This window comes from Paenibacillus shenyangensis (assembly GCF_000346635.1).
Classification (GTDB): domain Bacteria; phylum Bacillota; class Bacilli; order Paenibacillales; family Paenibacillaceae; genus Saccharibacillus; species Saccharibacillus dauci.
Genome location: NZ_AOIG01000009.1, coordinates 173,015 through 261,464, shown reverse-complemented (window position 1 = coordinate 261,464; position 88,450 = coordinate 173,015). Strand labels below are relative to the sequence as shown.

The following is an 88,450-nucleotide window of genomic DNA, read 5'->3' as shown; positions in this document are numbered from 1 at the left end:
TTCTTGGCCGGAATTAGAGTATATCATGCCAGCAATTTAGATGCAACTACTTTTTTAAAATAATTTTGGACTATTTGAATCAATTGTTATTCCAATGAATCCTTGTTATAGGCTATATAATGAAAGAGTAAATGCATTCTACTTTCTATACTACAATGACTCCAGCTAAATATGCTACTTATTTGGAACTTTGATTGCATACCCGCTCTCACTTTTATTCTTTTTGGACTGTAATTCTCTATCTTCTAGATCCACATCTAAGGCGGATCTGTCATTCTATTTTATTACATCTCTATACTAACGTTTGGACATTCTTTTATCTCTTTCTTCTATAGATATAGATTTTAGTCTCATATATAGATTATATAGATCGTAAATGATGCTGACTTGGATGAGTCTGTTCGATTTTCTTTACCCTACTCGTGTACAATGATTTGATTATGGATCATATCCATATATGATGAAGAAACGATCTGGTGTTGGTGAGGATTTTTATTCAGAGATAGCCATGTTATTCTCTCTGCTATATGAATTTTGAAACGTGTTATAACGAGACTGGTTTAAGCGTGGCATTTTTCGTCCTTTGTGTATTGCGTTATATTAAAAGTTCTACAAGTCCAACACATTCTATTATTTTGCAATTGAGGAGGATCATTTATGCATTCTTTGACACGTCCTATTTGGCAGGCGATGAGTGAACAGGAGCAGGAAGAGGCTTTGTACCATCTGTTGTCTACCTTGCCGGAAGGATTTACTTTGGAGCATCTACAGCGCTTTGAACGATATGGACAGCAATTTGTAACTGGCATTTTCGATTCCAAAGGGAAAGAGTTTGTATTTGTCCCGGGGGACACGGTTACTCTGGGCTGGAATAATGGTATAGGACAAATGGATGCACGAACTCGCGAAGATCTGGATGAAGCAATGGTGGAAATAGAGCGTACTTTATCAGAGGCAGATGAATTGTTAAATACACTGATGTCTCCGGTACGTGAAGTGACAATCGCACCTATGCTGGTAGAGCGATACCCCCAATCGATCGGATGGATCGAAGTCACTCTGGCTGACCTGGACCCTGAAGAGGATGCAGAGATTATTGCAGAACTCCATTCTTTTGAAGAATCCGGGCTGAATAGTTACGAAGTTTATGAAGATTATCGGCTTGAGCGTGAAGGCGAACAGATTCGTATTTATCTGTTTGATGAAACAGAGCAATTCGAAGACTGGTCTGCAGATCATTTGCAGCCTTCTTTTTCTATACTTAATGAAGACGAGTGGGAATATCTGTATGGCGGCGGGAGTCGAACGCTATTTCCCTGGGGAGACAGCTTTGACTATACGATGAATGTGAAGCACTTTGGCAATCTGGATGATAGCAGCTCTAACCATGGATCAGAAAATAGCAGTAAGAAGCAGTTGTATCATCTGGAATTGCCGAATGTCTTTGGAATTTGCTTTCTCGGTGATCCTTATCAGGTTGAGCTGACGGTCGATGGCGATCATATTCGCGCAAAAGGTGGAGATGGCGGAGCAGGCATATGCGGCGGGCTCGGTATTGTTCTGGGTTATCTGCCGGTTGCAACGTATTACCGAAATTTATATGAGGATGCACTGGAGTGGACGGAACTGATCGGATATATGCATTATCGGCGCATTATTCGATTGGGCTAATGATGGGCTGTTTGTATTGTATATATTCATAAGTAGTTGAGTGATACTTATCGCGCTAAGTAAATACGGATTAAGCCTAGGGTTCGGTCATTTAAAGTTAGTTCATTTGTGGTTCGGTCATTCGGAGTCGTTCATTTCGTATTGATTTATTTAGTGTTTGTTCATTTAGAAATTGTCTATTTGGACTTTATTTGTTTAAGGTTTGTTCATGCAAAGATCGCTTACTCTGAGTTTCTTCGTCTAGCAATTCATTTAATAAATCGTTCGCTTTATAAATATGTTGAACGTATTGGAGTTTGTGATGCTACGATTGTGGAGGATTTTGACGATATAGCCTGTTCTCAAAACCAAAAAAGCCGCCCTTCTGTATGTTGGTAACATAAGAAGGGCGGCTTTTTTAATAATATAAAAACTGCTCAGCAAGAAACTAATCGATCCGTGAAAGGTTGTTGCTCGTAACGATCTATTATAATGCGCAGCTTCCGATTATTCGGAACCAAGGAATATATAACGGCAAATTACGATAACAGCCAGAATCCACATCAGCCAATGTACTTTTACTTTGTGACCTGTAAAGACATTGCAGAAGAATCCCAAAATTACATAAGCAACGATACCCGCAGAGATACCATTTGCAATACCATTGGTAAATGGCATAAAAATAATGGTCAAAAATGCCGGGAAAGCCTGCATAAAGTCATCCCATACAATATGACGGACCTGGCTCATCATCAGTACACCTACGATAACGAGCGCCGGAGCTGTAGCTGCCGAAGGAACCATAAGCGCCAGCGGAGCAATAAACAGCGCCAGGATAAACAGAACACCTGTCGTTACTGCTGTCAGACCTGTACGTCCACCTGCTGCAACACCGGAAGTACTTTCTACATAAGAAGTGATTGTACTCGTACCCAGCACGGCACCTGCACTGACACCAACTGCATCAACGAGCATGGCTTTGCTGACTTTTTTCTCGCCTTCTTTGCGATTCTTGAAAAGACCTGCGCGCTCTGCTGTACCTACAAGCGTACCGAATGTATCAAACAGCTCTACAAACGTAAAGATAAAGACAATCTCGAACAGTCCGAGACCAACCGCGCCCTTTATATCCAGCTGACCGACAGCCAGATTATCAAAAGAAGGAAGCCACTCTGCATGCGACAAGGAACTTACATCCGTCAGACCCATCGGAATTCCGATCAGTGTCAGCACAATAATACCAATCAGCAGTGCTCCGCGAATACGCATAACCATCAGAACACCAATAACGAACAGACCGATCAGCGACAGCAGCGTATCTTTGTTATGAACAAAATCACCCAGTGCCAGCTGGAAGTTACTGCCTCTAACCGTAACTGGACTTGCCAACTGGTTCACATCTGTAATTCCGGTTACGGTAGCCGATACAGAAATAACATTCCCCAGCTTCAGACCGACAATCGTAACAAACAATCCGATCCCGACTGTAATTGCCATTTTGATCGACTGTGGAACAGCGACCAGCAGTAGCTGCCTTACTCGTGTAATCGTCAGAATGATAAAGATAATACCGGACAGGAATACGGCTCCAAGAGCTGCCTGCCAGGTAATCATACCGTTGGAACCCAGTACAACAGTCATGAAGTACGCATTAAGCCCCATTCCTGGTGCCAGTGCTACCGGAATATTGGCGAACAATCCCATCAGGATCGTTACCAGACCTGCACCTACAGCTGTTGCGAAAAATACGCCCTGTGCTGGAATGCCTGCTCCATCCGGTCCAAGAAACAAGTTGTTAACGAACAAGATATACGCCATGGTAATAAAGGTAGTCAGACCCGCGATCAGCTCTGTTTTGACATTCGTGCCATGCTCCCGCAGTTTAAAGAAACGCTCCATTGTTATACTTTTCCCCCTCTTGGAAATAAATAAAGAAAACGACAAAAACCCCGATGGTATTGATGCTCATCGGGGTCTCATGGGTCAGTAACTAAACGTTCCTTTTGCTTATCCACTATTAAAGTGAAAATTCACTGTAATAAAAGACAAACAAAAAGAACACTGACAGTTACCAAATTCCGTAGAGAGATCATTCCGGTGATCACGTAGAGACTCCTGCGCCAATTCGCAGGATTATACGAATATGTTAATATGTCGAATACTTTATAATACATCCGCGTTTCATGTTGTTTTTGTAGAAGAATTGCTTTACTGGTTACATTCTAGGGGACGATAATATCGTTGTCAATCTAAAAATACGAATATTGATTTGCAAGCGTATGCATATTGTTCGGCAATATTTTTTTTCACTAAAAACAGGAAAACGTATGATTATTTTGGTAATGAATACTACGTTACTTTTTTTAGAAACCATCAGAAAAATGCAGCACAAAGCCCGCTTTGTTTTTCCATGATTAGAATACTCTCGTGTATTCCACATGAAACACAAAACGGGCGAATAGAATAATACAACAATCAAGTGTACTTGCAAACAAATGGTGTATGGATCAGAATCCCAGAGCTTACTATGCCCACTTATGGAAAAGGATCACTGCATACGGCAGCTTAGAACGTATTACTGCAATTTGCCCTGCAGTTCCCATACTTCGGAAGCTCCTGGAGTCTCGCCAGATGTCCACCATCTGGCTTTGTACGTACGTCCTTCATGACTGACCAGATCACCACCTACATAGACTGCTGTCGGACTCCAATCATTAGCGGACGGATCGCCCGGTTCCTGAGGATCCGGTTCTGTCGGTGTAGTTCCTCCCTGTCCATTTACATTCACATCAATTACCTGGTAAAAGGCATTGCCTGTATCGTAGATATCCCATACGCCGAGAATGACATGGTAACCGTTACGATCGGATGGCACATTGATAGTATGGGACACCGTCTTGGCTGGCTTGGCTCCTTTGTCATCAATATAGGCGATTCGTTCCAGCGAGCTGCGTGTCAGTGGTTGGTTGGGATTCCAGCCGGGCTTGGTCATGTAATACTGCCAGCCGGTTGTCGCATGCTGGGCAGTCAGGTTCCAGGTGATGTTCAGTGCTCCTGTTTTGATATCGGTCTTGTGCCAGCGGGTAGCGGTCTGATCATCGAGTGGAGAGAATCCGGCTAATGCGCCACTGGCAATTTTGCCATCTACAGGACCTGCGTTCGGGAAGCCTTTGGGTGCTTCAATACTTTGTGGTTCATATTGAGCGCTACCTACATTGGTATTCAGACCAACAGCATTGGAACCCTTGTAAGCGCGGCTGGCCGGCTGTGAAATATATCCATGAGCAAAGACCGACGTACTCAGAATCATCATGCAAGTACTTGCTGCAACAACGGCGGTCAGGGTTTTTCTCAATTTCATTGTATTCCCTCCAAATTATATGGTATTGGATCGTACTGTTATTTAGACGAGCTGCCAGACTTCTGCCTGTCCCGGTGTCTCTCCGGTAGTCCACCATCTTGCTTTGTACGTCTTACCGTTGTAGCTTACAGTGTCTCCACCCAGATAGATCGCGGAAGCACTCCATGCTTTAGCACCTGGTTGTTCCGGCTGCGGCTGTGGATCAGGTTGTGGATTAGGAGGATTGGTAACGCTACCATAAATCAGATTGTTATAGGATTGAGAGAACTTTTGATTGTAAGGGTTTCCTGCAGCATTACTGCCCAGATCCCAGTTAATCGACCAGGTCATCACACCTTTGAGCGGCTGACCTTTGGCTGCCAGATCAGTGAACACTTTGTATACGACCTGAGGATCTTTGACTTCTCCGTTACCTGCACCATCTGCATTAGCTGGGAGACCCAACACCAGCTTATTCGCCGGAATCTGCAGGAAACCCCGTGTACCATGGATTAATGAATCCGACATATAATAGAGGAAATTGTACTTGTCCGCATCCGAATTCTGGGATACCCACTTATTCACTTCATCGACCCAGAGTCCGTCACCTGCCTGGTTATACAGCTGGGGAGCAATGTAATCGTAATACCCTGCCAGACTGGTCAGATACGGCTCATACGCACCACCTGGTTTTAAGTAAGGAAATTCCGGTGCCATCGTAATGAGGAAAGTTTTGCCTTGTGCTTTGTAATGGTCTTTGACGATCTTGAGAGCAGCTGGAATAACCGTCGTATTGGCTCCTGCCTTAATGGCATTCTGCTCCAGATCAATATCCAGTCCATCAAATCCGTACACATCGACCAGACGAATGATTTCATTCGCAAATGCCTGTTCCTGCCCTGCACTCAATTGAACATGTGCATCTGCACCGCCCAGTGATAGAATCACCGCTGTACCTCTGGCATTCAGTGTACCCACCTGCTGGCGGAATGCTGCATCTGAAATATTCTCCGGCTTAAACGTCGGAATACCCGATCCGGTCATAAAAGCTACCGTCACCACATTATAGGCAGCTGGAGATTCACTCAGCTGAATCGTACGGGAAGAACCACCGGCATATCCATCCCCTTTGGAAGAAGACCAGTTCTGCCAGTACCCTACCATAACTTTCTTGCCAGCAATACTTGGCATGGCAGCAGCACTATCTTCTGCCGCATATCCGCTTGGAGCGGCCATTCCCAGCATGGAGCAGGTCATTACACCTGCCAGAAGCCATTTGCCTAACTTACGTGTACGTATTACGGTCATTGTATGCACTCCTTCAGTGATAGTATGTGATCGTAAAATCGCTGACATCAAGACACCTGTTCCCCCGTAGATCTGCTGTTATGTATCCCTCCTCTTTCCTCCATCATGATGTTGGTTACATCATTCATTATAATGTTTAAACGATGAAAAACTTATGTATATCCGCATATTTGGAGACGAAGTCATGAAGGACGTCAACTCGTATGCGCATATTCTTCCATTTCCTATCCTTTGTCTACTCTGGAAGGCAAAATAGCTCACTTAACATGCGGAATTTAGCGTAACAACGCTGGGCTTTGTCCGTTTGCCAAAGCTGCTCATAACTGTATCCGCACTCATAATAGAGCCCTTCCAGACGATGACAAAATCGATGATCTTCACAGTAACGTATTCCCTGGGACGCATATTCAATCGCCAGCCGGTAATCTTCGCTGGCATTATATGCTCTCGCCAGACAATAAAACACCTGGGGAAAGCGATAATCCAGTTCACTGTATTGATGAAGAGCCTGACGACATTTGTGCAGCCAACTGATACAGGATCGAAGATGACCCTGAAGTGCATATCCGGAAGCCATTGCAAGAATCACTTCAACTTCATGGAGAGCAGGCAGACGATCCGTATGATAAGTCAGCTGCAGCGCTTGCTGTATCATCTGAAATCCATGCGAAATCTGGCCCAGCTGCAGATAAGCGTATCCTTTTTGACAAAGAATAAATTGCTGATCAATTATGGATGGACGTTCCGTCTCCTCCATCTGGCAGTGCTCAATATAATCGATCAGTTCCGGATACATCTGCTGGCGATGCAGATAGGTAATATTTTTGCGGATGGTCTGCATTTCGCTGATCTGGTCCTGAGCCATATCATAGAATATACGTACATCGACACCGCACTTGCGGGCAATACGGTAAAGAATATCTGCCGAGACGGATTCCACTCCTTTCTCAATCCGGCTAATCTGGGACTGGTTGCAAATACCGAGTGCCAATTGCTGCTGGGTCATGCCACGCTGCTGTCGTACTTCGCGGATACGTTGACCGATATAGCGATAATCAAGCGCACTGTCGCCGATAAGATCCATTGTTGTTCATCTCCTTTGCCGATAAATTGTCTCCTCTCTATGTTATATGCAGCAGCAGATAGGGATAATGTGTAAAAGTACGTAGATAAGGTGGAATTCTGCGGGTTTTATCGTGACTGTATGTATAACATTAAAGATGTATATGTGGTATTTCTAGATTCGTTATCATTATATATAGACTTATAAACCAGTATATATCCGAAAAATTATATATGAATAAACACTCATATTTATCGTTATTGTTATATAAATAACAATATGGAAAGAGCATTTACATATAGGCAAAAGACTTAATTCAGTATTATTCCAAGTGTGATTTTCGTTATTCTTGTTTGTAAGAGTAGCTTTTTCTAGTCAGGGCAATGACCCGGATAGAATTGGAGGATGTATACGCTTGAGAAATAAGATCACTATACATAACAAAAACCGCCTATGTGATCTCAGACGGTTTTGTAGTCCTATCAAAATAATTTGTGATAACTGGATACTTAGAAATCTACAGATTGCTAATCTAGTGTGTTGTAGCATGCTGACTGTACACCATGATTCACTGCTTATGTTCTTCGTATCAAGGATAATCCATGGTACCTTTCACGGCGATATGCCTGCCTTTGCGATTTTCCAGTACTTTGACATTCACCATGCTGCCTTCCTGAAACCGCGGTCGGTGGATCGTATATACAGTTACAATTACTGCTGTATCGAAAGGCAGCTGGGTGGGCTTCTCGATTCGCAGATCCAGCCGCAGCTCCGGCTGACCCATCTCGTATTTACCGGTAGGTTCTACATTCAGAATGCGTCCACGCGCCGTGTAACCATCCTGGATAATACGCTCGACCGGGTTCTGACGCTTCTGCAATGCAGGCAGAACGATACCTGCCAGTATGAATACAATAAATAGCAGAATACAGCTGACGACAAGCGTCATAGGGTCCATACTTGTCACCTCTTTGCCAATCGGCGTTCGTTATTAATCCACATTCTGAATCTCGAAATGGTAAAAGACTGTATCAAATCCCTTATCCATCGGACTCGCCGAATAGATGCCTACCTGCAGCGGCTGTCCCGGCGGACAATCCAGATGGGTCATACGCAGCTGCTCCCACTCTCCGGCTGCACTGGCACTTCCCGTACGAAAGTAAACAAAAAAATCATTACCTTCCCGTCTTACCCGGAATGACAGACGCTGCTCAAAAATGCTGCTATCCATATTGCGGGTGGACCAGTCCGAATAACTCCGCTGGGTTACGACTACGCCCAGATGCGAAGGTTCATCCGGAATATACTCGATCGATGTTTTGATCCAGTTAGCCGAATCGATCCCGATAAAAATACCGGATTGGTCATATGTCCGCTGGGGATGCATCTGCAGCTCGGCGACTGCTTCGAAATTGCCCTTGATCTCATCATATAGTACATGCCCGTTATATCGTTCAAACCCATAATAGGTTCTCATCCAGAAATCTGTATCCGGCCGACTGCGCAGCAGCAGATGGTCCTGTTCTACCACCTTGTGCTCCGGTGGGAACATCTCCTGCAGACGATCTATATGATGCGGAATATACTGCATACCATCACCTCATTTAAAAGAAATTACTCTTACAGAAATACATATCTCCATACAATCACGAAAACGCTATCACTGTGTATATTACCAGATTAACCGCGTATTTGTACGTGAAAATATTCTCTCACTTTCTCTGGTTGATTCTGGCTTGTCATTTACATTCGTATAGTGCTTATATTCAGCGCCAGTCTTGGTTAATCCGTAGACTTGAATCCCTGTGTAGATTAACCGCGGAACAGACTACCCAATCAACGTATGGGAATAGTGTGTGCCTAGACAGCTTCCTTTTCTCTAAACCTATCTGAATCTATAAGAATACTGATAAGATGTCTAATAAAGAAAACGTAACGCCTTTTGAGCGGGATAACCTTTCAAAAAAGCGGTAAAAAGAGTATCTTAGATATAGACTGGAATCAGCGAATTGCTGTTTGTCCAAAAAAAGAGTTAAAGGTGTGCGATACGTGCGAATCAATAAATATATTAGCGAATCCGGCATTACTTCCCGCCGGGGAGCAGACAAATGGATCAATGAAGGCCGGGTAACGATCAATGGTGCCGTGGCAGAACTGGGCAGCCAGGTCGAAGCCGGAGACGATGTACGAGTAGATGGCAAGCCAATCAAGGTAGAACAGGAAAATGTATATATTGCGCTGAACAAGCCTGTAGGCATTACGAGCACAACAGAGCGTCATATCAAAGGGAATATCGTGGATTTTGTTAATCATCCGCTGCGTATTTTCCATATTGGACGTCTGGATAAAGACTCGGATGGGCTGATTCTGCTCACCAATGACGGGGATATCGTCAATGAGATCCTGCGCGCCGAGAACAAACATGAAAAAGAATATATCGTGACAGTGGATCGACCAATCACTCAGGCATTCCTTAATAAAATGGCATCGGGCGTCGAGATTCTGGATACGGTTACCCTGCCATGCAAAGTCACCCAACAGTCCAAATATGTATTCAAAATTATCCTGACTCAGGGGCTGAATCGCCAGATCCGCCGTATGTGTTCGGCGCTTGGTTATGAAGTTCATGGACTGCGCCGTACCCGGATCATGAATATTCACCTGGGCAATCTGTCGATCGGTCAATGGCGCGATCTGACTCCTGCCGAGCTGGATCAGCTGTTCCGCGATCTGGATTATACGCCAAAATCACACTAATTCGATGTTGGATGCTACTTTATTTCCAAAAAGTATCTGCAAAATGAACAACGCAAAAAGCTGCTTCCGGTAACAGGAGCAGCTTTTTTGATGTGTATTTATTCTTGTTCGGACATACCGTGTAGGCACTTCTTATAGATATATACCCTATGGAAATGTCGAGAGACACACCATGGCAGTTAACGTGATGCAGAACAGAACTCTTCACGAACGGAGTCTGTGACTGCGATCTTATTTATAAAAGACTTTATCTACATTGTACTTGGCTTGGAGACTGTTGATGATATACGTCTCGTAAATCTCGCGTTCAGTTGGGTCTTCCACAATACATACGTCGATACGGGTAACCTCGTCACGGTGATCTTTGATTGGAGAAACGGTATCTTCAAAGTGCTTTTTGATGCGTGGTCTGAGTTTGCGGGCTTTACCGACAAACAGCAGTTCATCTTGTTTGTTGTAGAACATGTAGATGCCGCCTACTTCGCGGGAGATCAGGTGAAAATCGGTAAATCCGTAGATATGGCTAAGTTCTGGATTAATCTGTTTAGTAATCGATACGTTAGGCGTAGGAATGGTAATCTGGATCAATTGCGGTTCACTTCCTTATTCAATATAGGTGTTCATCCTACCATAAATAGGGCGGGATTGATATCATCGATTGAAATATCCGTGTATAAAATGTTTCTCTATTCGAACAATTGGGATGGGGTGTTTATTGTCAACGAATAAGAGATGGGTTGTGCTTGCGGCAATCGCTCCGAAAAGGGATAGGACACGTCCTTCGGTTAAGGCTGGAGATCATGAATTTTGATTAGTAACAGATGATCTCCAGCCTTAAAGGTCGTCCTTTGTCCTATTCCCTTTCCTGCGCTACATGGTTGATGCAGCATGAGCTGGCTCGATCACTGGCTAATTGTACATAACCTGCTCACTGTTTACTGTAGCCATGCAGACGGAGTTCGCCGGAGATGTATTCGCCGAGGTAGATATCGGACAAACTATTGTACTTACGCTGCTTGATCTGGGCTTCGAGCCAGTGAATGTCTTTGTCGATCAAATCCAGTACATCCTGGTTAGCCTGACCGTCGACGATAATCGGGTAACGGATATTCTCGTCGCCGTACTGGATGATAGTGAGCTGTCCGTTCTGCTCCATGATCGCTCGTTTGACATGATTGATCTCGTAAATGCCGGCAGAGCGTAATTTGAACATAAGTTCATTGGCAGACATGCCGCAGCGCAGACAAGCACCGACTTCGACACTACCATTGACGACTAGGGTAACCGGTCTACCGTCGACAACACGTTTGACATAACGGTTGTGTTCTTTGAGAAATTTGATAATAAATACGAGCAGGGTCCAGATAATCAGGACGAGGAAAAATTGCAGCGGTGTGACTGCTTCGTTATAGATCACACCGCCAATAATGCCGCCGAGCACATAATTCTGTACCTGATCCATCGCCGAAGTGGGTGCCAGGTTGCCTTTGCCCATCAGATTAATCTGGAAAATCAGACATAGAATCCCGAGTGCCAGCTTGATCATGACTGGATAATAAGTGTCCATCTATCAGCTTTCTCTCCTTTCGAATTCGTCTTTTATTTGTCGATCAACTGGATATGGGGATTTACCAGATATACATCCTGAAGAGTATAAGCGTTCATATCCGAGGTGAAATGGACCGTATAGTATTTATCCTGCGCTTTGAGAATAATGCCATCGCTGAGAGTTGTGGCATTGACGCTAAGGGTTGTCTCGTCCAGCTGCTGATCCTTGGCCATCTGGTGCATAAATTGTACCATCTGCGAATACTTGGAATACGTACTCTGGTCCCGGGTGTAGTCGGAGTACTGCACACCGATCAGGAAGACAATCACCAGCAGCAAAATGATGCTAAGATCGCGGTATTTGGTCTGGATCCGGTGGCGCAGGTAGAGTGAAAATACAATGAGTAGAATGATCAGGGCAACGAAGATAAAGATATATTTTAGATAGAGATTGATGGTGGATTGCCCTTCCAGGTAGGTGATCGTGTAGAAGTTCATCCTGGGTCTCCTTTTATAGGTTAAATTTGAATACATCTTATTCATATCTATCAATATATAGTGCATACCTCTGAAATCAGAAGTATAGCGTAACATTTGCTGTTCTATATTATTGCTGCTTAGCTAGCATGGATTCTATATCTGTATCGGATATAACGATAGTGCATGTTAGCCTTCATGTTGCAAGCTAAACGGTATAATCCTTATTGCATTCAGCTATTTCCCATAATTAAAATAGCGATCACCAACCATTACGCATCTATAAAAAGCTGGATATCTTCCGTATCTATTGTCCACACTTATTCGTTTGCTTGGATAGGAGCATACTTCGAAAAAGTAGATTCACCTTCTCCTCATAAACAGACAGAATTCGTATAACCGTTATCATTCAGACGAGATATCTGTTAAACACGCAAGTAGATTACATCGTGAAGGGAGCCTATTTTATGCAAATTGCTCAAGGGGTTCACATGCTTAAATTGCAGATCTACTCTTTTGGTGGTCATCAGGAATTGAATCCTACTCTTATATGGGATTCAGATTATACGGTGCTTATTGATACGGGGACACCTGGACAGCTGGAATCCATACAAATAGCCATGAACAATGCAGGAGTCTCTTTTGATCAACTCAATGTGATTATTCTGACCCACCAGGATATTGATCATATTGGCAGTCTTCCCGAAATTCTGCATGCCTCTTCCTCGCCTATTGAAGTATATGCCCACATAATCGAAAAACCATATATCGAGGGAGAGATACCACTTTTAAAAGCCAATCTGGACAGTATGGCCTGGCAATTGGAAAGTATACCACTGAAAGATCGCCAGGAAATCGTGAATCAAGTTCAGCATGCTGCAAAAAGCAGAGTGAGCCAAACACTCGTTGGCGGAGAACTTCTTCCGTTTTGTGGAGGAATCCAGGTGATTCATACGCCAGGGCATACACCGGGACATATCAGTCTTTATTTAAAGAAAAGCAAAACACTTGTCGCCGGAGATTCCATGTATAGTGTAGAAGGTATGTTACAAGGACCTCATACTCTTTCTACTCCCGATATGGATATCGCTCTCCATTCCATCGTCAGCTATATAAATCTGGATATTGAAAATGTAATTTGTTATAACGGAGGGTTGAGCCAAGCCAATCTCCAGCAGCAGCTAAACTGTATCGTTAATAAGAAATAAGTTTCTACTATTTATCTTCAAGTTATAAAGAACCCTGTAACCTCCATAGGTATAGGGTTCTTTTCGTTTCATAATGCAATCTAGATGATCAGCTTTCCGATTCGGCAATCCTTTTTAGCTCCTCGGCACGTACAATTAGAAAGCGTGTCATATATCTTTTCAGAAATAAAAAGTCAGCAAGATTGCCCAGTATTCCCAGAGGTGATCGGTACTCAAAATGGTCTTTCATGACCGTTCCTCCACCAAGCTTGATAAATTTGTGAGTATGGGTAAAGGAATGAAACGCGCCACTAACCATCACATCCACAAAAATATGCGGCTTCTCCATATGTATAATTTTTGCTGTTAACTGCTGACGGATACCAAAATGAACAGCTTCCCATGTGACTTCATCGCCGTTCTCTAGATAACCACTGATTTTGCCCTGTACTGCTTTCTCCTGAGTAGCCGTTGTTGTCTGCATATGTATATCCACACTTCGAGCAAGATCAAAGCAGCGTTCAACCGGTGCTTCGATATAGATGGTATTCATAATGATAGGCATGATACGACTCCTTTGTTAATGGATAAAATAAAAAAAGCAGTCTGGCATGAGACCAGACTGCCCTTTGAAGTTAATATCTGTTTAAATCCTATTCCCACTCAATCGTTGCTGGTGGTTTCGAAGTAATATCATACACAATCCGGTTGACGTTATCCACTTCGTTAACGATACGTACGGAGATTTTCTCCAGTACATCCCATGGAATACGTGCCCAGTCTGCAGTCATACCGTCAATGGATGTTACGGCGCGGATACCTACCGTGTAGGAATACGTACGTGCATCACCCATAACGCCTACGCTCTTCATGTTCGGCAGCGCTGTGAAGTACTGCCAGATTTCGTTGTCCAGACCAGCCTTGGCGATTTCTTCGCGCAGAATGTAGTCGGAATCACGAACGATTTGCAGTTTGTCTTCCGTTACTTCACCAAGCACACGGATCGCCAGACCTGGACCCGGGAATGGCTGACGCCATACGATCGCGCGTGGCAGACCGCATTCTTCGCCGACTTTACGTACTTCGTCTTTGAATAGTGCTTTCAGTGGCTCGATCAGTTCAAATTCCATATCTTCCGGCAGACCGCCGACGTTATGGTGAGATTTGATCGTCTGTGCTGTAGCGGTTCCGCTCTCTACGATATCCGTATACAGTGTTCCCTGTGCCAGATACGCAAAGTCGCCCAGCTTTTTGGATTCTTCGTCAAATACATAGATAAACTCGTTACCGATGATTTTACGTTTTTGCTCCGGATCGTCTACGCCTGCCAGTTTGGACAGGAAGCGCTCCTGTGCATCGATTTTAACTACTTTCATATCGAATTTGCCGACAAACGTCTCCATTACGCTCTCAGCTTCACCTTTGCGCAGCAGACCATGGTCGATAAACATACAGGTCAGCTGATCGCCGATCGCTTTGTGCAGCAGGATCGCTACAACAGAAGAATCGACACCGCCGCTCAGTGCGCACAGTACGTTCTTGTTGCCTACCTGCTCGCGGATTTCCTTGATGGTATCCTCGATGAATGTCTGCATGCTCCACTCGCCGTGGCACTGACATACTTCGTACAGGAAGTTGCGGATCATTTCGTTACCAAATACAGAGTGGCGCACTTCCGGGTGGAATTGTACCGCATACAGATGACGCTCTGCATTGCTCATCGCAGCGATCGGTGCGGACTCAGTGCTTGCATCTACGACAAACCCTTCTGGCAGACCGACAACATGGTCACCATGGCTCATCCATACCGTGTGGCTGGATTCCATGCCTTTGTTCAGTGCGCAGTGCGGCATGAAGTCTACATCGGACTTGCCGTACTCGCGCTTGGCGGAACGTTCTACTTTACCGGACAGTTGTTGAGCCATTAGCTGCATACCATAACAGATACCGAAGATTGGCACATTCAGATCATAGATTGCCGGATCGACATGCGGTGCATCTTCCGCGTATACGCTGGATGGGCCGCCGGAGAAGATAATACCTTTTGGAGCCAGCTCACGGATTTTCTCGACAGGGGTGTTGAACGGCAGTAACTCACTGTATACCCCGAGATCACGGATACGTCTTGCAATTAGCTGATTATATTGTCCACCAAAATCAAGGACAACGATTATTTCATTTGGACTGTTCATTCATGTGCCTCCCACTTTTCAATGAGTCTAATTATACCTATGTGCAAAAGAGACCGTCAAGGCTTAAAGCCTTATGATTTCAGCATTTTTCAAAAATTTGCAATCTGATTTTCATATTGCGGAGAAATAGGCAAATAGACAGGAAGTACAGGCGGTCTGTCTATCCAATAGTCTGCACGTTGTCCGTCTCCAGTGGACGCTCTGCCGGTAGACTTTGACTTACAAGAACGATTAATATATAAAGATACCGTTATAGTAAAAATATAACAGAAAATAGACAAAACGTTGAGCGCATTATTTTGCCACCGGTCTTAACCGATATAGAGAGCATATGGCAAAATAAGACGATATTACAACTTGGCATGGGGGCAATCTATGGGATTCATGGACTATCTACAATCACTGTTTACCGAGCATGGCTACCTGGTGTTATTCCTGGGGCTGCTGCTTGAATTTGTTGCGCTACCTTTTCCCGGAGAGACGATGATGGCGTACGCGGGTTATTTATCGTATATGGGAACTCATAATTTCGCGTTGGTCTTACTATGTGCTTTTGCAGGCACCACGATCGGGATGACCATCACATATTTTATCGGTAAAAAAGCGGGTTTGCCCTTTATGCGCAGATACGGTAAATGGATGCTGCTGCCGGAACACAAACTCGATAAAGCGCAAAAATGGTTCGGCAAGTATGGCTACACGCTCGTATTTGTAGGTTATTTTATACCGGGTGTGCGGCATTTTACAGGGTATTTCTCTGGTATTATGAACTACAAGTTCTGGCGTTTCGCTGCCTATGCCTATAGCGGTGCGCTAATTTGGGTCGGCTTATTCGTAGCACTCGGGAAGATTTTTGGGCCGCAGTGGTCGATGATCTTCCACTGGATTCACGACTATTCGTTTGAAGCGATAGCGATTCTGGTGGGACTGGTGCTAGCAGTGGTCATTGTGAAGTATCGCAGATGGCTGGGGATTCAGTTGGTGAACCGATTTGGGAAAAAGAAGCCGGATGATTCGGCGGGAGAATAAATATGCATATAAAAAACAGCAAAAGTCTTGGTATAGCAGTCTATAACCGAGACCTTTGCTGTTTTTAATTATTTTATATTGAAAGTGACACTATTTCGTTTCTACAAATAATATACCATTATGGATTTTTTAAATTCTTTCACCTTAACTATTAAGTTCTAAAAACCAAATTAACTTCTCCCTTTATATGTATCTTTTTTCTAACAGTATTCTTGTATAAATTTATTGTAAAGATGTTAATATTTTATCTTTAGATAGATATATTTGTTTATTCCCACTTCGTGAAATATACTTTTTATGTAATAAAACCCTATCGAATCAGGAGGCACTTTATTTATGAAGATAAATAAATATGTTATACCACTACTCATTTGTCTATGTCTTGGCCTATGCATATCTATTCCTGTAACAACAGCTAAAGACAACACCGTACATACTCTAGGATCTATCAGCTACATACAAGCTTCATCCGACACGTCCTATGCCACTGACAAAGACGGTACAACCTGGACATGGGGTGTAGGCCAAAATGCGGGAACAGGTGATAATTATGTTCATGTTTCTCCGATTGCCTTTACTACACCAAGTGCATCATTCAAAATGATTGCTCCCGGCTCGGGCATATATACAAGTGCGGTTACTAAAGAGGGACTCGTGTACAGCTGGGGAGTTAACGATCCCAGCCAACAAAAAACATCCAGCCCAGTACAAGTACAGGGTCTGAAGGGTATCGCTACTACAGCTACTGGTACAAAGCACTTTCTCGCCTTGGATAATAATGGACAAGTATGGGGATGGGGTGACAATGCAAATGGACAATTAGATAAGTCTAAAGTCAATACTATCCCCTTTTACAATACACCTGTACGTCTATCTGGATTAGATCAGGTAAAGGCTATTGCTGCCAGTGATAATTATTCGATTGCATTAAAAAAAGATGGAACGCTCTGGGGATGGGGATCTATTAGCAGTACTTCGATAGCACCGACGTTGCTGATCGGCGGAAAACAGATTGTATCCGCTACTATGAACTATGGAGAAGTGATCGCTGTCAACCAAGCTGGAAAAGTACTGGACTGGGATCTGACTTCCGGCATGCATGCTCCTAAAACCTATACATTGAAACTACCCGTTACTTCGACAGATAATGGTTCAGCAGGTGTGATCTATGCAATTACAACTAATGGTTCAGTTTGGAAAATAGATCCTCAAAGCAATCAATCAGCTATCACCCAGGTCAGCGGTCTACAACACATCGTACAGATCGCTTCGGGTAACAGCTTTACACTTGCTCTCGATCAGAACGGTAGAGTACACAGCTGGGGCATTAATGACAAAGGACAGCTAGGTATCGGCAATCCATTTATTTCAGCGAGTGTTACACCTGTTACGGTACAAAAACCTATAATTGTACAATTGAATAAAACCGACCTTCGGATGCCGAATCCACCATTATTAATCCAGAATGCTGTCTATGTGCCTGTACGCGGACTATTCGAGAAAATGAATGCCAACGTTGTATGGGATAAAAAAAATAAAAACGATGTATCCATTACAAGTGGGACAACCAGTATTCGCCTGACCAAAGGAAAAAGTACTGCCATTGTTAATGGTACGAATGTACCTTTATCTTCTCCACCCCAATATGCCAATGAAAGTATCTTTATTCCGCTGCGCTTTATTTCAGAGACTATCGGTGCTCATGTCAATTGGGATAGCAAAAATTATACCGTCAGCATTGATACCAGTGCTGAACATCATTAATATACGGTAGATGATGAAATGATAAATAAAAAGAGCCTGCTGATGGATGACTTCCATCAGCAGGCTCTTTTTGGAAAAACATCCATTGTTGTAGGTTGTAATTTATCTTCGAGTATAGCCAATTATGCCGCATGATCGTTGCGATTATCCTTCGCCTCGTACAGCCTCCAGTACTTTCTCAATATGCCCTTTCACCTTCACATTGCGCCATTCCTGCTGCAGGTTACCCTCTTCATCAATCAGAAAAGTAGAACGTACGATACCTTCGTACTCTTTGCCGTACATTTTTTTCAATTGCCATACGCCGTATGCTTCAGCAACAGCATGGTCGGGATCGGAGAGCAGCGGAAACGGAAGCTCATGTTTGGCAGCGAATTTGTCATGGGAGGTTGCGCTGTCCGGGCTAATGCCCAGCACGACAGCACCATATTGCTCATAACCTGCCGTACTATCGCGGAAATCGCAGGCCTGCTGGGTGCAGCCGGTCGTATTGTCTTTCGGATAAAAGTACAGGACTACCTTCTTGCCGCGGTAATCGCTAAGAGAAATTTCACGTCCTTCAGACGCTTCCAGTGTAAAGTCGGGAACAGGCTGTCCCAGTTGCAGTTCGCTCATGTCTTGGACTCCTTTGAATAATTAGAATATGGGTGTAAATGAGAGTTATTTTACAATCAGCACCGGACAATGGGCTCGCTTGACTACTTTGTGGCTGACACTGCCCAGTACAAACTCCTGCAGTACGTTCAGTCCGCGTGTTCCGATGATGATTAGATCAGTGTGATGCTTCTGTGCATACTGGACAATCGACGGTCCTGGATCGCCGTTAATAATGGTAATTCGGGGATGCAGACCCGCTTCGGTCAGTAATTGCGCTACAGGCTGCAACTTTTGCCGACGATTGTATTCGATCTCCTCATGGGTATGGGAATGCAGCACTTCGTCTTTTACTTTGGACGGATCAACCGCATACAGAATCTCAATCACTGCTTTCGGTGCTACTGCTGCGATTTTGACCATTTCCGCTGCAGCACGAATCGAATTCTCCGATCCATCAGCTGCGAGTACAATATGCTGATACATAACACTCACCCCTGTTTATATGAATGATCTGATATGCCTACAATAATACTGTACCCGTTTTGCTCGTGTAAGTTATTTATTCATATACATTGCCGCAGACAACGGGATAGCACTTCTGAGTATTCATTTTAGAGGGTTATTTCCCTGCTGCAAATGCCACGTACAAGATCATTCCCAGTATTGATGAGTCGATATCATTGTATATTGATTGATCACGAAAGTGTAATCAAAATCAATTATTGTTCTTGGAAATGTAGTAAACAACTTGATTGCAATCAACATGTAATAACCGATCCGTTCACGGATGATACGGTTTCTGAACGAAAAATTAAATTTCTTAGTTACCTTCCATTAACAACGCTATCTCACTCCCATATTTATTATTTTATTTCAATAATATATTTTTTTATAAAAAATACTAAATTATTGCTTTTTTCTTCCGACATATAAGAGCGGAGAATCACATCTGTTCTCCAACAACAGCAATGCTAAAACATAATATACAATGAGGAGCACTTACTTTGAAATTAGTAAATCGTCAGAAATTAATCGCTACAGCTATCATCCTGGGTATTACCGCAACTCCCTTTACATCCTCTCCCTGGTTATCTACATCCACAGCTTTTGCTGCTCAAGCGGATACAGCTTCGATGGCTGAAGTACGTACGCTTGGATTGATGACAGGTGGAGCCAAAGGCGATTTTATGCCTGATAAAGTACTTACGCGTGCTGAAATGGCCAAAATTCTGTGCAATATATTTGAACTGAATGTTAAATCCGAATCCAAAACCTCCTATCTGGATGTATCCTCAGCCAATTGGAGTGCACCTTATATTGAAGCTGTTCAGGCTGCCGGTTACATGCAGGGCAATGGCGAACTGTTTTACCCGAATCAAGCAGTAACCCGTCAGGAACTGATCACTTCCCTGGTGAAAGCGATGGATCTGCATAGTGAGACGGCAGATGGTTCCTCTCCAAGCGCGATAGATATTGCACGTTCGTATGGACTGGCTATCGCAGATAACAATGCTGATGCCAATGCACCGCTGAGCCGCCAGACCAGTGCCGATCTGTTTATCCAGCTGCTGGATCATCCGGTAGGTCAGGTTGATGCACAGGGCAGTACAGTGCGTGTCGGTAATATTCCTTACAAAGTAGATGGTGATCTGCAAGGTCTGTTTGGTATCGAGAACGGTAGTGTTCTAAAAGGAGCCAAATTAAACATTGATCGCAGCCAGCGGACCGTAACGAATATCAACACGATTGAATTGAATAGTAACGGCGGCGTTTTTGACGGTAAAGGCATTTCCTTTAGCGGAAACCTGATCGTTAATGGCTCAGTGACTCTCAAAAATATCCAGTCTACCGGTAATCTGCAAATCAATGGAGAACAAGGCGCCAAGCTGACAGCAAAGCTGGATAACAGCAGCTGGGGCAATGTAATGATCTCCTCGATGGATTCGATCCTGCAAGCATCCGGCAGCTCCAAAGTCGGAAAACTGACGCTGAGCAATACAGCAACTGTACAGACAGAAGATACCGCGTCAATTCAGCAGCTCACGATTCAGCCGGATCTGAAAAAGCTTACCCTGAATGGTGCAGTCGATGTATTGGACGCTTCGCTGTATAACGGCAACCCTCTTGTTACGCTGCAGCCAGCTGCTGTAGTGGGTAACATTACCCTGTCCAAGGATAAATCAGCCAACGACGTTATTCTTAACTATGGTGCCCAGAAATCAGCGGTATCCATGATCAATGGTACCAAAAACACCGAGAATCCTGCTCCTGCTGCCAATACGACTAGCAGCACCAAGAAAAAGGACAAGGATAAAGAAAAAGATCAGGAAATCATCGGGCTGGATGTCTCCGGGCTGATGGCAGGCATCGAAAAAGCAAATGATCTGCTGCTCCATCCCCAAGAGATGCCGAGACTTGATGAAGAACCGGGACCTTGGGACGGTATGCTGAAACAAGCGATAGGCAATGCAACAGACGCATTAAATAAAACAGATAGTACCCAGCAGGATGTGGATACAGCTGTACTGGAATTGAACGCATCGATGGAACGATATATTTCTTCCCAAACATCACTATCCAACTTTTTCGATTTCGTAATGACTGTTCGCCATATACCTTTCAATTATACAGATGTAGGGCGTTTCACTTTCAAAGACCGTATGAACAATTTTGAAAAAGATTATTACAATCCGCTGACGACAAAAGCCCAATTTGACGAGTATATCGCAATCGTTGACGAGATGAGAACGCAATTTGAATTGATTCAAAATGTAGACTTTACGGAGTTGAACCAGAAATTGCAATATATCCAGGATCTTTCTCATTCTCCATTCAATCCCGAAGGCGCGTCAAAACTGTTAAGTCTTTATGATCGTTATACCAATAAAATGCATCAAGCCATGACGCAGGATCAGGTGAATAGTCTGCTTCAACAACTGACAGAAGAACTGAGTTCCAGTGGCGGTGGTATTAGTCATCAAGAAGAACCAGAGGAAAGCTACCGGGATAAATTGGAGTTGTTAACTGGCAAAGTAGATACGGTTCTCTATGATGCTAATGATCATTTACAGTTCTACATGCCGAAAGAATTCCCTATCATTAATGAAGCATTGCAACAAGGCAATTCAGTGCTTAGAGGTCAGAACACAAGTATTAGTGATGAAGAAGCCTTTAACCAACTGAATCAAGCATGGAGTACGTTCCGAGTGGCTTATGATCTGAAACTTAACGATCTGCGCAGCCGTCTTAACGAACAGATTATCTCTATTGATAATATTACCAAACAAAATGACAACGGCTTGAGTGAAGAAAGTATTCAGCAACTACTCTCCCTACAGTCAAGAGCACAACAAGCGCTGAATGATCGCTATTCCAGTGTCAGTTTGTTGGGTTCCTTTCAAAACATGATTGATCAGGAACTAAAAAATGCCCAGCCTAAAAACACAACACGCCTACTCGATCTTATCGAGCAATCGAAAATGGAATATAAGCATTATGAAAAATATCATGGTAACGACTATAAGCCAGATAGCTATAAAGATAATAAATATTTTTACTATATGTTCACTGATGCAGAATATCTGGTAAACGATAAAAAAGCGACGCAAGATCAGCTTGATCATTACGAAATCAGATTAAAATTAGCACTTGATGATTACAGTACAGACTGGATTCTTCCTCATATGATCCAGGATGCTTTGCAGAAAGCTTATATGGATATGGATAATGCCCGTAACACATCGGATGAATATTATGTAAACCTGCAAAATGCTGCAAATGATTTGCAAGACGCTACAAACAATCTGAAGTCTAATGATGTTCCTTTTGTTGAATTACGGAAACTGTATATTAATCTATTCGAAGCAGATCGTACATTTGTAGCGCATCAAGCAGAAATTAGCGAAATTCCGGAAAACTCGGCTCCAGAAAATTCTTCCGAAACGCCTGTTGCTGATCCGAGCCCATCTGCTCCAACTTCCGGTACAGAAGAAACCACGCCTGCTTCTGGAACAGAAACAACACCTGCTACCGAAACACCAGCTACACAGAAGCCTGCAACAGAGACAACACCAGATTCCGGCAGCGGGCAGACTTCGCAGCCTGTAGAAAACAACCAGCCGCCAACTTCGTTTGAGCCTGCTGATCAGCACTACGATTATTCTGCACCACCGCAAAACAACCAAACCGAAGCTGCCGCACCAACACCGGTCATTGCAGCAGAACCGGAAACTACAGAAGCTCCGTAAACGGTTTACAGCTACTCCTTTTTCGTTAAACCACAGCTGTACACGATCCACCACCGGATCAATGAAATAACAAAAAAGAGCGATCATGCAGGAGAAAACTCCGGACATGATCGCTCTTTTACATTATTTATAAGAGATGAACTAACTATAATCTTCTATTAATATAATCTTATCATCTGATATTTTGAACTTGGATGTTCCGTTTAATTCCAGCTGGTCTCCACTCTTGTATCCATTCGGCAGATCAACGGCAAAGGTACCTTTATACATGATGCCTACCTCAATACAATCATCATTCCAATTATAGCCGGTAATCGTCTGACAGCGGGTAGCAAACATCGCAGCAGACTGCTGTGCCAATTCTCTGAAGTGCTGTATCCCCTGGGTCTCTGCAGTAATTTCTCCACTAGCGATATTTCTGAAAGTAATATCATCGTGCAGGAAGCTCATCATGCCTTCAATATCAAAGGTATTATATGCTTGTACATATGAATCAATCATGTCCTTCATTGCTCTGCTGATCATATTATCGCTCCCTTGCATGACGAATATACAACACCATTATCCTACCATCTTTTGGATACAGTCACATCCGTCTGTAGGAACAAAAGGAAGAAATCCGTTTAGTTCGTATCTGCCGTCTTTGCAGCACTAGAATCTGCTGCTTTCTCGATCGTATGCTTGGAAGCAATCGCATTGGTCCAATCGGGATAGGCGGAATCGACCCACCAGGTGTCTTTTTGCGGCTGCTGGGTAATCTGGTAAGTCCAGTCCAGATTCTTCTCGCCGATCTTGCCGTTCGGATCTGTGGTCTGGTATACCTGTGTAGCGTCCAGCTGAATACTGTCTTTGTGGACTTCGACAGAATCCAGATCAATCACGACTTTTTGCAGCTTGTATTTTAGAGGTGTAGCGAAATAACCCTTCATCTCGTATTCAGCCCGACGATAGTAATCCGCCTCGGGATTTACACTTTTGAGTGCTTTGGCATTACTTGTATTCATGGCTTCCGCCAGACTGATCGAGGCATTATATACGCTATCCAGCGCCAGGTCGGCGATTGGCTTCTGTATGACTGCATTAAGGTCATAATTCTCTTCCTCAGCCGGATTCAGAGTTACTTCTCCGGTAATATCCTTGCCCTGCGCATTGATATGTACAGTAATCAAGGATTTTTCCGGAGCGGGCTGGATCTGGATATACTGGCTCGGATCACCGGTAACCGGCTTTTCATTCAGGGTAACCGTGGATTCCATCTCGGGAAGACGAAGATCCAGCGAAGCCATTTGCGTATAGTCGAATGCTGCTTCAGCCGGACGATTCACACTGAAGGCTTCTACCTTATCGGTGATCGGTACATCTGCATAGGCGCTGCTGATCGTTCCTTTATACGTATAAACGGCTGGCCACAGATCCTTGATCGTATCGTGATCCTTGTCTGTTTGGAGGCTTCCAATCGCCATGGATGTAGTCAGTGTCTCATTCATATAAGATAAAGCCGCTTTGACATCCACTGGTTCGATATGAACCATCCAGCGGGTACCACGCCAAGAATCGACAGGTACAAGTGTCATCCAGTACGATTGATTGATACGGTCTCTGACCTGGCTTCTCAGCGATTCCACCATAGCCGATCCTGCTTCCTGGCTGGCTTCAGCGCTATCCAGTGCATTGTCAATCTGTTCATTATAGGCAGACTTGGTGCCTTCATTTTGTAATGCCTCGGTAAATAATGCCCGTCTCTGCTCTTCCCGAAGCGGCGAATCCGAATCATCCAGATGCTTGACCAGTCCATCGGTATCACCAGCTTCGACAGCAGCGGTAAGCTGCTCGGCAAGTTCCTCTGGAGTAGAAGGCCCATTGGTTGCCCGCAGGATAAAGAAAGCGATAAGCAGCAGTATAATCGCGCTTCCACCGATCAACAATGTGCGTTTCGTTCGGGGCGAGAGCTCAATCGGCTCCCTGACCGGCTTGGGCTCTGATTGAGCCGGAGTATTCGCTGTTATCTCTGCAGCAGATTCAGGCTCCAGACGATGTCCACACTCCCGGCAAAATACCCAGTCCGGCTGTGTAGGGGTACCGCAATGTCCACAGTACATGTATATTCCTCTCCTTATATGTAAAATAATGGTTTGATAAGTCCATGTTACCCTATTGGGGCTCTTTTAGAACAAATCTCCGCCCATTCCTTTGAATGCATCCATCAGCTCGGTACCAAAAGAATTAAATACGATCAGTTCAGCGATGACCTGAATCAATACAGCTGCCGCAATAAACCAGACGGCACGTTCGCGGTTGATACGGAACAGCTCTATACCTGCATACAGCGTCAAAGCCAGTGCAGCTATAATCGTTGTAAGCAGTAGTACAAACGAAGCTTTGACCGATACAAACATTACCAGTGCAGCTACGATCAGGACTGCTCCAGCGACTAATTGCAGACCGCCCAGCTGAACCAGACTGTTCTTCCAGTCTGTACGCTGCGTACCGAGCTTGCTTCCCAGCAGGAAAACAGCCGCCAGCATAACGATCAGTGATACGAGACCAAGGATGAACATATGATTAACGATAGGCATATATTCGCTCGCATTGCTATATGCATTGCTGTACGCTTTACTATCATCCCTCATCAGACCGCCAAACTGGCTGATCATCGCTTTGATCAGCTGATGCTTGAAGGACCAGCTCCATAGAACAAAACCAATTAATGATGCAATAATACCGAGCAGTCCGTACAACCAGTCACTATCTCCTTTGAGATGGAGCGCAGACATGGGGTTTTTCAGCAAATTCAGAATCTTGTGCCGATCTACTCGTGCTAGTTGCTCTCTCGCCGTCATAACCAGTGGCGCTGATGCGGATACAGGTTCGGGTGACGACTGACTCGCCATACAGGTATGTATTTCATTCTCTTGAAGCTGGGTACCACATTTTGTGCAAAATGCCATTTTAATTCCTCCATTATGTAGTTAAAATTAACTAGGTAATATTATCTAATTTTAGTCCGTTGAATATAGTACCATGTTCCTTGGTTAGTTTCCAATGTTTTTTAAATCAGGAAATATTGTGGGAGGAAAAGAATAACGCAGGTGTGGGAGATTAGACACCGCTGCAGGAAGGGATTCTGCCGGCTCCCTCCGGTTAAGCCCGGATATTTTGAACGACCGCTTACAGCGGTAAATATCCAAGCTTAAATGTCGGTCTCTGGCAGAATTCCCTTCCTTTCGCTCTGTATATTGTGAGGACAAGCGTTATCTACTGAGGAGTGAAAAGGCAAATTAAATGTTTGCTGGTAAATGGTCTGAAATATAAAATGCCAGCACAGGCGCTGAACACGCCTTGCTGGCATTTGAACTAAAATTTAATTACAATTATAACTTTGATAAATGTCAGGATCTAAAATCCAGCCATGAATCAGCAGTAGATGAAGACAACTACTCGTAGCGGAGGAAAGGGAATGATCCGGCAAGCCGATCTTTAAGATTGGATATTTACCGCGATCAACGGTAGTTCAAAATATCCAATCTTAACCAGAGGCAGGCAGGATCATCCCTTTTCGGAGCGATGTATCATATATATTCCGTCCCATATTATTTATCACTTTGCAACTACTTTACATCTATAATCACAAAAACAATCGCGATTACCGTTTAACCAAGCTGAACATCCTCATAATAATTGACTATGAAAGGATGCTCAAGACCCCGCCCCGCGATATCTCTTCACACCGCTGTTCCACAGCAGCAGACTCGCTGTGAAAAACACAATGCCCATGACCGGCGTCAACCAGGCCATTGCCATCATCTCCTGCCGCTGCAAGAACAAAGCTGCCGGATAGATCCCGACAAAAGCAAACGGCAGCACCCAGGTCAGAATGATCTGAATCGCACGGTTGTAGATGGTGATCGGGTAACGTCCGTATGTCTGGATATTCACCATCAGCGGAATGATTCCAGTCGGCGAGTCCGAATAGAACGAGACCGAAGTCAGTATAATGTAGATTCCAGCATAGATCAGCGTCGAACCGATCGTCATGATAATCAGCACCGGAATATACCACCATTCCATTTCCAGACCCAGCTGTCCACCGCTCCAGATCATGATGATAATACCGATCACCGAGCCGATCAGTGATGGCGGATCCAGATTCTCCAGGAAAATCTGGAACAGGCTGTGCGCTGGACGCGTCAGAATGCGGTCCATCTCGCCTTTGACAATATAGCGGTCACCAAAGTTCCACAGATTAATAAAGCAGCTATACAGCCCGTACGGCACCATGAAGTATCCATAGACAAAAACCACTTCCGCTTCGGTAAATCCACCCAGTGTCTCGGTATGGGCAAATACAACGAAGATAAAGATCAGGTTAGTTGCCTGGAACAGCAGATCCGAGATCACTTCTACCCAGAAGTCGGCGCGATAGGTCAATCTTGTTTTCACATAGTTGGTAAAGTATTCCCAGATCAAACCCAGATAATACATCGACTCAGCCCCCCTGTACGAACAGCCGCACCCGGGCAGCGCGCCATGTAAAATAAATCGGTATCAGCAGAATCAGGAACCAGATCACCTGAATGCCAAGTACTTCAAGAATCCCTGTGCCCTGAACACGTCCGGTAAATACCGAACCCGGCAAATACGTGATCGCCTGAAACGGGAGGAAATTCATAATGCTGGTCAGCCAGCCCGGGAAAAAGCTGATCGGAATCAGCAGGCCGGAGAACAAATCGACGACCACCCGCTTCATGCGCATCAGTCCATCATTATTTTCAATAAAAAAGGCCATCAGGCCAATCAGGATATTAATCTGCGAATTAATCAAAAAGCTGAAAAACAGCATCACCAGAAACCCAATCCAGGATACCGGACTGGTCGGCAGCTGCACCGGGAACAACAGCACCGCAATAATCATGCCCGGAATCATAAACATCGTAAACCTGAAAATCCCCTCGCCAAACCCCTGCATCATCTTCACCAGCAGGTAGTTATACGGACGAATAAACTGGATTGCGATCGTACCGTCACGAATCTCGGTTGCAATCTCCCGGTCCAGATTATTAAAGTAAAATGCTCGTGCCATCCAGGATACAGCTACATAGGTCGTCATTTGCGCAGCCGTAAAGCCGGCAATCTGCTCCTTGCCGCCGTATATTGCCTGCCAGGTGAAATAGTACACCCCGATATTAAGTGTATAGACCAGAATGCCGGAATAATAATTGACCCGGTAGGCCAGCATCGTAAGGAATCGGATGCGAATAAAATCCAGATACAGACTAGACATGCGGCTGTTCCTCCGGCTTCTCCGCCGAGCCCGAACTGTAAATCTGGCGTACGATTTCGTCTGTACTCGTCTCCGAGATCTGTACATCCGTCACTTCTGCCTGACCCAATACACGGGAAAACACATCCGATACCGCCATATCTGCGGGTACGAGCGCGGTAGCGACCAGATCGCTCTCCTGTGTCCACGTGACCGGCAGCCCCATCGTCCATGTATTCAGCTGGGCAGCCTGTACGGCTCCGCCAAACTGGAAGCGGACTTCACGACCACGTCCCCAGCGAGTCTTGAGATCATCCAGACCGCCATCATAAATAATGCTGCCTGCATCGAGCATAATGACCCGTGAGCAGAGTGCTTCGATATCCTGCAGATCATGGGTCGTCAGCAGAATCGTCGTGCCCTGTGTACGATTCAGATCTTTGAGGAATTCACGAATTTCCGATTTGACGACGATATCCAGTCCAATCGTCGGCTCATCCAGAAAAACAATCGATGGATTATGCAGCAGCGCCGCTACCAATTCGCAGCGCATTCGCTGACCAAGACTGAGCTTGCGCACCGGGCGACTGAGCAGTTCCTGCAGCTGCAGACGCTCTACGAGCTCATCCAGTCTCTTTTTGAAATCGGCTTCGGATACCTGATATACCTTGCGCAGCAGCTGGAATGACTCAATAACACCGATATCCCACCACAACTGACTGCGCTGTCCGAATACGACGCCGATCCCCTGTACAAACTTCTCGCGCTCCTGATACGGCACATAGCCGTTGACCTTGATATGACCGGAAGTCGGCACCAGGATGCCTGTCAGCATCTTGATCGTGGTTGATTTGCCGGCTCCATTTTCTCCGATGTATCCGCAGATTTCGCCCTGCGGAATCGTAAAGCTGATATCGTTAACCGCTGCTACTTCCCGGTATTCGCGGGCAAACAGATCCTGCAGCGCACCCTTGAGTCCGCCCCGGCTCTGCTGAATCCGGAAGTTCTTGCGTAGATCCTGTACTTCTATCGCCTGCATGAATGTCTCCTTTGTGACCCATTTGTAACTTTTGGGGTCTTTTTTGTAGTGCGGAGGAACAGTATAATCACACACAGAGCCAAGGGGGAGTTGACGGTAGCTAACTTACTTGTTCCATGGTTGTGTGATAATTGATTGTTGCCTGAAAAGAAATTATAATGTACGGGTGTTGTTAAGACAATGCAAAGTAACTAACTTTTATCCACTGGGTATTTCGCAGATGCCCGTCAGCTGCCTGCTCCTTGCAGATGTACAGATGACACCGAATAGAAAGCACATCCAATACATGGCTAACCTTATTGTTGAAAGGAAGAACGTGCATGAATGTAAAAACAAAGCGAACGTTGCTTTGGAGCCTCGGCATTATCGCCGTCGCGATCATAGGCTATGCGATTTACTACTTCACAGCTGTATATAACCAGATTGGTGCCCTGCAGAAAACCGGGGATGCCTCTCCATTCAAAAATGTACCTACCAATACCGTTGCTGCAGCAGCCCCGCCGGTATGGACCGGAACCGAACCTGTTAATATCCTGCTGATGGGTGTCGATTCCCGTAACTCCGACGATGGCGAAATTCCGCGTTCGGATACGATGCTGGTCGCTTCACTCGATCCGGTCAAAAAGACGATTCATCTGTTCTCCATCCTGCGTGATACGTATGTAGATATCCCGGGTTATGGCGAGAACCGGATCAATAGCGCGATTACTCACGGTCCGAATACCGCTATGAAGACAGTCAGTGATCTGCTCGGCATTCCCGTGCAGTATTACGTATATACCGACTTCCAGGGCTTTATCAAGCTGGTGGATGCGGTAGGCGGTATTGATTTCAAAGTAGAAAAAGATATGCACTACACCAGTGCAGCGGATAAACACGTATACGATATTGATCTCAAAGCAGGTATGCAGCATCTCGACGGCAAAACGGCACTTCAGTATGTTCGTTTCCGCCATGATGCGACATCCGACTTTACCCGTACCGAGCGGCAGCGTGCCTTCCTGACTGCAGTCGGCGACAAGCTCAAGTCTACCACGTCGATCATGAAGCTGCCGGATATTCTGGAGCAGATTAATCCGTATATTGATACCAATCTGAGTACGGATGATCTGTGGAAGCTTGCCAGCGTCGCCTATGACAGCAAAATGAGCGGCAGTGAACAGTTGCCTCCAAATGATCTGCTGGACGAGAAACATGTAGGCGGAGCAGCCGTTATCGGTGTGAAGAGCGAGGATAAACTCAAGCAGTTCATTCAGGACACTCTGAACAAAAATACGACTGATCCGATCCCTGTATCTTCAGGCAGCAAAGACAGCAGTACTAATGGAACGAGCAGCTCAAACAGTACAGGAAGCTCTACGTCCAGCTCGTCTACTCGGTCCCCTGCTTCCATCTCGGGAGCAACCAGTCTGTCGGGCAGTTCCAGTCATTAATTGCTTCTATAACAACATGCAGTAACATTATTCATTTCATGCTGGACCGGTAATCGTGTTAAAATGGTTACGGTCTGGCATGGATACGAACTACATGAGATTCAACAAAGCGCCCAGATCATGGGCGCTTTTTATTATGTCTGCCCTGCACTCGTGACGGTGACAGCTTCAGTTATCGTATGTGCAGCAGAGCGGCGTAATGATACACATATGGCTGCAATCGCCCAAAGGCCCGCATTTATTATAATTGCGCTTGAAGATTCGGAAGCGCCCAAGGAGAGATAGATATGAATCGCACAAAGTCTGAACAATTGTATGAACAGGCACTGAAACATATTGTAGGTGGAGTGAACAGTCCGTCCCGCTCATTCAAAGCGGTTGGCGGCGGTGCACCGGTATTTATGGCTTCTGCCAAAGGCGCACACTTCTTCGATGTAGATGGCAACAAATATATCGATTATCTGGCGGCATTTGGTCCGATTATTACAGGACATGCCCATCCGCACATTACAGCAGCTATTACCCGTGCTGCTGAAAATGGCGTGCTGTACGGTACACCGACCGAGCTGGAGATCCAGATGGCCATGATGCTCAAGGAAAGTATTCCTTCGATGGACAAGGTACGCTTCGTCAACTCCGGTACTGAAGCGGTTATGTCCACTATCCGTGTCGCACGTGCTTACACGAATCGTACCAAAATTATCAAATTTGCCGGCTGCTACCATGGTCACTCCGATCTGGTACTCGTCGCTGCAGGCTCCGGACCGTCCACACTGGGTACACCGGACAGCGCAGGTGTTCCAGCCAGTATCGCGAATGAAGTAATTACAGTGCCTTTTAACAATCTGGAAGGTCTGCAAGCGGCTCTGGAACGTTGGGGCGATGAAGTGGCAGCGGTGATGGTCGAGCCAATTGTCGGCAACTTCGGTATGGTGATGCCGGAAAAGGGATTCCTCGAAGGACTATGCAAGCTCGCTCATGATCATGGCGCACTTGTCATCTATGATGAAGTCATTACTGCATTCCGCTTCCATTATGGCTCTGCCCAGACGTACAGCGGCCTCGATAATCACGAACAGATCATGCCCGATCTGACTGCACTGGGCAAAATTATCGGCGGTGGTCTGCCGATCGGTGCGTATGGCGGCCGCAAGCATATTATGGATCAGGTGGCTCCGCTCGGTCCTGCTTATCAGGCAGGTACAATGGCAGGCAACCCGGCATCTATCGCCTCCGGTATCGCCTGTCTGGAAGTTCTGCAGGGTGAAGGCGTGTATGACGAAATGGAACGTCTGGCGATCCGCCTGACCGACGGTATCCAGGCATCTGCCGAGCGTTATGGAGTACCATTGACCATCAACCGGATTCGCGGCGCGTTCTCGACGCATTTCTGCGATCATCCGGTAACGGATTATGATCAGGCCCAGGATACGGATGGCGAGAAGTTCGCTGCTTTCTTCCGTCATATGCTGGATCGTGGTATCTGTCTCGCCGCTTCCAAGTACGAAGCATGGTTCCTGACGACCGCTCATACAGATATGGATATCGATCTGACACTGCAGGCAGCGGATGAGTCTCTCAAGCTGGTTGCCGAAGGCAAGTAAAGCTTACACTTCCTGCTGTCATACATCTGGATGATTCCATCTCCTATGTTACAGCCTGATATTGCTTTAACTTTAATTAGATATTTTAGTACATGCTTGATCAGATGAATGGCAAAGCACCCCTTTCCGGGTGCTTTTTTTATTTCGTCAGGAATCGGTAGCTATACGAACGCGAATGCGGATCTTTTGAAATTCGGTAAAAAAACATGCTGCGAACAGTCAATCTCTAACTATGGAATGACAAAATAAAATATTCGTCATTCCATAGTTAGTATGATATGCTGTTGCCATCAGAAATAGACAACCAGATCCACATCATCTCTCATAGAAAGCAGGAAACTAACCATGTCAAAACAACTTCAACATAAAGTAGCTATCGTTACGGGCGCATCACGGGGAATCGGACGCACGATTGCTTTGCAGCTCGGTGCAATGGGAGCGCGTGTCGTCGTCAACTATGCGAACAGCCCGGACAAAGCTCAGCAAGTCGTGGAACAGATTACCCAGGCAGGCGGCGAAGCGGTGGCTATTCAGGCTGACCTCAGCCGTATCGACGGTGTACAATCCCTGTTCAGCCGTACAATGGATGTATGGGGCCAGCTGGATATCCTCATCAATAATGCAGGCGCCAATATCTACAAACCACTGGCACAAGTAACCGAAGCGGACTTCGATCTGCAGTTCAATCTGAATGTCAAAGGGACCTTTTTTGCGTGCCAGCAGGCACTGGAACATATGAATGAACAAGGTCGTATCATCAACTTCTCCACTTCGGTCGTAGGACAGATGTTCCCGGCGTATAGTGTGTATGCGGGCACCAAGGGTGCCGTGGAGCAATTTACCCGCCAACTCGCCAAAGAAGTAGCTGTGAAGCAGATCACGATCAATGCAATTGCTCCAGGACCGGTGAATACCGAATTATTCAATGAAGGCAAAACCGAACAGCAGATCGAAGGTCTCCGTAAAAGCGCTGCACTGGGCCGTATTGGTGAACCGGAAGATATCGCAAACGTGATTGAGTTCCTTGTGAGCGAGAAATCGCAGTGGATTACAGGGCAGACCATTCGCGTAAATGGCGGCTTTATCTAATCTTTCGGTTCCTTCGCTTGATGCGAGGATATCATCGGTTGCTTGGCAGGGCTGATAAGCAGGCGGCTGATCTCGTGTGCGACTTTACGCAGAGCAGGGCCGATCTGTTCGGCGGGTACGTTGGACACATTGATTCGCAGCTGGTTGGAATAATACCGGCTGTGACTCAGGAAATAGCGATCGGTGGAGTCAGCAGTAATCTGCTGTTCAGCCAACCGGCGAATCAGTATTCCTGTCGGGAAATTGGCTGGCAGCGAGAGAGTGGTATGGATCGTATCAGTCAGATATGCTTCGGCGAAAAACGGATAATCTGCGGTTAGCTCCCGAATGATACGCTGCAGCTCAACTATGCGTTCACGGTAGGCATCCAGCATCCGGCTGCGGTAACGGGTGAACATGCCGTTTCGGATGTACACATGCAGTGCTGCCTGGGATAATACCGAGCTGTCTACGTCCAGCATACTTTTGTAACGAGCAAAGGTATCGATGAGCGCATCCGGCAGAACAGCAGCACCGATACGCAGACCAGGGAACAGAATTTTGGAATAACTTTTCAGGTAAATGACATGATCGGACGTATCATAGGCATATAGCGGGTCATTGGATGGCTGCTGCTCCAGATCAGCGAGGTAATCATCTTCGACCAGATAGACATCGTATTTATGTGCCAGCGCGACAATTTTTTTCTTTTCCCGGACAGTCAGTGAAGTGCCCAGCGGATTATGAAACCGCGGCATCACATAGAAAAATTTGATGCTGCCTTCCCGGAATAATTGTTCCAGCTGCTGCAGATCGATTCCTGCCGAAGTTCGCTGAATTTCCTGTACCGGAACCTTCAGCGTCTCCAGCATCTCAATCAACAGATGATATCCCGGCTGTTCGATCAGGACCGTCTCCCGGCCGGATGGGAATGGCATCATCGTCAAAATGGACAATGCCCGATGTACACCGGAAGTGATATGTAGTTGGGACAGGCGTGCGAATACCTGCACTTCTTCCAGCTGTTGGCGGATTTCTTCCAGAAGTGGCGGCAGCCCCTGCGGCATTCCGTAGGTAAACAGTTGATCCCGATAAATATGCATAGCTCCCTGCAAGCAGCTCTGAAAATCCTCAAACGGGAAAATCTCTGCTGCCGGCGCAGCCGAAGCCAGATCGATTCGCTGTATTGCATGTTCATGCTGACGATCCAGCTGCTGCCGGGCTACATAATAACCGCTGCGATTCATGACGTAGACCCACTGGTCCCGCGCCAACTGCTCATAAGCGCGTACAACGGTAGCCGGACTGCAGCCATAGGCTGCGGACATTTTGCGGATCGAAGGCAGCTTCTGTCCGGCTACGAGTGAACCGTCGCGAATCTGCTGTTCCAGTGCAGTTACAAGCTGCTGATGCTTGGTCATATTCCCCTTCCTCCCTGTTCTCTGTTCTCTGTTCTCTGTTCAAGTATAAATGATTCTCCAACCGAGTACGTTGTACTCTCCAACAAATTGTACTGGTACAGTTGACTGGTAAATGCGTTGTCGCTTCACCCGATAGAACTCTATATTAAATAAGCAGTCATCACCTGGAATACAGCCGGTAGATTATCTGCTGGCATGCTCCTTGGTACATGAGCTGCTTCATTCCGATATGGAGGTATATTATGACAACTCAACATCCATCTGCATCTTCTTCCTCATCGACTGCTTCAGCCGATCTTTCCGAAGCTTCACATCATCGGGAATCTGTACAGGAACAGCACCGAAGCGATAGCCGGATGCCTGCCTATCTCGCTGCCCTGGGCTATGCGTTGATTATTGGATTTTCCTTTTTATTCGTGAAAATGACTGTGCATATCGCCAGTCCGCTGGATGTGCTGGGACACCGGTTCCTTATTTCCGTAATCGGTCTAGGTATTCCTATTCTGCTCGGCTGGGTACGCATCCGGATCAGCTGGAAAGATGTATGGCGAATTTTGCCACTGGCTCTGCTATCGCCGATATTATTTTTCATGCTGCAAGCCTATGGACTGCTCAGTGCTTCCTCTTCGGAAGCAGGTATTATCCAGGCGATGACGCCCGTATTTACATTGCTGCTGGCTGCTTATTTTCTCAAGGAAAAGACATCTCTCCTGCAAAAACTCTCTCTGCTGCTGTCTGTAGCGGGCGTTGTTTTCATGTTCACGATGAAAGGAGGCGCCAGCTTCTCCGCAGCCAGTCTCGCCGGTATTGCCCTGCTCGCAGGCTCGGCACTGAGCTTCGCCGGATATGGCGTATTGGCTCGTCCGCTGACCCGCAAATATAATCCGCTGGAGCTGACCTGGGTAACCATGGTTATCGCCTGCATCGTTTTCAATCTGCTGACGCTGGGCAGACATGTACTGCAAGGCGACCTGACTGCCTATATCGTTCCCCTGCAGCAGCCGAGCTATATTCTGGCTCTGCTTTATCTGGGTATCCTGTCTTCCCTTGTTACTACGATCCTGTCCAGCTATGCTCTATCCCGGCTCAAAGCGACACAAATGAGCGTATTTAGCAACTTTGCCACAGTCACTTCCATGATCGCCGGTACTGTCTTTTTGCAGGAGCAACTCTATTACTACCATATTATTGGAGCCATACTTATTATCGTCGGTGTGCTTGGCACCAATTGGACAGGCAAACGGAGCCGTGCTTCTGAATAGTCAGCTCACACTCCAGCCTGCTCCATGGCACTTTCTGATACCCGATAACAAATGATCCTATAAGGTGGATTATTCTTTCTCCGTCAAATGAAGTATAGTTAAGGTACAATTACATTGCTAACCTAACTATATCTACACTCATCGACTAGAAAGAAGGAATCCATTATGAAAAGAGCAGCTATACTGCTCCTTGTTTGGACGTTGGCATGCGCACTTCCCCTATCTGCTTATGCTGCACAAACGCCAGCCACGGATAACACCAGTCTATCTGCGGAATATAGCCGACTACCTGCGGATCTACAGTCTTTTCCGGAAGATTTCTATATTCATACGGATATAATCAGCATGCCAAGTGGACAGGCTCTATTCATCGATCCGGATCAGCAGCATATCTATATGGCGGATACGAAAACGTCCACAGCACAATGGAACCAATCCTATGACCATATCTATAGCTGCAAAATGATGCCCGGTAGTCCCAAAATTGTACTAATCGTGCGGAATCAACAGCAATTGCAAAAGATTGTCCTGTCTACAAGTGGCAAGACTTTGTCTCAATTCAGCTATACGGATGCCATGCTGAAATGGCTAAGTCGCTCACCATCTGCTCAAATCGGCTGGTCCGCTCCCGACAAATCCGGACAAAAAGAAAAAGTCGCTATTCAGTCCGGCGACCGGATCTACATTTACCAGTCTCCTTGGAAAAAGCCGATTCAGACACTCACTTCACCCACCCGTCAAAATCATCTCTACGACAAGGTAATCAGTACCCGGGTGGATTATCAGGGGAATGATCTGGTAATTGCTTACCAGGCAGACCGTCTGATGCAGACCCAATCTGTATTTGAACTGTTCCATACGTCAAAAGCAACCAGCAAACCGCATATTATCCAGACACCATGGAATCTCAAAGCGCAGCTGAAGCTGGAAAATGGCGAAGCTGTCATTTATACCAGCAATATTCTGCGAAATCCGCTCGGATTGAATGCCGAAGTCCCGCATCCTATTTATGCCAGATACAATGTGAAAACAGGCAAACTGCTGGCAGAGGTAACCCGCACACTGGGTGATCAGAACAACAAATGGGAAACGGATTACAGTCAGGGTCAGCTGTTCCTCGCCGACAAGGCTGCTGGGATAATGTATCTGTATGACAGTAGCGGCAAGAAAATATGGGAGACTGCCGAGCCTTCCCAGCGAATCACTTACCGGTTTATCAAATACGAGCAGGGCATGCTGTACCTGCTGGCGGAAAATAGTAATCGGGAATTCACTATTGCCAAAGTGCCTGTGGTGATGTAATGAACCATGAATTATAAGTACAAATCAAAATCCCCCTTCGCATGGGCGATCCGCTGTATAGCGGTACCGTTGATACGAAGGGGGATTTATTTGGGACAGAATTCGCCCAAAATTTGTTAGCGTCTGATATATGGGCTATTTGCAGCTACAATCTGTGACGCTTCGGTTACGCTCAAGCAGAATCGTTGGGCGCAGCTTAGAGCGTCTCTACACCATCTTTGACTTCCAAGGACTCTCCCGCTTGCTCAGTCGTCCGAGAAACCTCGGGAGTAGCAGATTTAGTCATCGTTTGTCCGTACAGGTCTTCTTTGGTACGCAGAATCTGTGCCAGGAAAGTCAGGGTCAATCCCTGTCCCCAGCCCTGAATGCGCTTCTCCGGTACCTGACGGTAGCCATCGATATCGTTCATGACTGCTGTACCTGCCGATACGCCGGTCACTGTGCCATCATCCTTGATCCGGGCGAGGATGCCGTCGATCGATTTCTGTGTATATTTATTGTACATGCGTCCCTGTGTCAGCAGTGCAGCCGCAATACCTGCAGAACCGGACGTCTCCAGATAGGACGATTCATCATCCAGCACCGTATGCCATAATCCCTCTGGTGATTGCAGACGTACCAGCGTGCTGAGCTGATCACGCATGGAGCCGTCGATAATCATATAGGATGGATGCTGTACCGGAATGTATTTGAGTGCTTTGGACATGGTCAGCGCAGCCCAGGAGTTGCCCCGTGCCCAGTAGATCGAGGACATATGATTCTGGTTCATATGATCCCAGCCATGATAGTACAGATTGGTGTCCGGGTCCTGCAGCAACTCTTCATGACCATGATACTGCCGCAATCCATCATCAAAATAGCGCTGGTTGCCCAGCAAATGTCCGATACGCAGCAGATAATAACCAGCCATGAACATCGTATCCACCCAAGCCTGCTGCGGGAACACATCTGTCACCGAATTGACCGTATGCTGGAAAATGCCTTCGGCAAAACGCTCGGCCTTCGTATCCAGGAACTCAGCCATCTCTTTGGCAATCTGCAGATACTGCTCTTCGCCGGTCGCTTCATATAATGTGAGCAGGCAGTGACCGATTGAGACACCGTTGACCGACAGCGGCGGAAGCCCATCGGCAATATTCTCATCCACCCAGAGACGCAGCCGGTCCAGATATTCACGCTTGCCGGTTGCTTCATAGGCTTCACATACTCCGTAAAAAGCTACGCCTCCCGGCCAATCCCAGTGAAAGTCCATATTAAATGTACGTTCTACCACACGATCGATCACTTGCTTGATATGCTGTTCATCAAATTGCAATGCTGGCATAAGAATCGTCCTCCTTGGGGGAATGAAGTAGTTGCTGCTTATTCATCTGAGATACATCGTCAGCGGCTGCAGATTCAGCTCGCGGATACCTTCGATAACCAGATCGGCTACCCGGCTTGCACCGTACTCCTGGAAATGGGTATTATCCTGCGATCCAGCCGGAAAATTCATATATTCGCCAGGATACAGCCAGACGAACAGCTCCTTGCTGGCTTCGGGTCCCAGCTTCTCCAGCAGCTGACGGGTTCGCTGGGCAAGATCAATTAGCGGAACTTGCTGTTCATCCGCCAGTTCGCGCATGGCTGTCAGATAATCACCATGCGTATCTTCCAGCCGGCCCTGTGTGTCAAAAATTCGTCGACTGACCGGGGTGAGCAGGACAGGAATTGCCTGCTGATCCCGGGCAATGGTAATGTACTCGGTCAGGTACTCCTTATAGGTGGTAAATGGATCCGTATGACGGGCAGCATCTGTTTTCTCATCGTTATGACCGAACTGGATGAACAGAAAATCACCGGGATGCAGCACTTCGCGAATACGATCCAGACGTCCTTGCTGGATAAAACTTTTGGAGCTGCGACCGGATACTGCATGATTATCGACACAGACATCATGTTTGAGCCGTGAAGGCAATAGCTGTCCCCAGCCTGCATAGGGATATCCATCTGCCGGTTGGTCTGTCACCGTGGAATCACCTGCCAATACCAGCTTCAGTGTGTCCGGTACCGCTGTAATCTGCAGATAATTCAGCCTGGGCGCCCTGCCGCCAAACGACAACCGTAGCTGTCCACTGCGTACTGCAACCGTACACAGCATCTCCACCAGCTGCCCGGCCTGTGTACAGATCGGTGGCAGCAGCATTCGTGAACCATCTGCACGAATAATGGTGTGAGTGGCAGCCAGCAGATCGCCTATCGTCAGCTTTACCTGATAACAGCCATCCGGCACATCCAGTGCAAAAGTAGCTCCCAGTGGAATGCAAAAGCTGGTCTGTACATGACTGACCAGCTCTGCCTGTTCTCTGTCCAGCATCCCTATGCGGTCGCGACCGTACACTTCGCCACCGGGCAGGAATCCATGACCGTAGTCCGGCGTATACAGACTGTCCGGCGAGATGCCGATACAGCCTGCCGCCGGTTCACCGGGTCCGATATCAAAATGCCATTCCTGCGGAACGATCGGAGTAACAATGGTATCTGCAGTAGTACCTTCTTTTGCCTGCATAAGCGGTGACCCTCCCGAGATTAGAGACTATACCTGGTACATCGTGTGATGTAAGCATCGTGCCATATCAACAGGATGTTAGCCCTTGATACCGCTGCTGCTGATGCCTTCTACGATATGTTTCTGGAACAGGAAGAATACAAGAATAACCGGCAGCAGACTCACCATCGACATCGCGAACATACCGCCCCAGTTGGAGGCTGATTCGCTGTCGAGGAACATTTTTAGACCCATGGATACGGTGTATTTATCCGGTGAGTTCAGATACAGTACCGGACCGAGCAGATCCTCCCATCTCCAGTAAAAGGAGAAGATCGCTGCCGTCGCCAGTGAAGCCTTGATCAGCGGCATAATAATCTGGATGAACAAACGGAACTTGCCGCAACCATCGATCGTCGCTGCTTCATCCAGCTCTTTGGGAATCGTACGGATAAACTGCACCATTAGGAAAATAAAGAACGGTGCGCCGAAGAACTGCGGAATTACGATCGGATTGATCGTATTCAGCCAGCCCAGCTTGGTGAAAATGATGTACTGAGGTACCAGTACGACATCATGCGGCAGCATCAACGTCACCATCATGACGCCAAACCAGAAGTTACGACCGACAAAATTCAGACGAGCAAATCCAAAAGCAATCAGTGCGGACGAGATGACCACGCCAAGTGTCGACAGTACGACGATCACCAGGGAATTCCACATATAATGACCGAACGAGTAACCGCCTATTCCTTGCCAACCGGTTACATAGTTGGACCAGATCCATTCGGCAGGCAGCAGCGTCGTAGCGGTTGTGAATATCGTGCGGCTTTCCTTGAAGGAACTGAAGAACATCCAGATGATCGGATAGAGCATGAGCAGTGCCAATGCACCGACGAGGATATGATAGATCGGCCACTTGACCTTGCGCCACACGGCTCCTTTTTGCAGCCGTGTACCAGTCATAGCGCCGTATTCGCTAACAGGAACTTTGGGTTCAGCCATAACTCAGCGCCCTCCTTCCGATTCGTAGAACACCCACATCTTGGACGTTTTGAACAAAATAAGTGTGAGTACACCGATAAAGATCAGCATGACCCATGCCATCGCCGAGGCATAACCCATATTGTTGAACATGAATGCCTGACGGAACAGATACAGCGAGTACAGCATCGTACCATCCATTGGGCCGCCTTCTCCTTTGGAGATAATGTAGGCCGGAACGAATGTCATAAAGGCACTGATCGTCTGCATAATCAGGTTAAACAGGATAATCGGGCTAAGCAGTGGCAACGTAATACTGAAAAATTTGCGTACTGGATGTGCGCCATCCACGCTTGCGGCTTCATACATTTCCGGGGAAATATTTTTGAGACCGGCTAGGAAAATCAGCATTGAAGAACCAAACTGCCATACCGACAGGGTGATCAACATGCTGAGTGCAGCGCCCGGATCACCAAACCACTGCACCGGAGCAGCCCCCAGCGCCATCAGCAGTCCGTTTACAATCCCCTGCTCACTGAAAATGTTACGCCACATGATCGATACAGCTACACTGCCGCCAATGATGGATGGCAGGTAGTAGATCGTACGATAGGTGCCGATCATTTTGGAACCTGTATTCAGGATCATCGCTACGAACAAGGCAAATGTCAGACGCAGCGGTACGCCGATAAATACGTAGTAGAGCGTGACTTTAACGGAAGACCAGTACTTGGGATCACCGGTAAACATCTTCTCAAAGTTATTGAATCCCACCCAGCGCGGTGGACTGAACAAATTGTAGCTTGTAAAGGACAGATACAGCGAGATGAACATCGGGATCAGCGTAAACGCCAGAAATCCGATAATAAACGGACTAATAAAGGCATAACCAGTCAGGTTGGCCTTGAGGGAATGGTTCCGCATGAATCTGTGCACCTCCTTCAGGGGATACTTGCGTGACAGTCTCGGATATATGGACGACTATAGACTTGATGAACATGCCGGGAAAAGGAGAACCCTGCCGCCTGGCGATCACTCCGCCCTGCTGCTGCTTCTCCTTCCTCCCTGATCATCTCTACATGTTCGGTTCCTGATTGGTCTGGCGGTGATGTACTGCTACGAACCATTGCTGGTTGTGTCTATTCGGCAATCCCTGCTGATAGCGCATGGAATTGTATTTACTCGTTAAAGGCAGGTGATGGTACGTTACGGTTGGTTGTTGGACAGGATCGCATTGGCATCTGCACGGAACTTCGGTGCAGCCTCGGCAGCTGTCGTCTGTCCAAAGTTGATCTGCTCCACATAGTCGGCCAGTGTTGCGATGACTTCTGCCGAACCTACTGGTGGCGGCGGGCTCATTGGCGACGCTTTTGGTTCCATTTCGCTTACGAAATCAAATACTTGCTTTTCCGCTTCAGTCAGATCCGGTGTAACGGATTCCTTGATTTTGGAGGAGATTGGTACACCGCGCTCGCCTTTGATCAGCTTGTTGGCTTCTTCGTTATTCACCCAGAAGTCGATAAATTTGGCGGCTTCATCTTTGGACTTGGAGCTGCTTGCAATCGACCAGTACATACTTGGCTGCATGTAGATTCCTTTTTCCACATCCGGTCCGAGCATTGGAGCGAGCGCCATCGGACGATCGGCTACTTTTTGCAGGGCAACGAACTGGTTGGACCACTGCCATGTACCAATACCGGTACCTTTGACAACTGTGGATTCCTCCAGGATTCCCTTGTTCTGGCTCAGTGTTTCCTGAGAAGGAACTGCGCCTTCTTTGATCAGTTCGGCCAGCGTACCGAAGAACTCGGTGAACAATGCATCGTCTTCATAACCGAGTGCAGTACCCTCTGCATTGTACAGGGAGTGTCCTTTGGTTCTCAGGAAGTAGTTGAAGAAAATATCGGCTGCCATGGATTCGTCAAAGTACACGCCTTTTGCTTTGGCTTGCATGGCCATTTTTTTGTAATCATCCCATGTCCAGTTGGCAGGGATTTCGTTGATGCCTGCTTTTTTGAGCAGTTCCGGGTTGTACTGGTAACCGAGTACGTTAACCCCTGTCGGGATACCGTACTGCGTACCGCCGATCAGACCGGTGCTGAGTACATTCTCGCTGACATCGTCCAGCTTGATTTTGCTGCCAATGTAGGGCTTGAGATCTTCCAGCTGACCGTTTTTGGCATACTGGCTAATGTAGGAGATATCCATCTGCATAATGTCAGGCAGCTGGTTGGCAGCAGCTTGCGGAGCAAGCTTTTTCCAGTAATCGTCAAAGGAAGCATATTCAATATCGATATTCACGCCGGGGTTCTGCTTCTTGTAGAGATCGATAACTTTCTGCGTATATTCATGACGCGCATCCGATCCCCACCAGGCGATCCGCAAGGTCTTGCCATCTTGTGCGCCACCGCTGGCATTGCCTCCGCCGGAATTGCCGCATGCTGTAATCAGGAGTAAAATCGCAACCATCGTCGCCAGTGCTATTGTCTTTCTCATCTTCATTTCAGTCTCCCCTTTCGTGGTTAGGCAGCTGTGCAAGTGTGAACATTAAGTCTGGAATCAAGTATAAACAGTGTTATGTAGCATTTTGTTAACGCTTTCATATTGGGTACGCCTTTATTCTCTCAAATGCTGGAAAGCAAATGAATACACAAATCCGATGTTTTGGTTTAAAAAACAGAGTGTTCTAAATATTCAAGTGCATGATATTAAAATGCAGAACCTATTAACTTGGCTATTCCAGATTCTAATTTCTTCTGAATTCCAAAGGAAATATAATAATATAATCACGTTGTTATGTGTATTTTTATGTTTACTTTTCCATAATAAAAGTGTAAATTAATTCATGAAGTTACAATAAAGAGAAAGAATTTCTCTTGGCAATTCTAAAGAACATAGCTCCAAACGAAGTCTAACAGCAACAACCACGATTTATGATAATACTACATACGATTATATTACCTAAGATGAAAACCATGTTTATCTGTATGAAGAATCTGCTCACTCTGTTCCTCAATTAGTCATTGCAAATACTACTCAAAGCGATAAGCAAACTTTAATAACATTGTGGAGGTTAAAATGAAACTCAAAAAGTTATCATCTACCTTGACACTTGCACTGATGCTTACTTTTACATTTTCTAATCTAACACATGCTTCTTTACAAAAACCCAACGTTTATGTGAATAATCAAAAGCTGGATATTTATGCAAATGTCTCTGCAGTAGATGTTACCTATGTTCCATTTAGACCGATATTTGATAAACTCAATATGACCGTAAATTGGGACAACGACAAAAAGTCAGTAACAGCTACTAATGGAACTACAACTATTATATTAACTAATGATTCTTACACAGCATACGTCAATGATAAAGCGGTGAAACTAATTAATCCTCCATTCTACAATCCAGATGACAAACTATTTTATGTGAATTTACGCTTTGTCGCTGAATCAACAGGAGCAACAGTGAACTGGTCTAAAAATAAAACGGATGCAAACATTTATATTACAAATCCTAATTTGAAATAATGAGCAATATGAGCTAAATAAAAAATCACATCATACTATCAACGATATATTGGTCATTTTGACATCAAAATAGGATGAAATACTTTTTAATTCCATTATGTAACGTTTCATTATTAAAAAAACTGTGGAGGTTCTAATGAAGTCGCCTAAATTATTTTTTGTTCTTATAATATCAGTTGTCCTCCTTATTCCCTCTTTAAATGTTGCCCAAGCCTCGCGCGAAAAACCTGTAGTTTATGTAAACAATCAAAAGATGGATATCTATGCTGTAGTCTCAACAATTGGTGTAACTTATGTCCCGTTCAGACCCATTTTTGAAAAATTGAATATGACAGTAACTTGGGATAATATCAAAAAATCAGTAAAAGCTACTAATGGAAGTACAACTATCACATTAACTAATAATTCGTATATAGCTTATGTTAATGACAAAGAGGTGAAACTATTAGAACCTCCAGTCTATGATCCCTATGATAAACTGTTGTATGTAAATTTGCGTTTTGTCGCAGAATCCACAGGGGCAACAGTGGACTGGTCTAAAAATGAAACGGATGCAAATATTAATATCACAAATCCTAATTTGAAATAATGAATAATGTGATCCAAATAAAAAATTTCATTTCAATCTAAACAAGGTTGAAATGAGATGTTTTTATTATTAAAAATCACATCATACTATCAACGATATGTTGGTCAGTTTGAGACCAGTATAGGATGGAATACTTTTTAATTGCAATATTTAACGTGTAGTCATTAATAAAGCTGTGGAGGTTTAAATGAAATCATTTAAATTATTTTTTGTTCTTATCCTATCCGTTATACTGCTTATCCCATCTTTAAATGTTGTCCATGCCTCGCGCGAAAAACCAGCAGTTTATGTAAATAATCAACAGCTCGATATCTTTGCTGGAATAGGCTCAAAAGGTGTAACTTATGTTCCTTTCAGACCCATTTTTGAAAAACTTAATATGACAGTTGATTGGGATAGCAATAAAAAATCAGTAACTGCCAAAAATGATAAAACAACGATTACATTAACCAACAATTCTTATACAGCTTATGTAAATGGTGAAAAAGTGGATTTGTTGGCTCCGCCATTTATTGATCCTAACAACAATAGTTTTAATGTGAACTTACGTTTTGTTGCTGAATCTTCGGGAGCAAAAGTCACTTGGGTGAAAAAAGGAAATGATGCTAGTATTTATATTACAAATCCTAATCTAAATAAAAATTAAATACGATTATAATTGCCATGTCATCTCCAGCAGCTACAGTTGGAGATGACATTTTTTTATTTACTCATACAAAAGTATTCTATAAATACAGACATTGCGAAATTTAAAATGATAATACTTCCTCTTCCCTCTATCTACTCCCCGCACTTCCTGTACTCCGTCGGCGTCATGCCGGTCACCTTTTTGAACACCTGGCTAAAATACTGCGAATTGCCACCAAAGCCGAACAGCTCCGCCAATTCAAATACTTTCACATCCCCGCTGCGACGAATATGCTCGGTAGCGCGCTCGATTCGGTAGCGATTGACGTACTGGGAGAAGTTGTCGCCGGTCACTTTTTTGAAAATTTTGCCCAGATAATCGGGGTTCATGTACAGCATCTGATGGGCCACACCGTTCAATGACAGCTCAGCGTTCACATAGTTCTCCTCGATAATCTGCAGCATCTTGTTCACCACAGAGGACTGACGGTTGATATTGCTGCGGTAGTAACCCGCCGCCAGCTCCGAAGCGGCCTGCCGGATAAAGTCATGTAGCCCGGTAAGCGTCTCCAGCACTGACAGATCAGCGAGACGGCTGGTGAACCGGGAGCGCTCCTCAGCCGGATAGAGACGGATCATGACCGCATACAGCTGCAGCACATAGGAACGGGTCACCCCGATATCCAGACGCATCGCCGACAGTTCAGCGAACAATCGGTCAATCTCGGTCTCCACCTCCTGCACCTGTCCCGATTTCATGAGCAGGATAAAGCTTTCCTCGTCCAGCTCAAAGCCCGTACTTTCCCGTGAATCCGCCAGCGCTACATCCTGCCTCGTAATCACACTACCTTCACCCACATAGAAGCGGTGATTCATATACTGCTGGGTATCGCGGTACATCCGGCGCAGATCGACCATACGGTCCGGTTCGCTGAGAGCGATAGTCACTTCCAGCTTGTAGAACCCGCCGAATACTTCCTTAACCTTTTGCAATCCGTCGATAAGCCCGGTCAATGTCTGTGGATCATCCAGGAGCAGCAGCAGTTCATCCTGCATCTGGATCGTCGTGCCCATCAGCACACCTTCAAGAATATCTTCGGCGATATTTTTCAGGGCAAATAAATGCTCGTATTCATGAGAATCCTCGACCCGCATCAGCACCATACGGACCGGACGGTTCTGCAGATTGATATGGAACAGCCGTTCATAATAGTCGAGATCCCGGCTGCCGTACATTTTGTTGGAGATGAATTCTTTGAGGAACTGTTCCTTGACCTGCGGCAGCATCCGGTTAAACTGCTCGCGCATACTGATGACGAACTGTTCGCGCTCTTCCTCGGCGGCACGCTCCGACAATAGCTCGCTGATCGCTTCCTCGATCTGATGCTCGTTGCACGGTTTGACCAGATAGTGCTTGACCCCGTATTGCATGGCGCGGCGTGCATAATCAAAGTCCTTGTAGCCGGACAGCATAATAAACCGGATATCCGGGAAATGCTCATACGTCTTGGCGACCAATCCGATCCCGTCGAGACCCGGCATGGAGATATCGCTGATGACAATATCCGGACGCTTCTCGGCAATCCGTTCATATGCTTCGATCCCATTACGGGCAGTACCGACCAATTCGGTGCCGCTGCCCTGCCAATCCACTACCTGAGAGATGCCCTCCAGGATCATCCGCTCATCATCCACCAACAGCACTTTGTACATCGTACAGCTCCCCTTTCTCATATGGAATACGAATATGAAATGCAGTGACCACGTCCGGTTCGCTCTCAATACTCAGTCCATATTCAGGACCAAAGGTCAGCCGGATTCGCTCCATAATGTTATTGAGTCCAATTCCTTTGCCCCGTGTACGAACCTGCCCTTGATGCAGCCGTTCCAGAAACTCCGGCGTCATACCGGGACCGTCATCTTCTACCGTAATCTGCACCACACCCTGCTCCAGCCGGGCTGTGATGCGAATATGACAGACTTCGATCTTGGGTTCCAGGGCGTAATGAATCGCATTTTCGACCAGAGGCTGCAGCGTCAGCTTGGGAATTGGCGTATCCAACAGCTCCTCCGGCACGTCAATTGTAAAGTCCAATCGCTCCTCAAACCGCATCCGCTGAATGGTCACATAGCTGCGCACAATATCCAGTTCATCTCCGAGCCGGATCAGCTTGTCCGACATATTGACCGAGCTGCGCAGCAGGAACCCCAGCGCTTCTACCATGCGAGAGATCTCGGTCTGCTTGTTGACCTTGGCCATCCAGTTGATCGACTCCAGCGTATTATAGAGAAAATGGGGATCAATCTGTGCTTGCAGTGCCTTGAGCTCGGTCTCACGGATAATCAGCTGCTTGGCGTAATTCTCGTCGATCAGCTCCCGAATCCGCCGCAGCATCCGGTTAAAGGTACGATGCAGCAGTCCGACTTCATTCTGTGCACTGGCTGTTACCGGATCGGTCGTCAGCTCACCCAGCTGATCGAGATTACCGGTCTCTACGGTACGCATCTTCTGCAGCAGCCGCTCCATCGGCCGGGTAATACTGCGCGACAGCTTCGTCCCGAAGATCAGCGCCAGCAGAAAAATGCCGATAAATACAATCGTAACCATACGCTTGATCCAGACCATCCGCTGGAACATCTCGTCAAATGGCGTAATATGCAAATACGTCCAGCCCGTATAGGCAGACTGAATCCGCGCCGAGAAGTAGCTTTCTTCCGGCAGTGTCACCACACCATAAGGCTGGCTGCGCTGAAGCGCCTGACCGATCACCTCTTTATTCAATGTCGGTGCCAGCTCTGGTGGATACACAATCTCCTCCCCATCCGAGATAATCAGCTGGCTGCCCGAACTGCTCTCTACCTGCTGCTGTACGATCCGGTCGATACGAATGCGGACAATAATCGTCCCCAGATCGTTCAGGGTAAACGTAGATCCGCTGAATTCCTTGAACTGCCGCACTGCCAGCAGTGACCCCTGCTCTCCCACATACCAGGAGTTGGAGCCGGCTTTGGCATGTGCCAGCTTAATCAGATCGTTGCGCAGCACAGCCGGAATACCTTCACGATTGCCTGCCGACATCACTTCACCCTCGCGATCGATCGCCATCATCGAATAGACAAATTTCTCCGAGCCGGCAAAAGCGATCAGTCGGTTAGTGATCTTTTTACGGATTACATTTTTCTCATAGATGGAAGACTCCTGCTGGAGCTGGGATAGATAACGCTGCAGCTGCTCATCTGTCACTACGCGAAATGACAGATTCTCGATATCCTTGAGCTGGTTCTCGATCTCAACCGAGGACATGTTCAGCAACTCTGACGTCTTCTCGTACATCTGGCTGTCATAGGTGTTGTAGACCGTATTCAGGACCAGCAAATACGAAGCAAAACTGCCTAACATCAGCACAGAAATAAGCAGCAGCATCTGGCGATGTATACCCAGATTAATGTAAGCGCTTTTAAAACGGGTGAGCATAGTACCTTCCTCCATTACCGTAATGCAGTATGTGGTAGCTCTCATTTACACCAATAGGAAGCAGCCAAACTATCGAATAAACGCGATGACAGGGATATACATGCAGGTTAACGTTTACAAATATATAAATTAAATGTAATTTACTGTATATTATTATAGCTTGGATTTTGTGCAAAAAACAGCAGGATTCCTGCAAACAGGGCTAATTAACCAGAAAAAAACAGCTGAACCTGGCGTTCAGCTGTTTTAGTTTCTGCTTATGCAGAGAATAGATTGCATATTATCATTTAGTTTTTTGTTGATTTTATTGCTGGAGCATTACATTTCAGTTACGGATAAATACCGCTTTCCAGCGATTCACATAATGAACGTCATATCCGAGAGTATCTGCCAGCAGACTGAGCGGTACATATACTTTGCTATTGCTACCACTGCCTTTCATAAAAGCAGCTGTATCCGTGCTTACCCGCTTACCCTTGACCATGATCATTTTACTGTTCAGCGGAATTGTAATTTGTTGTGTGCCACTGCTGATAACCGCCGAACGATTGGCTGCTGACCAGCTAACTCGTGCGCCCAGTGCTGCTGTCACATCACGCAGGGCGACATAGGTACGTCCGCTTCGTACAACCGGCTGATCTGCCGTCTTCAGCTGACGACCATTGGTATAAATCACAGGACCAGCTGTTCCTGTCCCGCTTGCCGGCGGAGTAATATAACTCTGCTCTCCCCAGATTGCTTTACTAAAAGCGGCAGCCATAGACTCATAACCGGCTGCGTTCGGATGAATATCACCTTCGGCAATATGTGTCATTGCCAGCTCCTGACCCTGAAATGCAGTTGCGACATGGGCTACACGTACATCCAGCCCCTGCTGCTTGTAATGATCCACGGTCTCTTCTACGATCTGACTGAAGCTGGCGGCAGCTTTGTTCAGATCACGGTATAATCCGGCTCCTGCCAGCATTGGAACCGGCTGATACTGATCAGCAATTACGATCACTGCCTTGGGATTGAGTGTAGTCAGCTGATCCACAATCGATGTAATATGACTGCGATATCCCTGGGTAATCGGTGTAAGATCAATCGACGACAGATCCTGCGGCAGTGCGGTCAGTGACCCCAGCGCATTCAGAAAATCATTGCCGCCAATCGTAATTGTGATCAGATCCGCATTGCGAATATCGCGGGCGGTCTGTGCACCATCGAGCGTACGACTGCTGCCCGGCAGACCGGTCTGGATATTCGCCGTACTGATCGATCGGCCAGCAGTGATTGCATCCATGTAATTTTTCAGTCCTTCACTGGTCAGGCCAAGTATGCCGTCATTGATTGCCTGACTGCGACCGCGAAACAGCTCCTGTTCTGCCAGTCGGGTCGTAAATCCGTCATACGCGTCAGCATTTACCTCCGGTTCATATCCGGCGGTCAATGAATCCCCGAGAAAGACCATATGTTCATACGCCTGCTGTTGTCCGGTATCACCCACTGCTGCTCCGTACACGGTAGAAGCCGCGCCTCCACTTCCGGAACCGAGCAGCAGCAGTACCATCATATATTGAATAAAAATAAATTTCCCCTCCCTCGCTGGGCGATGATTTCGGCTATGAAGATCATCGACTGGTGAATATGATAATGCTGTATTGGTAACATCCTTGCTGAAAAGTGTAAATAAAGCGGTCATTCTGAACCTTTTTGACATCGCAGCATCTCCTTTTTCCTTGTTCTGTATTATCCGTAGATCCAGATATAAAAAGGCTGCTGCAGTCCGTGTGGACTACAACAGCCATTTATTCCTGTTGGTGCTGAAGATTACTCTTCGTCCTTGGAGTCCGGACGTTTGGCCTTGTTCAGGTAATCATCATAACGTCCATCCAGTTCCTTGGCCATTTTGCGGTATTGAAGGGTCTCTTCTACAATGGGATCGTTCTCCGTCTGGATTCTCACTTCGTATTTGGGCGGAATCATACGACGTTCCCGACTGTCCCGTTCTTCTTCCTGCATCTGTCCTTCGGTTAATCGCTCGCTGAGTTCACGTTCCAGTTCATCGGATGATGGCATATTGGTTCACTCCTTATCACGATCATCTGACAGGCGCATATACACCTGAAGATAGACTCTATCCTTTATTTACCCTTGCTGCAGACAATTCATTCAGTTCGGTTCCGTGCAATTATACAGGCAGATCGGTCAGACCTGCCGTATGCAGTTCACGAATCAGTTCTTCATGAATATGACCATTGGTCGCAGCAACATTGCGCACGGTCAGCTTGTACTCTTCTCCGGAAATATCACCGATCCGGCCGCCAGCTTCCTGTACGAGCAGGGCCCCTGCTGCCAGATCCCAAGCATTCAGACCGACTTCCCAGTAAGCATTCAGACGACCGGCTGCCACGTAAGCCAGATGCAGCGCGGCCGATCCGCCGTTACGGATACTGCGCACTTTGGGCACCATTTCCACCAGTGCACGGGTATTGCGCTCCAGACCGGCATTGGCTGGAAACCCGGTTGCCACCAGACTCTCGGCCAATGTTTTCTCGCCGGCTACTTTCATCAGATTACCGTGTACATAGGCGCCTTTGCCTTTTTCGGCAACAAACAATTCATCATGGGTCGGGTCGTAGACGACGCCAACGATCACTTCACCTTTGTGTGCAACAGCGATCGATACACAATAGTATGGGAAACCATGCACAAAGTTGGTCGTTCCATCAATAGGGTCCACGATCCATACATACTCGGCATCCAGTACATTTTCGGTCGCCTGAATCGAAGCTTCCGCTCCAATCCCTGCACTTTCCTCTCCCAGGAACTCATCTTCCGGGCAGTAGGTCAGTACCAGCTTTCGAATCATTTGTTCTGCGCCTTTATCCACTTCCGTCACCAGATCCTGGGATGACGTCTTGGTATCGAGCTGCTTGTAGCTGCCCAGCTTGGTTTTGATCCATTCACCGGTTTTGGAAGCGGCATTAATCGCTACGGCTACCCGGCTTTTACTGCTTACGACATAGGGTTGCTTTTGGTTATCTTCCATGTTCAATCCCCCTGCATATTATGAAATATCTGTGATAATGGCTCTGACTTTACGGTAACACTTCAATACTGCCCTTGTCGATGATCCGAACGCCATCGCCCTGATAGTTATGCAGATCCTTCATTAGCTGAAACAGTGCCACATCCTTGTGCTTGGCTTCGAGCATAACATCCATATGGCTGGATGTGCGCGCCGCCTCCCGCAGGAATTCCAGTAGCGGCCCTGCTTCGACGCCGTCTGCATGACTGCGGCGATCGGTCTCGCTCCTCGGACTGGAAGCATGAATCTTGGGCGGTAGATGAACACCATCCGGCACATCGGTACGTGCCAGCGGCGACTCCCATGTACGGGCCACTTCCGGCCACCAGTAAGATGCCGGTTCACCGGCGCAGTTTACCATATGATGGTGGATATCCAGTACCATCGGCAGTCCGGTACGCTGCGCTACCGCCAGCGTCTCTCCACTGGTAAAGGTTTTGTCGTCATTTTCCAGGGTGATCCGGCACTGGATATCAGGGTCCAGATGCTGGAAATGTTCAATAAATCGCTCCGACGCTGTCGGTTTGTCTCCATAGGCGCCGCCGATATGAATATTATTTTTGGAACGGGCATCCAGCCCCATCGCATCCAGCATCTTCACATGGTAGCGCAGGTCACGAATCGACGATTCCAGCACTTCCGGACGCGGCGTACTGAGCACGGTAAAATGATCCGGGTGAAAGGATACACGCAGATTATGCTTGCGTATATACTCGCCTACCTCGGCAAATGAATCCGCCAGTGCCGGATACGGGTCCCAATCGCTCAGATCCGTATGAGTCGCCAGTGGAATGATTTTGGAGGTCATGCGGTACATCTGAATCTCTTCGGCTACATTATGGCGCAGCAGTCGAAGGGTATTATGAAGATTGGTGCGGGCGATCTGTTCCAGGGAACGGAGCCCGGCTTCGCGGTCAGGTAGCTTTTTGAACCTGGCCATGGTCATGGTTTTGGAAGGCGATGAGTCCTTGACTTCAAGCGACATCGCTACATATCCGAATCGTACAATCATAGGGCTGAGTGCCTCCTCTGGTTTCGCTGTAATATTGACACCGAAGCCGGAGACAGGTTGCTCTACAACCCCTTTGCTGGAGCAGCAGATTGCTTACTTTTGCTCTCCGAAAAACATCTCATAGGCAAGATCCGTCTGTACTCTGGATTCTTCCGGTGTCAATTTGCGGATTAATTGCATCTCCACTTCTGTTACCTCATTACCCTGAAAGTTAATCTCTGCAATGCATCCGGTTATTTTCACGATCGCAACTGCGGTGTTATCCGGCGTATAAGCAATAACCTTTTGTCCGGTCGGAAATACGCGAAAACCCTGCTTGACCATTTTGCCTTTGCCATATTCGAGCAAATCGAGCAGTTCCTGCCTGTTCTTGAATTTGCATACGGAATTGAATTCGGTCTGGAATCCCATCTTCTCGCCTCCCTGGAAATTATATATTGACCTGCAGCTGGTATGAGTCTGCCTGGTCGTCTGCATCATAAGGTATAACACCTTCTGCCCCCTCTACTGTGACAGGGACATGTAATATCTTTGAATCCATCTGCCGCGAAAGGGAACCAGGCCGCCATTTACGGCGCTGTTCCCTTTCTTTCGCTGCAAGATGGGGATTTGTATTGGTTGGAAAAAGAAATTCAGTCGCGGCCGAATTGCAGCTGGCGACGTTTGTTGTAGCGGTCCATACCCAGCTGGATCAGTTCGTCCAGCAGCGCCGGATAGGATTTGCCTGTCTCGCGCCACAACAGTGGATACATGCTGAATGCGGTAAAGCCTGGCATTGTATTGACTTCATTGATCATGACAGTACCATCGGTACGACTGACAAAGAAATCTGCGCGGCATAATCCATTACCATCAATAGCTTTGAAGGCACGCAGTGCCAGTTCACGCAGGTTCTCGGCCAATTCGCTGTCGATCTCTGCCGGAATCACCATACGGGAATTACCGTCGATGTATTTGGCATCATAATCATAGTAGTCGCTGTTGGAGACAATTTCACCCGGTACCGATGCCAGTGGCAGTTCATTGCCGAGTACACCGACTTCGACTTCGCGTGCATCGATATTCTCTTCTACGATGACTTTGAGGTCATAGCGGAAAGCATACTCGATGGCACGTTCCAGTTCATTCCGGTCTTTGGCCTTGGTAATGCCTACGCTGGAACCGAGGTTAGCCGGTTTAACGAAGCACGGGAAGCACAGATTATGCTCGATTGAGCTGAGGATCTCATGCTTGTTCGCTTCGTACTCTGCCGTGATAAAGCTCTCGTATTTGCACTGTGGCAGTCCTGCCTGGGCAAACAGCTTCTTCATGATAACTTTGTCCATGCCGGCAGAGGATGCCAGTACACCGGCACCTACATACGGCATATCCATCATTTCAAACAGTCCCTGGATGGTACCATCTTCGCCATATGTACCATGCAGCAGCGGGAACAGTACATCGATTGTGCTCTCCTGTCCACTCAGCTTCTGCCACAGGATACTCATCGTGCGAGAAGTCGCTTCCGGTCCGCCGCTGATCTGCAGTTCTTCCGGACGGGAAGGGGCTGCTGTATACGTCTGGCCCATGTTCCAGCGGCCTTCTTTGTCAATGTATACGGGTACTACGTCGTATTTGGTATAGTCGATTGCGTTCAGTACGGAAAATCCGGTCTGAAGAGATACTTCGTGTTCTCCGGATTTGCCTCCGTAGATCAGGCCTACGGTCAATTTTGTTGCTGTCATTTCGGAACCCCCGTTAGTCATTTAGGCATGTAAAAATATATGGTTAATCGTCACAACTATCATCGTCTGCATCATCTCATCATCGATATTAAAACAAGAATGCAGACAGGCCGAATTACGGTCTCTATTCAGTATAAATGTTCATTGGAGAGGCTGCAAAAAAACTTTGGTTATCTGTGCCTACAGTACGGGCTGCCGCTTCCCACAAATGCCTACGGCCACTGATCGGCGGACGACCGAACATTCTCGCATACTCCCGGCTGAACTGGGAAGGACTCTCATAGCCAACCTGGAATCCCGCATCGGCTGCTTCCTTATTCTCGGTTAGTAGAAGACGGCGCGCAGCCTGCAGACGAATGACTTTCTGATATTGCAGTGGACTCATGGCGGTGACTTTTTTGAAATGCTTGTGCAGGGCAGACGGACTCAGATTGACCTCATGAGCCAGCTGTTCAATCTGCAGCGGCTGCGCATAGTCATGATGAATTCGCTGGATCACCTGCAGTACACGGCTCGCATGACTGCCAGGAAAAGAAAATTGGGCGATCAATGCTCCCTGCTCATCCTTGAGCACCCGGTAGATGATCTCACGGATAATGAGTGGAGCCAGCACCGGGATGTCTTCCGGTGTATCCAGCAGCCAGACCAGACGCACAGCTGCCTCCAGCAAAGAAAGGGGCGTCTGTCCAACCAGAATGCCGCGTCCGGTATGACCATCCCACTGCCAGTCGGTCTCGTGAATAATCTCCAGAATTCGATCCGGATGCAAAGTGAGCTGCAGACTCAGATAAGGCACTTCCGGCGTAGCTTCGATAACTTTGCCGGTGACCGGCAAATGTACAGGAGTAACCAAATAGGAAGAGTCATCGTAATAGTAGCTTTCTTCCGCCAGCATAGCGACTTTGGCGCCCTGGGCAATGATGCACAGCGATGGGATCAGGATGCTGTGGGTCGGTTCGATATGGACCGAGGAACGTCTCAAACGAAGCTCGGGGATGGCGGTATCATGTGTACCATCGGTGCCGGTGTACCGCTGAATCAGCGCAGCCAGTTCATGGCGGTATAAGGCAAGATCAGGAGGTACAAGCATTGGGCTCATGGGTATTCTTCCTTTCATCTACAATGCATAACTGTTCTGCTTCATCAAACCAAGCAAAACTCGAATCTGAATTCGTATTTATTCCGGAATCTGCAAAGCCTGCTTATCCTGTATGGAGCCTATTGTAGTGAATCCGAACAGGATTAGGCAAGCACCGAACAGGAACGTTCTACCTTCTCTGAATGGATTTTGCCTATGCTGGTATAGAAGACGGTGCTTGAGTGTATCCGTTCAAACTATATATAGAGGAAGAAGGAATATCCATGAGCCAAAGTCTGAACAATAAAGTAGCCATTATCACCGGAGCCAGCAGTGGGATTGGTGAAGCCGCAGCAATGCTGCTCGCTGAACGCGGTGCCAAGCTGATCCTCGCTGCACGTCGACCAGAACCACTGGCGGTACTGACCCAGCGCATCCGGGAGGCTGGCGGCGAAGCCGTATGTGCTACAACCGATGTACGAAGTCAGACAGACATGTCCAACCTGGTCGAGCTCGCCTGTACACATTACGGACGCCTGGATACATTTATCAATAATGCAGGTGTCATGCCGATCTCACCACTGGACGATCTGCGGATTGCCGATTGGGAAGCTATGGTAGATGTGAATATCAAAGGCGTCCTGTACGGGATTGCTGCTGCCCTGCCTGTCTTCCGCCGTCAGCAATCCGGTCATTTCATTAATATTGCTTCAACAGCCGGTCACAAGACCGTTCCCAATCAGGCTGTATATTCCGGCACCAAATTCGCAGTACGAGCCATCTCCGAGGGAATGCGCCAGGAAGCCGGTGCACAGCTGCGAGTAATGATTATCTCGCCGGGAATCACCCGAACCAATTTTGCTGATGGAATAACAGACCCGGAGATCCGCTCCCGCCTTGTAGATGTACGGGATGTGCTTGCTATGCCGCCGGAAGCCGTTGCCCGTTCCATTGCATTTGCGATGGAGCAGCCGGATGACGTGGATATAAACGAGATTATTATTCGGCCGACTGCTCAGGCCTAACTTTATGTCGTTTTTATAGGGAGTCCCTGCTGTGTGTTATTAATGAGAATTTCCTGTAGAGCAGTATTCGATTAACACCAAAAAGCCATGTCACCTGTAATAGCGACATGGCTTTTTGGCCAATTGATCTATATGAACCGGATCAACCTTTCACGGGTACTTCTATAGCCGTCTCGGACTGAACATCCTCTTCTCTATACTGGCGGAATACAAGCGGATAGATCAGGAAAGACAACAACAACCCCACCAATCCGATCAATCCCAGCGCAATCACATCGTGCCAGACATAATTCCATCCCAGTCCTTTTAAAGTAATATTACGGACAGCTTCCAGGAAATACGTCAGCGGCAGACATTCACCGAGTATGCGCAGCGGCGTTGGCATCGCTTCGAGCGGCCAGGTATACCCCGACAGCATAAATGAAGGTACCGCAATCAGCATCAGCGTCTGCGTCGCATCGAGTCTGCTCTTGGAGAACAGGCTGAATACAAATCCCAGCCCACACAGCGCAAAGTTAAACGCGATAGAGACCACGATCAGCGGCAGCACCGCTCCCTGGAACGGAATATGAAAAGCAATACAAGAGATTCCGAAGGTGGTCACGACGTTGACCATACCTGCCAGGAAATACGGCAACAGCTTGGCGATCGCCAGCCTCCACGGTGTCAAACGCCAGGCCCGGAAGCGTGCCCATGTGCCCTGTTCCTTGTCCCTCGTGCAGGACAAGGCAATCCCGAGCAGCAGACATTGCTGCAGAGCGGCGGATATAACGCCCAGCGGCATAAACATCTTGTAGTTATACACCGGGTTAAACAGTACTCTGGATCGGAACGGAATCGTCGTGAGCACCGATGATGCCTGCGCACTGTTCATACCTTTTTGTTCCAGCGTCTGCAGGGATGCCCCGGCACTGACACTGCTGACCACCTGATTGGCGATCCGGCTGGCACTGTTGGAATACATCATATTGCTGCCATCAATCAGCGTCAGTACAGGTACATTTTCGCCATGCTTCAGCCGAGCGGAAAAGTTGTCAGGGATTACAATACCTACTTTGGCTTCCCCGCTCTGTACTTCTGTCGTCACTTCTTCCTCATTCCATACCTGGCCCTTCACGGCAAAAGTATCGGTCGCATCAAAAGCCTGGATAATCTGGCGACTCAGCTGCGAATTATCACCATCATAGACAACGACAGACATTTCGGTAATCCGTTCATGCGAATACAAGAACCCGAATAAAACCGAGTACAGAATCGGTGTCAGCAGTAAAATGACTAATAGTTTGCGGTCGCGCACCATCTGCTTCCATTCTTCCAGAAATACATGCCATACACTCAGCCGGTTCATATCAATGCGCTCCCTGAACTGGATAGATAACCGTCGCTCCGGTCGGTACATTTGCAGACAGTCCGGTCAGCAGCACTTTGACGCCAAACGCACGTATATCCATATCTCCGGAACTTTGGCTTGGCTTTTGAATAGCAAAATCGGCGGCGGTATCCATCACTTTGACTTTTCCTTTCACTTCGCTGCCGTCGGACAGCAATCTGACGGTGACAGAGTCCCCTACTTTCAGACCATGCAGATCCGTTTCATTAATATAGAATTTGGCCCAGCGCTGATTGGTCGTCTCCAGCGAATAGACGGTATATCCTGCGCTTGCTATTTCACCTGCATGAAGAGAACGGGATTTTACTACTCCATCGGCAGGCGCTCGCAGCTCTGTATAACCTACATAGGTCTGGGCTTCCTTCAGTGCGGCTTTGGCCTGGGCGACCTGTGACTGAGCGGCTTCCACTGCAGATTTGGCCTGGGCATAGGCAGCCTGCGCCTGGGCGACAGTTCCTCCTGCCTGGGATACAGCACCTTGAGCCTGTTGTACAGAGGCCTCGGCTGCTTTGACATCCTGGGCCTGGATATCGACCTGACCCGCACCTGCCTGGGCTTCCTTGACAGCTGCCTGCGCCTGCTCGTACTGGGCTTTGGCTGCATCAATCTCTTCCTGACGGCTTCCATCCTGTGCCAGTTTGAGCTTTTGGACAGCTGCTTCGTACTGGGCATCAGCCTGTTGCTGTTTCATTTTGGCATCATCCAGCGAAGCATCTGTCGCCAGCCCGGCATCGAATAGTTTCTGTACCCGTTCAAGTGATTTATTCGCAGTATCCAGTGTTTTTTTGGCGGAATCGACGCTTACCCGGGCCTGGGTGATTTCTTCCGGTCTGGCACCGCTTTTGACTGCTTCCCATTTGGCTTTGGCCGCATTCGCAGCAGCCTGGGCCTGGGCGATCTTGCTGGCTGCGGATTGTGAGGTGACTTTGACAGCGACATTACCCTGCTGCTGCTTGGCCTGGGCTACGCCTACAGCTGCTTCGGCCTGGGTGACACCAGCCTGCGCCTGTGTAATGCCTGCCTGCGCCTGGGATACACCTGCTTTGGTCTGGTTCACATTGGCTCGAGCAGCCTGCAGAGCGGCCTGGGCCTGCGCCACTTTATCATTGAGCTCCTGACTCTCAAGACGGGCGATAACCTGCCCCTTTTTCACCGTATCTCCTTCATCAACAAGCGTATCCTTGATTCGGCCAGCGACCTTAAAACTGACGCTGATCGTATCTGACTCCACATAAGCAGTAGGCTGTGAAGATGCCTGACCGCTGGTGCTGCCTTTTTTACTGAACGCGACCAGTCCGTAAATACCAGCTGCGATCAACAGAAGTACCACTCCATAAATGATATATTTTCTGGCTTTCATTGCTTCTCCCTCGCTCCTCTGTAAATATGAGTCTCTCTACTCTACTTTTCATTCAATATAGCATATACTTGGAGTACACCATATTCTCAAAAAGTAGACTTAACTGAACTAAAAGTACATACAGGAGGGTATCTTATGAATATTGAACAGCTGAACTACATTATGGAAGTCGCACGTTCCGGTTCGTTCACACGGGCAGCCGAGAACGCTCATATTACGGTGACAGGGATCAGCCGCTCTATCTCTCTGTTTGAGAAAGAGATTGGCATGGAGATCTTCACACGCTCTCGTACCGGCGCTGCTCTCACGCCCGAAGGAGAGAAGATCGTTACTAAGATTGCCGGCATTCTGAACCAGATCGGCGAGTTGAAGCTGGAAGCCAGCAGCTATAGTGAAATGAATAACGCCAAACTGCGATTATCCGCTATTCCGGGTCCGATTTCACTGCTGATTGATATCCTGACTGATATGAAGCGCGAATTTCCCGGCAGTCGGATCGAGATTACCGAAGACCATACCGAACGGGTAATTGAGGATGTGCTGAGCGGACAGAGTGATCTGGGCTTTGTCCAGATGAAGGAACATATGCTGCATCGCTATCCTGGACTGCTGTTCGACAAACTGGCGGAGGATCAGGTGATCATTGTCGCCAATGCCAAGTCTCCGCTTGCCCAGATTGATTCCATTCAGAGACAGGATCTGCTAAAGGTACCGTTCGTACTATATAATGATCCCAATATTATTGAATTTGTGAAAATGATCGGCCCGGATGTGGACATATTGTTCAAAAGCAACAATGTCGATGCCCTGCTCAAAGCAGTCAAGTCCAACCTCGCTATTACAGTCGCCACCCGATTCTCACTACAGGCTTATACGACGCCGGATAATCCCGAGATGGTCAATATTCCTTTTCAGCTGCCTGGTCAGGGCAAGTCGTATCTGTGTCTCGTGACTTCGCGCGATCATACCCTTTCCCGTGCAGCCAGACTATTTATCCAGCGGTTTAAGAATTCGTTAGCGTAAAGTTCCTTATATCAAAACGGTCATATGTGCAAAGAAGACATTGATTTTATTTTTTGATATAATTCCGTCGAGCACCATACTTTTCCATTTCAGGAAAACGAAGTTGCTATACAAAATGATTGAAGGAGGGATTTCATACACGTGCTTACTGTTTCTTTGCGTCAGCGTGTTCGTATTCTGACCGAGTACATCAGATTGTTCACCAAAATGCTGATCAGTAATAAGTTCTCGCTTGGCTGGTATTTACTTTTCCCGAACATTATTTTCTTTTTCACGCATTATAACTGGCTGTCCTCGCCACCAGATCCAGAAGTTTTCTATTTACATACTAGTGTATTTACAGCTTATATCATTTTCCTGCTGTCGATCGATGCACCGCTCAATCTGATTCGTCTTCGGGAAAATGGAGCACTCAAAGTATTCAAGTTCATCTCAGGTTCCAAATACAGTATTATCTTGTCGCAATTAATCACTCAATTTATCGCCATGGTGATAGCTATGCTCCTTTTTGCAGTACTTGCAGGAGGTCTGATACTTCCTCATTGGTCTGACATTCTCTTATTCATGGCTGTACTTATGCTGGCTTGTACTATTGCAGCTCCGGCACTATCGCTCTTTTTCACATGGCTTCTGCTGCTACGTGTCAAACAGGAATCGCTGTTTACGATGGTCAGTATTTTGCTGCTGCTGTTTTTCCTGATCTCGGCTAATAACTTTGCGCTACCCGGCTGGGCCGGTATGCTGATCCTGTTAATCAATCCTCTCGAAGTGGTGCGCCAGATCATGTACATGCTATCCAATGGACTGATTCATACATCAATGCCTGTACATGACCAACTACTGATTTTTATTATTCTTTTCTTTTATATTCTGATCGGAATTCTGTCCATGCGAGCCATTCGTGTCACTTCTTCAACCGGACGCATCTAATTTAAGGAGGACACTGGTCATGCCCACTGTTGATATTCGGAATTTAACTTATCAATACAAAGGTTCTGGCAGAAAAGTGCTGGATAATCTGTCGTTAACCTTTAAACCGGGAATAATGAATGTGGTTATTGGACACAATGGTGCCGGGAAAACCACTTTATTTGATCTGCTCAGCCGTCTGCTGATTGCACCTGCTGCAGTTAGCGGTCTTCCGCCGGAGCAGGAGACTCTTTATCAGGTACAAGGAATCTTGTTCCCCTCTTCCCTTACCGGATATGATTTATTTCGCTTTTTTCTGTACACCGATTTTCGTAACGGAATCAAAATCACCAGACAGCCGTATACCGATTCACAAATGACTTCCGACGAGAAGGATATGATGGAACGCCTTTGGACAACACGTTATGGAGATATGTCTGTCGGAGAACGCCGTTATCTGATCATTCTTGCTATCACACTTATGCAGCGCAAACTGTATATTTTCGACGAACCTACTTCGGCTATAGATCCTGCTGCTCGTATTAGGGTTCTGAACCGGATACAGAAATTGGCCAGCGATCCCGATAAACTGGTAATTCTGTCTACCCATACATTACATGAACTCAAGAACCATCCCTGTCATTTGTATGCACTTCATCGTGGGCAAAAAATATTCGAAGGAAGCTATACAAGATTTCTTGAACATTACGGAAGTGAAGATCCAGATCTTGCTTTTGCGCATATGCTCCACCACCACTAAGTAGTAGCCTGCCCTTTTGCATCATAAAAATAATAACTAAATAAAAAATTTCACTGCCTGTGCAGCAAATAAAAGACTTCTTCCAAAAAAAGAAATAGTCTTTTATTTTTTTGAGAAATACTTCCGAATTTATCCAAAAACCACTTTACTACCTCACATGTAAACGGTATACTTAAAGTGTTGATTGATTTTGAAATCAAGTTTCATTCTGCGAAACAAGCATTCTGTATATACAAGATTGTTTCCTCGAGATTGATACTTTTTTCAATATGATTATCTTTTCCTGTAACCAGTAAGCCGTATTTCATTCAAGGAGGTTCATCTATGTCCGTTAAAGACTCATTTTCCGTTGGCCGTGAACTGAAAGTGAAAGACAAGACTTACCGTTATTTCAGCCTCGAAGCGCTGAAAGAAAAAGGCTACACCAGCATCGACAAGCTGCCGTTCTCTATTCGGGTACTGCTTGAAGCTGCTGTTCGTCAATTCGATGGTCACGCGATCACCGAAGAACACGTAAAACAACTCGCGGGATGGGCTGAGGGCCGTGAGGAAAAAGAAATTCCATTTATCCCTGCACGTATCGTACTGCAGGATTTCACTGGTGTACCAGTTGTCGTTGACCTTGCAGCAATGCGCGATTTCGTCAAGAAATCAGGCGGCGATCCAAAGCAGATCAACCCGCTCGTACCGGTTGACCTGGTTATTGACCACTCTGTCATGGTAGATGCATACGGTACGCCGGATGCACTTGAATATAACGTAAATGTTGAATTTGAACGTAACGAGGAGCGCTATCGTTTCCTGCGCTGGGCACAGACTGCATTTGACAACTTCCGTGCCGTTCCACCTTCCACCGGTATCGTTCACCAGGTTAACCTGGAGTATCTGGCTTCTGTAGCCGCTACGAAGACGGTAGATGGCGAGACTCAGGTCTTCCCTGACTCCCTCGTAGGTACCGATTCCCACACTACCATGATCAACGGTCTTGGTGTTGTTGGCTGGGGTGTCGGCGGTATCGAAGCCGAAGCAGGTATGCTCGGTCAACCATTGTACTTTGTTATGCCGGAAGTTATCGGTTTCAAACTGACAGGCAGCCTGAGCGAAGGCGCAACAGCAACTGACCTGGCGCTGACGGTTACCGAAATGCTCCGTAAAAAAGGCGTTGTCGGCAAATTCGTGGAATTCTATGGTCCGGGTCTTGCCAACATCAGTCTCGCTGACCGTGCAACAGTAGCCAACATGGCTCCTGAGTACGGCGCAACAATCGGTTTCTTCCCTGTCGATGACGAGACACTGTTCTACCTGCGCAATACCGGCCGTGCCGATGATCAGGTTGAACTGGTAGAAGCCTACTACAAAGCACAAAACATGTTCCGTACATCCGAGACACCTGATCCGGTATTTACCGATGTGATCGAGCTGGATCTGGCTTCCGTGGTACCGAGTCTTGCCGGTCCAAAACGTCCTCAGGATCGTATCGAACTGACCAATATGAAACTGAGCTACGACACAGCGATCCGCACACCGGTTGAAGCTGGCGGTTATGGCCTGTCGGATGAAAAACTGGCTGAGAAAATCACCGTTCAACATCCAAATGGCAAAACCAGCGAAATGGGTGCAGGCGCTGTCGTTATCGCAGCGATCACCAGCTGTACGAATACGTCCAACCCAAGCGTTATGCTGGGTGCCGGCCTACTCGCCAAAAAAGCAGTAGAACGTGGACTGAAAGTACCTGGTTATGTAAAAACAAGTCTGACTCCAGGTTCCCTGGTGGTAACCGAGTATCTGCAAAAAGCAGGTCTGGACAAATCACTGGAAGAACTCGGATTCTATCTGGCAGGCTACGGCTGTGCAACATGTATCGGTAACTCCGGTCCATTGCCTGATGAAGTTAGCCAGGCTATCGCAGATAACGATCTGACGGTATCCTCCGTATTGTCCGGTAACCGTAACTTTGAAGGACGTATCCATGCCCAGGTGAAAATGAACTATTTGGCATCTCCGCCACTGGTTGTTGCTTATGCACTGGCAGGCACAGTAGATATCGACCTGACCAAAGATCCAATCGGACATGACCAGGAAGGACAGCCTGTATACCTCAAGGATATCTGGCCATCTTCCCAGGAAATCCGCGATGCGATCGGTCTATCGATCAGTCCGGAAATGTTCCGCAGCAGATACGAGCATGTATTTACTGCCAACAAACGCTGGAATGAAATTCCGGTTCCACAGGGTGAACTGTACGAGTGGGATGACAACTCCACTTATATCCAGAATCCGCCGTTCTTCCAGTACCTGGCTAACGGCATGACTGACATTGAGGATATCCGCCATGCACGCGTACTGGCACTGATGGGCGATTCCGTAACGACTGACCATATTTCTCCAGCTGGTAACATTTCTCCATCGTCCCCAGCCGGACAATATCTCAAAGAGCACAATGTAGAACGCAAAGACTTCAACTCCTACGGCTCCCGTCGTGGTAACCATGAAGTCATGATGCGTGGTACATTTGCCAACATCCGTATTCGTAACCAGGTCGCTCCGGGTACAGAAGGCGGCGTAACCAAGTTCCTGCCTACGGATGAAGTAATGTCCATCTACGATGCATCCATGCGTTACCAGGCAGAAAGCCAGAATCTGGTCGTTGTTGCCGGTAAAGAGTATGGTACAGGAAGCTCACGTGACTGGGCAGCCAAAGGTACTTTCCTGCTGGGCGTCAAAGCAGTTATCGCTGAGAGCTTCGAGCGTATCCACCGTAGTAACCTGGTAGGTATGGGCGTACTGCCACTGCAATTCCAGGAAGGCTACAGCTGGAAACAGCTTGGTCTGGATGGTACCGAGGTGTTCGATATCACTGGTCTGAGCAATGATGTGAAGCCAGGACAGGTATTGAATGTAACTGCACAACGTGAAGATGGTACCAAGTTCGAATTCCCTGCTATTGTCCGTCTGGACAGCGCAGTGGATGTAGACTATTACCATAATGGCGGTATCCTGCAGACCGTTCTGCGTCAGATGATCCAGAACACCAACAAAGGTGAGACCGTATAAATTCCAGCATTCGCTGTTGAATAAAGTAAACTCATAAACAGGTGCCTATCCATCGCTTTCCGGACAACCGGTTAACGACAGGATAGGCACCTGTTTTTACATATAAAATCCAGCTTACTTTCGTAGGGATCGTCGTCGTGTCCACCATATCGCACAACCTGCTGCTAGTACTCCTGCTCCAATAAAAAATGCAATCATTCGGTGTCCGCCGAGCAGTTCGGAACGGCCTGGCAATATAGCAATAGACTCACCCAAGTGATGTAGATTCATACCGTTGGAGCTGCCAAATTCCGAGGTTCCCGGGACTATTGCTACCTGACTCCCTCCTCGTTCTACGACAGGCGAATTGCTGCTGCACATATCGGTTTTCAGATTACCTTCGGATTGCCGGGCGAAAATAAGGTACCTTGCGCCTTGTTCAAAAGTTATACCACAGGATGCAGATTCACTGCTGGCAAGAATAGAGGTCTGCTCATATACCTTACCTTTCCATGCAGACTGAACGGCAAAAGTATACTGTTTGGTAGAAGGTTCTTCCCCGGATAAAGCGGGACGGATCGAAGTTACTTCACCTGTGAATACAGCATCCGCCATTTTTTTGCTTTCTTGTATAGGCACGTTGGCAGCGCAGCTGCAGGCAGACACCGGTCTGGCAAACAAGGGAAACAGCAGGCTAATTAGCAGCAGAATTAACAGACTTCCAGCCAGATGACGTTGGATGGGTATCTTCTCCCCTCATTGATAGGATAATTAAATTCCATATTTTAGTATAAATTAAATAGATTGTATATATTCACAGACGCCTATTTTCAGGTTTTGTTGCTGCTCCCCTCTACTTTTGTCTTCTGGTTCCAAAATAATAATGTCCTATCGTTATAGGATCAAGCTCAATGGTATTTTCTTTTTCTCATTATCTGATGAGTCAATAGTCTGTTCCAGCAGCACAGGGCTGTTACGTGTGCGGGCTGTCGATCAAGCTGGAATCGTATCTATTTCAATAGAGTAGTATACAAAAATAAAGAGCACTTCTCTTCGTCAGAGAAATGCTCTTTGGTGTACATTCATTATCTGTATCGTACATACCCGGTTATCCCAGCGTTCAATATGCAGGCATTTAGCGCAGCTTGATCCCCATCTCGCGGGCAGCGGCGATCAATACAGGTGCATACTCGTGCAGTCTGTCGATCGACAGGCGGCTCACCGGACCGGACAGTGACAGTGAAGCACGCAACTGGCCAGCACTGTCAAAGATCGGTACCGCTACAGCCGCCGCTCCAGGCTCACGTTCTTCATAACTGGTAGAGTAGCCGTTATGACGCACCTCTTCCAGCTGCTGGCGATACATATCCGGGTCTACGCTTGGTGGCCATTCCGCGCTGCTCAACAGCAGCTCCTGTTCGGCATCACTGGAGAAGGCAACCAATACTTTACTGGATGCACCTACAGTCAGCGGCAGTCTGGCACCGACCTGGGCGACCCGGCGGATCGCCTGATTGCTCTGTACCGCCTGAATACGCAGGCGTTCGTCTCCATCTCGGATATACAGACTGATCGTCTCGCCGAGCTGTTCACGCAGCTGCTCCATATCTGGCAGCAGCATCGTTGCAGGGTCATCATTTTGCGCTAGATGGGTCGACAGCTCCCAGATTTTGATACCCAGACGGTATTTATCGGTGGCGCTGTTGCGCACGACAAATCCTTTCTCTTCCAGCGTAGCCAGCAGACGGTGCACGGTACTTTTGTGCAGTCCAATCTCCGAGGCAATTTCAGTGAGTCCCAGATCACTGGATCGGGTAAAGCAGAGTAGTATGTCTAATGCACGCTCTACAGCACGCACAGTTAATTTGCGGTCTTCCATTTCTCTCGCCTCCAATGGCTGGCTGATCATACAGCCCTGTGTTAATGACATGGACTAACAGCACTTTACCATACTATTGTTTCACTCAATGAAACATGGTTACATAAATTATATCGAAGCTAACTCTAAAGGTAAAGGGAAATACGTCGATAATAACAATGTAATCTATTCGTCGATGCAGTCGTCAAAATTGACTTTCTCTACATCGCATCTTACCATAATACACGAATGTGAATATGGATTATGAAAGTTTGCTTTTTCGTCGTTATATGTATGACCGTATGACTTATTTATGAAATCAGGAGGGGCATTATGTCTTCAACTGCACAACGCAATACGACGCCCCGCTCATCCGAACCGGACGAAACGTATCTTATTCAGCCAAAGCAAGTTCGTCTGAAACATGTCATCGTAGCTCTGTTGCTATCCGTGGTATTTTTCTTTCTGTTCTGCTTTATTGCACTGCATGCCTATATTGCCTGGGTATTGTCCTATCCGACAGTAGCCAGTGTCTATTCCAACCCGATGCAGGCCAAAAATATGGCTTACGAAGACATTACGTTCCCTGCCCATGATGGCAGCCGGATGATGCAGGGCTGGTATATACCAGCAGAAAAACACTCGACCAAGACCATTATATTCAGCCACGGTTATGGAGCCAATCGCGAAGAGACATGGATTCCGATGTACGATCTGGCTCACTATGCCCACCGGCTGAATTTCAATGTCATTATGTTCGATTACGGATTCGCCTCCAAGACCAATCCCGAAGTCGCTACCGGTGGTAAAAAAGAGTCCCAGCAGCTGCTCGGGGCGATTGATCTGGCCAAGCAGCGTGGTGCTCAGGAGCTGGTCGTCTGGGGATTCTCGATGGGAGCCGGGACTGCCCTGCAGGCCGGTCTGCTGACGGATCAGGTGGATGCGATGATTTTGGACAGTACGTTCTTGCTGGAGCCAGATACACTTTATTATAATATCCGCCAGCAGATGGCTCTTCCGCAGCATCCATCGATCGAGATTCTGGAGACACTGTTGCCGGTCGTGAATGGTACCAGCCTGAATCAGATTCCTTACCAGACCGTCAAGAAAAAGGACTATCCATTCCCAATCTTCTTTATTCATGGGACGCAGGATAGCAAGGCACCCTATCAGATTGCCGAACAGCTCGCTTCCAACCAGACCAACCCGGATTCGGAAGTCTGGATTATCCCGGGCGCGCATCATGAGTTGGAATTCCGCGAGCATCCGCGTGAATATCTGCGCTATGTATCCAATTTTCTCAGCAATCTGGACCTGGCCACAGGAGATGAAATGGATACCGATCCAATGCTGAACGGAACGACCGAAGATAGCGGACTGAACTCTGGTGCTACTAAACCTTCACCGCCGATCCCTGCATCGGAAGCAGGCAAATCATCCAATAAGGAAAAAGACAGCACCGATGCTGCAGATTCGGATACGACTCGTTCCCGCTCTAACGGAACGACAGAATCCACAAAATCTACAGAATCCAAGGAGAAAGACAGTACTTCTAAGAACACTGATCCATCAACCGACTCTACACCATAATTGCATGAAGGCAGGCATCGATTTCATGGGATGGCCTGCCTTCGTTTTGTCTTACTATGTCTGATAGCCAAATAATAAGGCATGATCTCTCCGGATATCCGGTAGCGATCATGCCTTATTATTGCTGTCTGCTAATCTATTCAACGTCTATTCATTCCATTCGTTATGATCCATATAGGAGTTAGTCGGATGATGTACTGGGTTTATTCGTTCAGGAAGTGTGTCTGAGCCTGGCACCTGAACGGACGCTTACACTCTCACAGTGCTCGCAGTGTCCGTTTAAGACGAATTTTACGTGTTCCAGTACATTTTCTATTTGATGTCCGCATTTGCTGCATACGACATTTTTTTTGCTGTTATATGTGTTTTTCATGTCCTCACCTTTTGTTTGTCAGAAGTTGTATACGGACCGAACACTTGCATGGAAGCGTGTGTTCTTGTTTGTCCCTTCTAGTATTAACCTTTGTAGAGGAGAGTTAATCATTATATTCAGGATATTTCTGGAATTATTTTGTAGCTCGGCGAATAATCCATTCGAGCCAGCTCCAGGGCAGCAGCTTGCGTGCCATCACCAGCAGACCGCTTCCCTGCCCTACCGGATAACGAAGACGCGGATGCTTATGATTAACGATACGTCCGATCAGATCGGCAACCTGTCGGGGATGAGGTGCATGTTCGGCAGAGTGCCGTGAATAGCGGAGTACCGCATCCAGCTGCGGCTGATAAGGAGAATCCGGCTTCGTATGGATACTGCTTAACCCTTTGTCCCAGATATCGGTTCGATACGAACCGGGTTCGACCAGCACGATTTTGACCCCAAATGGCGCCATCTCATGCCGCAGACTCTCGCTGAATCCCTCGATCGCGAACTTGGAAGTAGCATACGGTGCATATCCGGGAAAAGCAGCCAGACCACTCACGCTGCTCATATTAATAATCAGGCCGCTGCGCTGTTCGCGCATGATCGGTAGTACAGCTCGTGTAACAGCAATCAGTCCGAATACATTGGTCTCCAGCTGATCACGCCAGGCTTGCATCGGCACATGCTCGACAAAGCCTCCGGCAGCATAGCCGGCATTGTTGATCAATACATCGATATGCCCATGCTGCCGATATATCGATTGTACAGCAGTCGCTAGACTCTGCTCGTCAGTCACATCCAGCTGAACATACTGGATACGGTCAGTCACTCCCTGCTGGGCGGCCTGCTCTTCCAATGCTGTTCGCCGGGACAGATCCCGCATCGTTGCGATCACGACAAACCCCTGCCGGGCCAAATTAAGCGCAATCAGCAGCCCAAAGCCGCTGGAACTGCCGGTAATTATTGCGATTCGAGAAGGAGCCGAATAGGTAGTAGATGAAGTCATAGGGAAGTGCTCCTTTGTAAGGGAATAGAGATATGATAAAGATGAAAGTAAAAGGGTATTCAGGTCCTAGGCTATATTTCGATCGGTAAATAAAGAATGTAAAGATACACTGCCTTCCTTGTCATTACAGATATGGATGACCGTTTATAGGCTCCAGCGTCTCTCTACCCGGCGCAGCTTCACCGGGCCCGGCGTAAAGTCATAAGCCGTAAAGCAGATGCGGGGAGGAATACTGTTTAATCCTTTACATATTGTCTCTATCCGGCTGTGTATCTCCTGCTCGACCAATGCGCTTGCTTCGCCTGTATCATCTAGCCGATAAGCAATCTCCAACAGATCTTCTGTCTGCTGAATTACCCGATAGTGGCTGATGTGAGGAGAAGCCGTAATAATCGCCCGCGTTACCAGATCGGGAAACAGTGGAATTCTTTTGCTTTGTTGCTGATGCCGAATGTACAGGATATCGTCGTACCGTCCCTCGATCCGCTCAATTGCGGTCAGCGGCGATCCACATGCACAGGGACCGGCAGCTTCTGTCAGAATATCATTTAGCCGGTAGCGGATAATCGGTTGTGTCGTCCGCGAGAAGTCGGTAATGATCGGCATGAAGCGCCGGCTGTCCGGATCAATGTATTCCTTTTCGATACAGACAATATCTTCATTCAGATGAATCGTACCGTGTGCACAGGTTGCTCCCAGGAATCCCTCTGTACATTGATACACCTGATGCACTTTCTGGGCAAAAGCCTGTTCGATGTACTGCTGATCCAAGGGGTCCAGCACTTCGGCTACAGCGATCATTCGCTGCGGCTGTACCTTCAATCGACCGGCAGCATATTCTTCTACCAGCAATCGCAGCATCGAAGCCGGAGCGACCCAGATTGTGGGACGATACTCGTTCATCTGCTGCAGATGCTCATCCAGCGGACGGATCAGGTCAAAGTAACGGAATTGCAGTCGGCCTTTGCGAACCGATTCATACAGATTGCTATTGGCACGCAGGAAGAAGGCGATTCGCGCTTCCCGCTTCAACCCGCCCGGCAGCAGCTTCGCAAGTACTGTTCCTGTCCAGGCTGACTGTTCTTGCGGACTGACCAGGAACAGCCCCCGATTCCCTGATGTTCCAGAGGATAACCCTACAGTCACACCATGCAGCAGCGGCTCAAAATCCCGTGTCTGTTCTGCCCGAAGCGCAAGCTCCATCGCTTCATCGCCGCGGATTCCTACGGTATTCAGTTCATCAAAATGCTCCATCATAATCGGCTTGTCGATAATGGGAAATTGGCGCCATGCTTCATCCGGCAGCCCTTTCCAGAGATCTCGGTAAAAAGGCGAACTCTCCCGTACCCGTCGGATCTGCCGAATAATCCGGCGTTCCTGCCAGCGTTCCAGCGCTTCACGATCGGGCCAGCGATGCAAGTGGCGGGTCAGCATATAATGATACAAAATGCGCAGTGTGTCACTGTTCATATCAGCCATTTCCCTCCCCACTGAGCCAGTACTTCCCTGCAGTGGCTTGGCACAATACGAAGCTCAGGGTTCATATCCGACCACTCACGCAGACGATCCATGCTGCGGACATACTCTCTGCGATCCGACATGATGAGCCCAGCCAGCGGATGCGGCCGACGATTCTCACGCAGTGCGCGGCTGGACCAGACGGTATCCGCACAGAGCAGATAATCATGCGAAGCAGTTGATAACAACAGCCCAATCATTCCTTCGGCATGACCGGATAGCTCCACAGCCCATAAGCTGCCATCTCCAAACAGATCATGCATAGGCCCATACGATTGCCCGAATACGGCTGGGTCCCTTGATACGGATGTCTCTTTTGATACAGATGGTCTACTTGATGTCGACTGCGCCTGCACAGATGTCTCGGGATACACCAGATCCTTTCTGTAAAAAGGCAAAGAACGCTGCAGCCAATCCTCCGGCAGCAGTCCGCTCAGGAATCCTGCTTTGACTGCGCGCAGCGTACCCAATCTGCGTACAGCTTCATACGATTCCCACAAATAGATAAACCGGGCATTGGGAAAGTCCCGAACCGCTGCAATATGATCGCCATGAAAATGGGATAGAATCACATACTGCACATCGGTCACATCCATTCCCATACTGCCCAGCTGATAAACCGCGCTATCCTGTTCCTCGTACATAACAGGCGTAATATAACGATACGCCGCCTGCGGTAGGGAGGCCGTTTCTGTAAAAAAACGACTGCTATAGCCTGTATCAAACAGAATAAGCCCATGCTGTGGATGACGGATACAAGCAAACCCTGCCGGAAAAGCGACTGGTCGCAGCGTTCCGCCACGAATCGTCAATACCTCGGGATGGGTACAGTACCCTGCCGCCCCCAGCCATAAGGATACCGGCGTAGATGTCAGCATATATTTTCTCTCCTTTCACCCATGAATTAATCACAGGTAGTTCATCGTGGGTTAATTCTCCATACGATATTCCGGATGATGTTCCTGTCGCCACCAGTCGGCAAAGCGCCTCAGCCCTTCATCCACCGTTACAGCCGATACATAGCCCAGCTCCTCCCGGGCCTTCTGAATATCGAGCGTATGCGGTATAGCGATAGAACCTACGGTATAACGGGTAAGCAGTGGCTCACCGGACAATGGCAGCAGCCTATAGGTGGCTTCCAGTAGACCTGCAACCGTGTAGGCTGCCTTAAGCGGAATCGTACGTGTACGCAGTGGCAATCCCAGCTGTTCGAACAGGAGGGTCAATAAGCTGTCAAATGGCATGGCTTGCCCGTTGGAAATATTATAGGCTTGTCCGAGCACATGAGCAGGGGCAGAAGCTCCCAACAGCATGGCATCGAGCACATTATCTACATAGGTTAAGTCGATCTCGGCCTGTCCTCCATTGAGCAGCGGCACACCGGACTTGCGGTTTGCCTCCATCAGCCTTGGGAACAGCGTCTGATCCATAGGACCAAAGATCGCTCTTGGACGCAGCATTACAACCGGCAGCTCTTGCTGCTCCCAAGCCTTCAGCAGCAACTGCTCCGCCAGTAGCTTGGTAGCCGCATAATGATTGGCAGGCTTGCGCGGCAATGGATCGCTTTCCCGAATCCCATAGCGCGTCCGGTAATCAAAATAAATGCTGGGCGTCGAAATATGAACCAGACGCTGTACACCATGCTGCATGCATCCATCTGCCACATGACGGGTAGCCTCTACATTGCTGGCAAAAAAATCACGATATGAACCCCATGGCGAAGACAGGGCTGCACAGTGAAATACATACTCCTGTTCCCGGCAAGCTTTCACGACCTGCTCCCGATTACGCAAATCAATAGGCACGAATCGCGCACCTCCTGCACTCAGCTGGCGCCCAGCCTGTTCATTACGTCCGGTCGCTGTGACCTGCCAACCTTCGGACAGCAGGCGCCTCGTCATATGTCCCCCGAGAAAACCGGTCGCTCCGGTTACCAATGCTTTCTTCATAGTCTGCCTCTTTTCGCGTTGATCAGGATTGGATCGTCTGTCCGTTCCATTCAATGTCGTGGGTTAACGCTTCGGTGATCGTGATGTGCTGCTGTCTGCTCAAGCGCCAAGCCGCTCGCACCAACCGCAGCTGCTCGATATAAGGTCCGCGATCCTGGGCATGATAGACTGCATCTCTTGTTCCTCGCATGGCTGTGAACCATCTTTTCCAATCCTGCCATGACCAGCCCTGACGCCAGCCACTGATTAGCATCGGCAGTGTCAGCATAGCGCGGCTGCCCGGCTGCGGCTGAATAATCCGCTGCGTGGCAATCAGCTGATCGGGATCAAGCAGTGCCATTTCCAAGCCATCTTCCGGCCGGAATAAATGTACACCGCTTGTCGTTCGTGGATTGCACTCAATCGGATAGAGCTGCTGATCGACGTCCGAAGCAATCAGATCAAAGCTGATTTGTCCGCTAAATGGAGTTCCCTGTACATCCGCCTGTGTCTCGACAAACTGCTGTACCCAGGACAGTGTCGCCGCTCCATCGAGTGCTTCAAAATGCACACTCGCTCCTGCCTGACTGCTGCGGTACTGACAGCGGTATGCTGCATGAGCTACAATAACGCCCTGATGCACAATACTGTAGGTGCATATACTTTCCCCTGTCAGATAGCGCTGGACGATCCACGGCTCTGCTGGAGATAACGAAGCAGGTACAGCCGCAGACAATGAGGAATTGCTGCCTTTTCGCTGGCTGCCACCCCGATATAAGCGCTGAAAAAAAGAAGGCAGCAGCACCCGGGAAGCAAAGCGCGAATAAGCCGGCTTTAATACCACCGGCCCGTCATATATCCCGTTGCCACGGAGACTGCTGTCATCTGCGGAATTGTCCGAAAAAGACTCTACCGATTGAACCCACTCCACTATGCTCTGCTGGGCTTGCTCCCATGCTGCTGTATCGGTAATTAAGCGGGTCTCCGGGGCAGGCAGACCTGCCTGATATACCTGCTCAATAAAGTCGCCTTTGTGATGCAGGCGGCGCAGGGTTTCCAGCGGAGGAGAAAGTACACGGCAGATCCGGCTGAGCTTCTCATACCCATGAGCAATGTAGAAAATTTCTTCGCAGGTAGGCAGCAGCAGCTGAATATCCAGTTCTTCCAGCAATCGAGCCAATTCTTCCAGATAACCCTCCGGTTGCTGGCGGGGCGGAGGCAGACGGAAGCTGGCTGCGATGGCATTCGACGTTCGGCACAGATGATATTCAGCACTCTCTGCCACGTATACCGTATGTCCGCCCGTATGCAGTTGCCGCGCCAGTTCGAGTGCGACCGGAGCACGTCCACCGGTAAGCAGAATCCGCTGGGGTGCGGCAGATTTAATAATCAAGCACCATTCCTCCCAGCGACAGCCCGGCCGCTGTACCGAGCAGCATGATCCGGTCACCACGGCGAATCCGCCCCTGGACAACCGCTTCATGCAGTCCCATCGGAATAGAGGCTGCGATCGTATTGCCATGATTGGGCGTAATATTCATAAATTGTTCCTCTGCGATGCCCAGCTTGCGGCGCATCAACCGCATTGCCATAGCACTGCCCTGGTGCGGAATAACCATTTTGAAATCCTTCATTGAGGTCTGTGACTGCGTCAACAGATCATCGATAAATTGTGGCAGCAATCGGGAAGCCATGCGGAAGATTGCAGGACCGTCCATCTGGAATAAATAAGACTGTGCAGCAGCCTGCTCATGTCCATGAGGGAAACGCGTACCGCCTGCAGCCACTTCCGAATAACGCGCCCCTTTACTGTACGTATGAAGTGAAGTATGTATAATAGCTGACGATTCATTTACGGGTGCAGGACCGATCACCACGGCAGCGGCTCCATCGCCGAACAGCACGGCACTTTCCTTTTGACTCCAGTCCATTCCTGCCGAAGCTACTTCTGTCGCGACCAGCAGCACATGCCGGTAGCGTCCGGCGGCTACGAGATAAGATAGTATATCCAGCCCAAAGACAAAGCTCAGACAGGTCCCATCGATATCAAAAGCAGGTATACCCGAATCTTCCTGTCCCATCGCCTGCTGGATAAAGGAAGCCGTGCTTGGCAGCGGCTGTTCCTTGGTACCGCTCGTGCAGACCAGGCAATCTACATCGTCAAAAGTCAGTCCAGCGGCTTCGAGCGCAGCATAAGCCGCCGCCGCTCCCATCGTAGAGGCAGTCTCGCCTTCACTCACATAATGACGGGTACCAACGCCGCCTGCCTTGGCAGCCCAGCCCGGCTTCACACCAAGACGCTGATCAATCTGCTCATCCGTGACTATCTGACGCGGCAAGTATTTGCCTGTTCCTAGAATTTTTACTTTGCGAAGCTGCATCCTAATCCCTCTAATCTATTGGTAAAATAAAGCTGTCCGATTCGGTCGTTCCCCTGTGTATAAACAGCTGGTTGCCATTGCCATTCCTAACAGGTGTCTGCTGACAGCGACCGACCTCTGTCCCTGCCTATTCGTCGTAGCGCTCATGCAGATAGGTGACCATCTGCTCCAATTCTTCTTTGCCGAATACCTCTGATCCGTCCAGTAAATCCGGCAGCTGTCCATCACTCAGCAGCCGCTGCAGCTCTGTCTGGTAAGCATCTACAGAGGGTACTCCCGCCAGTTCACCCAGTGCTCCCATCGTTCCCTGACGAACGACTGGATAGCCCTGATCTTCGGGACCCGCCGCGCGCTCGTAGAACTGTCTGATCTGATCGGCCAGCTCGTCTCCCTGCCCGTCCACAATAACAAAAGCGGTAATAATATAGGCTTTCGCCTGGCGGCGCTGGGCAATCCCGCAGAATTTGCGGCCATGAATACTGATATCGTAATCTCCTGGACAAAATGCACCTTCTACTTCTCCCGTATCCACCTCACTGCTCCATGGATGTACAGCCTGACTGATCCAATCCGCCATAAATTGAAAATCTTCATGGATGTTAATACGGTGCTTCGGATTCGGCAAAATGATCGACAGATTCAGGATACCCGGATGCAGTGGCACAGCTGCACCACCGGAAGGTCGCACACAGATCGAGGTTCCTTCCTGCTGAATCTGCTCCATGGCAGCAGCTGCATTGGACAGTCTGCGATCCCGCAGACCAATCGTCATCCCATCCGTATGCCTCCATATATGAACGACCGGCGGATGTCCGCTGCCTACCCGGCGGCACATCAGTTCTTCCCATGCCAGAGGCTGCAGCATGGGTACCTCTCTGCCCAGTAGCGGCGTCTCATACCATATGGCCTGTTCCAATCCTTCTGGTCGACTAGTCTTGTATGCCCCGCCATCTGCAGGCTGTATTTGCTGATTGTCTGTCAAGCTGCTCCCTCCATTTCCAAGCAGTACCGTCTTATCCGTACTCTGTCTGATTATTTGTTATTATACCAGTTTAGCAGGATAAAATGCAGGATGTAACAAAGCGTACCCACTAGCCCTCTTCTTGCATTAACACATCTGAATCCGATCGTATTCATTTGATATTAATAACCCTTTCCCACCAAAAAAAGCATCCGCTTCGCTGCGGATGCCCTGTCCGTATAATCTATACCGAATGCTCAATTGCCTGCCGGACAAAACCTTCATTATTCTGCAGAAGTTCAGCTGCAGAATGAGCATCCACCTGCAACAGAATCATCACAATAGCGGTCTTCACATGTCCGCCGGAAGCGATATACGCCTGTTCCACCGTATCATCGTCTGCGTCTGTCGCCAGCTGGATTAGCCGCCGGGCGCGCAGCGCCAGCTTTTCGTTGGTTGCCTGCATATCGACCATCAAATTACGGTATACTTTGCCAGAGCGAATCATGGAGGCAGTAGTCAGCATATTGAGAATCAGCTTCTGCGCCGTTCCCGCCTTCATGCGTGTAGATCCGAGCACAGCCTCCGGACCGGTGACCGCTTCGATCATAATGGCAGCGAATTGGCCCATCTCCGAATCGGGATTGTTACTGATCCCGACGACAATTGCACCACGTTCCCCAGCTTCCTGCATCGCTCCAAGTACATATGGAGTCCGTCCGCTGGCAGCAATTCCAACGACCACATCCCGCTCGGATACTTGATGCTCACGTATATCCTGCCGTCCCAGCTCCAGATTGTCTTCTGCTCCTTCGACTGCCTGCTGAATGGCCCGGCTGCCTCCTGCAATCAGTCCAACAACCTGATCCGGATTGCTACCATAGGTAGGCGGACATTCCGATGCATCCAAAATACCGAGCCGTCCACTGGTACCTGCTCCTGCATACAGCAAACGGCCACCGCTGCGGAAGCTCTCTGTGATTGCTTCTACGGCCTGGGCAATCTCGGGAATACAGCGTTCGACCGCCCCCGGTACCGTCCGATCTTCCTCATGAATTGCTCTTAGAATCTGTTCTGCTGTCATATCATCAATACCAATGGTACGCGGATTTTGTTGCTCGGTCATCAGCTTGCCCAGTGATGGATTCATAATCTATTGCCCTCCCTGTGTCCATACATGTGGATGTTTTGCCAGCTTGTTCATGATGAGTATAGCTGCCCCATAGGCTGCTTCCTGCTCCGCCAGTCGAATCTCCGGCAGATTAGTATGGTTCTGCTGCAGCTGCTGGATAAATGTCTCCCGATAAAGCACAGAATGGCGGAAGATCGAGCCGGTAGCCGCGATGCCTGTCTGCTCCAGCTGAGGATAACGGTTCAGCAGCACTTGTACAAATTCAGCCATATCGCTGGCAGCCTGCATGATAATCTGCTGCGCCAGCACATCTCCCGATTGTGAGGCTTCAATACAGAGCTTTGCCGCCGCTGCTATCTGGCGCTTGCCCATCTGTGGCTGATACATTATATAACGCAGTTCTTCGGCAGAGCGTGCATCGTAGTGATGCAATACCTTGTCCGATAGTTCGGTAACAGCCACAATGCCATCATAGCCAAGCATCACTGTCTGCAGGGTTCGCTGTCCAATCGCGTATCCACTGCCCCGATCACCCAGAATATGTCCCCAGCCTCCGGCACGCACCCGCTCACCGGAAGGTAGAATTCCCAGCACGATCGATCCCGTACCTGCAATCGCGACTATTCCGCGATTAGTGCCAAAAGCTGCTGCCAGAGCAGTCTCGGCATCACTGACGACCAGAATATTCGGTACCTGTTGCCTGCGTTCATGCCAGTAACTGCGCAGCAGCTGCTCACCGGCTTCACATTCCTTCGGGGTATAGACTCCAGCTATGCCAGCACCCACCCCGCAGCACTGTTCAAGCGCAAGGGAAGAGTCGTTCAGCAATTGTGAGATTACATTATGTATATTTGTTCTGTAGTCGGTTCCACTCGAAGATTTGGGATTGCTCGCCTGTCCTTCTGCATGAGCAATCTGTCTTCCTTCCCGGTCTATAGCAACTGCAGTTGTAGACGTGCCTCCGCCATCTATTCCAATTACATATTCCATATACTCATCCCTTGTATTTGATTTTCAACAAATACTCCCTTTTCAATAAATACCGCATATTGAGAGTAAGCCAGTTATATTGATGTTAGATATGTTATGAATATTTTCGAGATATTGGTATAATTCGCGTTTATTATAACATGTACGAGAGATATAAATGCCTATATTTCAAATTACCGTTCATACATTTGTTGAAGTTACAAATATGGATTCCTACGTGTATAAATTAAATGACATCGATAATCTTTTCTGGTTATATTAATTAACAATACAGTCATATTATAAATGAATTATATATCTGGATAGAAATTCATTTTATGTATTATTCCATAATATAGTTATTGTTCTCCTTTTGATTTCTCCTTTAATGATGGTTTGCTTGCAGTTTTGAAGTTAATTCTGTGCCAGCTCGCATGTGCTGCTCTATCTATTCAATCCTGTATCCTCTTAATCTCAACTCATGGAGGGAATACCATGACTGAATCTGTACCTTCCGTACTTACAAAATATCATACCCATTCAGCGATAGAACCTCTGTCCTCTGACCAACTGGATCAACTGGAACGTATATGGAATCCGCTGCACCTGGCTTGCCAGCAACGGATTATTCCAAGCGCTTCGGCTGCTATATACTGGCGGGGTCATTGTTGGTACAAAGCTGTAGGGTGGGCAGTCGATACAGATCATATGCAGATTGCTGCCGATACCCATACAGTATATGACTGCGCTTCATTGACCAAAGTAACCGTTACCCTGCCACTGATTCTGACGCTCGTCGAACATGGAATGCTGGAATTGGACCGTCCAATATCGGCTTATCTGACTGAATTCCAGACAGGTCCCCACCAACAGATTACACTCCGCCAGCTGCTCAGTCATACCTCGGGACTGCCTGCTATCGCCGATTTCCATTCATCTGCCGCTCTGACTCTGCCAGAGGCAATCCAGACAATCAGTCAAATGCCACCTGCCTATGAAGCGGGGCAAGCACGTATGTATAGTGATCCAGGATTTATAGTGCTGGGAGAACTGTTCACGCGAATCAGCGGACTTCAGCTGACAGCAGGAGCTGAGCAATATATTTGGAAGCCACTGCATATGGAGCAGAGTACATTTGTACCCGGGCCAAGTCACGCAGCTACTATGGCTGCTACTGAATACGATAACCAGACAGAGAGTTATCTGCAGGGCATTGTCCATGATGAGAATGCAAGGGCACTCGGTGGGATGTGTGGACATGCCGGATTATTTGCTACCGCGAGCGACCTGTTGCGCTATGCGCAATACTGGCTGGAAGCTGTACATACCCCGAGGATGCAATCTCCGGCGAATCTATTCATTGCTCCGATCCCTCCGCTTTCACTTTCCAAGCGGCTTCTGCACGAAGCTGTCACCCGGCAGACTCCACTTCTTCCTGGAACACGGCGGGGACTTGGCTGGGTACTGCAGGGAGATGAAGCGGATGTATCCGGCCCTATTCTGTCTGCTGCTGCATTTGGACATACCGGATTTACCGGCACCAGTATTCAAATCGATCCGAGTCAGCAGCTGGCGATCGTACTGCTGACCAACCGGGTTCATTATGGGCGTACACAGTCGATTCAGCAGCTACGCAGAGATTTTCATACGGCTGTGGCTTCAGCCCTGAACCACCTGCCAGCACAGCCGTCATCCTACTGACAAAGGAGCAACCGTATAAATGGAGGAGTAATGAGGCTGCGTGAGATTATCGGAATGATTAACCCGTCCGAACGTAAAGTGGACTGCTGTGTTCTGGAGCATCCGCGGCAGCTGGAGAATCTGGAACAGGAACGTTTTGCAGCCCAACATATGGAATCTTGGCAAAGCCGAACTTCCATTTCCCAATTTCAGTATCTAGATTACAAAATAGGCTATCCAAATAAACAGACATCAAGATTATCCATTTCTCCTTAGTCACGCAACACAAATACTCCTCTCCGGTTTGGAGAGGAGTATTCTGATTGAAGCCGGGAGAATATTATTGCTGCTGTGCCAGTTCGTAGCGCTGTACCAGTTCATTAACCTTGGCACGTACGATCAGATCCGAATTGTTGCGATTGTATAGAATCAGGCAGACTTCCTTGATAAAAGCAGTCTTTTGCTCTTCGTTCAGCTCGGTCAGTCTTTGATCCAGAAATTCGCGAATTTCCATATAATCTCCTCCACTCATCCAATTTGTCTGTAATAACCTTGCCTATGAGTCTAATCTACAATGCAAGCATTGAGCAAGCCTTTCATTAAAATATACATGCTATATCACCCTATTCCGATCTGCTGTGACATCAGGCACAATCTATACAGAAAAGCAGGCAGCCGGGATGACGGCTGCCTGCTTTTTGTTTGTTGTTTGTTTGTGTGATTCAGCAATTCGGTATTTTAGTGATCTTTGATCAGCGACAGGAACTCTGCACGTAGTGGTGCATCATTCTGGAATCCACCGCGTACAGCGGACGTAATTGTCTTGCTGCCCGGCTTTTTGACACCACGTGCGCACATGCACAGATGTTCACCTTCAACGACAACCATTACACCGGTCGGCTTCAGTACTTCGTCGAGAATATCAGCGATCTGGCTTGTGATACGCTCCTGTACCTGAAGACGGCGCGTAACCGCTTCGACCAGGCGGGCGAATTTGCTCAGACCGGCAATTTTGCCGCTTGGTACATAGCCAATGTGCACTTTGCCGAAGAACGGAGCCATATGATGTTCACACTGGCTGTAGTAGACGATATCCTTGACGATGACCATCTCCTGATGATTCTCGTCAAAAGTAACACCCAGTGCCTCGCGCGGGTCTACGCTGTATCCGGCAAAGATCTCCTCGTACATCCGCGTTACCCGTGCAGGCGTCTCCAGCAATCCTTCCCGTTCGGTATCTTCACCGATCAGGTTCAGGATTTCCTTGATATGATATTCAATCTGGTCGCGATGTGCTGCGACCTTCAGGTTGGTATAATCCTTAATTCCAGCCATGCTGACCTCCTTCCACATTCAAGGCCTTCATGCACTGATGCCTGTCATGTAATTATCTTCTACGCTTGCCCTGATTGCCACGGCCCATTGGAGGCATTTGTGGCTTCGCGCCTTTTTGGGGAGCGCCGCCGTTTTTCATCATTTGCTGTGCTTGCTGCATCTGCTTCGGATTCAGGTTATAGCCCATTTGCTTGGCCATTTTCTGCATCATCTGCGGATCGCTCTGCATTTTTTCCAGTTGTTTGCGCAGGTAATATGCGCCAATGAAGAAGCCCCCGACGAGACCCACGATAAGAGTCACGATAGGTATGACCCAGTTCCACCACATAATAAGTGCCACCCCTGTATATTCATTGTATTTCGTTCCCGGAGAGCTCTGGCTTTCCTTGCCGTTGCAGGCATGAACAGCACTTATCATACCATTTTACCGCCTGCTCTAGCAAACATTTTCATACCAAAGATTACGCCCTGTCTAATTCATTACCGCTTCAATGAAAACGGTTGTAGCATTCGCCAGATCAATCTCTTTGACATCAAGTGAATCGCCACTTCCGCGTACGATCCGCACGACCGGACGTCCTGGCAGTCCTCTGTGCTGGCTCACGACTACGCCGGTTTCCCTCGTGGATAGCCGGACACCCGTTCCATTCGGATAAATGGAAATAATGCGTGTAAATTCTACCAGCAGATCATGATCCAATGCTGTACCCGACATGGCCATCATCTCTTCACACGCTTCATGCGGCAGCAGACTCTTGCCGCCATGTTCCTTGGGCGTAATCAGATTATCGTACGTATTGGCAATCGTCACGATCCGGGCATACCGATGAATCTCCTCGTGACTAAGGCCGCGCGGCTGACCGGTTCCATCCATCCGCTCATGATGCTGCAGCGCTACGTGTGCAATCATCAGATTGAAATCCCGCTTGGACTTGATCAGCTCAAATCCTCTCCAGGTGTGATGCATTTTGGAACCGGGAATCAGATCAAAAGCTTCGCTGCCGGACACTTTGCCCACATCATGCAGCAGGGCACCAATCGCCAGATCCCGCAGCTGCTGCTGGTTCATTCCGATATTCATGCCAATAATCGCCGACAGCAGACAGACATTCATCGCGTGCAGATAGCGGGCATTGTCTGCTGTCTTGATATCGGTCAGCTGTACCTGTACTTCACGCGCACCGATGATATCCTCCAATAGATGCTCGACGCTGAGCGTGATCCGCGCCGGGTTCCACTCTTTGCCGGATCGTACGGCATCAAAGGTATCACTCATTTCCCGGATCATGTGCTGCTTGGTCGCTTCGCTCAAAATCTCTTCAGGTTCTACATCTGCGAACTGTTCATCCTGAATATAGATCATGGTAACGCCAATCCGGTTCAGTGTATTAATCATAAAGACGGTCAGCTGCACCCCTGCCGATAGCAGGATTGTACCATTGCCCGAATAGACAGACTTGCCCAGATGCTGCCCCGTTTCTACATTATCTATACTTACGTATCTCATCAGCAATCCCCTTTGGCTTACAATGATAGATACTTCATGGAACCCCATCCTGCCTAATGCCCGAAGCGGTTTATATTTTTATTTTAGAAAAGAACAGGCTGGCGCAAATATCCTTCCAGTTCCAACAGAAGCTCCTTGCGATCCAGTCCTCCGCCATATCCGACCATCTGACCATTCATGCCAATAACCCGGTGGCAGGGCACGATGATCGACACGGGATTACGGTTATTCGCTCCACCAACCGCGCGAACAGCTGATGGACTGCCGATATGCACAGCAATCCATTTATAAGAGACTACTTCACCATATGGGATAACCTGAAGAGCCTGCCACACCTGACGCTGAAATGCAGTTCCCCGCAAATCCAGCTGCAGATCAAACTCCTGACGTTCACCGGCAAAATATTCATGGAGCTGATCGATTGCTTGGCCAAGCCGTGATGACGAATGGATAAGCTCATGATCACCATACCATCGGCTGGACCAGCTGGACAGACCAGCCTGCGCCTCACTATAGGTTTTGAATTCCAGATGACATAATCCATGCTCCGATTGCAGCAGTGTCACCGGGCCAACCGGTGAGTCCATTTCGGCATAATACAACGTGGTTCGCGACTGTTCATTTTGCGGGATTACTGGTTCATGCAGCTGCTCGTCGGTCACGCGGATTCCTCCTCCAGTATCCTTTTTGCTTCGATCAGGCGTTCGATTACCTCCTGCTCTTGCTCGCACTCCAGTCCACGCTCTATAGCTGATAGCGCATCGGGACCCCCAATCCGGCTCAGTGCCCAGGCGATCGTGCCGCGAATCATCGGACGTACATCCTTGAGCAGCATTTCGGTCAGACGGGGTACTGCACTTTTATCCTTGAAATTACCAAGAGCGATAATCGCATTGCGCTGGATCGGATTTTTGCCGCGCCAGGCGGCGGATGTATCGCCAAACTCCTGCTTGAACTCTTTGTTGCTCAGATCGAGCATCGGCAGCAGCAGCGGTTTGGCCTTTTCCGGATCAGGACGCAGATCTTCCTGATGGTTCCAGTGTTTGCCTTTATTTTTGGGACAGACGATCTGGCAGGTATCACAGCCATACAGCCGGTTACCGATCTTGCGCATATGCTCATCCGACAGCATTCCTTTGGTCTGCGTCAGAAAAGACACACAAATTTGCGAATTCAGCTGCCCAGGACCAACGAGTGCTCCTGTTGGGCAAGCATCAATACATTTGGTACAGGTACCACAATCCTCGGTTACCGGCGTATCCGGCGGAAATGGAATATCCGTAATCATATCGCCGAGAAAGATCCAGGAACCGAGAGTAGGCGAGATTACCGCGCAGTTTTTACCGAAAAATCCAATGCCTGCACGCTGGGCTACAGCACGGTCCGAGAGTGCTCCAGTATCGACCATGCTCTCGATTCTCGCTTCCGGTACTCGTTCATGAATAAAATCTTCCAGCCGCTGCATCCGGTCTCTCAGCACATAATGATAATCCCGGCCCCAGGCCGAGCGTGCCATGATGCCCCGATACTGACCGGGCTCCGAACGCCGCGGATTTTCCATTTTGGAATGATAAGTCACCGAGATGGCGATGATGGAACGTGCGCCTTCCAGGGTTAGTGACGGGTTGATTCTTTTCTCCAGATCCGGTTCTTCAAATCCGGATTCATAACCTTTGCGCCGGTGTTCTTCCAGCACTTCTTTCAGAAAAAGAAAAGGATCGGCGGTCGTAAAACCGATACCGTCAATTCCCAGCGATGGCGCAGCTGCCTTGATCTCAAGCTTAAGCTGTTCCCATCTGGATGTCGGACTTGGTATCATATATTCCTGCTGCGTCACTCACTGTCACCTCCTGCCGACTGTTGTCAGCTATCTATTTATAATTATACCTGATCCAACTGGAAATACGTCTAAAAAATAGAAAAACACACCTGCATCCCCCACGAAGCCGGAAGGCAAGATGTGTCCATATATACAAAACAGTATGATGTAGTCTGTAGTTATTCCAAATTTATCTCTATAGTATTATGCGTTAGCTGCGACAATGCTTAATTTTTCGTACGTACGAAGAATTTTGCTTTCATCATAGCCAAGAGCTGCATACAGTGGCATTACCGCCTCGTTATGCTCGTCTCCTGCGATCATAATTCCGCTGACATTACGCTGCTGGAAACGTTTTTCCATTGCTGCGACCAGCGCTTTGCCAATTCCTTTGCCTCTCATATCGGGATGAACGGCAATACGGTAGTAACAACCGAAATTGCGGTCAATCGTACCAATTAACAAGCCAATAATTTCTTCTCCCTGCTCCGCAACCATAATCAGTTCGGAATCCCAGGACAATTGTCTCGCAAAAGGTCCCATAGTATGCTCATAGCATTCTTCCGACAGAGCTACCTGCAGCAGCTCCTTCACAAGGCTCAAATCACTTAGCTTAAAGGAACGAATTTTCATGATCCAAACTCCCTTTTCATCAGCTTGATAAATACCGTTTCATTAATAACCCCTGACAATCATGTTCCAACACAAAAAAGAAGGACATCTGCGTAGACAAGCCATACGCCCTACATAAAGAGTTGTGTAAAATCCTGCTGTACAGGAAGACGATAAGACGGCAAAAAAGCGCAAATAATTGCACAATATAATCTCAATGTTAATTAAACCACAATTTTCGAGGAAATACATCACTTTTCTTATGAAAGCGCTTCATATCTCCGTTTTCCGTCCATTTGCTCTTAGATATACAATTATTATGAAGAAATCGCTGCGTATGAATATTAATTGCAATCAATAAATATTCATTGCAAAAGTGAAATCTTAAACTGAAATTATATTAGCAACAAACACAAGTATAACACTACCATGATCATGTCACTATACTTTTTGTCATAATTAAGCATTATGGCTTATATTATGTCGATAAAAAATAGCTTTACTGGACAGCAGACTCATTTGTGCAGCAAAATTTTTACATATTATATTTACCCTTTCTTGATTAATGTTCCTTCTTATTCCATTTATATCCAATATCACTATTTCATTAATATATGTACATACGCTACCCATTCTTTCTGATTCTGCCTGTAATGAAATGTTTATGTACGATTTTTAGGGTTCAATGCGTGATTTCGGTAATATAGAAATAAAAAATAAAATCGCCCGGATCCCTTGCCAGACGGACTTTCTAAACACAAATGTTGCTTTAGTCCGAAATATACGGTTTAATAGAGACAGTAACATGTTTATCTACATAGGGGACTTCTTTTATCGGTATTCCCCAATCCAAATCTCAGGAGGTATTTTACGATGGCATTCGAACTACCAGCATTACCGTACCCTAATAACGCTCTGGAACCACACATCGACGAACAAACGATGATGATTCACCATGATCGTCACCATAACACATACGTAACCAACCTGAACGCTGCTCTGGAAAGCGCTCCTGAACTGCAAAGCAAAAGCCTGGACGAACTGATCAGCGATCTGAACAGTGTACCTGAAAATATCCGCACAGCCGTACGCAACAATGGTGGCGGACACCACAACCACAGCCTGTTCTGGGAAGTAATCGGTCCTGACGCTGGCGGCGCACCTACTGGTGAACTGGCAGCTGCAATCGATAGCGAACTGGGCGGCTTCGACAAATTCAAAGAAGATTTCGCAAAAGCAGCAACTACACGTTTTGGTAGCGGTTGGGCTTGGCTGGTTGTCGGCAAAGACGGCAAACTGGCAATCACAAGCACACCTAACCAGGACAGCCCGGTAATGGAAGGTCTGACTCCACTGCTCGGTCTGGACGTATGGGAGCACGCTTACTACCTGAAATATCAAAACAAACGTCCTGATTACATCTCCGCTTTCTGGAATGTAGTAAACTGGGATGCTGTAAACGCACGTTACACTGCTGCGAAGTAATCGGAAGATCCCCTTTCTTACGTAACAGCAAATAACGCGACATATAGACGAAAAGCTGTCCTGTTCATACAGGGCAGCTTTTTTGTGCTTTTTCGGATTCCTATAGTGTTGGAGTTGATTGCTTCATTCACTCTAGAGTTAATTGCTTCATTCACTCCGGAAAGGAATAAGAGCACGTCCTCCGGTTAAGCCTGGAGATCCTTCGATAGAGGGAGAAAATGAAGATCTCCAGGCTTAAATGTCGTCCTTGCTCTTATTTCCTTTCCTGCGTTATGAGATTATGCATCATGTGCAAGTTACTAATATCATCAGGTAGCTCCACCATGTAGAGATTCGCATAACCGGTACGGTCGCTGGTGAAAAAGAGTTTGCGGCCGTCCTGACTAATTCGCGGATAGGCATGGACTTTGGGTGAATGGAAGCTGCAGCGCAGTTCGCAGAGTACATACGGTCCGTGGTATGTTCCATCAGGCAAAGCTCGCCAGAGATTCAGGGTCTGCACGTTCTCTCTGCCGTCAGTGATCGCCTGATACTTGCCGTCCAGATAGGCGTGATGGATCGCAAAAGGAATCTCCTGCTCCTGCTGATCCGATTGATCGTAGCGGATACTTCCCCAGAAGGATGTGCCGCTGCTTCGTAC

At 47.5% G+C, this 88,450-nt stretch carries 76 protein-coding genes, 3 pseudogenes and 1 riboswitch (1 of these 80 only partly in view); of the genes and pseudogenes, 24 read left to right on the top strand and 55 right to left on the bottom strand.

Features of this window, described 5'->3' with window-relative positions:
- Positions 1-657 precede the first annotated feature (657 nt).
- A complete protein-coding gene (locus H065_RS0108975) occupies positions 658-1,671 on the top strand; it encodes a hypothetical protein (RefSeq protein ID WP_017812712.1) in 1,014 nt (337 codons plus the stop codon).
- 486 nt (positions 1,672-2,157) lie between these two features.
- Here H065_RS0108975 and H065_RS0108970 read toward each other — a convergent pair whose 3' ends face one another.
- The 7 genes and pseudogenes from H065_RS0108970 to H065_RS0108945 form a co-directional block, all read right to left on the bottom strand.
- The gene (locus H065_RS0108970; protein WP_017812711.1) at positions 2,158-3,549 is read right to left on the bottom strand and encodes an NCS2 family permease; all 1,392 of its coding nucleotides are present in this window, start codon (positions 3,547-3,549) and stop codon (positions 2,158-2,160) included.
- A gap of 162 nt (positions 3,550-3,711) precedes the next feature.
- Positions 3,712-3,811, bottom strand: a riboswitch (purine riboswitch).
- Between the two features lie 414 nt (positions 3,812-4,225).
- Positions 4,226-5,011, bottom strand: a complete 786-nt coding sequence (locus H065_RS25640) for a lytic polysaccharide monooxygenase (RefSeq protein WP_017812710.1) — start codon at positions 5,009-5,011, stop codon at positions 4,226-4,228.
- A 42-nt stretch (positions 5,012-5,053) separates the two neighbouring features.
- On the bottom strand, positions 5,054-5,254 hold the full coding sequence (locus tag H065_RS28515; protein ID WP_338010871.1) for a carbohydrate-binding protein: 201 nt from the start codon (positions 5,252-5,254) through the stop codon (positions 5,054-5,056).
- Positions 5,252-6,298, bottom strand: a pseudogene (locus H065_RS0108960) (chitinase); the annotation flags it as partial. The pseudogene H065_RS0108960 and the gene H065_RS28515, both read right to left, overlap by 3 nt.
- Before the next feature lie 235 nt (positions 6,299-6,533).
- Positions 6,534-7,382: a helix-turn-helix domain-containing protein gene (locus H065_RS0108955; protein WP_017812708.1), complete on the bottom strand. Its 849-nt coding sequence runs from the start codon at positions 7,380-7,382 to the stop codon at positions 6,534-6,536.
- 568 nt (positions 7,383-7,950) lie between these two features.
- Entirely contained in the window at positions 7,951-8,319 is a 369-nt protein-coding gene (locus H065_RS0108950) for a hypothetical protein (protein ID WP_017812707.1), read from the bottom strand.
- A 33-nt stretch (positions 8,320-8,352) separates the two neighbouring features.
- Complete coding sequence (locus H065_RS0108945; RefSeq protein WP_017812706.1) at positions 8,353-8,952, bottom strand: DUF1349 domain-containing protein; 600 nt, start codon at positions 8,950-8,952, stop codon at positions 8,353-8,355.
- A 458-nt stretch (positions 8,953-9,410) separates the two neighbouring features.
- Here H065_RS0108945 and rluF point away from each other — a divergent pair, with 458 nt between their 5' ends.
- Complete coding sequence (gene rluF / locus H065_RS0108940; protein WP_017812705.1) at positions 9,411-10,118, top strand: 23S rRNA pseudouridine(2604) synthase RluF; 708 nt, start codon at positions 9,411-9,413, stop codon at positions 10,116-10,118.
- A 231-nt stretch (positions 10,119-10,349) separates the two neighbouring features.
- Here the strand turns inward: rluF and H065_RS0108935 are convergent, their stop codons facing one another.
- The 3 genes from H065_RS0108935 to H065_RS0108925 all read right to left on the bottom strand — a co-directional run bounded on the left by H065_RS0108935 (position 10,350) and on the right by H065_RS0108925 (position 12,164).
- On the bottom strand, positions 10,350-10,706 hold the full coding sequence (locus H065_RS0108935) for a nucleotide excision repair endonuclease (RefSeq protein WP_017812704.1): 357 nt from the start codon (positions 10,704-10,706) through the stop codon (positions 10,350-10,352).
- Positions 10,707-11,046: 340 nt separating this feature from the next.
- Positions 11,047-11,685: a DUF421 domain-containing protein gene (locus H065_RS0108930; RefSeq protein ID WP_017812703.1), complete on the bottom strand. Its 639-nt coding sequence runs from the start codon at positions 11,683-11,685 to the stop codon at positions 11,047-11,049.
- A 32-nt stretch (positions 11,686-11,717) separates the two neighbouring features.
- Positions 11,718-12,164 carry a DUF3290 domain-containing protein gene (locus H065_RS0108925; protein WP_017812702.1) on the bottom strand — a complete coding sequence of 149 codons (447 nt, stop codon included), beginning with the start codon at positions 12,162-12,164 and terminating at the stop codon, positions 11,718-11,720.
- A gap of 446 nt (positions 12,165-12,610) precedes the next feature.
- Between H065_RS0108925 and H065_RS0108920 the strand changes: the two genes are divergently transcribed.
- Complete coding sequence (locus H065_RS0108920) at positions 12,611-13,351, top strand: MBL fold metallo-hydrolase (protein ID WP_017812701.1); 741 nt, start codon at positions 12,611-12,613, stop codon at positions 13,349-13,351.
- A gap of 88 nt (positions 13,352-13,439) precedes the next feature.
- Here H065_RS0108920 and H065_RS0108915 read toward each other — a convergent pair whose 3' ends face one another.
- Complete coding sequence (locus H065_RS0108915) at positions 13,440-13,895, bottom strand: SRPBCC family protein (protein ID WP_017812700.1); 456 nt, start codon at positions 13,893-13,895, stop codon at positions 13,440-13,442.
- An 88-nt stretch (positions 13,896-13,983) separates the two neighbouring features.
- A complete protein-coding gene (gene guaA, locus H065_RS0108910; protein ID WP_017812699.1) occupies positions 13,984-15,522 on the bottom strand; it encodes a glutamine-hydrolyzing GMP synthase in 1,539 nt (512 codons plus the stop codon).
- A gap of 375 nt (positions 15,523-15,897) precedes the next feature.
- On the opposite strand from guaA, the gene H065_RS0108905 reads away from it, so the two are divergent.
- The gene (locus tag H065_RS0108905) at positions 15,898-16,551 is read left to right on the top strand and encodes a DedA family protein (protein ID WP_017812698.1); all 654 of its coding nucleotides are present in this window, start codon (positions 15,898-15,900) and stop codon (positions 16,549-16,551) included.
- 336 nt (positions 16,552-16,887) lie between these two features.
- On the top strand, positions 16,888-18,315 hold the full coding sequence (locus tag H065_RS0108900) for a stalk domain-containing protein (protein ID WP_081604092.1): 1,428 nt from the start codon (positions 16,888-16,890) through the stop codon (positions 18,313-18,315).
- Between the two features lie 144 nt (positions 18,316-18,459).
- Here H065_RS0108900 and bcp read toward each other — a convergent pair whose 3' ends face one another.
- Both bcp and H065_RS0108890 read right to left on the bottom strand, forming a co-directional pair.
- Positions 18,460-18,930, bottom strand: coding sequence for a thioredoxin-dependent thiol peroxidase (gene bcp, locus H065_RS0108895; protein ID WP_017812696.1), 471 nt, complete (start codon positions 18,928-18,930; stop codon positions 18,460-18,462).
- Between the two features lie 45 nt (positions 18,931-18,975).
- A complete protein-coding gene (locus H065_RS0108890; RefSeq protein ID WP_017812695.1) occupies positions 18,976-19,395 on the bottom strand; it encodes a universal stress protein in 420 nt (139 codons plus the stop codon).
- Positions 19,396-19,916: 521 nt separating this feature from the next.
- Between H065_RS0108890 and H065_RS26920 the strand changes: the two genes are divergently transcribed.
- A complete protein-coding gene (locus tag H065_RS26920; protein ID WP_017812694.1) occupies positions 19,917-23,159 on the top strand; it encodes an S-layer homology domain-containing protein in 3,243 nt (1,080 codons plus the stop codon).
- Between the two features lie 141 nt (positions 23,160-23,300).
- Here the strand turns inward: H065_RS26920 and H065_RS0108880 are convergent, their stop codons facing one another.
- From H065_RS0108880 to H065_RS0108855, 6 genes are all read right to left on the bottom strand, one after another.
- On the bottom strand, positions 23,301-23,684 hold the full coding sequence (locus H065_RS0108880) for a nuclear transport factor 2 family protein (RefSeq protein ID WP_017812693.1): 384 nt from the start codon (positions 23,682-23,684) through the stop codon (positions 23,301-23,303).
- 98 nt (positions 23,685-23,782) lie between these two features.
- Positions 23,783-25,258 (bottom strand): zinc-ribbon domain-containing protein, encoded by a 1,476-nt coding sequence (locus H065_RS0108875; RefSeq protein ID WP_017812692.1) that lies wholly within the window; start codon positions 25,256-25,258, stop codon positions 23,783-23,785.
- Positions 25,259-25,324: 66 nt separating this feature from the next.
- Positions 25,325-26,107 carry a hypothetical protein gene (locus tag H065_RS0108870; protein WP_017812691.1) on the bottom strand — a complete coding sequence of 261 codons (783 nt, stop codon included), beginning with the start codon at positions 26,105-26,107 and terminating at the stop codon, positions 25,325-25,327.
- A gap of 748 nt (positions 26,108-26,855) precedes the next feature.
- Entirely contained in the window at positions 26,856-27,641 is a 786-nt protein-coding gene (locus tag H065_RS0108865; protein ID WP_017812690.1) for an ABC transporter permease, read from the bottom strand.
- A 4-nt stretch (positions 27,642-27,645) separates the two neighbouring features.
- On the bottom strand, positions 27,646-28,440 hold the full coding sequence (locus tag H065_RS0108860) for an ABC transporter permease (protein ID WP_017812689.1): 795 nt from the start codon (positions 28,438-28,440) through the stop codon (positions 27,646-27,648).
- Positions 28,433-29,458, bottom strand: coding sequence for an ABC transporter ATP-binding protein (locus H065_RS0108855; protein WP_017812688.1), 1,026 nt, complete (start codon positions 29,456-29,458; stop codon positions 28,433-28,435). The genes H065_RS0108860 and H065_RS0108855 overlap by 8 nt, the downstream gene beginning before the upstream one ends.
- Before the next feature lie 320 nt (positions 29,459-29,778).
- Between H065_RS0108855 and H065_RS0108850 the strand changes: the two genes are divergently transcribed.
- The 4 genes from H065_RS0108850 to H065_RS0108840 all read left to right on the top strand — a co-directional run bounded on the left by H065_RS0108850 (position 29,779) and on the right by H065_RS0108840 (position 33,584).
- The gene (locus H065_RS0108850) at positions 29,779-30,891 is read left to right on the top strand and encodes an LCP family protein (RefSeq protein ID WP_017812687.1); all 1,113 of its coding nucleotides are present in this window, start codon (positions 29,779-29,781) and stop codon (positions 30,889-30,891) included.
- Between the two features lie 63 nt (positions 30,892-30,954).
- Positions 30,955-31,176, top strand: coding sequence for a hypothetical protein (locus H065_RS25630; RefSeq protein WP_017812686.1), 222 nt, complete (start codon positions 30,955-30,957; stop codon positions 31,174-31,176).
- A gap of 2 nt (positions 31,177-31,178) precedes the next feature.
- Positions 31,179-32,495 carry a glutamate-1-semialdehyde 2,1-aminomutase gene (locus H065_RS0108845; RefSeq protein WP_017812685.1) on the top strand — a complete coding sequence of 439 codons (1,317 nt, stop codon included), beginning with the start codon at positions 31,179-31,181 and terminating at the stop codon, positions 32,493-32,495.
- A gap of 345 nt (positions 32,496-32,840) precedes the next feature.
- A complete protein-coding gene (locus H065_RS0108840) occupies positions 32,841-33,584 on the top strand; it encodes an SDR family oxidoreductase (protein ID WP_017812684.1) in 744 nt (247 codons plus the stop codon).
- On the opposite strand, the gene H065_RS25625 is transcribed toward H065_RS0108840, so the two are convergent.
- Positions 33,581-34,984, bottom strand: a complete 1,404-nt coding sequence (locus H065_RS25625) for an aminotransferase-like domain-containing protein (RefSeq protein ID WP_017812683.1) — start codon at positions 34,982-34,984, stop codon at positions 33,581-33,583. The two genes, H065_RS0108840 and H065_RS25625, sit on opposite strands and share 4 nt — an antisense overlap.
- Before the next feature lie 356 nt (positions 34,985-35,340).
- Between H065_RS25625 and H065_RS0108830 the strand changes: the two genes are divergently transcribed.
- Entirely contained in the window at positions 35,341-36,246 is a 906-nt protein-coding gene (locus H065_RS0108830; RefSeq protein WP_026136120.1) for a DMT family transporter, read from the top strand.
- Between the two features lie 165 nt (positions 36,247-36,411).
- A complete protein-coding gene (locus tag H065_RS0108825) occupies positions 36,412-37,548 on the top strand; it encodes a hypothetical protein (RefSeq protein ID WP_017812681.1) in 1,137 nt (378 codons plus the stop codon).
- A 196-nt stretch (positions 37,549-37,744) separates the two neighbouring features.
- Here the strand turns inward: H065_RS0108825 and H065_RS25620 are convergent, their stop codons facing one another.
- From H065_RS25620 to H065_RS0108800, 5 genes are all read right to left on the bottom strand, one after another.
- Positions 37,745-38,872 (bottom strand): glycoside hydrolase family 88/105 protein, encoded by a 1,128-nt coding sequence (locus H065_RS25620; RefSeq protein WP_017812680.1) that lies wholly within the window; start codon positions 38,870-38,872, stop codon positions 37,745-37,747.
- 42 nt (positions 38,873-38,914) lie between these two features.
- On the bottom strand, positions 38,915-40,096 hold the full coding sequence (locus H065_RS0108815; RefSeq protein WP_017812679.1) for a rhamnogalacturonan acetylesterase: 1,182 nt from the start codon (positions 40,094-40,096) through the stop codon (positions 38,915-38,917).
- A 78-nt stretch (positions 40,097-40,174) separates the two neighbouring features.
- On the bottom strand, positions 40,175-40,951 hold the full coding sequence (locus H065_RS0108810; protein ID WP_407944396.1) for a carbohydrate ABC transporter permease: 777 nt from the start codon (positions 40,949-40,951) through the stop codon (positions 40,175-40,177).
- Between the two features lie 132 nt (positions 40,952-41,083).
- Positions 41,084-41,983: a carbohydrate ABC transporter permease gene (locus H065_RS0108805; protein WP_017812677.1), complete on the bottom strand. Its 900-nt coding sequence runs from the start codon at positions 41,981-41,983 to the stop codon at positions 41,084-41,086.
- A 282-nt stretch (positions 41,984-42,265) separates the two neighbouring features.
- The gene (locus H065_RS0108800) at positions 42,266-43,555 is read right to left on the bottom strand and encodes an ABC transporter substrate-binding protein (RefSeq protein WP_051058709.1); all 1,290 of its coding nucleotides are present in this window, start codon (positions 43,553-43,555) and stop codon (positions 42,266-42,268) included.
- 582 nt (positions 43,556-44,137) lie between these two features.
- Here H065_RS0108800 and H065_RS0108795 point away from each other — a divergent pair.
- From H065_RS0108795 to H065_RS0108785, 3 genes are all read left to right on the top strand, one after another.
- Positions 44,138-44,590, top strand: coding sequence for a copper amine oxidase N-terminal domain-containing protein (locus H065_RS0108795; protein ID WP_017812675.1), 453 nt, complete (start codon positions 44,138-44,140; stop codon positions 44,588-44,590).
- Between the two features lie 136 nt (positions 44,591-44,726).
- On the top strand, positions 44,727-45,179 hold the full coding sequence (locus tag H065_RS25615) for a copper amine oxidase N-terminal domain-containing protein (protein WP_017812674.1): 453 nt from the start codon (positions 44,727-44,729) through the stop codon (positions 45,177-45,179).
- Between the two features lie 187 nt (positions 45,180-45,366).
- Entirely contained in the window at positions 45,367-45,825 is a 459-nt protein-coding gene (locus H065_RS0108785; protein ID WP_017812673.1) for a copper amine oxidase N-terminal domain-containing protein, read from the top strand.
- Positions 45,826-45,959: 134 nt separating this feature from the next.
- Here the strand turns inward: H065_RS0108785 and H065_RS0108780 are convergent, their stop codons facing one another.
- From H065_RS0108780 to H065_RS25610, 9 genes are all read right to left on the bottom strand, one after another.
- A complete protein-coding gene (locus tag H065_RS0108780; RefSeq protein WP_017812672.1) occupies positions 45,960-47,519 on the bottom strand; it encodes a response regulator transcription factor in 1,560 nt (519 codons plus the stop codon).
- The gene (locus H065_RS0108775; protein ID WP_017812671.1) at positions 47,494-49,281 is read right to left on the bottom strand and encodes a sensor histidine kinase; all 1,788 of its coding nucleotides are present in this window, start codon (positions 49,279-49,281) and stop codon (positions 47,494-47,496) included. The genes H065_RS0108780 and H065_RS0108775 overlap by 26 nt, the downstream gene beginning before the upstream one ends.
- Positions 49,282-49,606: 325 nt before the next feature.
- Entirely contained in the window at positions 49,607-50,983 is a 1,377-nt protein-coding gene (locus H065_RS0108770) for a stalk domain-containing protein (RefSeq protein ID WP_081604091.1), read from the bottom strand.
- A gap of 110 nt (positions 50,984-51,093) precedes the next feature.
- A complete protein-coding gene (locus H065_RS0108765; RefSeq protein WP_017812669.1) occupies positions 51,094-51,342 on the bottom strand; it encodes a hypothetical protein in 249 nt (82 codons plus the stop codon).
- A 112-nt stretch (positions 51,343-51,454) separates the two neighbouring features.
- On the bottom strand, positions 51,455-52,315 hold the full coding sequence (locus tag H065_RS0108760; protein ID WP_017812668.1) for an inositol monophosphatase family protein: 861 nt from the start codon (positions 52,313-52,315) through the stop codon (positions 51,455-51,457).
- 49 nt (positions 52,316-52,364) lie between these two features.
- Complete coding sequence (uvsE, locus tag H065_RS0108755) at positions 52,365-53,366, bottom strand: UV DNA damage repair endonuclease UvsE (RefSeq protein ID WP_017812667.1); 1,002 nt, start codon at positions 53,364-53,366, stop codon at positions 52,365-52,367.
- A gap of 93 nt (positions 53,367-53,459) precedes the next feature.
- Positions 53,460-53,777 (bottom strand): hypothetical protein, encoded by a 318-nt coding sequence (locus H065_RS0108750; RefSeq protein ID WP_017812666.1) that lies wholly within the window; start codon positions 53,775-53,777, stop codon positions 53,460-53,462.
- Between the two features lie 221 nt (positions 53,778-53,998).
- A complete protein-coding gene (locus H065_RS0108745) occupies positions 53,999-55,090 on the bottom strand; it encodes a D-alanine--D-alanine ligase (RefSeq protein WP_017812665.1) in 1,092 nt (363 codons plus the stop codon).
- A 124-nt stretch (positions 55,091-55,214) separates the two neighbouring features.
- Positions 55,215-56,189: an AraC family transcriptional regulator gene (locus tag H065_RS25610; RefSeq protein WP_017812664.1), complete on the bottom strand. Its 975-nt coding sequence runs from the start codon at positions 56,187-56,189 to the stop codon at positions 55,215-55,217.
- 263 nt (positions 56,190-56,452) lie between these two features.
- On the opposite strand from H065_RS25610, the gene H065_RS0108735 reads away from it, so the two are divergent.
- On the top strand, positions 56,453-57,193 hold the full coding sequence (locus H065_RS0108735) for an SDR family oxidoreductase (RefSeq protein ID WP_017812663.1): 741 nt from the start codon (positions 56,453-56,455) through the stop codon (positions 57,191-57,193).
- 142 nt (positions 57,194-57,335) lie between these two features.
- Here H065_RS0108735 and H065_RS25605 read toward each other — a convergent pair whose 3' ends face one another.
- Together H065_RS25605 and H065_RS0108725 are read right to left on the bottom strand one after the other, a co-directional pair.
- Positions 57,336-58,541, bottom strand: a complete 1,206-nt coding sequence (locus tag H065_RS25605) for an ABC transporter permease (RefSeq protein WP_017812662.1) — start codon at positions 58,539-58,541, stop codon at positions 57,336-57,338.
- Between the two features lies 1 nt (position 58,542).
- Positions 58,543-59,943 (bottom strand): HlyD family secretion protein, encoded by a 1,401-nt coding sequence (locus tag H065_RS0108725; protein WP_017812661.1) that lies wholly within the window; start codon positions 59,941-59,943, stop codon positions 58,543-58,545.
- A 135-nt stretch (positions 59,944-60,078) separates the two neighbouring features.
- Between H065_RS0108725 and H065_RS0108720 the strand changes: the two genes are divergently transcribed.
- The 4 genes from H065_RS0108720 (at position 60,079) to acnA (ending at position 65,689) form a co-directional block, all read left to right on the top strand.
- Complete coding sequence (locus H065_RS0108720) at positions 60,079-60,966, top strand: LysR family transcriptional regulator (RefSeq protein WP_017812660.1); 888 nt, start codon at positions 60,079-60,081, stop codon at positions 60,964-60,966.
- Positions 60,967-61,107: 141 nt separating this feature from the next.
- Positions 61,108-61,896: a hypothetical protein gene (locus H065_RS0108715; RefSeq protein WP_017812659.1), complete on the top strand. Its 789-nt coding sequence runs from the start codon at positions 61,108-61,110 to the stop codon at positions 61,894-61,896.
- A 19-nt stretch (positions 61,897-61,915) separates the two neighbouring features.
- On the top strand, positions 61,916-62,635 hold the full coding sequence (locus H065_RS0108710) for an AAA family ATPase (RefSeq protein WP_017812658.1): 720 nt from the start codon (positions 61,916-61,918) through the stop codon (positions 62,633-62,635).
- Between the two features lie 324 nt (positions 62,636-62,959).
- Positions 62,960-65,689 (top strand): aconitate hydratase AcnA, encoded by a 2,730-nt coding sequence (gene acnA, locus H065_RS0108705; protein ID WP_017812657.1) that lies wholly within the window; start codon positions 62,960-62,962, stop codon positions 65,687-65,689.
- Between the two features lie 114 nt (positions 65,690-65,803).
- Here the strand turns inward: acnA and H065_RS0108700 are convergent, their stop codons facing one another.
- Together H065_RS0108700 and H065_RS0108695 are read right to left on the bottom strand one after the other, a co-directional pair.
- Complete coding sequence (locus H065_RS0108700) at positions 65,804-66,307, bottom strand: hypothetical protein (RefSeq protein WP_193746770.1); 504 nt, start codon at positions 66,305-66,307, stop codon at positions 65,804-65,806.
- A gap of 496 nt (positions 66,308-66,803) precedes the next feature.
- Positions 66,804-67,547 carry an IclR family transcriptional regulator gene (locus tag H065_RS0108695; RefSeq protein ID WP_017812655.1) on the bottom strand — a complete coding sequence of 248 codons (744 nt, stop codon included), beginning with the start codon at positions 67,545-67,547 and terminating at the stop codon, positions 66,804-66,806.
- A 312-nt stretch (positions 67,548-67,859) separates the two neighbouring features.
- On the opposite strand from H065_RS0108695, the pseudogene H065_RS25600 reads away from it, so the two are divergent.
- Positions 67,860-68,837, top strand: a pseudogene (locus H065_RS25600) (alpha/beta hydrolase); the annotation flags it as partial.
- Between the two features lie 785 nt (positions 68,838-69,622).
- Here H065_RS25600 and H065_RS0108685 read toward each other — a convergent pair.
- The 9 genes from H065_RS0108685 to H065_RS25595 form a co-directional block, all read right to left on the bottom strand.
- A complete protein-coding gene (locus tag H065_RS0108685; protein ID WP_017812653.1) occupies positions 69,623-70,483 on the bottom strand; it encodes an SDR family oxidoreductase in 861 nt (286 codons plus the stop codon).
- A 144-nt stretch (positions 70,484-70,627) separates the two neighbouring features.
- Positions 70,628-71,953 carry a F390 synthetase-related protein gene (locus H065_RS0108680; protein WP_017812652.1) on the bottom strand — a complete coding sequence of 442 codons (1,326 nt, stop codon included), beginning with the start codon at positions 71,951-71,953 and terminating at the stop codon, positions 70,628-70,630.
- On the bottom strand, positions 71,950-72,879 hold the full coding sequence (locus H065_RS0108675; protein WP_017812651.1) for an MBL fold metallo-hydrolase: 930 nt from the start codon (positions 72,877-72,879) through the stop codon (positions 71,950-71,952). Before H065_RS0108675 ends, H065_RS0108680 begins: the two co-directional genes overlap by 4 nt.
- 51 nt (positions 72,880-72,930) lie before the next feature.
- A complete protein-coding gene (locus H065_RS0108670; protein ID WP_017812650.1) occupies positions 72,931-73,950 on the bottom strand; it encodes an NAD-dependent epimerase/dehydratase family protein in 1,020 nt (339 codons plus the stop codon).
- A 22-nt stretch (positions 73,951-73,972) separates the two neighbouring features.
- Positions 73,973-75,322: an ATP-grasp domain-containing protein gene (locus tag H065_RS0108665; RefSeq protein ID WP_017812649.1), complete on the bottom strand. Its 1,350-nt coding sequence runs from the start codon at positions 75,320-75,322 to the stop codon at positions 73,973-73,975.
- Positions 75,312-76,310 carry a beta-ketoacyl-ACP synthase III gene (locus tag H065_RS0108660; protein ID WP_017812648.1) on the bottom strand — a complete coding sequence of 333 codons (999 nt, stop codon included), beginning with the start codon at positions 76,308-76,310 and terminating at the stop codon, positions 75,312-75,314. Before H065_RS0108660 ends, H065_RS0108665 begins: the two co-directional genes overlap by 11 nt.
- Before the next feature lie 127 nt (positions 76,311-76,437).
- Entirely contained in the window at positions 76,438-77,292 is an 855-nt protein-coding gene (locus H065_RS0108655) for a lipoate--protein ligase family protein (protein ID WP_017812647.1), read from the bottom strand.
- Between the two features lie 223 nt (positions 77,293-77,515).
- Positions 77,516-78,421, bottom strand: coding sequence for an N-acetylmuramic acid 6-phosphate etherase (gene murQ / locus H065_RS0108650; protein WP_017812646.1), 906 nt, complete (start codon positions 78,419-78,421; stop codon positions 77,516-77,518).
- A gap of 3 nt (positions 78,422-78,424) precedes the next feature.
- Positions 78,425-79,393: a BadF/BadG/BcrA/BcrD ATPase family protein gene (locus H065_RS25595; protein ID WP_017812645.1), complete on the bottom strand. Its 969-nt coding sequence runs from the start codon at positions 79,391-79,393 to the stop codon at positions 78,425-78,427.
- Between the two features lie 474 nt (positions 79,394-79,867).
- Here H065_RS25595 and H065_RS25590 point away from each other — a divergent pair, with 474 nt between their 5' ends.
- Both H065_RS25590 and H065_RS0108635 read left to right on the top strand, forming a co-directional pair.
- Positions 79,868-81,073: a serine hydrolase domain-containing protein gene (locus H065_RS25590; RefSeq protein ID WP_017812644.1), complete on the top strand. Its 1,206-nt coding sequence runs from the start codon at positions 79,868-79,870 to the stop codon at positions 81,071-81,073.
- Positions 81,074-81,103: 30 nt separating this feature from the next.
- Positions 81,104-81,328, top strand: a complete 225-nt coding sequence (locus H065_RS0108635) for a hypothetical protein (RefSeq protein WP_017812643.1) — start codon at positions 81,104-81,106, stop codon at positions 81,326-81,328.
- Positions 81,329-81,392: 64 nt separating this feature from the next.
- Here H065_RS0108635 and H065_RS27835 read toward each other — a convergent pair whose 3' ends face one another.
- The 6 genes and pseudogenes from H065_RS27835 to H065_RS0108600 form a co-directional block, all read right to left on the bottom strand.
- The gene (locus H065_RS27835; RefSeq protein ID WP_017812642.1) at positions 81,393-81,566 is read right to left on the bottom strand and encodes a hypothetical protein; all 174 of its coding nucleotides are present in this window, start codon (positions 81,564-81,566) and stop codon (positions 81,393-81,395) included.
- Positions 81,567-81,790: 224 nt separating this feature from the next.
- Positions 81,791-82,387, bottom strand: a complete 597-nt coding sequence (gene folE, locus H065_RS0108625; protein ID WP_017812641.1) for a GTP cyclohydrolase I FolE — start codon at positions 82,385-82,387, stop codon at positions 81,791-81,793.
- A 52-nt stretch (positions 82,388-82,439) separates the two neighbouring features.
- Positions 82,440-82,715, bottom strand: coding sequence for a YneF family protein (locus tag H065_RS0108620; protein WP_026136113.1), 276 nt, complete (start codon positions 82,713-82,715; stop codon positions 82,440-82,442).
- Positions 82,716-82,859: 144 nt separating this feature from the next.
- On the bottom strand, positions 82,860-83,894 hold the full coding sequence (locus H065_RS0108615) for an HD-GYP domain-containing protein (protein WP_017812639.1): 1,035 nt from the start codon (positions 83,892-83,894) through the stop codon (positions 82,860-82,862).
- An 83-nt stretch (positions 83,895-83,977) separates the two neighbouring features.
- A pseudogene (gene queG, locus H065_RS0108605) lies at positions 83,978-85,713 on the bottom strand (tRNA epoxyqueuosine(34) reductase QueG).
- A 204-nt stretch (positions 85,714-85,917) separates the two neighbouring features.
- Entirely contained in the window at positions 85,918-86,346 is a 429-nt protein-coding gene (locus tag H065_RS0108600) for a GNAT family N-acetyltransferase (RefSeq protein WP_017812636.1), read from the bottom strand.
- A gap of 852 nt (positions 86,347-87,198) precedes the next feature.
- Here H065_RS0108600 and H065_RS0108595 point away from each other — a divergent pair.
- Positions 87,199-87,810: a superoxide dismutase gene (locus H065_RS0108595; RefSeq protein WP_017812635.1), complete on the top strand. Its 612-nt coding sequence runs from the start codon at positions 87,199-87,201 to the stop codon at positions 87,808-87,810.
- 253 nt (positions 87,811-88,063) lie between these two features.
- Here the strand turns inward: H065_RS0108595 and H065_RS0108590 are convergent, their stop codons facing one another.
- Positions 88,064-88,450: the final stretch of a TolB family protein gene (locus tag H065_RS0108590; RefSeq protein WP_238557921.1), read on the bottom strand. It continues 870 nt past the right edge of the window; 387 of the gene's 1,257 nt are visible here — the last part of the coding sequence; its start codon lies off the right edge, out of view; its stop codon occupies positions 88,064-88,066.

Excerpts from the sequence above, each read along its gene's own strand:
- H065_RS0108975 (WP_017812712.1), top strand. The coding sequence starts at position 658 with ATGCATTCTTTGACACGTCCTATTTGGCAGGCGATGAGTGAACAGGAG.
- H065_RS0108970 (WP_017812711.1), bottom strand. The coding sequence starts at position 3,549 with ATGGAGCGTTTCTTTAAACTGCGGGAGCATGGCACGAATGTCAAAACA.
- H065_RS25640 (WP_017812710.1), bottom strand. The coding sequence starts at position 5,011 with ATGAAATTGAGAAAAACCCTGACCGCCGTTGTTGCAGCAAGTACTTGC.
- H065_RS0108955 (WP_017812708.1), bottom strand. The coding sequence starts at position 7,382 with ATGGATCTTATCGGCGACAGTGCGCTTGATTATCGCTATATCGGTCAA.
- H065_RS0108950 (WP_017812707.1), bottom strand. The coding sequence starts at position 8,319 with ATGGACCCTATGACGCTTGTCGTCAGCTGTATTCTGCTATTTATTGTA.
- H065_RS0108945 (WP_017812706.1), bottom strand. The coding sequence starts at position 8,952 with ATGCAGTATATTCCGCATCATATAGATCGTCTGCAGGAGATGTTCCCA.
- H065_RS0108930 (WP_017812703.1), bottom strand. The coding sequence starts at position 11,685 with ATGGACACTTATTATCCAGTCATGATCAAGCTGGCACTCGGGATTCTA.
- H065_RS0108925 (WP_017812702.1), bottom strand. The coding sequence starts at position 12,164 with ATGAACTTCTACACGATCACCTACCTGGAAGGGCAATCCACCATCAAT.
- H065_RS0108920 (WP_017812701.1), top strand. The coding sequence starts at position 12,611 with ATGCAAATTGCTCAAGGGGTTCACATGCTTAAATTGCAGATCTACTCT.
- H065_RS0108915 (WP_017812700.1), bottom strand. The coding sequence starts at position 13,895 with ATGCCTATCATTATGAATACCATCTATATCGAAGCACCGGTTGAACGC.
- guaA (WP_017812699.1), bottom strand. The coding sequence starts at position 15,522 with ATGAACAGTCCAAATGAAATAATCGTTGTCCTTGATTTTGGTGGACAA.
- H065_RS0108905 (WP_017812698.1), top strand. The coding sequence starts at position 15,898 with ATGGGATTCATGGACTATCTACAATCACTGTTTACCGAGCATGGCTAC.
- H065_RS0108900 (WP_081604092.1), top strand. The coding sequence starts at position 16,888 with ATGAAGATAAATAAATATGTTATACCACTACTCATTTGTCTATGTCTT.
- bcp (WP_017812696.1), bottom strand. The coding sequence starts at position 18,930 with ATGAGCGAACTGCAACTGGGACAGCCTGTTCCCGACTTTACACTGGAA.
- H065_RS0108890 (WP_017812695.1), bottom strand. The coding sequence starts at position 19,395 with ATGTATCAGCATATTGTACTCGCAGCTGATGGATCGGAGAATTCGATT.
- H065_RS0108880 (WP_017812693.1), bottom strand. The coding sequence starts at position 23,684 with ATGATCAGCAGAGCAATGAAGGACATGATTGATTCATATGTACAAGCA.
- H065_RS0108875 (WP_017812692.1), bottom strand. The coding sequence starts at position 25,258 with ATGTACTGTGGACATTGCGGTACCCCTACACAGCCGGACTGGGTATTT.
- H065_RS0108870 (WP_017812691.1), bottom strand. The coding sequence starts at position 26,107 with ATGGCATTTTGCACAAAATGTGGTACCCAGCTTCAAGAGAATGAAATA.
- H065_RS0108865 (WP_017812690.1), bottom strand. The coding sequence starts at position 27,641 with ATGTATTATCTGGGTTTGATCTGGGAATACTTTACCAACTATGTGAAA.
- H065_RS0108860 (WP_017812689.1), bottom strand. The coding sequence starts at position 28,440 with ATGTCTAGTCTGTATCTGGATTTTATTCGCATCCGATTCCTTACGATG.
- H065_RS0108855 (WP_017812688.1), bottom strand. The coding sequence starts at position 29,458 with ATGCAGGCGATAGAAGTACAGGATCTACGCAAGAACTTCCGGATTCAG.
- H065_RS0108850 (WP_017812687.1), top strand. The coding sequence starts at position 29,779 with ATGAATGTAAAAACAAAGCGAACGTTGCTTTGGAGCCTCGGCATTATC.
- H065_RS25630 (WP_017812686.1), top strand. The coding sequence starts at position 30,955 with ATGGTTACGGTCTGGCATGGATACGAACTACATGAGATTCAACAAAGC.
- H065_RS0108845 (WP_017812685.1), top strand. The coding sequence starts at position 31,179 with ATGAATCGCACAAAGTCTGAACAATTGTATGAACAGGCACTGAAACAT.
- H065_RS0108840 (WP_017812684.1), top strand. The coding sequence starts at position 32,841 with ATGTCAAAACAACTTCAACATAAAGTAGCTATCGTTACGGGCGCATCA.
- H065_RS25625 (WP_017812683.1), bottom strand. The coding sequence starts at position 34,984 with ATGACCAAGCATCAGCAGCTTGTAACTGCACTGGAACAGCAGATTCGC.
- H065_RS0108830 (WP_026136120.1), top strand. The coding sequence starts at position 35,341 with ATGCCTGCCTATCTCGCTGCCCTGGGCTATGCGTTGATTATTGGATTT.
- H065_RS0108825 (WP_017812681.1), top strand. The coding sequence starts at position 36,412 with ATGAAAAGAGCAGCTATACTGCTCCTTGTTTGGACGTTGGCATGCGCA.
- H065_RS25620 (WP_017812680.1), bottom strand. The coding sequence starts at position 38,872 with ATGCCAGCATTGCAATTTGATGAACAGCATATCAAGCAAGTGATCGAT.
- H065_RS0108815 (WP_017812679.1), bottom strand. The coding sequence starts at position 40,096 with ATGCAGGCAAAAGAAGGTACTACTGCAGATACCATTGTTACTCCGATC.
- H065_RS0108810 (WP_407944396.1), bottom strand. The coding sequence starts at position 40,951 with ATGCTCTATCCGATCATCTGGATGTTCTTCAGTTCCTTCAAGGAAAGC.
- H065_RS0108805 (WP_017812677.1), bottom strand. The coding sequence starts at position 41,983 with ATGCGGAACCATTCCCTCAAGGCCAACCTGACTGGTTATGCCTTTATT.
- H065_RS0108800 (WP_051058709.1), bottom strand. The coding sequence starts at position 43,555 with ATGAGAAAGACAATAGCACTGGCGACGATGGTTGCGATTTTACTCCTG.
- H065_RS0108795 (WP_017812675.1), top strand. The coding sequence starts at position 44,138 with ATGAAACTCAAAAAGTTATCATCTACCTTGACACTTGCACTGATGCTT.
- H065_RS25615 (WP_017812674.1), top strand. The coding sequence starts at position 44,727 with ATGAAGTCGCCTAAATTATTTTTTGTTCTTATAATATCAGTTGTCCTC.
- H065_RS0108785 (WP_017812673.1), top strand. The coding sequence starts at position 45,367 with ATGAAATCATTTAAATTATTTTTTGTTCTTATCCTATCCGTTATACTG.
- H065_RS0108780 (WP_017812672.1), bottom strand. The coding sequence starts at position 47,519 with ATGTACAAAGTGCTGTTGGTGGATGATGAGCGGATGATCCTGGAGGGC.
- H065_RS0108775 (WP_017812671.1), bottom strand. The coding sequence starts at position 49,281 with ATGCTCACCCGTTTTAAAAGCGCTTACATTAATCTGGGTATACATCGC.
- H065_RS0108770 (WP_081604091.1), bottom strand. The coding sequence starts at position 50,983 with ATGTCAAAAAGGTTCAGAATGACCGCTTTATTTACACTTTTCAGCAAG.
- H065_RS0108765 (WP_017812669.1), bottom strand. The coding sequence starts at position 51,342 with ATGCCATCATCCGATGAACTGGAACGTGAACTCAGCGAGCGATTAACC.
- H065_RS0108760 (WP_017812668.1), bottom strand. The coding sequence starts at position 52,315 with ATGGAAGATAACCAAAAGCAACCCTATGTCGTAAGCAGTAAAAGCCGG.
- uvsE (WP_017812667.1), bottom strand. The coding sequence starts at position 53,366 with ATGATTGTACGATTCGGATATGTAGCGATGTCGCTTGAAGTCAAGGAC.
- H065_RS0108750 (WP_017812666.1), bottom strand. The coding sequence starts at position 53,777 with ATGGGATTCCAGACCGAATTCAATTCCGTATGCAAATTCAAGAACAGG.
- H065_RS0108745 (WP_017812665.1), bottom strand. The coding sequence starts at position 55,090 with ATGACAGCAACAAAATTGACCGTAGGCCTGATCTACGGAGGCAAATCC.
- H065_RS25610 (WP_017812664.1), bottom strand. The coding sequence starts at position 56,189 with ATGAGCCCAATGCTTGTACCTCCTGATCTTGCCTTATACCGCCATGAA.
- H065_RS0108735 (WP_017812663.1), top strand. The coding sequence starts at position 56,453 with ATGAGCCAAAGTCTGAACAATAAAGTAGCCATTATCACCGGAGCCAGC.
- H065_RS25605 (WP_017812662.1), bottom strand. The coding sequence starts at position 58,541 with ATGAACCGGCTGAGTGTATGGCATGTATTTCTGGAAGAATGGAAGCAG.
- H065_RS0108725 (WP_017812661.1), bottom strand. The coding sequence starts at position 59,943 with ATGAAAGCCAGAAAATATATCATTTATGGAGTGGTACTTCTGTTGATC.
- H065_RS0108720 (WP_017812660.1), top strand. The coding sequence starts at position 60,079 with ATGAATATTGAACAGCTGAACTACATTATGGAAGTCGCACGTTCCGGT.
- H065_RS0108710 (WP_017812658.1), top strand. The coding sequence starts at position 61,916 with ATGCCCACTGTTGATATTCGGAATTTAACTTATCAATACAAAGGTTCT.
- acnA (WP_017812657.1), top strand. The coding sequence starts at position 62,960 with ATGTCCGTTAAAGACTCATTTTCCGTTGGCCGTGAACTGAAAGTGAAA.
- H065_RS0108695 (WP_017812655.1), bottom strand. The coding sequence starts at position 67,547 with ATGGAAGACCGCAAATTAACTGTGCGTGCTGTAGAGCGTGCATTAGAC.
- H065_RS0108685 (WP_017812653.1), bottom strand. The coding sequence starts at position 70,483 with ATGACTTCATCTACTACCTATTCGGCTCCTTCTCGAATCGCAATAATT.
- H065_RS0108680 (WP_017812652.1), bottom strand. The coding sequence starts at position 71,953 with ATGAACAGTGACACACTGCGCATTTTGTATCATTATATGCTGACCCGC.
- H065_RS0108675 (WP_017812651.1), bottom strand. The coding sequence starts at position 72,879 with ATGCTGACATCTACGCCGGTATCCTTATGGCTGGGGGCGGCAGGGTAC.
- H065_RS0108670 (WP_017812650.1), bottom strand. The coding sequence starts at position 73,950 with ATGAAGAAAGCATTGGTAACCGGAGCGACCGGTTTTCTCGGGGGACAT.
- H065_RS0108660 (WP_017812648.1), bottom strand. The coding sequence starts at position 76,310 with ATGCAGCTTCGCAAAGTAAAAATTCTAGGAACAGGCAAATACTTGCCG.
- murQ (WP_017812646.1), bottom strand. The coding sequence starts at position 78,421 with ATGAATCCATCACTGGGCAAGCTGATGACCGAGCAACAAAATCCGCGT.
- H065_RS25595 (WP_017812645.1), bottom strand. The coding sequence starts at position 79,393 with ATGGAATATGTAATTGGAATAGATGGCGGAGGCACGTCTACAACTGCA.
- H065_RS25590 (WP_017812644.1), top strand. The coding sequence starts at position 79,868 with ATGACTGAATCTGTACCTTCCGTACTTACAAAATATCATACCCATTCA.
- H065_RS0108635 (WP_017812643.1), top strand. The coding sequence starts at position 81,104 with ATGAGGCTGCGTGAGATTATCGGAATGATTAACCCGTCCGAACGTAAA.
- H065_RS27835 (WP_017812642.1), bottom strand. The coding sequence starts at position 81,566 with ATGGAAATTCGCGAATTTCTGGATCAAAGACTGACCGAGCTGAACGAA.
- folE (WP_017812641.1), bottom strand. The coding sequence starts at position 82,387 with ATGGCTGGAATTAAGGATTATACCAACCTGAAGGTCGCAGCACATCGC.
- H065_RS0108620 (WP_026136113.1), bottom strand. The coding sequence starts at position 82,715 with ATGTGGTGGAACTGGGTCATACCTATCGTGACTCTTATCGTGGGTCTC.
- H065_RS0108615 (WP_017812639.1), bottom strand. The coding sequence starts at position 83,894 with ATGAGATACGTAAGTATAGATAATGTAGAAACGGGGCAGCATCTGGGC.
- H065_RS0108600 (WP_017812636.1), bottom strand. The coding sequence starts at position 86,346 with ATGAAAATTCGTTCCTTTAAGCTAAGTGATTTGAGCCTTGTGAAGGAG.
- H065_RS0108595 (WP_017812635.1), top strand. The coding sequence starts at position 87,199 with ATGGCATTCGAACTACCAGCATTACCGTACCCTAATAACGCTCTGGAA.